The sequence below is a fragment of the Nocardioides oceani genome (assembly GCF_030412965.1).
Lineage (GTDB): Bacteria > Actinomycetota > Actinomycetes > Propionibacteriales > Nocardioidaceae > Nocardioides > Nocardioides oceani.
On record NZ_JAUHJQ010000010.1, the window covers coordinates 1 to 112,216 of the forward strand.

Genomic DNA, 112,216 nt, shown 5'->3' on the forward strand with positions numbered 1-112,216 from the left:
TCTGCGCCGAGGAGGTCCTCGACGAAGCCGGCCTCGCGGTGCCCGCGGAGCAGGAGGACGAGGTCGAGAAGGTCCGCGAGTTCCTCGACCAGGTCACGCCCGAGGACTTCGAGTCGCGCTGACGCCGGCGCGCGCGCCGATCGGGTCCGCGGCCGTCCGAGGCCTGACCCTCAACCTCAGGTTGTGGGTCACGACACGCCGCGATCATCTTTGACGGCCTCCCCGGTGGGGCCTACCTTGAACTGTCTCTGTTGTAACTCCACCGTTGTGGTTGCGCTCCGCGATCACGGCACCTTCCCCGGGTAGTTACGCGCAACGGAGTAGACCCACGGAGGACCGTGTGAACGAGCACGAGCAGCAGGGCGAGAACGCCGAGGCCACGGTCGCGGCCGAGGTGGCCGAGGAGCAGGGTCTTCTCTTCACCGACGACGTCTCGCCCCTGCCCAGTGACACCGGCTACCGCGGCCCCACCGCGTGCAACGCCGCCGGCATCACCTACCGGCAGCTGGACTACTGGGCCCGCACCGGACTGGTCGAGCCGACCGTCCGCGGTGCGAGCGGGTCGGGCTCGCAGCGGCTCTACTCCTTCCGCGACATCCTGCTCCTCAAGGTCATCAAGCGCCTGCTCGACGCCGGCATCTCGCTGCAGCAGATCCGCACCGCGGTCCAGCACCTGCGCGAGCGCGGCACCGACGACCTGACCCGTGTGACGCTGATGAGCGACGGCGCCTCGGTCTACGAGTGCACCAGCAACGACGAGGTCATCGACCTGCTCCAGGGCGGTCAGGGCGTCTTCGGCATCGCGATCGGCGGCGTGTGGCGCGAGATCGAGGGCACCCTCGCCGAGCTGCCCAGCGAGCGCACCGCCGAGGAGGCCGCGCCGTCCGCCGGCGACGAGCTCGCCGCGCGCCGCGCCGCCCGCAAGATCGGCTGACCAGCAGCCACCGCCACCCGGCGTACGACGTCCGGCCCGCCGTCCCGCGAGGGAGGCGGGCCGTCGTCGTTCCGGCAGCGAGGTTCCGGTCGGGCACCGGCGGGCTGGTAACCTCGGCGGCGCTGACAATCCCGCACGGGAGAGTCTCCGCCCGGCCACCCGCACCACCGAGCAGCACCGGCCGGCAGCGGAGCGCCGAAGGGGCAATTCCTCCCCGGAACCTCTCAGGCGCCCGGACCGTGCGGATCAGGCGACTCTGGAGCACCAGTGCCGGTGTGACAGAGGGGGAGGCACCCAGACCCCGCGTCCGAGGAGCCCGCCCATGTCAGACCACCCCGCCCTGTCCGAGCTCGACGGCGCGCTGCCGTTCGTCGACCGCCACATCGGCCTCCGGCCGGCCGACGAGGCCGCGATGCTGGACCGGCTCGGCTTCGGCTCGCTGGAGGAGCTGATGCTCGCGGCGGTGCCGGGCGGCATCCGCACCGAGGCGGCGCTCGACCTGCCGGCCGCGCAGTCCGAGGACGCCACCGCCCGGGAGCTGCGGGCGATCGCGGCGATGAACAACCCGCTCGAGGCGATGATCGGCCTCGGCTACTCCGCCACGATCACCCCGCCGGTGATCCGCCGCAACGTGCTCGAGGACCCGAGCTGGTACACCGCGTACACGCCGTACCAGCCGGAGATCTCCCAGGGCCGGCTCGAGGCGCTGATCAACTTCCAGACCGTCGTCGGCGACCTGACCGGGTTGCCCACCGCGAACGCCTCGCTGCTCGACGAGGGCACCGCCGCGGCCGAGGCGATGACGCTCGTGCGCCGGGGCAACCGCAAGGCGGAGGGGCCGTTCGTGGTCGACGCCGACGCGCTGCCGCAGACCGTCGAGGTGGTCCGCACCCGCGCCGAGGCGATGGGCATCGAGGTCGTCGTCGCCGAGCTGGCCGACGGGCTGCCCGAGGGCCCGGTCTCCGGCGTCCTGGTGCAGTACCCCGGCGCGTCCGGCCGGGTGCTCGACCCGCGGCCGCTCATCGAGGCGGTCCACGAGCAGGGCGGCCTCGCCGTCGTCGCCGCGGACCTGCTCGCGCTGACGCTGCTGGAGTCGCCCGGCTCGATGGGCGCCGACGTCGTCGTCGGCTCCTCGCAGCGGTTCGGCGTCCCGCTGTTCTACGGCGGCCCGCACGCCGGCTACATGGCGGTCGCCTCCGGCCTGGAGCGGCACCTGCCCGGCCGGCTGGTCGGGGTGTCGGTCGACGCAGAGGGGCGTCCGGCGTACCGCCTGGCCTTGCAGACCCGTGAGCAGCACATCCGCCGCGACAAGGCGACGTCCAACATCTGCACCGCGCAGGTGCTGCTCGCCGTGGTCGCCTCGATGTACGCCGTGCACCACGGCCCCGCGGGACTGCGCGCGATCGCCACCCGCACCCACCGGTACGCCGCCGTGCTGGCCGCCGCGCTGGCCGCGGCCGGGCACGAGCCGCGGCACGGGGAGTTCTTCGACACGATCCAGGTCGCCGCCCCGGGCCGGGCCGCGGAGGTCGTCGCGGCCGCGCGGGAGCGGGGCATCCACCTGCGGCTCGTCGACGCCGACACGGTCGGGATCAGCACCTCCGAGTGCACCACCCGGTCGACCGTGGAGCGGGTGCTCGCGGCCTTCGGCGTGGACGAGGTCGACGTCGACGGGCTCGACCGGGCCACCGCCGACGCGCTGCCCGAGCCGCTGCGGCGCACGACGCCGTACCTCACCCACGAGGTGTTCTCGGCCCACCACAGCGAGACCCAGATGCTGCGCTACCTGCGCCGGCTCTCGGCCCGGGACTACGCGCTGGACCGGGGGATGATCCCGCTCGGGTCGTGCACGATGAAGCTCAACGCGACCACCGAGATGGAGCCGGTCTCGCTGCCCGGCTTCGCCGACCTGCACCCCTTCGCGCCGGCCGAGGACGCCGCGGGCTACCACCTGCTCGTCGACCAGCTCGAGGGCTGGCTGGCCAAGGTGACCGGCTACGACCGCGTCTCGATCCAGCCCAACGCCGGCTCCCAGGGCGAGCTCGCCGGCCTGCTCGCGATCCGCGGCTACCACCGCGCCAACGGCGACACCGCCCGGGACGTGTGCCTGATCCCGTCCTCCGCCCACGGCACCAACGCCGCCTCCGCGGTGATGGCCGGCATGCGAGTGGTCGTGGTCAAGGCCGCGGCGGACGGCGGCGTCGACATGGACGACCTGCGCGCGCAGTGCGAGAAGCACGCCGACGACCTGGCCGCGATCATGGTGACCTACCCGTCGACCCACGGGGCCTACGAGGACACGATCACCGAGCTGTGCGAGGTGGTCCACGCCCACGGCGGCCAGGTGTACGTCGACGGCGCCAACCTCAACGCGCTGCTCGGCCACGCCAAGCCCGGCGAGTTCGGCGGCGACGTGTCGCACCTGAACCTGCACAAGACCTTCTGCATCCCCCACGGCGGCGGCGGCCCGGGCGTCGGCCCGGTCGCGGTGCGCGAGCACCTGGCGCCGTACCTCCCCTCGCACGGGATGCACCCCGACGTCACCAAGCGCGAGGGCATCGGCCCGATCAGTGCGGCGCCGTACGGCTCGGCGGGCATCCTGCCGATCTCGTGGGCCTACGTGCGGATGATGGGCGGCGCCGGCCTGACCCGGGCGACCGCGAGCGCGGTGCTGTCGGCCAACTACGTCGCCGCGCGGCTGGGCGAGCACTTCCCGGTGCTCTACCGCGGGCACGGCGACCTGGTCGCCCACGAGTGCATCCTCGACGTGCGCGGGCTGACCAAGGAGACCGGCGTGAGCGTCGACGACGTCGCCAAGCGGCTGGTCGACTACGGCTTCCACGCCCCGACGATGTCGTTCCCGGTCGCCGGCACGCTGATGGTGGAGCCGACCGAGTCCGAGGACCTGGCCGAGATCGACCGGTTCTGCGAGGCGATGATCGCGATCAAGGGCGAGATCGACCGGGTCGGCGCGGGGGAGTGGACGCCCGAGGAGTCGCCGCTGCGCGGGGCCCCGCACACCTCGCGCGCGCTCGTCGGCGACTGGGACCGGCCGTACTCGCGCGAGCTCGCGGTGTTCCCCACCGGCGTGGACCCGGACAAGTACTGGCCGCCGGTCGCGCGCATCGACCAGGCCTACGGCGACCGGAACCTGCAGTGCTCCTGCCCGCCGCTCGAGGCGTTCGCGGAGTAGCCCGCCAAGATGGCCCCATGAGCGTCGCTGACAGCACCGGCCGCCGGCTCCTCGTCCACCTCGCGCGGGCGCAGGCCGGCGGCCGGCTGCCGTCGGTGACGGCGGGGGTGGTGCGCGACGGCGCCCTCCTGTGGACCGGGACCTACGGCACCCCGCAGGTGCCCGGCCACGACGTCGTCGACGTCCAGCACCGGATCGGGTCGATCACCAAGACGCTCACGGCGGTCCTCGTGCTCCAGCTGGTCCGCGACGGGCGTCTCGACCTCGACGACCCGGTGTCCGCGGTGCTGGGCGAGGTGCCGTACGGGGACCGGTCGGTGCGCCACCTGCTGGCCCACGCCTCGGGGATCGCCGCCGAGCCGGCCGGCGAGTGGTGGGAGCGGTCCGACGGCGTGCCCTTCGCGGAGCTGGTCGCCGCGCACGCCTCCGCGCCCTCGGTCGCCGCGCCCGGGTCGCGGTTCCACTACTCGAACCTCGGCTACGCGCTCCTCGGCGAGCTCGCCGCCCGCGTGCACGGCCGGCCCTGGGCCGAGTGCGTCGCGGCGCTGGTGCTGGAGCCGCTCGGGATGACGCGCACCTCCTACCTGCCGACCGGAGCGGCGGCCCAGGGGTGGAGCGTCGACCCCTACACCCGCGAGCTGGTCGCCGAGCCGGCCACGGACACCCGCGCCCTGGCGCCCGCGGGGCAGCTGTGGTCGACGGTCGCCGACCTGGCGACGTACGCCGCGTTCCTGGTCGACGGCCACCCGGACGTGCTCGACGCCTCCTGGCTGGACGACGCGTCGGTCCCGCAGTCCGGGTCGGCGGGGTCCCTGGCCTCCGCGCACGGGCTGGGGTTCCAGCTGCTGCAGGGCGGATCCGGCATGCTGCTCGGCCACGGCGGGTCGATGCCCGGCTTCCTGGCGGCGTGCTTCGCCGACCGTCCGCGTCGCACGGCTGCGGTGGTGCTCGCCTCGGCGACGACGGGCTTCTCCCCGACGGAGCTGGCGCGCGCGCTGCTCGAGGAGCTCGAGTCGTGCGAGCCGGCCCTCCCGCGGCCCTGGCGGCCGACCGACACGGTGCCGCCCGAGCTGGACGGCGTGCTGGGGACGTGGCACTGGGGCAACACGCCGTTCGTCCTCGCGCTGGGCGGCGGCGAGGGCGGCGGCGACGTCGTCGCGACCGGACCGGGCGGGTCGGAGAAGTGGCGCTTCGGGGTCGTCGACGGCCGCATCGTCGGCACGGCCGGCTACCACCACGGCGAGGAGCTGCACGTCGTGCGACGGGCCGACGGGAGCGTCGGGCACCTCGAGGTCGCGACCTTCGTGCTGACCCGGACGCCGTACGACCCGGACGCCCCCGCTCCTGGGGGGCATCCGGGTCGGTGAAGGTACGCCGCTGCGCGTGCCTGCGGGGGAGAGGTGACCGGTCGGGTCGGCGGTCAGTCCCCGGTGGTGTCGGTCGTGGTGACCTGCAGGTCGTAGCGGAACGCCTCGCCGCAGTCGAGGTCGACCGTCCTGCCCTTCCAGAGCATGGTCAGGTCGGTGCGCAGGAGCCGGTGGAAGCCGTCGACGACGATGTGCTGGCCGGCGTCGTCGTGCTCCTCGTGGACGGCGATCCGCTTCCCGTGGCGGGTCGCGGTGCCGCTGACCAGGACGCGTCGGCCGTCGAGGCGGAGGCTCGCGCGGACCTCGCCGCGGGACACGAACCCGGCCGCGGACTCACGCGAGCGGCCGAGGCCGTCGTCGCCGACGACGACCTGGAGGACGTTCGCGAAGGTGTCGTTCTCGTAGACGGAGACGAACACCTCCTCGTCGCCGAACGTGCCGCCGCACTCGATGACGACGCCGCGCTCGTGGGTGACGGTCGGCTCCTCGGCGGCGGTTCCGGTGGTGGGTGAGGCGGTGGCGGGGGAGAGGCCGAGGCCGGCGATCGCGGTGGCGACGGCGGCGAGGGCGAGGGGTGTGCGCATGGGTGGTGCTGCTTCCTGTGGGTGCGTGGATGACACGGTGGGTACGCCCAGGGGCGGGCCTCGGTTGCGCGTCGCGCTCGTGGTCTGGACCGGGCGGTGGGTACCGGGCGGGCATGCCGCGCACGCACCTCGAGGTCGAGCACACCTACGCGCCGCCGCCGGACGCCGAGCCGCCGGTGCTCGCCGGGGAGGGCGGCCTGCCGGGGGTGGCGCGGGTGACCGAGCCGGTCGTGCACGAGCTGCACGCGACGTACCACGACACGGGCGGGCTGGACCTGACGACCGCCGGGGTGACGCTGCGCGCGCGGAGCGGTGGGCCGGACGAGGGCTGGCACCTCAAGCTGCCCGCGCCGGGCGGCCGCGACGAGGTGCACCACCGGCTGGGCCGCGGCGAGACCGTGCCGGCGCGGCTGCGCGAGCTGGTCGTGCCCTGGACCCGGGGTGTCGCGCTCGCGCCCGTCGCGACGGTGACCACCCGCCGCACGGTGCGTCACCTGGTCGCCGAGGACGGCACCGTCCTGGCCGAGCTGGCCGACGACGAGGTCGTCGGGACGCCGGCCGGCGGCCGTCCGGTGACCTGGCGGGAGTGGGAGCTGGAGCTGGTCGAGGGCGACGAGGACCTCCTCGCGGCGGCCGACGAGCTGTTCGCGGCCCACGGAGCGCCGGTGCGCCCGCTCGCGCGCAAGATCGTCGCCACTCTCGGCGAGCGGCTCCCCACGCTGCCGGAGGTCGAGGACCCGGTGCTGCGGGCCGTCGCCGCGGACGTCGGTCGGCTCAAGGTGCTCGACAGCGGCCTCCGGCGCGGGCAGCCGGTCTCCGCGGAGCTGGCCACGGTGGTGCGGCGGCTGCGGGCCGCGCTGTGGGTGCTGCGCCCGACGTGGGGGCGCCCGGTGACCGACCCCGTGCGGGCCGAGCTCGCCTGGCTGGCGGAGCCGCTCGTCGAGACCGCGGCCGTGGCGGCTGCGCGCGAGCGCGTCCTGGCCGCGCTGGAGGACGAGCGCGAGGCGGTGGCGCCGGTGCGCCGGCTGGTGCGCGAGACGCTGGGCGAGCGGGAGGAGGAGCACGCTGCTCGCACCCTCGAGCTGCTGCGCGAGGACCGCTACCTCGCGCTGCTGCGCTCGCTCGACCGGCTGGTCACCGAGCCGCCCACCGAGGACGTGCCGACGCGCAAGCAGCTGCGTCGACGGCTCGACAAGGCCGAGCGCCGGGCGGCCGCCCAGACGCGCAAGGACGAGGAGTCCTTCGACGTCGAGCGGCTGCACCGGGCCATGGTCCGGGTCGAGGACGTCGCCACGCTGGTGCGCCCGGTCGTCGGCAAGGACGCCAAGCGGGCCTGCCGGCGGGCCGAGGTCGCCGGGGTGCTGGGCGACGGGCTCACCCGGGCCCGTGCCCAGCAGGAGGTCCGCGAGCTCGCGCGGGCCGCCGCCACGACCGGGGAGGCCTTCCTGCTCGGGCGGGTGCACGCCCGGCTCGAGGTGCGGCTAGCCGGCTGAGCGGACGGCGGTCGCCACGAACCGGTCGCTGTCGCAGCGCACGCTCGCCCTCACCACTCCGCCCTCCCACAGGGTGTCGCGCACGTCGGCCGCGCCCAGGAGCGGATCGGCGGCGGGACCGACGTGGATCCACAGCCTCGTGCCGGCGTACGACGGCGCGCCGGTGGTGACCTCGACCTCGATGCGGTACGGCGGCCGGATGTCGCCGTCGAACCGCGGCTCGTGCGGGCCTCGCACCGCCAGCCAGGTGCCGGTCAGCCCCAGCTCGCCCGCGTGGTCGCAGGTCGGCGAGTCGAACCACACGCGGACCTCCGGCGGGAGCTCCTCGCCGTCACGGACGTAGACGCTCCCGTCGAGCAGCACGGCGACCTCGGCGGGCAGGTCCGCCAGCTCCTCGGCCTGCACGGACCGGTCGGGCTCGGGGTCGCCCCGGTTCGGGGTGTCGTCGCACCCGGGCACCACGCCGTCGAGCCGGCGGCCGGTGACCTCCGGCTGCCGGCGGAGCTCGCCGTGGCCGAGGTAGGTCCGGCCGTCGAGCTCGAGGGTCGCCGCGCAGATGGCGGCGGCGACGGCGCCCGTGCCCGGCAGCTCCTGCCCGGCCGACGCGGACGGGCCCGGACGCAGGCCGGGCTCGGTGCCGGAGCTGGTGCAGCCGCCGAGCAGGACGACGGCGGCCACCGCTCCGGCCGAGCCGACGAGGCGCGAGGGGTGCATGTCGGTGCGACGAGCCGCTCGACCGACGGGTTCCCTCACATGGCCTGCGAGACGCTCGACATGTTGAAGTCCGGGACCCGCAGCGCCGGGGTGGCGGTGCGGCTGAAGTAGTCGTCGCCCCACTCGCGGCTGAAGCTCGGGACGGTCGCGCCGGCGTGGGTGAAGCGCCGCAGCAGGTCGACGGGGCTCTCGTTCCACCGGAAGTTGTTGACCGCGCCGGTGATCTCGCCGTTCTCGACGAGGTAGACGCCGTCGCGGGTCAGCCCGGTCAGCAGGAGCGTCTGCGGGTCGACCTCGCGGATGTACCACAGGCAGGTCAGCAGCAGCCCGCGCTCGACGCCCGCGACGAGGTCCTGGGCGCTGCCGGCGCCGCCGTCGACGTCGAGCACCAGGTTGTCGATCGCCGGGGTCACCGGCAGCTGGGTCATCCCCGCGGAGTGCCGGGTCTGAAGCAGCGCGGCGAGCTCGCCGTCGTGGATCCACTCGGTGCGCTCCAGCGGCAGGCCGTTGTCGAAGACCGAGGACTCGTTGCCCGAGGCGGAGGCGACCACGAACGGCGAGGACTCCAGGCCGGGGTACGCCGGGTCGCTGAGCAGGTGGACGCCCTCCCGGGCGATCCGCTCGCCGACGCGGGTGCCCCCGCCCCGGCGGCTGTAGACCGACTGGCCCTCGTGGGCGACCCGCGCGCCGGCGTACCAGTAGGCGTCGATCATCAGGTCGGCCACCGCGCTCGGCGGCAGGACGGTGTCGTACCGGCCGGCCGGCAGGTCCACGCGGCGCCGGCCCCACCCGAGCCGCTGCTCGAGCTCGGCCTCCATCGCGAGCGCGTCGACGTCGGTGAAGTCGCGGGTGGCGCCGCCGACCCAGGCGCTCGAGGTGAGGTCGCTGGTCTTGCCGGTGCAGCCGTAGTGGCCGGTCGGCTGGACGTGCCGCAGGCGCAACCCCGTCGTCGAGCCGAGGTAGGTGGTGGTGAGCTCGTGGTTGACGAAGCCGTAGAGCACCCGACCGCCCGACGCGGCCCGGCCGAACGCCTCGCCCAGGGCCGGGGCGAACGCGTCGTAGACAGCGATGCCGGTGCGGACCGGCTCGTCGTCCCAGTCCGGCGAGGTGCGGTCGCGGACGAGCTCGGCGGCGTCCTCGGCCGGGTCGGCGGCGCGGGCGGCCGCGTCGGCGGCCCGGACCAGCTCGGTCATCTGCGCCTGGTCGGTCGCGCTGCCGGAGACCGACCCGACGCAGGTGCCCTCGCCGCGCCGGATGAAGGAGACCACCGTGACCGCGACGCCGTGCATGACGCCGTTGGTGGTCAGGGTGTTGCCGGCCCAGCGGAGGTTCGCGCTGGTGCGGTCGGCGACGATGACGACGCAGTCGTCGGCGATCGTGCTGGCCAGGGCGTGCTCGACCAGGGACTGCGGGGTGGTGGTCGCCATCAGTTGCCTGCCTCGTCGGTGGTGTTGAGGATCCGGACGCCGCGGAAGAGCGCCGTCGGGCAGCCGTGGCTGACCGCCGCGACCTGGCCGGGCTGGGCCTTGCCGCAGTTGAACGCGCCGCCGAGCACCCAGGTGTCGGGGCCGCCGACGGCCTCCATCGAGCCCCAGAAGTCGGTGGTCGTCGACTGGTACGCCGCGTCGCGCACCTGCCCGACGAGCTCGCCGTCGCGGATGGCGTAGAACCGCTGGCCGGTGAACTGGAAGTTGTAGCGCTGCATGTCGATGCTCCAGGACTTGTCGCCCACGACGTAGAGCCCGCGCTCGACGCGGCCGATCAGCTCCTCGGTGCTCGGCCCGTCGGGCGCCGGCTGCAGGGAGACGTTCGCCATCCGCTGGATCGGGATGTGGCCGGGGGAGTCGGCGTACGCGCAGCCGTTGGAGCGGCCCTGCGGGTGCTCGGGGCCGGCCAGCTCGGGCTTCATCGCGGCCATCGGCCGGTCCAGCTGGTAGCCGACGAGCACGCCGTCGCGGACGATGTCCCACGATTGCGTGGCGACGCCCTCGTCGTCGTACCCGGTCGTCGCCAGGCCGTGCTCGACGGTGCGGTCGCCGGTGACGTTCATGACCGGGCTGCCGTACTGCAGCGTGCCGAGCTTGTCGTACGTCGCGAAGCTGGTGCCGGCGTAGTTGGCCTCGTAGCCCAGCGCCCGGTCGAGCTCGGTGGCGTGCCCGATGGACTCGTGGATGGTGAGCCAGAGGTTCGAGGGGTGGATGACCAGGTCGTAGTCGCCGGCCTCGACGCTGGGCGCCCGGAGCTTCTCGGCGAGCAGCTCGGGGACCTCGGCGATCTCGGCGTCCCAGTCCCACAGCGGCCCGGCGGCCCCGCCGACGAGGTACTCGTAGCCTCGGCCGACCGGCGGGGCGATGCTCGCCATCGAGTCGAAGGTGTCCGCGCCGGTGCCCATCGCCTCGAACGACGGCTGCAGCCGCACGCGCCGCTGGGTCGTCCGCGTGCCCGACAGGTCGGCGTAGTACTTGTGCTCGTCGACCTGCTGCAGGTCGGCGCTGGCGTGGTCGACCGCCGCCCCGGTGCGCAGCCGTTGCGTCCAGTCGATGAGGAGCGCGGCCTTCTCGGCGACCGGCACCGAGAACGGGTCGATCTCGAAGGCGGAGACCCAGGTGACGTCGTCGTACACCGGTTCCGGGGCCAGCTCGACCGGCGTCGGCGTCATCGCGGCGGCGACCTGGGCCACCTGGACGGCCGTGTCGGCGACGCGCACCGCCTCCTCGGGCGTGAGCACCACGCCGGAGGCGAAGCCCCACGCGCCGCGGTGGACGACGCGGACCGCGAAGCCGAGGTCCTCGGCGTCGCTCGCGCCCTGCAGCACGCCGTCGCGCACACCGAGGTGCTGGTAGCGGACGCGCTCGAAGCGGAACTCCGCGTGGCTCGCGCCGAGCTCGCGCGCCCGGCTCAGCGCCACCTCGCCGAGCTGGCGGTGGGGGAGGGCGGTGAAGGTGGGATCGAGACCCGGCGCGCTCATGACGGCGACCCTAGCCGCGGTCCCCGACCGTGGCGCCAGGGGTTTGCGTGGGGCCGGTCGGCGCGTCGTTAGGGTGCTCCCCATGAGCTCACCGGCGTGGTTGGGGATCGGCGCGCAGCGCAGCGGCACGACGTGGTTCACCGACCTGCTCACCCAGCACCCCGCCGTGGGGCTCGGCACCAACGGGAAGAAGGAGCAGCAGCTGCTGCACAAGGTCGCCGACGGCCGGGTCGAGGCCGCGGAGTACCTCGACCTCTTCCCCGCCGACGGCGTCCACCGCGGTGAGTGGACCCCGCAGTCGCTGCGCCACGCGTCCGCGCCCGCGACCGCCGCCCGGCTCGTGCCGGACGCGCCGGTCCTGGTGCTGCTGCGCGACCCGGTCGAGCGGTTCCGCTCCGCGATGCGGCTCGCCGCCACCCGCGGCAAGTCCTGGCCCTACCCCGTCCCGATCACCATCCAGACCTGGAGCGGCTTCTACGCCGACCAGCTCGACGCCTGGGCCGCGGCCGTGGGCCGCGACCGGATGCACGTCATGGTCTACGAGGTCGTCCGTCGCGACCCCCAGGCCGCGGTCGGCGAGGTGTGGCGGCTCATCGGCGTCGACCCCGTGCCGCTGGCCGAGGTCGAGCGCGCCTCCGGCTCGTCGTCCCAGGCCGAGTGGGAGTGGACGCCGGGGCTGAAGGAGTCCCTGCAGGTGATGTACCGCCCGCAGGCCGAGCGGCTCGCGAAGGACTGGGGCCTCGACGTCTCGGGCTGGTCCGGCCTGCACTGACCGGCTGCCGGCCGTCGTCGGCCCGGATCAGCTGAGCGGACCGACCTCGACGACCCAGTCCCGGCCCAGCTCGCGCTGCAGGCGCTCGGCGAGGACCGGCGCCTCGTCGACGTACCCCCGGCGGGCGTCCTCGTCGGTCCAGCCGTACCGGTGGTCGCCGTGCCACAGCGCGTTCCAGCGGTCCAGGTCGCTGGCCAGCTCGTCGGAGAGCCGAGGCCAGTCCTCGCGGCCCGTCCCACCCTCGTGCCACAGCGGCCAGTCGGCGCTGTGGTCGCTCATCAGCCGCACGACCTCTGCCACGCGGCGAGCGTACGGGCGTGGGGCCGTGCCGTCCCCGCCGCAGCCGGATCGTTGAGATCCGTTCGAGGGGGCAACGGGGAGGTCGACGTACCTCTGCGGCTCGGCCCGCGCACCTCCCGGGAGACGCCCTGTGACACCTGGCTCCGACAGCCCGACGCTGCGCCGGCGGCTGGAGGCCGGCCGTCTCGTCGCGGGCTCGCTCCTCGAGCTGGGGATCAAGGCGTACGGCGCCGGCGCGGCCGTGGCGGTCGCGCTGAGCGACGCGGAGACGGTGGGCGGCAAGGGGCAGGACGCGATCGCAGCGGTGCCGAGCCTGGCCGAGCGGTACCGCGCGGCGGAGTACGTCGTGGAGCATCGACAGGAGATCCAGGTCGCCCTCGACCACGTGAACGAGCAGACGCCTCCGCAGGCGGAGCTCGAGGAGGCCATCGAGAGCAGCACGCAGACGCTGGACGGGATCGAGACGACGTACAGCGAGGTCCTCGAGGCCAGGGACGCGCTGCCCTGGGACCCCGGCGACGCGTGGGGCCACGTCCGCGAGGCCTGGGACGCGAAGCCGGACCTGGCTTCGATCGGCGACCTGGCCGCGGCCGCCGAGCGGGTCGGTCCGTACCTGGACCAGGTGGAGGTGCTGACGCCCGTCTACTACGGCGGGCTGCTCGCCGTGGTGGACAACTTCGCCAGCGACGAGATCGCCGGCACGCTCGGGGTCATGGCGCTGGCCTTCGGGCTCGCCTTCGTGCTCGGCCAGGCGGTCGGCTTCTGGGTACGTCGGGGCCGGCCGGGGCTCGTGGCCCGCATGCTGCAGCGGTGGGGTGCGCGCACGTTCCGCGGCTGGTACGTCCGGAACCTGCCCGACGCCCTCGGCTCGCCGTTGTACGCCGTCGCGCGTGAGCGCGTGCAGCGCGACATCGTCGCGGACCCGGAGCATGCGCTGGACCCCGAGACGCTGCACGAGCTCGAGCGGTACTTCGCGAGCAGACGACCGGGCGAGCCCGGCCCGTGAGTGAGGCCTGCGCCGGTTCGTCGGTGGTGCCTGCTTCGATCAGCGCGTGCACGAGGTCGTCGTCGGGGCGTTGGTCCGCGGAGGTCGGGTCCTGCTCGCGCACCGGCGCCCGGACAAGCGGGCGTTCCCCGGTGTCTGGGACCTGCCCGGGGGACTCGTCGAGGGGTCCGAGCCCGAGCTCGAGGCGCTCGCGCGCGAGCTGCACGAGGAGCTGGGGGTGCGGATCGAGACGGGCGCGGCGTCCCCCCTGTGCCGGGTGGTCGTCCGGGCGACGGACGAGCCGGCGCTCCTGAGCGCCTGGCTCGTGCCCGCCTGGCGCGGCACGGCCGTGAACGTCGCGCCCGAGGAGCACGACGGCCTCGGCTGGTTCGGCGCGACCGAGCTGCCGGCGTTCGCGCATGCCCTCGTGCGGTCCTCGGTCCTCGACGCGCTCGACGCCCGCGGCGAGCACCGCGGGTAGGCCGCCGGGTCGTGTGTCCCTCGACGGGCGCCGGCGCGTCCTGCGGCACACGACGCCCATGACCGGCGCCGCGACGAGCGCTCAGCCCGCCTGCGGCTGTCCGAGCTCCGGGCGCACGAGCACCTCGAAGCTGCTCCCGTCGTGCGCCGCGTCGAACCGGCCGACGCGCTCGAAGCCGAGGGACTCCACGACCCGCAGGGCGCGGGCGTTGGACGACGCCACGGTGACGCGGAAGGCCGGGGGTGCGAACGTCGCCCGGCCGAATGCCAGGCCGGCGGAGATCGCCTGCCGCCCGAGGCCCCGGCCGACCACCTGCGGCCTCAGCCCGCCGCCGGTGTCGAGCGCCCGGTCGTCGTACGCCCAGCCGGGCACCTGCCCGTCGACGCCGAAGGAGCGGAAGCCCACCAGCCGGTCGGCGGCCGTCACCGCGTGGAAGCCGGATCCGGGCTGCAGCAACCGGTCGGGGTCCGCGCTGGTCATGTCGTAGCAGTCGTACGGCGGGTCGTAGCGCCAGGTGCAGATGTCCAGCGCGTGCTCCGCCGTCAGCGGCACGACCTGCATGCGTCCCATCCCGGCCGCGGTCATCACGCGAGCGTCCGGCGCATGACCAGGCGCGGCAGCCCGGAGGCGACCGCGTCGGTCGTGCCGACGACCTCGAAGCCGGCCCGCTCGAACATCGCGCGGACGCCGACGAAGCCCATCGTGAGGTCGATCCGGCCGGGCGGGTCGACCGGGTGGGCCTCGACCGCCGTAGCGCCCCGGGAGGCGGCGTACGCCACCGCGCCCTCGAGCATCGCCGCGGTGACCCCCTGCCGCCGCCGGCCGCCGCGCACGACCAGGCAGATGATCGACCAGACGGGTACGTCGTCGACCGGGCGGATGAGGCGGCTGCGCTCCAGCCGGGGGATCTCCGTGCGCGGGGAGATGCTGCACCAGCCGACCGGTTCGCCGTCGCGGTAGGTGACCACCCCGGGCGGGTGCTCGCGCTCGCTGAGGCGCCGTGCGGCCTGCTCGCGGCTGCCGCCGCCCAGCCGGTCGATCTCGGCGGCCGGCAGGCGGTGGGAGAGGCACCAGCAGTGGGTGGCACGCCGGTTCGGGTTGACGACGTCGGCGAAGTCCTCGAAGCGGTCGGGGGTGACGGGGTGGGTCTCCCACCGAGGGTCGGCGCCGGGCACGAGGCGATGATGACCTTCCTCGGCGGCGCCCGCCAGGGGCGGACGACCGCGGACCGCCGCTGGGTCCACGGTCAGGCACCGTCCTCGGTGAGGGACGCGGCCGGAAGCCAGTCGGCACCGAGCAGCGCGGCCAGGTCCGCGAGGCCGGTGGTGTCGCTGCCCACGGTGTCGGAGGCGGCGGCGATCCGCTCCACCATCACCTTGCCGACCTGCTCCTCGACCGTGCCCTCGGCGTACGCGATGTGCCACGGCGAGACCTGGTGGTCCCGGTGCGTCCGGCCGGTGACCTGCCGCCCGGCGATGCCGGAGAAGCGGGCCTGGTGGAAGAGCCCGACCCTGGGCTCGGTGCTTGCCTGGCGGCCGTCGGCGAGGGTCTCGCCCGCGTGCAGGCTGATCGAGGCGACGGTGGTGAAGACGCAGACCTTCGCCTGCCCGGTCTGGAACCTGAGCCGCTCGGCCTCGGCGTCGAACCGGTCGCGGCCGTAGATCGTGGCCACCTCGATCCCGGCGTCACGCAGCCGGTCGGCGATGGGGTCGGCGGCGGTCGTCACGAACTCCACCGAGCACGCCACCTGCCGCTCGGCCTCGACCTGCTGGGCGATCCAGGCGACGGTGGAGTCGACGCGGATCAGGCCGGCCTTCTGCCGGAACCTCAGCAGCGCGGCCCGCCCCTTGGCGACGTTGCGCCCGCGGCGCGCGAGGTCCATCTCGCGGCAGAACTCGCCCCACTCGGCTTCGTACGCCGTCCGCTCCGCCGGCGTGAGCGCCACCGGCATGCCCGAGATCGGCACCGGCCCCCACGGCGCGGCCCGGTGCAGCATCGCCGGGGGCCGCTCGTCGGCGAGCCAGCCGCGGACGAGCTCGAGGTCCGCGGCGCGCCGAGCCGGGTCCGCGGTCCACGCGGCGCCGTACCGGCCCTGCTCCACGGCGACGCCGTGCCGCTCGAGCGCGGCGGCGAACGTGCTCCCGGGCTGGCTCGCCGAGGTCCACTCCCGCATCGGCTCGCCGAGCACCTGCGCGTAGGCCGGGGCGAGGTACGGCAGCTCCAGCGGCGTGTGCCCGGGGGTCGCGGTCGTCGCGATGACGAACGGCGCCTGGTCGTGCGGCCGTCCGTGCCCCGAGATCCGCGCCCAGAGCTTCCAGCGCTTCGTCGTCGTGCGCCGCAGGGCGTGCGCCTCGTCGGCGATGATCACGTCCCATGCGTGGTCCGTGACCTTCTCCAGCCGGTCCCAGGTGATCACCACCCACTCCAGGCCGCCGTCGCCGAGCGCGGTGATCGTGCGACACCAGTGTCCGATGGTGATCGCGGCGGGCCGGTCGGCCACGACGAGCACCCGCCGCGCGCCACGCAGGTCGCCCACCGCCGTCGCGCCCAGGACCGCGGAGATCGTCTTGCCCACTCCGGGCTCGTCGGCCAGCAGGAACAGCCGTCCACCCGCCGCCGCCCGCTCCGCGATCGCGTCGGCCGCCTCGAACTGGATCCTCTGCGGCTCGAGCGTGTCGGTCGGCTCCGGCGCCAGCGTCGGGTCGTCGGGGTTGAGGGTGTTCTCGAGGAACCGGCCGAGCGTGTGCGGGCCGGGGGAGTACGCCGCCAGGTGCTCGGGCAGCGCGCGCCCGACGTGCAGGTGGGCCTTGACCGCCGGGTGCCAGCTGGCGCCGTCGACCTGGGTCCCGTACGGCACGTCGAGCACCCAGGTCCGTTCACCCGGCCCCGCCGTCGGCAGCGGCCGCGGGGCCTGTCGAGTGCCGCCGCGCCGGCCCGGAGAGCTGCGGCGACGCGCGCCGGGTCGGGGAGTGCTGGCCACCCCCGGACGCTACCGGCGCTCCCGCCCCGGCCGTCGGCGGCGCTCCGACGCCCGACCTGCGCACGCTGGTGCCCTGGTGGGGGCCCGCTCACGCCGCTGCTCGTCGTCCCCGCGGACGCGCTGGCGTACGCGCAGATGGGGGTGACCCGCCGCGGCCAGTCCGTTAGCCTGGCCGTGGTGGCACGCCACCGACTGCGCTTCCACGTGGCAGACCACGTGAATCATCGCGGAGAGGCCTGACCAGCTCAGGACATGTCCGGATGGGGTGCGGCGCACTGTGCGCTGACTTCATTCCACCGATGCGCCGGCATCGGATGACGAGAGGACATGACATGTCGTCGAAGGACGAGAAGAACCTGACGCAGGTGACCGACAAGATCTCGGCGATGGACGAGCCGCGCCGGTCGACGATGCAGCGGGTGCACGACGTCATCATGACGGCGGCCCCCGCCCTCAAGCCGCGCATCTGGTACGGGATGCCCGCCTACGCGGCCTCGGCCAGCGCGCCGGCGCTGATCACCCTGCGCAACGACGAGCGGATCAACCTCGCGCTCACCGAGAAGGCGCCCTTCCGCGCAGCAGGCGGCGTCGACGGCCAGCTGATGCCGGCCGCCTGGTACCTCGAGGACCTGGACGACGCCACCGAGACGCGTGTCGCCGAGATCGTCCGATCAGTCGTCGGCTGAGCGGTCGTCCACCTCCCGGCACGTCGTGGTGTCCGGAGGGGGTCCGGCCAGTCAGTTCGTCCGCTCGTCCCGGCCTGGACAGGTGTGTCCGACAGGCGGCGACGTGGGATTGTCAGCCCGTCAACGAGATCGTCGACCCGCGGCGGGACTTGGCGACGAGCAGCTGGGTGGGGATGCGGTCGCGCATCTCGGCGACGTGGCTGACGACGCCGACGACGCGGCCGCCGTCGCGGAGGGAGTCGAGGGTGTCCATGACGTCGTCGAGGGTGTCGGCGTCGAGAGAGCCGAAGCCCTCGTCGACGAAGAGGGTGTCGAGGGTGGCGCCGCCGACCTCGTTCGTGATGACGTCGGCCAGGCCGAGGGCCAGGGCGAGGGAGACCACGAAGGTCTCGCCGCCGGAGAGGGTCGCGGGGTCACGGGCCTCGCCGGACCAGTCGTCGCGAACCAGCAGGGAGAGCCCGCCGCGGGTCTCGCCGGCGCCGCGGCGGCCGGTGTGCTCCAGGGAGTAGCGGCTGTCGCTCATCCGGGCGAGGCGCTCGTTCGCCGCGGCGACGACCTGGGAGAGCCGGTACGCCAGGACGTACGCCGAGAGCCGCATCTGCAGCCGGTTGTCGGCCGACTTGCCCTCTACGAACGCGCAGAGCCGGGTGGCGAGCTCGAGCTCTGCCCGCAGCGGCGCCCAGTCGTCCAGGGCCGCCGCGAGCGCGGAGCACAGCGAGGTGAGGCGGCCGGCGCGCGTGGTCCAGCGGTCCTCGGCGGTGCGGGCGTCGTGGAGCGCCGCCAGGGCGGCGCGGTGGGCGCCGTCAAGGGCGTCCACGTCCGGGGGAGTGGCGGCGGCGAGCTCCTCGGAATCGGGCGCCCGGAGCACCTCGGTGACCGCGGCGAGGCGCTGCTCGTGGCGGGCCAGCCGCTGCTCGAGCCGGGAGCAGGCGGCGACGTCGCGCAGGGCGGCGGCGGCGTCGTTGGGTGAGGCGAAACCGGCCGCGGCGACGGCGTCGGCCAGCGCGGCCTCGGCGTCCCTGACGCCCCGCTCGGTCTCGGCCAGGCGATCGAGTGCGTCGAGCGCGGCACGGCCGTCGCGCTCGGCGGCGCGGTGCCGGCGCAGCAGGCGGTCGAGGTCGGCGGCGGCGTCGCCGGTGGTGTACTCCGCGGCGTCGGCCAGCGCCTCCTCGAGCTCGTCGGCCAGGAGTCCGGCCTCCTCGGTCAGCGAGCGGCGGGTGGCTTCCACCGAGGCGGACTCGGCCACCAGCTCCTCGACGGCGTGCGCGGCCGCGGCGGCGTCGCGGGCCGGCCGGCCCCCGGCCGCCGCGAGCAGCCGGCTCAGCGAGCCGGCGAGCTCGGCGCGCTCGGCCTGCAGGGAGTCGACGTCGCCGGGGCCGGCCGCGTCCTGGGCGTGCTCGAGCCGGGTGGCCAGCTCGCGGACCTCGACGTCGCGCAGGTGCTCGACGCTCGCGGCGTCGTCCACCGCGCGTTGGGCGGCCTTCTCGGCCCGCTCGTCCGGCGCGTCCGGCCCGGACACCGCCTTGGCCGGGTGGTCGTCGGAGCCGCACACGGGGCAGCAGGCGCCGACCGCCAGTGCGCCGGCGAGCTCGGCGGCCATGCTGTCCAGCCGTGCGCGGCGTACGTCGATGGCGTGCTCGCGCGCGGCGAGCGTGGCCACGCGGGACTCGTGCCAGGCCTCGCGGGCGGCGGCCACGTCGGTCCGCAGCCGGGCCACGGTGCCATGGGCGGCGATCCGCTCGGCCACCGTGTCGAGCGCGGCCTGCACGTCGACGGCCTCGCAACGGGCGCGGGCGGCGGCGGTGAGCCGTTCGAGCTCGGTCGCCCGGGTGCTCAGCCGGCCGGCCTCCGCGTGCAGCGTGGCCAGGCGGGCGGCCCGCGGTCGCAGGGCGTCGACCCGGGCGGCGGCCGTGACGGCCGACTCGACCTCGGCGACCAGCGCGTCGCGGTCCTCCCGGGTGACGGCCCGGGCGGCGGTGGCCCGGGCGGAGCGGGCCTGGTCGACGAGCCGGAGGACGGGCGCCACGCCGGACGCCCGGCGGGCCGCCGCCAGCACGGCCCGGTCGGCCGCGACGGCGTCGGCCTCGGCGAGGAGGGCCTCGTGCTCGCGGGCGGCGGCGTCGAGCCTGGCCCGCCGCTCGGCGAGGACGCGGCCGGCCTCGAGCGCCTGGCGCGCTTCGGCCTCGGCCGCTCCCGCGACGGACGCCGCGGCGCCGGCCGCGGTCGCCGAGGCGGCCGCGGACCCGTGGAGCTCCTCGGCCCAGGCGAGCAGGGTGCCGTCGCCGGAGGGCTCGGTCAGGTCGCGCACGTCCCAGGGCAGGGGCGCGCCGTCGACCTCGCTGACCCGGCTGGCGAGGTCCGCGACGCCCTGGTGCGCGGACTCCGAGCGCCGCCGGAGGTCGAGGCGCCGGTCGCGCAGCCACCGCTCGACGTCGGCGAACCGGCCGGTGCGGAACAGCCGCTGCAGCAGCTCGTGGCGCTCCTCCGACCTGGCGCGCAGGAACGCCTGGAAGCGGCCCTGGGGGAGCATCGCGACCTGGGTGAACTGGGTGAGGTTCATCCCGATCAGCTCGGAGACCAGGTGGCCGGTCTCGTCGAGCCGCGAGGACAGCGGCACCCAGTCCCCGGCGACGAGCTCCGACAGCGTCACCGAGGCCTGCTGGGTGGTGGTGCCGGTGCCGCGCTTCTTCGGCCGCTCCCAGGCGGGGGAGCGGACGATGCGGAAGCGGCGGTCGCCGAGGGTCGCCTCGAGGGTGACCTGGGGCGCGACGCCGGGCGCCGCGCCGTCGCAGCGCAGCCGCTTGGCGCTGGAGCGGTCGCCGGGGACGTCTCCGTACAGCGCGAAGCAGACGGCGTCGAGCACGCTGGTCTTGCCGGCGCCGGTCGGTCCGGACAGCAGGAACAGCCCGGCGGCGGAGAGGTGGTCGAAGTCGACGCGGACCGTGTCGGCGAACGGCCCGAAGGCGGTCGCCTCGAGGACGTGCAGCCTCACCGGGCCACCGCCGCGCCGACGACCGCGCGGTCGAGGTCGGCGTCGTCGCAGCAGGCGTCGACCGCGGCGTCGAGCAGGGCGCGCTCCTCGGCCGTCGGCGGCGTGCCGCGCAGGTCGCGGACGAACTCGTGCGCGATGTCGTGGTCGGTGCGGCCGGCGGTGCGGCTGGCCGGCGCGACGCCCAACCCGGGCGGCGGCGTCGCGAACCCGAGCACCAGCGCGTGCGGGAAGCGCCGCCGCAGCCGGTCCATCGCCTGCAGCGGGCGCACGTCGTCGGTGAGGGTGGCCTGGACCCACGAGCCCTCGTGGCGGGCGTGGCGGGGGTCCTCCAGCAGCTCGGCGAGGGTGCCGGTGAGCCGGGCGAGCGGCCGGGGGACCGGCGCGTCGACGTACTCCGCGGTCACCGCGCCGTCGGCGGCGAGGTCGACGAGCCAGGAGCCCTTGCGGTGGTCGGCCTCGGAGAAGGAGTACGCCAGCGGCGAGCCGCTGTAGCGGACCCGCTCGGTGAGGGTGTGCCGGCCGTGGAGGTGGCCGAGCGCGACGTAGTCGATGCCGTCGAAGAGCGTGGTCGGCACGATCGAGACGCCGCCGACGGAGATGTCGCGCTCGGAGTCGCTGGGCTGGGCGCCCGCCACGAATGCGTGCGCGAGCACGACCGAGCGCACCCCGGGCCGGGTCGCGAGGTCGGCGCGGACGCGGACCATCGCCTCGGTCAGCGCTGCCTCGTGGGAGCGGGCGCGCAGGTCCCAGGGGGCGGCGACGGCGTGCGGGTCGAGGTAGGGGAGCGCGTGGACGGCGACCGGGCCGTGCTCGTCCTCGAGCAGCACGGGGGTGCCCACGCGCGCCGGGTCGGTGCGGATGAAGACGCCGGCCGCGTCGATCAGCCGGGAGCTGAACCCGAGCCGCTGCGCGCTGTCGTGGTTGCCGCTGGAGATGACCACGCGCGCGCGGGACGCCGCCAGCCGGACCAGCACGTCGTCGGCGAGCCGGACGGCGTCGACGTGCGGCAGCGCACGGTCGTAGACGTCGCCCGCGACGACGACGAGGTCGACGCCCTCGGACTCCACGACCTCGAGCAGGTGGTCGGCGAACGCGGCCTGGTGGGTGAGCATCCCCTCACGGTGGAACGACCGGCCGAGGTGCCAGTCGGAGGTGTGGAGGATGCGCATGCGAGGACCGTAGGAGCCGGCGCCGACAGTCCCTCGGACCCACGCCGGGCCGGCCCCGATCCGGCGCGGATCACACCGCGGGCCGGCCGCTCAGGAGTACCGCACGCACCGCCGCGCGGAGGTGAAGCCGTAGAGCGCCAGCCCGGCTTCTGCGGCCAGTTTCGCCGACAGGCTCGTGGGCGCCCCGACCGCGACGAGCGCGCCGACGCCGGCGGCCAGCGCCTTCTGCACCAGCTCGAAGCCGGCCCGCCCGCTGACCACGAGCGCCGCCTCGGCCGGCGACGCCCCGGCGAGCACCCGGGCGCCGGTGACCTTGTCGACGGCGTTGTGCCGGCCGACGTCCTCGCGCACCACCAGCGCCTCGCCGGCGGCGGTGAACAGGCCGGCCGCGTGCACCCCGCCGGTGCGCTCGAAGACGCGCTGGTGCTCGCGCAGCGCGTCCGGCAGGCGGCGTACGACGTCGGGCTCGGGCAGGTCGCCCGTCCACCGGGCCGCGGCGCTCACGGTCAGGGCCGAGGCGACCGAGTCCTTGCCGCAGACCCCGCAGGCCGAGGAGCCGGAGGAGAACGTGTCGTGCCGGTGGCCGGGGTCGGCGAGCGGCGGCCCGTCGAGGGTGACGGTGACGACGTTGAACTCCTGCTCGGGGCTCAGGTCGGTGTCGGTGCAGTAGGCGACGCCGTGCACGGCGCGGGTGATGCCCTCGTGGACCAGCCAGCCGGTGGCCAGCTCGAAGTCGTTGCCGGGCGTGCGCATGGTGACCCAGACCCGTCGCGCGGCCGCGCCGGGCCAGGCCAGCCGGATCTCCAGCGGCTCCTCGGTGGCCAGCCGGTCCTCGTGGCGCCGCTCGCCGTCCGCGAGCAGCTCGTGCACGCGGGTGCGGACGGTGGGGCCGGGGCGACGGTCCTTCACCGCGGGTACGCCTCCCGGACCGCCAGCATCCGCGCCAGGCGGTCGGTGCAGTCGGCGAGCCGTCGGCGCACCGACGCCTCGAGGGCGGGGTCGTCGAGCAGCGCGCGGGCCCGGTCGAGGGTGGACCGCTCGAGCGAGGCGAACGGGAAGAACGCCTCCGCGGCCTCGGCCAGCACCCACCCGCTGCGCACCTGCGCGGTCGCGGGGAGCTCGGCGAAGTAGCGGTCGACGTAGGGCGCGGTGACCTCGGGCTGGGTGGGCTGCCACAGGCCGAGGCCGGCCGCCTCGAGCTCGTAGTTCGGGACGTCGACCTCGCCGGTGAAGCGCGACCAGGCCCACGCCTTCGCCTCGGCGTCGGGGAGCGAGGCGCGGGCGCGGGTGTGCTCGACCGTCGCGGCCGCGGTCGGCGCGGCGGCCAGCTCGGCGTCCAGCTCCGCGGCGTCGGTCGCGCCCAGGACCGCGAGCCGGACGAGCACGCGCCAGCGCAGGTCCAGGTCGGCGTCGATGCCCTCGGGCGTCTCGGTCGTCCAGCGGCGCAGCCGGTCGGAGTCGGAGGAGGAGCGGATCGCCGCCCGGAACGCGGCCAGCTGCTCCTCGGACCCGGCCTCGAGGCTCCCCAGGCGGGCGACGACCGCCTCGTGCAGCCGCTCGAGCGAGCCCGCCGGGGCGAGCGGCACAAGCGTCTGGAAGACCCACGGGATGGTCCGGCGGGGGACCGCGACGTGCGGGAAGTCGCCGGTGTCCTCGACGGGGAACCGCGCGACCGCCAGGTCCACGACCGTGGCCGGGGCGACCCGCGCGAGGTGCAGCGCGGTGCGGACGCTGTTCCAGGCGCCCGCGACGAGCGCCGGGTCCTCCACGTCGGGCAGCAGCGCCGGCAGCGCCGCGGCGGTCACCTCGTCGGGCACGACCGCGGCCCAGGTGTCGTTGAACGGGTCGAGCAGGGTCGGCGCGTCTCCGGCGTCGTACGTCGCCTCCGGCCCGGCCACCTCGACCCGCTCGACCTCCCACCGACCCTCGCGGGCGACCGCGACGCGGAAGGAGTGCGCCCGGTCGGCGGGGTGCTCGGCCGGCGGCGTCCGGCGCAGCAGGCCGGCCGCGCGGTCGAGGGCGATCGTGTCGGGGCCGGCGGTGCGCAGCCACTGGTCGGTGAAGCCCGCCAGGTCGCCGGCGCCGGCCTCCTCCCAGCTCGCGAACAGGTCGTGCATGGTCGCGTTGCCGAACCGGTGCGACTCCAGGTGGTCGACGACCCCGGCGAAGAACGTCTCGTCGCCGAGCCGGCCCGCGAGCTGCCGCAGCACCGTCGAGCCCTTCGCGTAGGAGATGCCGTCGAAGTCCTGCAGCGCCGAGACCGCGTCGGCCGCACCGTTGCCGGCGACCGGGTGCGTGCCCGGTCCGAGGTCGGCAGTCAGGCCCCACTGGCGGCGGGCGTAGGAGTTGTCGACCCACGCGTCGGCGTACTCGGTGACGTCGGCGGTGACCCGGACGCCCATGTACTCGGCGAACGACTCGTTGAGCCACAGGTCGTCCCACCAGCGCGGGGTGACGATGTTGCCGAACCACTGGTGCGCCATCTCGTGGGCGACGGTCGTGGCGCGCGACATCTTCAGCCCGCGGGTGACGCGGGTGTCGAAGACCAGCTGGTCGCGGAAGGTCACGCAGCCGGGGTTCTCCATCGCGCCGGCGTTGAACTCCGGCACGAACGCCTGGTGGTAGTCGCCGAACGGGTAGCGGATCCCGAAGAGCCGGTGGAACTCGTCGAAGCACTGCCGCGTCATCGTCAGCAGCTCCTCGGCGTCGGCCTCGAGCGCCGGGGCGAGGCTCTGCCGGGCGCTCAGCCCGAGCGGGATGCCGTCGTGCTCGTCGCGGACGACGTGGTAGGGGCCGGCGACGACGGTGACGAAGTACGTCGACAGCGGCTGCGTCGGGCCGAGGTGCCACAGCCCCGGCTCGGGGTTGGTGGCCGGTGCGTTCCCGACGACGGTCCAGTCCTCCGGCGCCCGCACGGTGAACGTGTACGGAGCCTTGAGGTCGGGCTGGTCGAAGCAGGCGTAGACGCTGGGCGCGGCGTCCATGAACGACATGCCGTAGACGTAGTGCCGCCCGTCGGCGGGGTCGACGCTGCGGTGCAGCCCCTCGCCGTCGTTGCGGAAGCGCATCGTCGCCTCGACGACCAGCTCGTTGGGACCCGAGACCGTGTCGAGCGGCAAGCGGCCGCGGTCGAGGGCGTCCCGGTCGAGCGCGCGGCCGTTGAGCACCAGGCGGTGCACGTCCACGGGCTTGAGGTCGACGAACGTGGGCCCGCCGAGGGAGTCGAAGCGGATCGTCGTGGTCGACCCGAAGGTCGCCTCGTCCGCGGCCAGGTCCAGGCGGACGTCGTACGACTCGACGGTGAGGAGCGCCGCGCGGGCCTCGGCCTCGCTGCGCAGCAGGCTCCGGAAGGGGGTGGTCACGGCGCCACCCTACGGAGCGCCCGGAGGCGTGCTCGGAGGCGTGCTCGGAGACGTGCTCGGGCTGCGGGCCGGGGTGTGCTCCCGACGATCGTGACCCGACCGAGACCGAGTCTCGAGCCGGAGGCAACCAAACCCGTCGGCGCGGCGTCGTAGGTTGCAGCGAGCGTGATCCACGCTCCCACGTCCGGGAGGAAAGAAGACCTCATGACCACCACTCGACGCCGGGGCACGGCCCTGGTCACCCTCACCGCCACGACGGGACTGCTCCTCGGGACAGCAGCCCTCGGCGCCGGTCCGGCCACCTCGGCCGAGCCGGCAGGCGACTGCACCGCGCCGTTCCCGGTCTCCGAGCTCGCCGAGGGTGACGCGGTCACCGGCCTGACGGTCACGAGGGGCACCACGCCCGAGTCGTTCACCGGCGAGGTCATCGGCGTCTACGAGGACGGCATCGGGCCGGACCTCGACATGGTCATGGTCGAGGTCGACATGCCCGAGGTCGCCGAGTCCGGCATCTGGCAGGGCATGTCCGGCTCGCCGGTGTACGCCGCCGACGGCCGCCTCATCGGCGCGATCGCCTACGGCCTCTCCTTCGGCCCCTCCCCGGTCGCGGGCGTCACGCCCTTCGAGGACATGGACGACTACCTCGCCGAGCCGGCCGAGCCCCCGGCCCGCGTGCCGGTCGGCAAGGCGCTCGCCGGGCGGATCGCCGCCTCCACCGACGTGACCCGCGCCCAGGCCGCGCAGGGCCTGCGCCAGCTGCCGATGCCGCTGGGGATCTCGGGCGTCAGCGCCGGCCGGATCGCGGGGACCGAGGACCGGCCCTACTTCACGCGCGGGGCCAAGGCCGCTGCGGGCGGTGCGACCGCCGCGGTCGGCCCCGAGACGATCGTCCCCGGCGGCAACCTCGCCGCCTCGCTGTCCTACGGCGACGTGACCCAGGCCGGCGTCGGCACCGTCACCTCGGTCTGCAACGGCCGGGTCGTCGGCTTCGGCCACCCGATGTCCTTCGAGGGCGAGACCACGCTCAGCCTGCACCCGGCCTCGGCGCTCTACGTCCAGGAGGACCCGGTCGGCCCGGGCTTCAAGGTGGCGAACCTCGGCGCGCCGACCGGCACGATCTCCGAGGACCACCTGACCGGCATCACCGGCTTCCTCGGCGCGCTGCCGCGGGCGACCACGATCAGCAACACCGCGACGTACGACGGGCGCACCCGGACGGGCACGAGCAAGAACACCGTCGACAGCGCCGCGGCCAGCACGACCTTCTACCAGATCGTCGCCAACCACGACCGCGTCCTCGACGCGATCATGCCGGGGTCGGAGACGATGTCCTGGACGATCACCGGCACCGACAGCGACGGTTCGTCCTACGAGCTGGGCTTCGAGGACCGGTACGCCTCGGACTACGACATCACCGCCGACGCCGGCTACGAGCTCTCCGACCTCGTCTACGCCCTGAGCCGCATCGAGGGCGTCACCGTCGACACCGTCACCAGCGAGTCGGTCATCAGCGACGACAGCTCCAGCTACCGGGTCCGTGGTGTGCAGCAGCAGCGCGGCGGCGAGTGGGTGCCGCTCGGCAAGGGCGAGGTGGCCCGCGCCAAGGCCGGCACGATGCTCGACCTGCGCGCCGTCCTCGCCGGGCCCGAGGGCTTGTCCTACCTCCCGCTGGCGATCAAGGTCCCGGCCTCCGCGGCCGGCATGAAGGGTCGGCTCGCGGTCGTCGGCGGCGGCTGGACGTACAGCGGCGGCAACATCACCTCCGTCGCCAAGGCCGAGAAGGTCGTCGCGGGCATGCTCCGCAACGACGAGCTGCAGGTCGAGCTGTCGCTGTCGAAGCGGCGCAAGGAGATCGAGAAGGAGAAGGTCATCGGCCCGGCGGACCGTGTGGTCTTCGGGGCGAAGCGGGTCCGCGTCGTCGTCAAGTGACGACCTGACCCAGGCGCGTCCCCACGCGCAGCGGCAGCACCACCTCCGGCGGCCGGGAGCACCACGCTCCCGGCCCGCCGGCGCGTCCGGGGCCGGGGCCGGGGCCGGCGTCCCCGGGGCGGGGCGCACGCGCGCATGTGCGGCTGCGGCGTCCGGGCCCGGGGTGGGACCGGACTGGCCGGCCGGCCCCGGGGGTACCCACGGCGCCATGACGTCGATCGCGCACCAGTCCGTGGCCGAGCTCGGGGGCGAGTGGAGCATCCTGAACCGCCAACGCCTCGACCACGTCCGGCTCGACGAGCTCCTCCACCAGCTGGTGGGGGCCGAGGGGCAGGAGCAGCGGGCCGTGCTCCGCGAGGTCAACCGGCTGGTCTTCCCGCACGCCTTCGCCGAGGAGTCGGTGCTGTGGCCCGTCCTGCGGCGGGTCCTGCCCGGCGACGAGGGGGAGCGGCTGACCCTGCAGGTCGAGCAGGAGCACCAGGAGGTCAACCACCTCGTCGTGCGGCTCGACTCCGAGGAGCTCTCCGAGGACGAGCGCCGTCCGGTGATCGAGCGGCTGGTCGAGGTGCTCCGCGAGGACGTCCGCGACGAGGAGGACGAGCTGCTGCCGCGGCTGCAGGAGCTGGTCGCACCCGCGAGGCTGCGCGCGCTGGGCCTGGTGTGGGAGGCGGTACGCCGCACGGCGCCCACCCGCCCGCACCCGACCGTGGCGCGCCGGCCACCGGGCAACGCGCTGGCCGGGCTGCCGCTGACCGTCATCGACCGCGGCCGCGACGTGCTCGACCGCACCGCGGAGCGGTCGCCCCGGCCGACCGCCCAGCGGCTACGCCGCGCGAGCCAGGCCCTGGCCGGGGTCGCCGGCCGGGTCGAGCGGGTGGGCGTGCTGCGCGTCGGCGAGGACCCCAGCACCTCCGTGGACGACCCACGCGCGTAGCGCGGTCACCCCGAGCACGGCCGCCGCGGCCACGAGGCCCGCGGTCGAGCCGGTGACGACGCCGACGACCACGGCGAGCGTGGCGAGCATCAGGTTGCGGGGCGTGGTGGTCAGGTGGGTGACGCTGGTGCGGGACATGGGTCCTCCGGAGTCGTGGGGTGTGGACGCGTGGGGGCGTCGGTCGGTCAGGTGAGGAGCAGCAGGGCCGACCCGACGAGGACCGCCGGGATCGTGGTGAGCACCGTGGCGAGCAGCGCCGAGCGGTGCTCCATGGCCAGGAGCGGGATGAGCGCGTCGCCGTCCTGGCTGATCGTGTTGGCGACGAGGGTCGAGACCGGCATCCCCCCGGCGAGGAAGAGCCCGGAGAAGACGATCTGCACCGCACAGCCCGGGACCAGGCCGACCAGGGCCCCGACGAGGACCCCGGCGAAGCCGAGCACCGGCAGCTGGGAGCCGTCGAAGCCGGTCAGGTGGGTGAGCAGCGACCACGCGACGTACGCCGCCGCCACCCAGACGGTCACGAACGACACCTCGTCCGCGCCCTTGGCGAGCACCTGCTGCATCGACGTCGGCTCGCCGTCGACGGTGTCGTCGGCCAGCTTGCAGCCGTTGCGCAGGAAGAACCCGACGGCGAGCACGCACCCGACCAGGCCGATCGCCAGGTAGGGGTCGACCCCGCCGAGAAGCGCGTGCCCGAGCTGTGCCGGGTCGACCAGCTCGAACGTCGCCGGCAGGCTGACCGTCGCGCCGGCGCCGAGCAGCAGCCACATCAGGGCGGGCAGCGTCGCCGCCTCCATCAGGACCGTACGTCGCCGGGCCGGCGCGGCCACCACGGCGACGGCCGCGCCCGGGGGCGCCACCGGCGCCGGGGCCGGGCGGGCGACGGTGTCGACGCGGCGTCGCGGGGCGATCCCCGCGGCGTCCACGACGTACCCCGTCGCCGCACCCGTGGCGACGAGCAGCACCTTCAGCTGCAGCGTGAGCACCGGGTCGGCGGCGAGCAGCACCCACGACGCGTCGCCCATCGTGGCGACGAGCGCGGCGACGGCGGCGCCGTAGCTGACCGCCCCGCGGGCGTAGACCGCCATCACGACGATCGCCCCGCCGCACCCCGGCGGGACCGTCAGCAGGGCCGCCACCAGGGGGCCGAGCCGGCGGTGCCGCTCGAGGGCGGCGTCCAGCCGGTGGCCCCACCGGTGGCGGGCCCAGCCGAACGGCACCACCAGCAGCGCGACGAACACACCGACCTCCATGAAGGCGTCGGCCATCGGTCGCAGCAGCAGCTCGATCATCAGCGCGGTCTCCGTGGTCGGGGTGGGAGGTGCTCGGCCGGCGGCTCACTCGCCAGGGGTGAGCTTCTCCTTGGCCTTGCTCAGCAGGTTCTCCGCGCCCTGGCCGTAGGCACCGGCGGCGTTCCCGGGCTTGCCGGGGCCCTTGCTGCCGTCGTACGTCGCGAACAGCAGCGGGTCCGGAGCCGGGACCTCCTGCACGTCGTCGCCGAGCGCGACGCCGGGGGAGAACTGGATCTCCTTGTCCCCGATGAGCGTGGTGCCCTGGGCCCAGCGGCCCTCGGCGGCGGTGCTGCCCTCGTGGAAGCTGTAGAACGTGCGGCCGGGCTCGTCCTTCTCCTCGGCGGCGAGGGAGTCCTCGATGCCGTCGGTGAAGCCGTCCTCGATCAGCTGCTCGATCCCGAGCAGCCACTGCTGCTGGTGGAAGGTGTCGCGGGCGAGGTTGAACTGGAGGGTGTCCTTGACGCCCGGGTCGTCGGTCATCTGGTAGACCCGCGCGGTCTGCAGCCGGCTCTGCGCCTCCGCGGCGACGTTGCTGCGGAAGTCGGCGAGCAGGTTGCCGCTGGCGACGATGTAGCCGCCGTTCCACGGCACGCCCTGGCTGTTGGTCGGCATCGCGGCGCCGCCGGTGACGATGGCGTGCTGCACGTTCTGCCCGCCGAGCACCGCGGCGAGCGCCGGGTTGGCGGCGGCGGCCTCGGCCTGGGTCTCGGACGGGGCGCCCTCGAGCAGGCGGGCCATCATCGTCACGAGCATCTCGACGTGGCCGATCTCCTCGGTGCCGATGTCGAGGATCATGTCCTTGTACTTGCCGGGGATCCGGCAGTTCCAGCCCTGCCAGAGGTACTGCATCATCACGGTCATCTCGCCGAACTGACCACCGACCAGCTCCTGCAGCTTCGCCGCGAAGAGCGCGTCGGGCCGCTCGGGCTTGACGTTGTACTGCAGCTCCTTGGTGTGTCGGTACACGTGTCGCGCCTTTCGTCGGGGTGCGTCTCCCGCACCGGATGAGGACCACGCTCCCGGGCCGCCGTGACGCGGCCGTGGGCCGCGACGTACGCCGCCCCGCCGAGGTCCGCGTCAGGCCCGACGTACGCCGGGCCGTACGCCGCTCCGTCGTCGCGCCGTGCGGCCCGACGTACGCCGGGCCGTACGCCGCTCCGTCGTCGCGCCGTGCGGCGTTCGTCGCCGCTGCGTCGCCGCTGCGTCACGCCTGCGTCACCGGCCGCTGAAAAACCCCGGTAGGTATGGATGGTGGTAAAGACTCCGGGGAACCGCCCGGCCATGGACCCGTCGCCGGCGCCGCAGCTGAGGCTGTCGCTGTTGGGTGGTTTCTGCCTCCGCTTCGGCGAGGACGACCTCGACCTCGCCCGCCCCGCCCAACGCCTCCTCGCGCACCTGGCCGTCGTCGCGCGGCGCGCCAAGGTCCCGCGCACGGCGCTCGCCGAGCGGCTCTGGGCCGACGCCGAGCCCGCCCGGGCCGCCGCCAGCCTCCGCACCGTCCTGTGGCGGCTGCCCCGACCCCGCGGCCGCACGCTCGTGCAGTGCACCTCGACCTCGGTGCGCCTCGGCGACGACGTCACCGTCGACCTGTGGGAGGCCGAGGACGCCGCCCAGGTGCTGCGCGACGGCGAGCGGCCCGACGCCGCGCTGGCCCGGCTCTGGCGCGACGACCTGCTGCCGAGCTGGCACGACGAGTGGCTCGACGTCGAGCGGGAGAGCTACCGGCAGCTGCGGCTGCACGCCCTGGAGCGCTCCTCGGAGGTCCTGCGCGTCGACGGCCGGCACGAGGAGGCGCTCGGCGCGGCGCTCGAGGCGGTCCGGTCCGAGCCGCTGCGCGAGAGCGCGCACCGGCGCGTGGTCGAGGTGCACCTCGCCGAGGGCAACCACGCGGAGGCGCTGCGGCAGTACGACCACTACCGCCGGCTGCTCGCCGCCGAGCTCGGTCTGTCACCCTCGCCGGTGATCCGCCGGCTGGTCGGCCCGATGCTCGGCCGGCCGCTCGACAGCGCCGGCTGACGCCGGCAGGTCCCACCGCAGGAGGAGCCCCATGACCCGGCGCCGCGCCGCCACTCGCACCTCGACCACCGCGCTGGCCGCTGCCCTCGTCGCCGCCGCGCTCACGACGGGCACGGTGGTCCCGGCGGTCACGCCCGCCCCGGCGGCGTACGCCGACAGCGACCCGCGCACCTGGCGGGTCGGCCCGGACCGGGCGCTCACCACCCCCAGCGCCGCGGCGGCGGTCGCGGGCGACGGCGACACGGTCCTCATCGACGCCGGGACCTACACCGGGGACGTCGCGGTGTGGACCCAGGACGACCTGACCCTGCGCGGCGTCGGCGGCCGCGCCCACCTGCGCGCCGGCGGGCAGAGCGCCCAGGGCAAGGCGATCTGGGTGATCGCGGGGGACCGCACGCGGGTGGACCGGGTCGAGCTCAGCGGCGCGACCGTCCCGGACGGCAACGGCGCCGGCATCCGCCAGGAGGGCGACGACCTGACGGTGACCCGCAGCTGGTTCCACGACAACGAGAACGGCATCCTCACCGGCGCGGCGCCCGGGAGCGACGTCGTGGTCCGCACGTCCCGCTTCTTCCGCAACGGCCGGGGGGACGGATACACCCACAACCTCTACGTCGGCGCGGTCCGCTCGCTCACCGTCACCGGCAGCCTCCTGTGGGGCGCCGACGTCGGCCACGAGCTGAAGTCCCGCGCCGTCCGCACCACCGTCGTCGGCAACCGGATCTCCGACCGCGGCGCGACGGCCAGCTACTCCATCGACCTGCCGAACGGCGGCCGGGCGCTCGTCGCCGGCAACGTCGTCGTGCAGGGCCCGCGCTCGGAGAACCCCACGCTGGTCTCGTACGGCGCCGAGGGGCTGACCCACGCCTCCCGGCAGCTGTGGGTCGTCAACAACACCCTGGTCAACCGCCGCTCGAGCGGGACGTTCGTCGCGGTCGCCGACGGTGGCCGCGCCCACCTCCACGACAACCTGCTCGTCGGCCCGGGCGACCTGGTCGGTGGGGACACGTCGTCGGTGTCGGCCAACCGCCGGGTCGGGCCGGGTGGGTTCCGCGACGCCGCGGCCGAGGACTTCCGGCTGCGGGCCTCCTCACCGGCGATCGACCGCGGCGTGCGGGTGCCGAAGCGGTGGCGGGCGCGGTGGCAGTACGTCCACCCGGCCGGCGTCGCCCGGCGACCGGTCGTCGGCCGGCTCGACCTCGGCGCCTACGAGCACCCCGGCCGCGGCTGACCCGGCGACGTACGTCGTCAGCCGACCGCCTGGAAGCGGACGTCCGCGGCCAAGCCGTCGGCCGTGCCGCCGTTGGCGACGGTCACCTCGACCCGCGACACCGCACCCGCGGCGAACGGCACGGTCACGCTGCCGTTGCCCTGCTTGTTGACCCCGACGTACGTCGTGACGGTGGTGCCGTCGACGCGGTGGACCGTGACGGCCGCGCGGCCGGCGCGGACGTCGGCGAGGTCGACCCGCACCTTGAGCTGGCGGCTGCCGGCGAAGGGCAGCACCGATCCGGTCGCGCTCGTGAGGTGGTCCAGGACGGCCGTGCGGGTGGCGTTCGGCGCCTTCCGTGCGAGCTGGACCGGGTCGAGAGTGTCCGGCGCGGTCGGGTAGCCCTGCTCGACGGCCTCCTCGTAGACGTCGGCGGGGTGCTGGTTGGCGTCGGCGAACCCGACGTACTCCTGCGGCAGCGAGGTGCCGCGCGCCGTGAGCACCGTCGCCAAGGCCTGCACGGAGGTGGTCGGGTTCGGGCCGCGCGTGGTGTCGAGCGCCTCCCACACCTCGCGGACCAGGTTCGGCAGCCCGGCGGTCTCGTCGGGGTGCTGCTCGGTGAGGTAGCGCCAGAAGATCCAGTTGCCGTAGGCGGTGAAGTCCATGGTGTCGAGCGGGGTCGACGGGCCCGAGAGCGGGTAGCGCGTCGCAGCCGGGTCGCCCAGCTGGCCGTAGCCGAGGAAGGTGACGTTGTCGTTGACCCCGTCGTAGAGCTCGTCCTCCATCGCGGTGGCGGTCGACTCCATCAGCCAGCCGTCGTCCTCGGCGTCGTAGGCGAGCTGGACGGCGTGGAAGTACTCGTGGGCGACGGTCACCTGCAACATCGAGGTGGGGTCCAGCCACGGCACGTTCGCGTAGTCGTTGTCGAACCCGCAGTAGGCGTACCAGGCGCTGCCGACGACCGGGCCGTCGGCGTCGGAGCGGCAGTAGCCGTACGCGCCGAAGGCGTCGATGTTCCCGAGGTAGAAGTCGGTGCGGGTGTCGCCCTCCTGGCCCTCGTCGGCCAGCGGGCGCCGGTAGCCGGCCGCCGCGTAGGCGTCGGCGACGTCGCCGATGGTGTCGAACGCGGTGTCGGCGAAGTCGGGCGTCGTCGCGTGCTCGCCCTCCTCCACCCAGTGCAGGCAGTAGTCGTCCGCGCAACGGGTCTGCAGGTCGGCGTCCTCGCCGTAGTAGATGTCGCGCGGGTCCTCGGGGTCGTCCGGCGGCGTCGTCGGCCGCAGCAGGAGGCTCTCGGCGTCGGCGCGGTCCTCGCCCCGGAGCGCGTCCTTGGCGACGTACAGGTCGCGCATCAGCAGCGTCAGGTCCCGCTCCCCGGCGGACCCGCCCGCGAGGGCGGCCTCGACGTCGGCGAGGGCGGCCTGGGCAGCCTTCGCTGCCTTGGTGGTGCTGGAGCCGGCGCGGGGCGCGTCGGCGGTCGCCGTGGCCGCGAGGCCGGTGCCGAGGGACAGGGCGAGGCCGGTTGCGAGCAGGCCGGCGGTGGTGCGGATGCGCATGGTTTCTCCTGGTCAGGGGGCCTGCGCATCCTCCCGCGTCCGGTCCCCCTGCGTCCGCGGAATGGCGACACCGCAACCCGCTGGTCGAGCAGGGAAGCGCGCCACGCCGGTCGAGCAGGGAAGCGCGCCAGCGCTGAGCGTCGTCGAGGCCCGGTGAGGGGCGCAGGGCCTTCCGCTGGTCGAGCAGGGAAGCGCGCCAGCGCTGAGCGTCGTCGAGACCCGGTGAGGGGCGCAGGGCCTCCCGCTGGTCGAGCAGGGAAGCGCGCCAGCGCTGAGCGTCGTCGAGACCCGGTGAGGGGCGCAGGGCCTCCCGCTGGTCGAGCAGGGAAGCGCGCCAGCGCTGAGCGTCGTCGAGACCCGGTGAGGGGCGCAGGGCCTTCCGCTGGTCGAGCAGGGAAGCGCGCCAGCGCTGAGCGTCGTCGAGACCCGGTGAGGGGCGCAGGGCCTTCCGCTGGTCGAGCAGGGAAGCGCGCCAGCGCTGAGCGTCGTCGAGACCCGGTGAGGGGGCGCAGGGCCTGCCGCTGGTCGAGCAGGGAAGCGCGCCAGCGCTGAGCGTCGTCGAGACCCGGTGAGGGGGCGCAGGGCCTTGGGAACGTCACGGGGTTTCGACGACGCTCGCCAGGGCTCGCTGCTCAACCAGCAGAGGGGCGCAGGGCCGTCCGCTGGTGGAGCAGGGAAGCGCGCCAGTGCTGAGCGTCGTCGAGACCCGGTGAGGGGCGCAGGGCCTTGGGAACGTCACGGGGTTTCGACGACGCTCGCCGGGGCTCGCTGCTCGACCAGCGGACGGGCGCAGGGCCTTCCGCTGGTCGAGCAGGGAAGCGCGCCAGCGCTGAGCGTCGTCGAGACCCGGTGAGGGGCGCAGGGCCTTGGGAACGTCACGGGGTTTCGACGACGCTCGCTAGGGCTCGCTGCTCAACCAGCGGACGGGCGCAGGGCCTTCCGCTGGTCGAGCAGGGAAGCGCGCCAGCGCTGAGCGTCGTCGAGACCCGGTGAGGGGGCGCAGGGCCTTGGGAACGTCACGGGGTTTCGACGACGCTCGCCGGGGCTCGCTGCTCAACCGGCGGACGGGCGCTGGGCCTTGGGAACGTCACGGGGTTTCGACGACGCTGGCCAGGGCTCGCTGCTCAACCAGCGGACGGGCGCGGGGACCTGGGGAGGTCACGGGGTTCCGCACGACGCTCGACCAGTGGGGGTCAGAGGCGGACGAGCATCTTGCCGATGTTCTGGCCCTGGTGCAGGCCGAGGAACGCGTCGACGGTGCTGTCGAGGCCCTCGGTGAACGTCTCGCGGTGCTTCAGCCGGCCCTCGGCGAGCCAGCCGCCGGCACGGCCGTAGAACTCCCGGGCGGCGTCGCCGTGGTCGGTGACGATGAACCCGCGCAGGGTGATCCGCTTCTGCACGACCATGAACATGTTGCGGGGGCCCGGCGTCGGCTCGGTGTCGTTGTAGGACGCGATGGCGCCGCAGGCGGCGATCCGGCCGAAGTCGGCCATCCGCTGGATGGCGGCCTCGAGGTGCTCCCCGCCGACGTTGTCGAAGTAGACGTCGACCGCGCCGTGCTCCTTCAGCTGCGCCGCGACCGGACCGTCGTGGTAGTCGAACGCCGCGTCGAACCCGAGCTCCTCGGTCAGCCAGCGCACCTTCTCCGGCGACCCCGCGGACCCGATCACCTTGGCCGCGCCCAGCTCGCGTGCGACCTGGCCGGCCACGGAGCCCACAGCGCCCGCCGCACCGGAGACGAAGACGGTGTCGCCGTCCTGGACGGGCGCGATCCGGGTGAGGCCGACGTACGCCGTGAGGCCGGGCATGGCGAGCACGCCGAGGTAGGCGCTGGCGGGGACCTGGGAGACGTCGACCTTGCGGACCTGGTCGGCCGGGAGCAGGGCGTGCTCGCGCCAGCCGGCCTGGTGCAGGACGGTGTCGCCGGGGGAGAGGCGGTCGTCGCCCGACGCCAGCACCTCGCCGACCGCGCCGCCCTCGAGCGGGGCGTCGAGGGCGAAGGGCGGCACGTAGGACTTGGCGTCGTTCATGCGGCCGCGCATGTAGGGGTCGACGGAGAGGACCGTGTTGCGGACGAGGACCTCGCCGGGCGTGGGGTCGGGAAGCTCGGTGGTGACGGTGCGGAAGTTCTCCGGCACCGGCCAGCCGGTGGGGCGGGAGGCCAGGTGGATCTCTCGGGTCGTCGTGGGCATGGCGTCGATCCTGCCAACCGGCTGGGCGCCGGGGACGCGGCAGGGCCCCGACCGCGACGGTCGGGGCCCTGCCGGTCGTGCTGGGGTGGGGCGCTCAGGGCTGGAGGCCGAGGGCGAACTCCACCTTCCCGCTCGGGTCGACGGCGGCGTCGAGGACCTTGTCGTCGAGCATCACGGCGGACGCCTCGTCGAGGTAGATCGTGGCGCCGGACTGCTGGACCACCTGGTCCCCGGGCTCGGCCGCCTCGGCGGCGGTGACCGCGAAGGTCGGGTCCGTCGCGCTCTCGGAGGTGATGCGCAGGCCGGCCGTGTCCGGCAGCCCGGGCTGGGTGGAGATGTCCTTCACGATGGTGCTGGCGTTCTCGGTGAGGGTGAGCACTGCTCGCCTCCTCCAGATCGTGTGCAGGTCCCGACCCACCGTTCCCGACAGCTGCGGTCGACACAAGTCGGGCCCGGACCCCCGGAGTGTCGTGGGAGGGTGGCGCCCGTGCCGAAGCTGCCCGACCTCCGCCGCTCCTCCGTGCCCCGCTGGCGCGACGTCCCGCCCCAGCACGGCCGGCGGTTCGTCGTCACCGGCGCCAGCAGCGGGATCGGGCTGGAGGTCTCCCGCGCGCTCGCCGGGGCGGGCGCCGAGGTCGTCCTCGCCGTGCGCGACCGCGCCAAGGGGGAACGCGTCGCGGCCGGGCTGCCCGGTCGCGTCGAGGTGCAGGTGCTCGACGTGTCCGACCTGTCCTCGGTGCGCGCCTTCGCCGACGGCGTCGGCCGCGTCGACGTGCTGGTCAACAACGCCGGGATCCTGGGCGTGCCGTTCGCGCGCACCGCCGACGGGCTCGAGACGACGCTCGCCACCAACCACCTCGGCCACTTCGCACTGACCAACCTGCTGCTGGCGCGGCTGGCCGACCGCGTCGTGGTCACCGGCTCACGCTCCCACCTCCACGGCGAGCTCGACGTCGACGACCTCGGCTGGGAGCGGCGCACCTACCGTCCCTACGCGGCGTACGCCGCCTCCAAGCTGGCGAACCTGCTCTTCCTCGCCGAGCTCCAGCGGCGCCTGACCGCGGCCGGCTCGACCCTGCGCGCGACCGGGGCGCACCCGGGCTCGACGGCCACCGCGATCACCGCCAGCTCCGGCAACGGGCTCCTCACCTGGGTCGGCTCGTGGGGTCACCGCCTCGCCGGCATGCAGCCGTGGCAGGGCGCGCTGCCGACGTTGTACGCCGCCACCATGGACGTGCCCGGCAACACCTACGTCGGCCCCAGCGGCCCCGGCGAGATGCAGGGCTGGCCGACCACCGCCCGGCGGGCGCCGGCCGCGCTCGACCCCGACCTGGCCCGCCGCCTGTGGGAGCGCTCCGAGGAGCTGACCAGGGTGCGCTTCCCGCTGTGACTCCACGGGCTGGCCGACCACCGTCCACCGGGCGGCCGGCGAGGCCTCACTCGTCGATCGTGACCGACTCGATGTCGACCGGGGTCGCGGGGGCGACGCCGTCCGGGCCGGTGCCGGCCTTCGCGGCCTCCTGGACGACCTTCAGGCCAGCCTCGTCGACGGTGCCGAAGACGGTGTAGGCGGGGTCGAGGGGCGTGTCGCCGTACACGATGAAGAACTGGGAGCCGCCGGAGTCGGGCGCCCCGGTGTTCGCCATCGCGAGCGTGCCGTCGGGGTAGGTCTCGTCGCCCTCGATCTCGTCGGGGACGGTGTAGCCGGGGCCCCCGGTGCCGGTGGCGGTCGGGTCGCCGCACTGCAGGACGAGGATGCCGGCGGTCGTCAGCCGGTGGCAGGTCGTGTCGTCGAAGTACTCCTGCTCGGCCAGGGAGACGAAGCTGCCGACGGTGCACGGCGCCTTGTCGGCGTCGAGCTCGAGGCCGATGTCGCCGACGCTGGTGGTGATCGTGCCGGTCACGGTGCCGCTGACGGTTGCCCGGCTCGGGGGCAGCTCGACCTCCTTGGCCGCGGGCTGGCCGTCCTCGGCGTACGTGCAGCTCGGGCCGTCGGCCTGCTTCTCCGGCGCAGCGGAGGAGCCCTCGTCGTCGCCGCAGGAGGCGAGGAGGGAGACGGCGGCCAGGGTGGCCAGGGCGGCGAGCGGGCGCTTGAGCATGCGCCGATCGTAGGTGGCGGGGGTCAGCAGTTGAGCCCGCGGGCCGCGACCGGCCAGGCGCGCAGCGCGCCGGCCTCCTCGACCCAAAGGTCGTCGACGAGGTTCACCGCGCTGCACACGTGGTTCGGGACGACGTCGACCTGCGTCCCGAGCCGGGGGAGCGGTGCGCCGCCCATGTCCACCACGGCCCGGTTCTCGGCGACCAGCACGATCCGCGCCTCGGGGTACGCCGGCAGGCGGCCGTGGCCGGAGGCCCAGTCGGGCCGGTCCGCGCCGAGCAGCTTGCTGCCGGCGTCCAGCACCGCGCGCCCGCCGCTGTGGCTCACCACGGTGGAGCGGCAGGCCAGCGCGACCCGGTCCGCTCCGACCGTGCCGAGCTCCCACTGCTGGGCGTCGTTGAAGACGTAGACCCCGGGCCGCAGCTCGGTGACCACCGAGGTGTCGGTGTGGGCGAAGGTCGGCGTCGAGCCGCCGCTGACGACGGCCACCTCGATCCCGGCGGCCTCCACCGACGCGCGGGCAGCGGTCAGCGCCTCGGCCTCGTCGCGGGCTGCGGTGGCGGCCGCGCCGGGCGCGTAGGAGTGGCCGGGGAAGGTGAAGACCCCGCGCACCTCCAGGCCGGCGCGCACCGCGGTGGTGGCGACGTCCGCCGCCTCCTCGGGCGCGACGCCGGTGCGGTGCTGCCCGCTGTCGACCTCGACGAGCACCTCGACGGGCGTCCGGCCCAGCAGCCGGCCGGCGTTCGCCGCGCCCGCCGCGGAGTCGACGGCGAAGGCGACGCGCGCCTTCTCGGTCAGCTCACGGACCCGCCCGGCGGCCCGCTCGTCGAGCCAGAGCGGGTAGGCGATGAAGACGTCCTCGCAGCCGTGGCGGACGAACAGCTCGGCCTCGCCGATGGTCGCCACGGTGATGCCCTGCGCGCCGTGGGCGAGCTGCAGGCGGGCGATCTCCGGGCTCTTGTGGGTCTTGACGTGCGGCCGCAGCGCGACCTGGTTCGCCGCGGCGAACTCGGCGGCGACCCGCACGTTGCGCCGCAGGCGGTCGATGTCGACGCAGAGGTAGGGGGTGACCGCCGGCATTCACATCTCCTCGTGCGTCTCCGGGTCGCCGTCGAAGAGCCGGCCGTCGGCCCGGCCGAGGCCGGTGATCGCCGCGACCTCCGCCTCGGACAGCTCGAACCCGAACAGGTCGAGGTTCTGCCGCTGCCGCTCCGGGGTGGCCGACTTCGGGATCGGGACGTTGCCGAGCTGGAGCTGCCAGCGCAGCACGACCTGGCCCGGCGTCACGCCGTGCCGCTCGGCCGCCGCCACGACCGGCGCCTCGGTGAACGGCGCCTGCCGCTTGCCCAACGGGCTCCACGACTCGGTGCGGATGCCGAGCCGGTCGTGGACCGCGCGCATCTCCACCTGCGGGAACCACGGGTGCAGCTCGACCTGGTTCACGACGGGGGTCACCCCGGTCGCCTCGACGACCCGGGTCAGGTGCTCCTCGGTGAAGTTGGAGACGCCGACCGAGCCGACCAGCCCCTCGGCACGCAGGTCGACGAGCGCGCGGTACGCCTCGACGTACAACCCCACGCGCGGGTTGGGCCAGTGGATGAGGTGGAGGTCGATCCGGTCCAGCCCGAGCGCGTCGAGCGAGCCGCGCACGCTGGCGACCGCGTCGTCGTACGCGTGGGCCCGGCCGGGCAGCTTGCTGGTCACCACCAGCTCCTCGCGCGGCACGCCGGACCGGCGGATCGCCTCCCCGACCTCGCGCTCGTTGCCGTAGTTCACGGCGGTGTCGATCAGCCGGTAGCCGGCCTCGATCGCCGACTGCACGGCGGCCACGCACTCCTCGCCCTGCAACGGGTAGGTGCCGAAGCCGATCGCCGGCAGCGTGGTGCCGTCGAGCAGCCGGTGCTCGGTGGGTGCGGTGCTCACTTGTCCGCGGGGGTCTCGGCGGGGGTGGCCTCGTGGTGGGTCGCGCCGTGGGTGCGGCGCTCCTCCTTCATCTCCGCCTCGTACAGGTGGCGACGGCCGCCGACGAGCGCCTCCCGGGCCTCCCGCTCGACGTCCTTGAACGCCGAGTAGTACGTGTCGTCGTACGCCTCGACGATCTGGAACGTCCAGCGTCCCTCGATCACGTTGCGTCCGATGATCTCCGTGCGGACCTTGTCCGCCAGCTCGGTGTGTCCGGCCTTCTGCAGCAGCTCGACGGCGTCCCCCGCGGTGAGGTCCGCGGTGCCGCTCATCCGGTGGAAGTTGTAGAGGAACCCGCGGGCGGCCTCGACCGCCTCCAGTGCCTCCGACAGCTTCCCGAGCGCCTCGACCGTGGCGTCGGTGACGCCGTCGGGCCGGGTGTGGCGCTCGTCGGGGCCGCCGGTCAAGACAGGACGCTCGCGGCGTCGACCACGCCGTGGCGCGACTCGATCGCGTCGGCCAGCTTCGCGATGTCGTCGTCGGACAGCTCGATGCCCACCTCGTCGGCGCCCTTGCGCAGCTCCTCGGCGACGGTGCCCTCGGTGGCGCCGTCCTGCCAGGAGGAGACCCGGTCGACGATGATCTGGACGGCTTCGTTCTTCTCGTTGGCGTTCTGCTCGGTCATGCGCGACCTGTACCCACCTACTCTCGGCACATGAAGCTGGGAGTGCACTACGCGAGCTTCGGCCACCCCGGCTGGGAGCACGCGCTCACCGACCGCCTCGCCGCGACGGCGCGGGTCGCCGACGAGGGCGGCGTCTCGCTGCTGACGGTGATGGACCACTGGTTCCAGATGGAGCAGCTCGGCGGGCCCTCGGAGCCGATGCTCGAGGGCTACACCACGCTGGGCTACCTCGCCGCGCTCACCGAGCGGGTCCGGCTCGGGCTGCTGGTCACCGGGGTGACCTACCGCCATCCGGGCCTCCTGGCCAAGACGGTCACCACCCTCGACGTGCTCGCCCGCGGTCGCGCGGTGCTCGGCATCGGCGCCGCGTGGTACGAGCGGGAGCACCGCGGGCTCGGCGTGCCCTTCCCCCCGACGGCGGAGCGCTTCGAGCGGCTCGAGGAGACCCTGCAGGTCGTGGCGCGGATGTGGGGCGACGACGACCGGCCCTACGAGGGCCGCCACTTCCGGCTCGAGGAGCCGGTCGCCGTGCCGCCGCCGGTGCGCGGCCGGGTGCCGGTGATGGTCGGCGGCAGCGGCGAGCGGAAGACGCTGCGGCTCGTCGCGCAGTACGCCGACGCCTGCAACCTCTTCGGCGAGGCGCCCGAGGTCGTGGCGCACAAGCTCGACGTCCTGCGCCGCCACTGCGACGACGTCGGCCGCGACGTCGAGGAGATCGAGAAGACCCTCGTGCTGGCCACCGACCTCGACGACGTCGACGCGCTGGTCCGCACCCTGGAGGAGTACGCCGCGCTCGGGATCACCCTCGTCACGATGAGTCCCGGCGGCGACGACCCGGTCGCCTGGACGACCACGCTGGTCGAGCAGGTGCTGCCGCGCGTCGAGCCGCTCTGACCCTCCGGGCGGTTCGTGCGGCGGCCGCCCGCAGGGTGAGCGCCCGGGGCTCAGCCCGCGGCGACCCCGGCGACGACGGGCTCGTCGGTGCCCGCGGCGTCGGTGGGCCTCCGTCGGGGGATGAACGCGGCGATGGCGACGCCGGCGAAGGCCGCGATCGCGCCGACGACGAAGCAGAGCTGGAACGCGCCCTCCGTCGGGATCTCGAAGCCGTCGCCGATCGGCATGGTCTTGCTGGTCAGCAGGGTGCCCATGACGGCGGCGGAGACGGTGGTGCCGAGCGAGCGCATGAGCGAGTTGAGGCCGACCGCCGCGCCGGCCTCGCGCGGCGGGACTGCGTCGAGGATGAGGGTCGGCATCGCGGCGTACCCGATGCCGACGCCGGCGGAGAGGATGCAGGAGACGATCAGCAGCTGCCAGGGGGCGTCCATCAGGACGTACGCCACGAGGTAGCCGCCGCCGAGGACGGCGGCGCCGATCATCAGCGTGAGGCGGGCGCCGATGGTGCTGATCAGCCGGCCGGAGACCGGCGCGAACAGCATCATCACCAGGCCACCGGGAGCCATCCAGAGGCCGGCGGCGAGGATCGACTGGCCGAGGCCGTAGCCGGTGGCCTCCGGCAGCTGGAGCAGCTGCGGGACGACGATGGCCTGGGCCATCATGCCGAAGCCGACCGCGACGGCGGCGACGTTGGTCATCAGCACGGGCAGCTTGGCGGTCGCGCGGAGGTCGACCAGCGGCTCGGCCTGGCGCAGCTCGAAGGCGCCCCAGGCGAGCAGGACCACGACGCCGACAGCGATCGCGCCGAGCGTGCGGGCGTCGCCCCACCCCCAGGTGGTCGCCTTGGAGATGCCGACGAGGAGGGAGACCAGGCCGGCGGCGAGCCCGAGGGCGCCGACGACGTCGAGCCGGACACCCGGGCGGGCGTCGTGGACGTGGGGGATCGCGTACGCCGTCAGCACCGTGATCAGCGCGGCCATGCCGGCCGAGAACCAGAACAGCGCGTGCCAGTCGCCGGCCTCGGCGATCCACGCGGCGAGCGGCAGGCCGATCGCGCCGCCGACGCCGAGCGTGGCGCTCATCGCCGCGACCGCGCCACCGGCCATCTTCGGCGGCACGATCTCGCGGATCATCGCGATGCCGACCGGGATGAAGCCCATCGCCATGCCCTGCAGGGCCCGGCCGACGAGCACCGGCGCGAGGGTCGACGACAGCGCCACCAGGGCCGAGCCGACCACGAGGATGCCGGCGCTGGCGACCATGACCCGCTTCTTGCCGACCAGGTCGGCCAGGCTGCCGGCGATCGGCATCGAGACCGCCGCGGCGAGCAGCGTGATCGTGACGACCCACGCCGCGTCGGCGGCGGAGGTGTCGAGCAGGAGCGGGAGCTCGCTCTGGATCGGGATGACCAGCGTCTGGGTCAGGGCGGCGGTGAGCCCGCCCAGGCAGAGGACGACGACCGCGAGACGCGGGTTCGGGGTCCGGGTGGAACTCGGCACGGGCTGATCCTTCGGGTCGGTGAGCCGCCCACGCTAGAGATGATTGCCGGCGACAACCAACTCTGCCCGCTGTGATCCCGGCTACCTCGGTCTTCTCGCCGCCGTCCCGCGCGCCGCCAGGCCCGTTGTAACGCGACGTTCGCCACTCTGTAGGCACGTTGCAGCGTGCCTACACAGCAGCGAACGTCGCGTTACAGCTGCCGCCGGCGGGCCGCAGGCGGAGGCGGACGCGGCACCGCCCCGACGCCGATCGCTCGGCGCCGGGGTGGTGGGAGGCCCGGGCGGTCGGGGCCGGACGGGTCAGACCGCGGTGGGGAAGCGGTCCCAGACGCGGTGGAACGCCATCTGCTCCGAGACGCCGGTGAACACGTCGGCGGGGGAGCCGCCGGTCACCACACCGGCGTCGGACTCGGCGACGCCCGAGGCCGCGAGCGCGGCGACGCCCTCGCCCCAGGCGCCGATCACCTTCGCGTGGCGGTGGCACTCCTGGACCATCAGCGCGACGCGCGGGTCGAGGCCGGCCGCGCCGGGGGCGCCGGCCTTGGCGTCGCGGTTGGCCAGGGCGTCGGGCGCCGGCTTCGGCCACCCGGCGAGCAGCAGGACGTCGACCTCGACCGAGCGGCCGGTGGCGAACGTCCGCTGGACCGGCATGCCGTCGATCATGCCGCCGTGGGGGCCGATGAGCAGCGGCACCATGCCCGCGCCGTGGATGGTGCGGCGCAGCGCGTCGACGCCGCTCAGGTCGCCGTCGGGGTCGACGACGATGCCGACCATCCGGCCGTCGGGCGGGAACGGCCCCGTGACCTGCGAGAGCGCGGGGCTCGGCTCGAGGTCCTCCAGCGTGATCGTGGGGGAGGGGGCGGGCAGCCCGAGGCCGGTCGCGACCTCCTGGCACAGCACCGGGTCGATGTTGGCCAGGCACTGCAGCTGCCGCTCCTTGACGGCCTGCTCGTAGCACTTGCCGAGCTCGAAGGTGTAGGCCCGGATGATGTGCTCCTTCTCGACCGGCGTCATCGACAGCCAGAACTGGCGCACCTGGCTGTAGTGGTCGTCGTACGACGCCGGGTTGGCCCGCACCTTGGTCGCCTCGGAGACCTTGACGGCCGCCTCGACGAAGGCCCGCGTCTCCTCCTCGGACAGGTCCGCGCCGGCCGCGAACGGGCAGCCGCCGTCCAGCGAGTTCGGCTTGTACGGCGCCACGCCGGAGTGCACCGCGTGCTGGTGGAAGCCGTCGCGGAACATGTCGTTCGTCGGGACGTGCGGCCGGTTGACCGGGATCTGGTTGTAGTTCGGGCCGCCGAGCCGGGACAGCTGCGTGTCGACGTAGGAGAAGAGCCGCGTCTGCAGCAGCGGGTCGTCGGTGACGTCGATGCCCGGCACGAGGTGCCCGACGTGGAACGCGACCTGCTCGACCTCGGCGAAGAAGTTCGTCGGGTTGGCGTTGAGGGTCAGCTTGCCGATCGGCTGCACCGGCGCGATCTCCTCCGGCACGATCTTCGTCGGGTCGAGCAGGTCGATCCCGGCGAACATCTGGTCCGGCTCGTCGGGGAAGACCTGGACGCCGAGCTCCCACTCGGGGTGGGCGCCGGCCTCGATCGCGTCGTACAGGTCGCGACGGTGGAAGTCGGGGTCGATGCCGCCCACCATCTGCGCCTCCTCCCAGGTCAGGGAGTGCACGCCCAGCTTGGGCTTCCAGTGGAACTTGACCAGCGACGTGCCGCCCTCGGCGTTGATGCACCGGAAGGTGTGGACGCCGAAGCCCTCCATCATGCGGTAGGAGCGCGGGATGCCCCGGTCGGACATGTTCCACATCGTGTGGTGCTGGGCCTCGGTGTGCAGCGAGACGAAGTCCCAGAACGTGTCGTGCGCGCTCTGCGCCTGCGGGATCTCGCGGTCCGGGTGCGGCTTGCCGGCGTGGATGACGTCGGGGAACTTGATGCCGTCCTGGATGAAGAAGACCGGGATGTTGTTGGCGACGAGGTCCCAGTTGCCCTCCTCGGTGTAGAACTTCGTCGCGAACCCGCGGGTGTCGCGCACGGTGTCGGCCGACCCGCGCGAGCCGAGCACGGTCGAGAACCGCACGAAGACCGGCGTCTCCTTGCCCTTCGCGAACAGGCCCGCCATCGAGACCGACTCGGCGGTGCCGTAGCCCTCGAACACGCCGTGCGCTCCGGCGCCGCGGGCGTGGACGACCCGCTCCGGGATGCGCTCGTGGTCGAAGTGGGTGATCTTCTCGCGCAGGTGGTGGTCCTGCAGCAGCGTCGGTCCGCGGCTGCCGGCCTTGAGCGAGTGGTCGGTGTCGCGCAGGCGCGTGCCCGTCGAGTTCGTGAGGTACGCCGACTGCTGGCTGCGCGCGGTCACCGGGGCGCCGGTGGGCGCGCCCGTCGCGGTGCGGGTGTCGGGCGCGCCCTGGTCCGGCTTCGGCGGCAGCGGCGGCTTGACGGCCGTCGGCTCCTCCACCGTGGCGGGGGCGGGGCCGGGCACGCCGGGAACGGTGATGTCCATCAGGCCCTCGAGCTTGTCCTTCGCGGCCTTCGCTGCGTCCTTGGCGGCGTCCTTGGGGTTCAAAGCAGGTGTCTCGCCTTCGTCGGGGATGGGTTCCCCGCCCCCTTACCCCTCGACGCCGCTTCTGAGCGGCGTGGCCCGGCCCACGGTCGGGGTGCATCGACCCCGGGCTCGGGGAGGACCCGCGCCCCGCCCGGGTCAGAACCGCGTCGCGCCGGCCGCCCACGCGGCCAGCGAGGCCTCGGAGCTGTCGACCCGCCAGTCGGCCTCCTTGGCGAGGGAGAACCAGGTGAGGCCGCGCACCTCGGGGTGCACGTCCAGCCACGCCCACATGTCGGTGATCCACGCCGCCTTGTCGCCGCCCGCAGCCTCCGGAGCACCGACCTCGGTCACGTGCAGCGGCCGCCCGCTGAGCGCGTCGAGCTCCGCGACGCCCGGCGCGAAGACCTCGGCGAAGGACTGCCAGGCCGACCACGGCTGCGTCGTGCCCCAGTTGTAGCCGTCGAGGCCGACCCGGTCGACGTACGCGTCGCCGGGGTAGAGCGCGGCCAGCGGCGTGGAGCCCGGGAACGGCACGTTCGCCGACCAGCTCCACGTCACGTTCGTGACCTTCGCCCGGCGGAAGACGTCGACGACGTGACGCCAGGCGGCGGCGTGGTCGCCCGGGCCGTTGCCGTTAACGCCCTCGGCCCACGGGTACCACGTGCCGTTCATCTCGTGCGCGAACCGCAGCACGATCGGTCGGCCCCACGCCTTGACCTGCCGGGCCCAGCGCGTCACGTAGGCGTCGTGGTCGCCGGCGGCGATGCGGTCCAGCGCGTACGCCGGCTGGTCGACGCCGGCGTGGGGGTCCCAGGGCTCCCAGGTCAGCTCGGGCACGGCGCCGGCATCGGTGATGCGGCTCGCGTCGGCGGCCGGGAAGTCCGTGCCGCCGGCCCACGCGGCGTAGAAGGTCACCTGGTCGATCCGGGCGCCGGTCCGTGCGGCGAGGCCCTGGGCCTCGGACAGGTCGGTCGGCGCGCCGGCCACCGCGAGGCCCAGGGTCCGGTCGACGGCAGGTGCCGGGCCCGCGGGCTTCGCCGACCTGCCGCCGGCCGCGGCGGGGTCGAGCGCGCCGCCGGTCACGGCGACCAGGACGGTGAGCAGGGCGGTCGGGAGCAACAGCCTCGGACGAGCGGGCACCGGTACCTCCGGGGCGGGGGAGCAGGGGACGAGCCGGAGAACCCTAGGCCGCCGCACCCGGGCCCGGTGGCCGAACGCCCGGCTCTTTGCCGACGATCACCTGGTCGGGTGACTGGGCGGGTGGTCAGCCGGTCGCCCCGAACTGCTCGACCCGGATGGTCGTCGGGTCGACCCCGGCGCCGATGAGCAGGGGAGTGGCCAGCCCGACGAAGCGCGGCGAGCCGCACACGAACGCCACCTCGGCGCCGGCCGCCAGCGGGGCCAGCTCCTCGGCCGTCGGCACCCCGCGGACGCGGCCGCCGGCGTCGTGGCGGGTGTAGGCGACCAGCGCGCCGGCGCGCGCCAGCTCGGCGGCGTACGGCAGGTGCTCGGGGTCGCGCCCGACCGCGGCCACCCGCAGCAGGTCGGTGCGGCCCAGGCGACGGGCGGTGCGCAGCATCGCGACCGCGGGCACGACGCCGGTGCCGCCGACCAGGCAGACCGCCGGCGTGCGGGCGTCCCAGCGGAACCAGCGGCCGATCGGTCCGCGCACCTCCAGCACGTCGCCGACCTCGGCCACGTCGCCCAGGTGGCCGGACACCTCGCCGTCGGGGAAGCGCTCGACGAGCAGCTCGACCAGCGGGTCCTGCGAGTCCGAGGCGACCGAGTAGGACCGTTGCGCGGTGTAGTCGTCCGGGGCCCGCAGCCGGACGACGTAGTGCTGGCCAGGGTCGTGGGGCTGCCGGTCGTCGACGTGCAGCCGGAGCCGGACCTGGTCGGGCGTCGGCTGCTCCTTGGTGATGATCGTGCCGGTCGTCCACGCCGTCTCGCGGGGGACGACGTCGTCGATCGCGCTCACGCGTCGCCCTGGTAGCGCTGCTCGCGCCACGGGTCTCCGCGGTCGTGGTAGCCGTTGCGCTCCCAGAAGCCCTGCTGGTCCTCGGCGAGCAGCTCGAGGCGCGAGATCCACTTGGCGGACTTCCAGAAGTACAGGTGGGGGACCAGCAGCCGCGCCGGCCCGCCGTGCTCGCGCGACAGGGGCTTGCCCTCGGCCTCCCACACGACCCACGCCCGGCCGCCGGTCACGTCCTCGAGCGGGAGGTTGGTGGTGTAGCCGGTGCTCGAGTGCGCCAGCACGTAGCGGGCCTCGGGCCGCGGGCGCGCCGCAGCCAGCAGGTCGTCGACGCTGATGCCGCGGAAGACCATGTCGAACTTCGACCACGTCGTCACGCAGTGGATGTCGCCGGAGTACGTCGCCGAGGGGAGCCGGTGCGCCTCGTCCCACGACCAGGTGGTCGGCTCCTCGACCAGCCCGTCGACGGTGATCGACCAGTCGGCCGGCTCGATCCGCGGCGTGGCCTCGGCGGTCAGCACGGGCCAGCCGCTGCCGGTGTCGTACTGGCCCGGCGGCAGCCGGCCCGCGGGGCTCTCGTCGCGCTTGCGGAAGAAGCCACGGGTGACGGGCACGGGTCCTCCTGGGGTCGGTCGGCTGCTCACCGGCGAGTCTAGGGAACGTCCGGTTCCACCCCATCCGCGCCGCCGATGGCCTACGGTCGCCTGCGCAAGGTCGTCCCCGCTCGTCCGGGAGGTGCAGTGGAGGACCTCGACGCCCAGCTCCGGCGCGCCACCGGGGGCCGGCTGTCCTACGACGCGCGCGACGGGGTGCTGCGGGCCCGGGCCGACGACGCGCCCGGCCCGGCCGACCTGGTGGTGCGGCTGGGCAAGGAGGCCGTGCGCAACGCGATGCAGTCCGCGCTGCTGGCCGCCGACCCGCCGGCGGTCCCCGACGACGCGCTGGCCGCCGGCGCGCGCGCCCTCCTGGCGACGTACGACCGGGACCCGGGCGCGGCCGAGCGGCTGCTGCTGCGCAGCGCGGCCCAGTTCGCGGGCACCGCCGCCGCCCGCCGTCGCCGCCGCGGCTGACCCTCGGGACGTCGCCCGGGGCCGGTCCGTGCGGTGGTATAACACGTTCTAGTTCCGAGCCGTCCGACGGAGTTCATGGGGGAGTCGCATGCAGCAGCTGGCAGGCCGGGTCGCGGTCGTCACCGGCGCGGGGAGCGGCATCGGCCGGGTCGCCAGCGAGCGGCTCGCCGCACGGGGGTGCCACCTCGCGCTGGTCGACGTGAGCCCCGGCGGCATCGAGGACACCGCCGAGCTGGTGCGCCGAGCGGGCGTCACCGCCTCCACCCACGTCGCCGACGTCTCCGACGCCGACCGGATGGGGGAGCTGCCCGCCGAGGTGCTGGCGAGCCACGGAGCGGTGCACGTGCTGGTCAACAACGCCGGCGTCACGTCCGCGGGCGCCTTCGCCGACGAGCGGCTCGAGGACGTCAGGTGGATGGTCGGGGTCAACATGTGGGGCGTCGTGCACGGCTGCCACGCGTTCCTGCCGACGCTGCTGGAGCAGGACGAGGCGCACATCGTCAACGTCTCGAGCATGACCGGCCTGCTCGGGTTGCCGCACAACGCGACGTACGCGCTGACCAAGGGGGCGGTGAAGTCGTTCACCGAGGGCCTGCGCGGCGAGCTGATCACCACGAACGTCGGCGTGAGCACGATCTTCCCGGGCACGCACCGCACGAACATCACGAGCAGCGCGCGCGGCGCCGAGGGGGAGCGGATCGCGAGGCTCGGTGCTTCCCGGATGTCCGCGCTCATGCCGCCGCCCTCGCGCGTGGCCAAGGCGATCGTCAGGGCGATCGAGAAGGACAAGCCCCGCATGGTCGTCGGGCCCGACGCCCGCGTCCTCGACCTCGCCGCCCGCCTCGCCCCGGGCCGCACCGGCCTCGTCGGTCGGGCCACGTCGCGCCTCTCGGCGCACTGACGGCTCTAGGCGAGCCCGCCGAGACGGCGCAGGTCCGCGAGGATCCGGTCGAGCTGCGTGACGAGCGAGAGGTGGCCCTCGTCCTCGAACAGGTGCGCCTCGGCCGTCGGCACGTGCTCGGCGAGCCACACGCCGTGGTCGTAGGGGACCATCGCGTCCTGACGGCCCTGCCAGACCGCGACGGGTACTCGGATGTCGGCGAGGTCGAAGCCCCACGGGGCGACCGCGGCGAGCCCGTCGTCGCGCATGCCGACCGCGCCCTGTGCGCCGGCGTTGCGGAAGGTGCGGCTCATCCAGTCGGAGAACTCCGCGTCGAGTGCTGCCTTGTCGACCTCGGTCACGAGGCCGCCCAGGCTCGCGGAGACGTCGTCGGGGGAGGCCTGGAGGACGCCGAGGGCGTTCTCCTCGAGGAAGGGTCCGTACACGTCGGGACCCTGCTCGGCCGCGTGGTACTCCTCGTGGTTCTCCTCCGCCATGCCGGCGAACCAGTCCAGGCCCGCGGCGTCGTACGGCGCCACGCCGGCGATCGTCGCGGCGGCCAGGCAGCGGTCCGGCAGGAGCGCCGCGCACGCGAGCGCCCGCGGTCCGCCGCCGGACCAGCCGGCGGTCACGAACTCGTCGGCCTCCAGGTGGTCGAGCACCACGACGGACTCGACCACGTCGTCGGCGTACCGCCCGGGCTGCGGGCGCGGCGTCGACGCGCCGTACCCGGGACGGGAGTACGTCGCCAGCCGCAGCCCCGCCGCGCGGACCGCGTCGTCGAACCGGGGCCACTCGGCCACTGCCGACGGCGACCCGCCGTGGAACAGCAGCCAGGGCCCGGCGTCGGCACCGCCGACCAGCACCTCGATGGTCCGGCCGTCCGGCCCCGGCACCTGCAGACGCTCGCTCATGGCCCGATCCTGCCAGCGGGCCCTCGGCCGCGGCGGGTGTCACGCCACGACACATCGGGGTGGAAGCGCCCAGCGAGAAGGACCATGGACCCCACGACGACCCGCAGGGCCGCCGGACGAGCGACCGGGACGGCGCTGGCGGCTGGTGCGCCCGGGTGCGGTTGCATCGCGCCCGCCGAGCGCTGGCCGCGCACCCGGCGTTCCAGGAGCCTCGCGACCGGACGAGGCGGGGAGCGGTGAGCCGGCCTCGGCAGGGTCCTATCCGAACGCAACCTGACATAATGTCAGTTATCGGCGATCTGCGGCGAGGCGAGCGCGGTGGACCGGGCCCCGAGGCGATCAGTCCGACTCACAGACGCAGAGCTGGATCGGATCATCCCCGGTGAACGGCCGACCCGACCAGTCACCGAACCGCTCGACCAGCCGCAGCCCGGCGAGCGACAACAACGTCGGCAGCTCCTGGGGAAAGATGCTCCGGAGCTCGAGCGGCGCGACGAGGAAGTCGGGCTGGCCGTCGGCGGAGAAGAACCACGTCCCACGCGTCACCTGGGCGGCGGCGTCGTAGGTCTCCGCGACGTCGACGCGCACGGCGCCACGGTCGGGATGCACGAACGACAGCGCGTCGCGGGTCCGGCGGACGCCGTCGGCAGCGGCCAGGCGCCGTACGTCCGGGTTCCAGACGTCGAGGACGAAGCGGCCTCCGGGCGCCAGGTGCGCTCGCACGGCCCGCAGGCAGCGCAGCAGGTCGGCGGTCTCGTGCAGGTGGAGCAACGAGTTGGCGGCGACGATCACCACGTCGAACGTGCGCCCGAGGTCGAAGTCCCGCATGTCGCCCTGGACCCACTCCACCGCCAGCGCACGCTCGTCCGCCCGGCGCCGGGCCTCGTCGAGCATGGCCGGCGAGAGCTCCAGGCCGGTGCACGGGTGCCCGTCGGAGGCGATGGGGACCAGCTTGCGTCCCGTGCCGCAGCCGAGCTCCAGGACGGTCCCGCCCTGCCGCCGGGCCGCAGCCCGGTAGAACTCGACGGCCGGCTCGCCACCGGGGAACAACCGGTCGTACAACCGCGCGTCGGAGTAGAACCGATCGCTCATGGCCCCCTCCTCGCGACCCGAGGGTAGACCCGCGCCCCTGGCAGCCGTCGGCGATCTGCACGGGCGCGATCGGGGTACGGGGCCGGTGCGGCGACAGGACACCCTCCGGTTGCTGCACCGGAAGCTGAGACCGTCAACTGGGAAGCAGAGTCGTTCCGATGAAGGCAGTCACGTGGCAGGGCACGCACGACATGCAGGTCACCGAGGTGCCGGACCCGCGGATCGAGGAACCGACCGACGTCATCATCCGGGTCACCTCGACTGGTCTGTGCGGTTCCGACCTCCACCTCTACGAGACGCTGGCGGCGTTCATGGAGCCCGGCGACATCGTGGGCCACGAGCCGATGGGCATCGTCGAGGAGGTCGGCTCGGCGGTCACCGAGCTGGCCGTCGGCGACCGGGTCGTGGTGCCGTTCAACGTCTCGTGCGGCTCCTGCTGGATGTGTGATCGTCACCTCTACAGCCAGTGCGAGACCACGCAGAACCCCGAGCACGGCACGGGCGCGAGCTTCTTCGGCTACTCCAAGCTCTACGGCCAGGTGCCGGGTGGCCAGGCGGAGTACATGCGGGTGCCGTTCGGCAACTTCCTGCCGGTCAAGGTGCCGCACGAGCATGCCGACGACCGGTTCCTGTTCCTCTCCGACGTCCTGCCGACCGCCTGGCAGGGCCTGAAGTACGCCGACGTCCCCGACGGCGGCACCCTGCTGGTCATGGGCGCGGGCCCCATCGGCGACATGGCCGCGCGGATGGGTGTCCGCGCCGGCCACCGCGTCATCAGCGTGGACCGGGTCCCCGAGCGGCTCGCCCGGGTCGAGGCGTTCGGCGCCGAGCCGCTGGACCTGGACGAGGCCGCCGAGGTCGGCGGGGTCGCCTCCGTCGTCCGGGAGCTCACCGGCGGGCGCGGCGCGGACTCGGTCATCGACGCGGTCGGCATGGAGGCGCACGGCTCCCCCGGCGCCCAGGGCATCCAGAAGTTCGTGGGGCTGATGCCCGACGCGATCGCCGAGCCCATGCTCAAGAAGGCCGGGATCGACCGGCTGGCCGCGCTGCACACCGCCATCGAGTCGGTCCGTCGCGGTGGGACGGTGTCGATCTCCGGCGTCTACGGCGGCGCGGTGGACCCGATGCCGATGTTCCAGATGTTCGACAAGCAGGTGCAGGTGCGGATGGGCCAGGCCAACGTCCGCGCCCACACCGACGAGCTGCTGGCGATGCTGGTCGAGGACGACCCGTTCGGGGTCGACGCGTTCGCCACCCACCACCTCCCGCTCGCCGAGGCCCCGCAGGCCTACGAGCACTTCCAGAAGAAGGAGGAGGGCATGGTCAAGGTGGTCTTCCAGCCCTGACCGGTCGCGCTCCCGCCCGGCTCCCCTACCTCTGGTGCCGGCCGGTCGCTCCCGGGCGGCTCGCCGACGGCTCCCGGCGTCGGTGCCGCCCGACCCGGCGGCGCGGCGGCCAGGTCGCCGCGGTCGGTGGAGCTCCCCTGCGGTCGCTCAGGCCGTCAGGAACACCCGCAGCGCGGACACGAACGCCTCGGGCTGCTCGGAGTGCACCCAGTGGCCGGCGCCCTTGATGGTGACGAGGCGGGTGCGCGGGAAGAGCGCGCGCATGGTGGCGTCGTGCTCGGGACGGATGTACGGCGAGCGCTCGCCCGCCAACCACAGCACCGGGTGGTCGAAGGTCCCGTCGCCGAGCTCTGCGGCGTCGGGGAAGCCGCCGATCGTCGGCAGCTCGGCCCGCAGCAGCGCCAGGTTGGCCTGCCAGCGGAAGCCGCCGTCGGCGGAGCGGAGGTTCTGCAGCAGGAAGCCGCGGACCCGCTCGTCGGGGATGTCGGTGGCGAGCAGCCGGTCGGCGTCGGCCCGGCGCTCGACGGCGTCGAGGTCGAGCCGGGCGAGGCTGTCGAGGAGGTGCTCGAACTCCCCCGTGCCCGCGTTGCGGGACGGCGAGATGTCCACCACGACGAGGCGGCCGACCAGGTCGGGGTGCCGCAGGGCGAGCACCATCGCCACCTTGCCGCCCATGGAGTGGCCGACGACGTGCACCGGTCCGTCCGCCGCGAACCCCTCGCGCAGGTGCGCGGCCACCGCGTCGGCGACGTGGACGTAGTCGACCGACTCGGTCCACCGCGACCGGCCGTGGTTGGGCAGGTCGACGAGCAGCGAGTCGAGGTCGGGCTCGAGCGCCTTGGCGGCCTGGGTGAAGTTCTTGCCCTGCCCGAAGAGGCCGTGGAGGAACACCGTCCGCGCTCCCCCGGGTCCGCCGATCTCGACGTCGTGGATCGGGCGCTCCGGCTGGCTGCTCACGCCCCGCAGCCTAGGGGCGGCCGACCTGCCCGAGTGGCCCGGCCTCCTGACCCGTCCGGGTCATCTCCGGTGTGTTGCAGCACACACGGCGCTCCCGCGTCCTACGGTCGAGCAGACGACTTTGGGGGTCATCGCCATGTGGGACACCGTCCAGACCAACGCCCGCCCGATCTCGCACGACCTGCCGTGCGGCTGGTGCGGGCACGCCACGCACACCTACCTCGCGTGCTCGGACAGCTGCGACTGCCAGCCGGCGCGGGACCTCGTCCGCACCTGAGCGGCCCTCACGACCGGAACGGGACGTCCACCCGCGCCACCTGCTCGAGCACCGGCCGGTCCGGCTCGCCGTCGGTCCCGCCGCGGGACCACGCCAGGTGCAGGGCGCTCTCGCGCAGCTCGAGCACGGCGAGGTTGTTGTCGTACCAAGGACCGTGCGGCAGCCGCCACCGCAGCGGGCTGCGGGGCACGCGCCCGCCGAGCAGCCGCCCGGTCGGCCGCGCCGCGCCGTACGCCGCCAGCGCGGTCGCCGCGCGCATGACCCGCGGCAGCGGGTTGCGGATCGGCGAGCAGACCGCCTGCACGATCGCGCTGTGCGCGATCCGACCGCTGGCCGGGTCGGGCTCGGCGAGCGCGACGTAGCTGTGGTGCACGTCGCCGGACAGGAAGGTCACGGTCCGCGGCGCCCGCCCCCGCTCCCCCGCCGCCACCTCGACCACCATCCGGCCGACCTTCTGGAAGCCGTCCTGGAAGGCCGCCCAGTGCTCGAGATCGGCGGCTTGGCGGGCCCGCTCCCCCAGCGGCTTGAAGATCCGGCCGAGCCGGCCCTGGGCGAGCGCCTCGCTGAACGCCTCGACGTGGTGCAGCGCCGGCGCGAGCAGGAACGGCAGCGACGTGCCGACGATCAGGTGGTCGACGTCGCCCACCATCCGCTCGTCCAGCCAGGCCATCTCCTCGTCGTCGAGCATGCAGCGCAGCTCGGACGTCAGCACCCGCGCGGCGCGGGAGTCGATGACGACGAGCCGGGCCTGGGTGTCGAAGTCGCGGCAGAAGCTCCACCGGTAGCTGTCGGGCTCCTGGTCGGCGCGCTCGGCGAGCGCGTCGAGCTCGGCGCTCAGGTCGAGCTCCTCGGGCCCGTCGTGGGCCTTGACCCGCTGCCACAGCGCGTCCTCGGCGCGCTCGGCGGGGCTCAGGTTGCCCAGGTGCTGGTGGACCCAGTACGACGCCAGGCCGCCGACGACGCGGTCGTGCCACCAGTCGGTGGCCTCCATCTGGGCCCGCCAGGTCGCGCTGGTGTTCCAGTCGTCGCGGATGTCGTGGTCGTCGAAGATCATCGCGCTCGGCAGTGTGGAGAGCAGCCACCGGTTGGCCGGGTCGCTCCACGCGAGCCGGTAGAGGTGGGCGTACTCCTCGTAGTCCTGCAGCTCGTACCACGGCGCCTGCTCGGGGTCGCGGCGCTGCTCGATGAACTCCTTCATCTCGTCGCTGGTGTCGTCGGCGTAGACCTGGTCGCCGAGGAACAGCACCAGGTCGGGCCACTCGTCGTCGGCGACGCCGGCGCTGGTGTCGCCGGCCAGGTGCAGGGCGTAGGCACGCAGCGCGTCGACACCGTGCAGGTCGTTGCCGGCCCGGTCGTGGGAGACGCTGACCCGGCAGGAGCCGAACAGCATCCGCAGCGGCCGGCCGGCCTCGAGCGTGCCGATGACCGGCGCGGGGAACGGGCTGTCCTCCGGCGGCCACACGCGGCCGCCGTCCACCTCGACGACGTACGGCGTGCGGGTGCCGGGCGCGAGGCCGTCGACCTCGACGAGTGCGTAGTGGTGGCCGTGGACGGCGAAGGTGCGCGCCTCCCCCACGGCGTCGGCGGCCCGGACCGTGACCGAGGCGGCATGCTCGGTCTCCACCCAGAGGGTGGCGCTGGTCTCGTCGACGAACCGCAGCAGCGGTCCGAGCCGTAGCGGGCTCACGGCTGCAGCAGCACCTTGATCGCGCGGCGCTCGTCCATGGCGCGGTAGCCCTCGGCGACCTGGTCCAGCGGCAGCGTCAGGTCGAAGACCCGGCCCGGGTCGATGGTGCCGGCGAGCACCAGGTCGAGCAGGTCGGGCAGGTAGCGGCGCACCGGCGCCATGCCGCCGGCCAGGCCGATGTTCTTCTGGAACATCCTGCGGATCGGCAGCTCGACGCCGTGGGGGACGCCGACGAAGCCGACGGTCGAGCCGGGGCGGGCGACCGCGAACGCGGTGCCCATGGCCTGGTCGGTGCCCACGCACTCCAGGACGGCGTCGGCGCCGACCCCGTCGGTGATCTCCTTGATCGCGGCCGCGCCCTCCTTGCCGCGCTCCGCGACGACGTGGGTGGCGCCGAACTCGGTGGCGATCCGCTGGCGCGGCTCGTGGCGGGACATGACGACGACCTTCTCCGCCCCCATGGTCGAGGCGGCGAGGACGCCGCAGAGGCCGACCGCGCCGTCCCCGACGACGACCACGGTGTCCCCGGCCTTGACGCCGGCCGCGACGGCGGCGTGCCAGCCGGTCGGCATCACGTCGGAGAGCGCGACCAGCGACGGCACGAGCGCCGGATCGGGGGCGCCACCCTCGACGCCGTCGACCCGGACCAGGCTGCCGTCGGCGTGGACGACCCGCGCGTACTCCCCCTGCCCGCTGGTGGTCATGCCGAGGTTGACGCAGGCGGAGTGCATGCCGGCGAGGCAGTGGGCGCAGGTGCCGTCGCAGTGGTCGAAGGGCACCACGACGAAGTCGCCGGCGCGGATGTCGCGGACCTCGGAGCCCACCTCCTCCACGACGCCGACGCACTCGTGGCCGATCGTCGAGCCTTCCGTGATCGGGTTCTCCCCGCGGTAGGGCCACAGGTCCGAGCCGCAGATGCAGGAGGAGGTCACCCGCACGATCGCGTCGGTGGGCTCGAGGATGGTGGGGTCGGGGACCTCGGTGAACCGGATGTCCCGCGGTCCGTGGATCGTCGTGGCGCGCATGACGCCATCCTGCACCCCGGGCGGGCGGCCGACACGCCGCCGGCGGAGGGAATGGCGTTATCTCACATGTGAGTTACCGTGGACGACATGACCCAGACCCAGGACTACAAGGGCCGGATCGGCAACCTCATCCGGGACGCCCGCAAGCACCGGGGGCTGACCCAGCACCAGCTGGCCGACCTGCTCGCGACCAGCCAGAGCGCGATCAACCGGATCGAGAAGGGCCAGCAGAACCTGTCGCTGGAGATGATCGCCCGCATCGGCGCGGCCCTCGACTCCGAGATCGTCGCCCTCGGTGCCGGCCCCACCCACCTGCGCGTCACCGGACCCACCACGCTCTCGGGCCGCATCGACGTCAAGACCTCCAAGAACGCCGGCGTCGCGCTGCTGTGCGCCTCGCTGCTCAACCGGGGCCGTACGACGCTGCGCAAGGTCGCGCGGATCGAGGAGGTCAACCGCCTGCTCGAGGTCCTCCAGAGCCTCGGCGTGCAGACCACCTGGCTCAACGCCGACAACGACCTGGAGATCGTGCCGCCGCGCGAGCTCGAGCTCGGTGCCGTCGACGAGGTCGCCGCCCGACGCACCCGCTCGATCATCATGTTCCTGGGCCCGCTGCTGCACCGCGCGGACGCCTTCGAGCTGCCGTACGCCGGCGGCTGCGACCTCGGCACCCGCACCGTCGAGCCGCACATGGCCGCGCTGCGCCCCTTCGGCCTCGAGGTCAAGGCGACCGACGGGTCCTACCACGCCCAGGTCAACCGCTCCATCGAGCCGGGCCGGCCGATCGTGCTGACCGAGCGCGGCGACACCGTCACCGAGAACGCCCTCATGGCGGCCGCCCTCCACCCGGGCACGACCGTCATCCGCAACGCGTCGTCGAACTACATGGTCCAGGACCTCTGCTTCTACCTGCAGAAGCTCGGCGTGCAGGTCGACGGGATCGGCACCACGACGCTGACCGTGACCGGGCTCAGCGAGATCGACGTCGACGTCGACTACGCCCCCAGCGAGGACCCGATCGAGGCGATGTCGCTGCTGGCCGCCGCGATCGTGACCCAGTCCGAGATCACCATCGAGCGCGTCCCGATCGAGTTCCTCGAGATCGAGCTGGCGCTGCTGGAGGAGATGGGCTTCTCCTACGACCGCTCCGAGGAGTACGTCGCCCTCAACGGCCAGACCCGGCTGGTGGACATCACCACCCACCCGTCGGTGCTGCACGCCCCGCTCGACAAGATCCACCCGATGCCGTTCCCGGGCCTCAACATCGACAACCTGCCGTTCTTCGCGGTCATCGCCGCGGTCGCCACCGGCCAGACGCTGCTGCACGACTGGGTCTACGAGAACCGCGCCATCTACCTCACCGACCTCAACAAGCTCGGCGGACGGGTCAAGCTGCTCGACCCGCACCGGGTGATGATCGAGGGGCCGACGTCGTTCTCCGGCGCCGAGCTCATCTGTCCCCCGGCGCTGCGCCCCGCGGTGGTCATCCTGCTCGCGATGCTCGCCTCCAAGGGCACCTCGGTGCTGCGCAGCACCTACGTCATCCACCGCGGCTACGAGGACCTCGCCGAGCGGCTCAACCTGCTGGGCGCCAACATCGAGTCGTTCCGCGACATCTGACCCGCGTGCGGTCACCGGGGCCAGCCATACTGCTCCGGTGACCGCACCTCCGACCGGGTTCGCCTACCTCGACGAGGTGCTGGCCACGCCGGGCGCGGTGCTCGCCTTCGCCCACCGCGGCGGGGCCTACCACCCCGAGATCGAGGGGCTGGAGAACACCCGCGCCGCCTTCACCCACGCGGTCGGCCTGGGCTACGACTACCTCGAGACCGACGTCCACGTCACCGCCGACGGGGTGCTGCTGGCGTTCCACGACGCGGTGCTGGACCGGGTGACCGACGCCCGCGGTGCCATCGGCGACCTGACGTACGCCGAGGTGCGCCGCGCGCTGGTCGGCGGACGCGAGCAGGTCCCCACCCTGGCCGAGCTGGTGGCGGCGTTCCCGCGCGCGCGGTTCAACGTGGACCTGAAGTCCGACCGGGCCGTCGACGCGCTGGCGGCGTTCGTCGAGGAGCACGCCGCCCACGACCGGCTGCTCGTCGGGTCCTTCGTGCAGGCGCGGACGCGGCGCTTCCGCGAGCTGACCGGCGGCCGGGTGGCGACCGCCGCGACCCCGGCGGAGATCCTCGCCTTCCGGCTCCTGCCCAGCGGCCGGCTGGCCGACCTGGTCACCCGCCGACGGGTCGCGGCGCTCCAGGTGCCGCACCGCCGCGGGCGGTGGGTCGTCGCCACGCGCGGCCTCGTCCGGCGCGCGCACGCGGCGGGCAAGCACGTCCACGTCTGGACGATCGACGCGCCCGAGGAGATGGAGCTGCTCCTCGACCGGGGCGTCGACGGGCTGATGACCGACCGCACCGACCTGCTCAAGGACGTCCTGGTCCGCCGTGGACAGTGGCGTGGACAGTGGAGGCAACGACCGTGACCCCGACCCCGATCGCCGACCTCGAGCCGCTCAACCGGGCCCGCGAGCAGCGCGCCTGGTACTGGTACGACTGGGCCAACAGCGCCTTCGCCACGACGGTCGCGGGCGTGCTCTTCGGGCCCTACCTGATCGCGGTCGCCGAGGAGGACGCGGTCGGCGACCGCGTGTCCCTGCTGGGCCTCAGCCTGGCGCCCGGGTCGCTGCCGGCGTACGTCATCACCGCCTCGACGCTCATCGCCGCGGTCCTGCTCCCGCTGCTCGGCGCGGTCGCGGACCGCACCGCCCGCAAGAAGGACCTCCTCGCGGGCTTCGCGTGGGCCGGCGCCGCGGCCGGTGCGCTGCTGTTCTTCGTCACCGAGGACACCTGGGAGCTCGGCGTCGCGGCGTTCCTCGTCGCCAACGTCTGCTTCGGCGCGGCGGCCGTCGTCAACGACGCGATCCTCGTGCAGATCTCGACCGAGGCCGAGCGCGACCGGGTCTCCTCGCGCGGCTGGGCGTTCGGGTACGCCGGCGGCGGCCTGCTCCTGGCGGTGAACTTCGGCGTGGTCACCGCCCACGACACCCTCGGCCTCACCGAGGGGATGGCGGTGCGGCTGAGCATGCTCTCGGCCGTCGTGTGGTGGGCCGGCTTCACGCTCATCCCCTGGGCGAGGCTGCGCAACCACCCGGTCGACGTGGAGCCCCTCGAGGGCGGGGTCCTCGAGCGCAGCTTCGGGCAGCTGTGGGTGACGCTGCGCGAGCTGCGGAGCTACCCGGTGGCCGTGACCTTCCTGCTGGCCTACCTGTTCTTCAACGACGGCATCCAGACCGTCATCGGCCAGGCCGCGGTGTACGGCGAGGAGGAGCTCGGCTTCGAGACCGGCACCGTGCTCGGCACCTACCTGCTCGTGCAGGTCGTCGCGATCTTCGGGGCCCTGCTCTTCGGCCGCGCCGCGGGCCGGGTCGGTGCGAAGAAGGTGATCCTCGGCGGCCTGGTGGTCTGGGGGCTGATCGTCACCGCCGCCCTGTTCATCCCCGACGGCGCGCTCGTGCCGTTCCTCCTCCTCGGCGCCGCGATCGGCGTGGTCCTGGGCGGCACCCAGGCGCTGGCCCGGTCCTACTTCTCGCTGTTCGTCCCCCGTGGCAAGGAGGCGGAGTACTTCAGCTTCTACCACGCCATGGAGCGCGGGACCTCCTGGCTCGGGGCGCTCGTCTTCGGGCTCGTCTACCAGTTCAGCGACTCCTACCGGCCGGCGATCTTCGCGCTCATCGCGTTCTTCGTCGTCGGTGGGCTGCTGCTGATGCGTGTCGACACCGCCCGCGGCATCCGCGATGCCGGCAACGAGATGCCACGCGTCGTCTGAATCCTCGCGGACCCGCTGGAGCTCACGGCTCCCGTCGCGCACAGGCACCCCGAGGAGGGAATCCGCACGGGGCGCGGCACCGAACCACCAGCGCCCGGGCAGGCCGGTGTCAACGCCGAGGGGTTGGGCACCGGAGTGACGGACGCCGCTCGATTGTCGGAATCTTGGGCGGCTCAGTACCGTTGAACACTTCGAGTGTCAATGGCCGATATCAGGCAGCGAGCATCAGATAGAGGAGGCGTCTCATGGCAGAGCGCACACTTCGTGGAGCGCGGCTCGGAGGCCAGAGCTTCGAGGACGAGCGCGGCATCGAGTTCGCCGCCCGCCAGCAGGTCGGGTACCGCTGCAAGCAGGGCCACGAGTTCGAGATCACGATGTCGGTCGAGGCGGACATCCCGGCGGTCTGGGAGTGCCCGCGCTGTGGCGCCGAGGCCCTGAGCACCGCCGGCATCCTCCCCGAGGAGAAGGCCGAGAAGCCGGCCCGCACGCACTGGGACATGCTGCTCGAGCGCCGCTCGGAGAAGGAGCTCGAGGACATCCTCAAGGAGCGTCTCGAGCTGCTGCGCGGCGGCGAGATCGGCCCGGCGCACCTGCACCGCGCCAACGCCAAGAAGCGCAAGGCCACCGCCTAAGCCCCGCCCGCGGCGGCAGGACCGGCCCCGCACCGCGGGCCGCCTGCTCGCGCTAGGGCTCGTCGACCACGTCGCCCCGGACCACCTCTGGTCCGGGGCGTCCGTCGTTCCGAGGGCCCCCCGACGTACGCCGGAAGCCGGACGCGCCGAAGCCGGGCGTGCCGGGGCCGACGACGACCAGCCGGCGCGCCACGACGGAGGTCAGCAGCCTGCGGAAGAACGGCCGCGTCAGGGGCAGGATGAGCAGGATGCCGAAGGCGTCGGTGACGAAGCCGGGGCTGAGCATCAGCGCCCCGCCGAGCAGCACCAGCGCGCCGTCGGCGATCTCGCGGGCGGGCATCCGTCCGGAGGCGAGCGTCGTGCGCAGCGCGGCCCACGCGCGGGCGCCCTCGCGCTTGATCAGCCAGCTGCCGAGGATGCTGTCGAGGACGAGCAGGCCGACGGTCCACCAGGCGCCGATGACCTGGCCGACCTGGATCAGCACGTAGATCTCGGCCACCGGCATGACCACGAACAGCACGAGCAGCAGCCACGTCCAGCGCCGCCGCGGGGGCGCGGCGCCCGGGTGGCCCGACCGGGCGCTCATGCGCGCCTCCGCCGCCACGCGCGCCGCAGCTGGGCGCGGCGCTCCGCCAGGCCCCACTGGGTGATCCGCAGCAGCGACTCGGCGGCCACGGAGCCGCTCATCTTGGAGTCGCCGCGCTCGCGCTCGACGAACTCGATCGGCACCTCGAGGACCGTGAGACCGGCGGCGAGCGTCCGGGCGACGAGATCGGTCTGGAAGACGTACCCGGTCGACCGCACGGCGGCGAGGTCGATCTTCTCCAGCGTCTGGCGGCGGAACAGCCGGTAGCCGGCGGTCGCGTCGCGGACCGAGACGCCCAGCAGCAGCCGCACGTAGAGGTTCCCGCCGCGCGAGAGCGCCTCGCGGCGCCGGGGCCAGTTGACCACCGACCCGCCGGGCACCCAGCGCGAGCCGATCACGAGGTCGGCGGACTCGAGCGCGTCGAGCAGCCGGTGCAGCTGCTCGGGCTGGTGGGAACCGTCGGCGTCCATCTCTCCCACGACGTCGTAGCCGCGCTCGAGCGCCCAGGCGAAGCCGGCGAGGTACGCCGCGCCGAGTCCGCCCTTGCCGGTGCGGTGCAGCACGTGGACGTGGTCGTCCTCGGCCGCGATCCGGTCGGCGATCTCACCGGTCCCGTCGGGCGAGGAGTCGTCGACGACGAGGACGTCGACGTCGGGCTCGGCGGTCCGCAGTCGCCCGATGATCCAGGCGATGTTCTCGGCCTCGTCGTAGGTCGGGACGACCATGACCACGCGGCCCCGTGGCTCGCTCACCGCACGTACCCCTGCTCCTCGCTCTCCCGGACGGCCCCTGGGTCCGTCGCCGGCTCCTCCGTGGCGACGGAGGTGGTCGTCCCCCGGCGCCGACGATACGTGAGCACGGCGACGAGCAGGCCGACACCGGTGAGGACGGCGGCGGCGCGTCCGACCCACGGCCCGACGAGCACGCCGGGCGTGGTGCCCGACCAGAGGCCGACCTCGGCGGAGAGCACCTCCTGGGTGCGCGGCGCCGCGCTGGTGACGACCTCGCCGTCGGGCGTGATGATCCCCGAGACGCCGTTGGTCGCGGCGACGACCACGGTGCGCCCGGTCTCGATCGCCCGCAGCCGGGTGATCGCGAACTGCTGGTCGATCTGGTCGGTCTCGATGAAGGTCGCGTTGCTGGTCTGCACCGTCAGCAGCTCGGCGCCGTTGCGCACCTGCGCGTGCAGGCCGTCGTCGTAGGCGACGTCGAAGCAGATCGCGTCCCCGACGGCGGTGCCGGCGATCCGCAGCGGCGTCTCGCGGGTGCCGCTCATCATGTCGCGCGGGATCATCGCCAGCCGGCCGAACTGGCCGGTGAAGAACTCCCGGAACGGGATGTACTCGCCGTACGGCACGGGGTGCCACTTGGTGTACCGCTCCCCCGGACCCGTCACCGGGTCCCACACGATCCCCTGGTTGAGCACGTTGGTCTGTCCGGCGTCGACGATCGCGCCGACGAGCACGGGCACCCCGATCGCGGCGACGGCGCGGCGGATCCCCGCGTTGGTCGAGGCGTCGGCGAAGGGGTCGACGGCCGTGGAGTTCTCCGGCCACACCACGAAGTCCGGGCGGTCGGCCTCGCCGGCCTCGACCCGCGCGGCCAGCTCCTCGGTGGCCTCGACGTGGTTGTCGGTGACCCCGCGGAAGTCGTAGAGGATGTCGTTGCCCGGCCCGGGCACGTCGCCCTGGACGGCGGCGACGATGACGGTGCGGTCGGTCTCGACGGAGTACGGCGCCACGGCCGGCAGCAGGGCGAGCAGCGCGGCTCCGGCGAGCGCGCCGCCGGCCACGAGCGCCCGCCGGTCGCGCGCCCGGGCCAGCGCGAGCACGAGCGCGGCGAGCAGGGTGCCGAGCAGCGCCAGGAGCAGGCTGGTGCCGACCATGCCGACGTAGGCCAGGGAGGGCGCGGCGGGCGTGTCGGCGACCGCGAACGCGAGCCGGCCCCACGGCATGCCGCTGAAGGGCCAGCCGCTGCGCCAGACCTCCATCGTCACCCAGGCCGCCGCCAGCCACAGCGGCCACGCGGGGAGCCGGTGGAGGTACGCCGCGGCGGCGCCGAGCAGGCCGTAGAACAGCGCCTCGACGCCGGCGAGCGCGAGCCAGGCGTCGGTGCCGACCGCGGTCATCCAGTGGATGTGGGGGAAGTAGAACGCGACGCCGAAGACCAGCCCGACCACGAAGCCCGAGCGGGCCCGCAGCCCGCGGGTCGCGAGGGCGTAGCCGGCGACGGCGACCGGCACGACGTACGCCGCGGCGACGGGCTCGAAGGCCAGCGCCAGGAGGAGGCCGGCCACGAGGGCGACGAGGCACCGCTTCAGCACGAGGACGACCGTATCCGGCGCTCCCCCACCGGCCGCACCCGGCAGCGGAGCGCCCCCGAACCCCTTCGGGCCATCCCGACCACCGCTGGGTGCCGGCGCCGGGAAGTTGTCTAGGGGGGTCGGGGGCTGCTCCGCGTCTGCCCGCGTGGGGCGGACCGACCTCCGCGAACAAGGCCGGAGCGGTGTTGGGCACCACACCCCCCGGCCCGGTCACTCGGACGTCGGTCCGCGGCCACGGTGTGCCTGGGCGGACGGGACACACTCACCGGCGGCACGGGGCAGTGTCAACCGGGCGCTGACCTGCGACGACGCGCGTTCCAGCAGGTCAGCGGCAGGTCATCCTCCTCCGACTTCGGCAAGAAATCTTCACCCCTTCGGCGTGTCGTCCCCGCGACACGCCCGGGCACGCCGGAGAGGGCGCCGACTGGTCCAGAACCGGTGTCCAGTCCAGTGCGCTGGTCCGGTCCGCTAGTCGGGTGCGGTGTCCCGGACCAGCGCCTGGACCTCGCGGCGCAGCACCTTGCCCATCGGGTTGGTCGGCAGCTCGTCGAGGACGACGAAGCGGCGCGGCACCTTGTACGGCGTCAGCGCGCGGCGGGCGTGCGCCTCCAGCGCGGCCGGGTCGGGGGTCCGGCCGGGCTCGGCGACGACGGCGGCGACGACCTCCTCGCTGCCCGAGCCGGCCTGGGCGACGCCGACGACCGCGGCATCCGCGACGTCGGGGTGGCTGCGCAGGGCGGCCTCCACCTCGCTCGGGTAGACGTTGAAGCCGCCGGTGATGATCAGCTCCTTGACCCGGTCGACCACCGTCAGGAAGCCGTCCTCGCTCATCGTGACCACGTCGCCGGTGCGGAACCAGCCGTCGTGGAAGGCGGCCGCGGTCTCCTCCGGCCGGCCGCGGTAGCCGGAGAACACCTGCGGCCCCCGGACGAGCAGCTCCCCCGGCTCGCCCAGGGGTACGTCGCGTGCCGGGTCGTCCCGGTCGGCGACCCGCACCTCGACGTCGGGGAACGGCACACCGATCGCGCCCGGCCGCCGCTTCGGCGACATCGGGTTGCCGACGACGACCGGTGAGGTCTCGGTCAGCCCGTAGCCCTCGACCAGCAGCCCGCCGGTGGCGGCCTCCCAGCGCTCGACGAGGTCGGCGGGCAGCGGCATGGCGCCGGACAGCGCGTACCGGATCCCCCGCAGCGACGTCCCGCGCCGCTCGGCCTCCTCCGCGATCCGCCGGTAGAGCGGCGGCACGGCCGGGACGAACGTCGGGACCCGGCGGCGCACCGCGTCGAGCACGAGGTCCACGTCGGGCTTGGGCAGCAGCACCAGCCGCGCACCGAGCAGCACGCCGGCGAGCAGCGAGATGGTGATGCCGTAGGCGTGGAACAGCGGCAGCGCGACGAGGAAGGTCTCCTCGCCCTCGCGCAGCCCCGGCACCCACGCGCGGCCCTGGACGCAGTTGGCCATCAGGTTGCGGTGCCGCAGCTCGGCGCCCTTCGGCGCGCCGGTGGTCCCGGAGGTGTAGAGCACGAGCGCCACGTCGTCCGGCGCGGGTCGCGGGTGGTCCGCGGCCAGGGGCGGCGCGGCGACCAGCTCCGACCACGGCACGGCGCCGGGCGCGGGCGCGGTGAGCTCGGCGCGCGCGGAGCGGGCCTTGGCGACCGGCAGCCGGAGGGCGAGCCGCTTGGCGAGCGGCAGTGCGGCGGTGAGGTCGACGGCCACGACGTGCTCGATCGCGGAGTCCTCGCGCAGCGCGCCGACGACGGGGGCGACCTTGTCCCAGACGACGGCCACGCGCGCGCCGTGGTCGCGGAACGGCCCGCGCAGCTCCTCGGCGGTGTACAGCGGGTTGTGCTCGACGACGACCGCGCCGAGGCGCAGCACCGCGTAGAACGCCACGACGTGCTGCGGGCAGTTCGGCATCAGCAGCGCCACCGGGTCGCCCGGGCCGACCCCGAGGCGCCGCAGCCCCTCGGCCGCGCGCTCGACCTGGCCGGCCAGCGCGGCGTACGTCGTCTCGCGGCCGAGGAAGTCCAGCGCCACGGCGGCCGCGTGCCGCTCGACGGTCAGCGCGAGCTGGTCGACCAGGGACCGGTCGGGGTGGTCCAGGCGGAGCGGCACGTCCGGGGCGTAGGAGTCGGCCCAGCGTGGGGCGTCGGTCGTCACTGCGGTCCTCCTGGTGGGTCGGGGCGCCGTCACGCTACGCCGCGGCCGGGACGTCCCGGAGCCGGCCGCCGGACCGCCCGCTCGGGGTGCGGCCGGGGCCACACCCGGCCTGCTCCACGGCTCTCAGGCGCGGACGCCGAGCAGCTGGCGGGCCATGGCGGCGTACAGGTCGGCGAGCTCGGTGAGGGGGATCGGGCCGGCCGGGTCGTACCACCGGGCGACGCCGCTGCACATCTCCAGCAGCGCCCGGCGGGCCACCGCGGGCGAGCCGACGGCGAAGGCGCCGGCGGCCGCCCCTGCGTCGATGGCGTCCTGCCAGACCCGCTCGTAGCGGTCGCGCAGGGCGACCACCTCCGCGCGCGTCTCCCCGGTCAGCGCGGCCAGCTCGCCGTCGACGACGCGGGTCTCGCGGGGGCGCTCGGCGTGGCTGACGACGTGCGCCCGGACCAGGGCCTCCACCCGCGCGACCGGGTCCGCGTGCGCCGCGGCGGCGGCCTCGGCGTCGGCGAGCAGCCGCTCGAGGCACGCGCGCATGATCGCCGCGAGCAGGTCCTCCTTGGTGCCCATGTAGTGGTAGAGCGAGGCCGAGGAGAGCCCGGCGCGCTCGGCGAGCTGCCGGATGCCCACGCCGTGGAACCCGCGGTCCGCGAAGAGGTCCAGCGCCGCCTCCCGCACCCGCTCCGCCGCTCCCGCCACGCTCGTCTCCCGGGGTCGCTTGCCCGCGACCGGTGCCGCGAACTACCGTCACGCTAGTCGATCGATCGATCGATCGACCAGACGAGGAGGCATGAGCGTGGTCGTCGGCTACGAGTACGACGGGCGGGTTGCCCGGGTCGTCCTGGACCGGCCCGAGCGCCTCAACGCGGTCACGGCGGACCTGACCGACGGCCTGGTAGCGGCGCTGCGCCGCGCGCTGGCCGACGGCGCACGGGCGGTCGTGCTCAGCGGGAACGGCCGGGCCTTCTGCGCCGGGCACGACCTCAAGGAGGAGCCGCCGGTCGAGACGGTCCTGCAGACCCGCGCGCGGCTCGAGGCCATCCAGGACGTCACCCGGCTGGTCCGCGAGCTGCCGGCGCCGGTCGTCGCGGCCGTCCACGGCTACGCGCTCGGGGCGGGCTGCGAGTTCGCGCTCGCCTGCGACGTGGTCGTCGCGACCGAGGACGCCGCGTTCGGCTTCCCCGAGGTCGGCGTCGGTCTCTCGGTCACCGGCGGCATCTCCCGGCTGCTCCCCCACCTGGTCGGCTGGGCGCGGGCCAAGGAGCTGCTCCTGCTCGGGGAGCGGGTCAGCGGGGCCGAGGCCGCGCGGATCGGCATGGTCGCCCGCGCCGTCCCGCCCGGCGAGCACGAGACCGTGGCGCTCGACCTGGCCCGGCGGCTGGCCGAGCGGCCGCCGCTGGCCGTCAGCCTCGCCAAGCAGGTCCTCGACCAGGGGCTCGACGCGACCTTCGGCGAGGCGCTGGCCCGCGAGGTCGACCACGCGGTCCTCACCTCGCTCTCCGGCGAGGGCGACGCGCCCCGCGAGGCGTTCGGCCGTGGCTGAACCGGCGCCGCTCCCCGGCGACCTGGTCGCCGCCGTCGAGCACGCGGCGGCCACCTGGCCGGACCGGCCGGCGTGGACGTTCGAGGCCGCCGACGGGAGCACCACCCGGCTGAGCTTCGCCGAGGTGGCGGAGCGGACGGCGGCGTACGCCGCGGCGCTGGGCGAGCGCGGGGTCGGCCCGGGCGACCGGGTGGCGGTGATGGTCGGCAACGAGCCCGGCTTCCCGCTGGTGTGGCTCGCGCTGGCGCGCCTGGGGGCGGCGGTCGTGCCGCTGAACGTGCGCTACCGCTCCGCCGACGCCCAGCACCTCGTCGACGACGCCGGCGTGCGGCTGGCCGTCACGACGGCCGAGCACCGGGCGGTGCTCGACGGCCTCGAGCGGGCGCCCGAGGTCCTCCTGCTCGACGCGCTGCGGTCGGCGGCGACGTACGAGCAGGGGCCGGTCGACCCCGAAGCGGTCGTCAACGTGCAGTACACCTCGGGCACCACCGGCCGGCCGAAGGGCTGCCTGCTGACCCACGGCTACTGGACGACGCTCGGCGGCTCGATGCTGCGGGAGTTCCCACGGCTGCGCTCGGACGACGTCCTGCTGACCGCGCAGCCCTTCCACTACGTCGACCCGCAGTGGAACGTCGTGGCCGCGCTGCTCGCCGGGGCGCACCTGGTCGTGCTCGACGGGTTCCACCCCTCGACGTTCTGGCAGCGCGTCCGCGCGCACGGCGTCACGTACTTCTACTGCCTGGCCTCGATGCCGGTGCTGCTGCACAAGATGCCGCCGGACGCCGCCGACCGCGACCACCGCGTGCGCGCGGTGCAGTGCTCCGCGATCCCGCCGTCGCTGCACGCACAGCTCGAGGAGCGCTGGGGCGTCGGGTGGTACGAGGCGTTCGGCATGACCGAGACCGGAGCCGACATCCGGGTGACCGACGCCGACCACGACGAGCTCGTCGGCACCGGCTGCCTGGGTCGCCCCGCAGGCCACCGGGAGGCCAGGGTCGTCGACGGCGAGCTGTGGCTGCGGGGCCCCGGCATGATGACCGGCTACCTCGGCCACCCCAGCCCCTTCCGGGACGGCTGGTTCCCCACCGGCGACCTGGCGCGGGTCGACGAGCACGGCCGGGTCTTCCTCCAGGGCCGGCTCAAGGACATGATCCGGCGCAGCGGGGAGAACGTCGCCGCGCACGAGGTCGAGGAGGTCCTCATGAGCCATCCTGCGGTGCGGCTGGCGGCCGTCGTGGGCGTGCCCGACGAGGTCCGCGGCGAGGAGGTCATGGCGTACGTCGTCGCGCCGGACCTGTCCGCCGACGAGGTGCCTGCGGCGCTGGCCGCCTGGTGCGGCGAGCGGCTCGCGGCGTTCAAGGTCCCCTCGCGCTGGGCGGTGCGCGACGAGCTGCCGCTGACCGCCTCCCACCGGGTCGCGAAGGCACAGCTGCGGTGACCGGCTCGCACTCCCGGGGCCTGCGGGCCGACCTGCTGCTCACCAACGCCCGGGTGCGGACGCTCGGCGGGCCCGAGCACGACCTGGTCGCCTCGTCAGTCGCGGTCCTGCACGGGCGCGTGGTCGCGCTCGAGGACGTGCCGGCGCACCGCGTGCTCGACCTCGACGGCGCGGTGGTCGTGCCCGGGTTCCACGACGCGCACAACCACATGGCGTGGTACGGCCTGTCGCTGGCCGAGGTGGACCTCCGGCTCCCGTCGCTGGACGAGGTGTACGCCGCGGTCGCGGCGCGGGCGGCGACGCTCGGGCCCGACGCATGGGTCGTCGGCGCGGGCTACGACGAGAACAAGCTCAGCGGCCATCCCGACCGCGACGCGCTCGACCGTGCGGCCGGCGGGCGCCGGGTCTGGCTCAAGCACACCTCCGGGCACATGTGCGTCGTCTCCTCCGCGGTGCTGGCCGACCTCGGGATCGGCGACGCTCCGGTCGACGTCCCGGGCGGTCTGGTGGTCACGGACGCGGCGGGGCGGCCGACCGGCCTGCTGCAGGAGCAGGCGCAGGCGCTGCTGTCGCGGCTCGTGCTCCCCTACCCGGTCGCCACGCTGGTCGACGCGATCGAGCGGGCGGGCCGCGCCTACCTCGCCGAGGGGATCACCAGCGTGGTCGAGGCGGGGGTCGGCGGCGGCTGGATCGGGAAGAGCCCGGTGGAGGTGGCGGCGTACCAGGCCGCGCGGGACGCCGGCCGGCTGCCGGTCCGTGTCGAGCTCATGGTGGCCGCCGACGTCCTGCACCCGCTCGCGGCGCACGAGGAGGACGGGCTCGCGGCCGGCATCGACCTCGGCATCCGCACCGGGCTCGGCGACGACCGGCTGCGGATCGGCCCGGTCAAGGTCTTCTCCGACGGCTCGCTGATCGGCCACACCTGCGCGCTGACCGAGGACTTCGCCGACACCCCGGGATCCCGGGGCTACCTGCAGGACGACGCCGACGCGCTGCGGACGCGGATCCTCGACGCCCACCGCTCCGGCTGGCGGGTCGCCGCGCACGCGATCGGGGACGCCGCGATCGACCTCGTCCTCGACGCCTACGACGAGGCGCAGCGGCGGTGGCCGCGCCCCGACGTGCGGCACCGCATCGAGCACTTCGGCGTGGCCCGACCCGACCAGGTGCGGCGCGCGGCCGCGCTCGGCGTCGTGCCGGTCCCCCAGGGACGGTTCGTCGGGGAGATCGGCGACGGCATGCTCCGCGCGCTCGGGCCCGCCCGGACCGGCTGGGCCTACCGCGGGCGGTCGCTGCTCGACGCCGGCATCGTCGTGCCGGGCAGCTCGGACCGGCCGGTCGTCGACGGCCGCCCGCTGCTGGGCATCCACGACCTGGTCAACCGCACGACCGACGGCGGGCAGCCGCTGGGCCGCGAGGAGGCGATGACGGGGCTGGAGGCGCTGACGGCGTACACGCTGGGGTCGGCGTACGCCTCGCACCAGGAGCACGAGCGCGGGCAGGTGCTGCCCGGGCGGCTGGCCGACCTCGCCGTGCTCTCCGAGGACCCCGCGACGGTCGAGCCGTCGCGGATCCGCGACATCGAGGTGCTGCGCACGGTGCTCGGCGGACGGCTGGTGCACGGATGAGCCCGCTGGTCGAGGCCGCCGAGCTCTCCCCCGCCGACCTCGCGCAGGTGCGGGGGATCTACGAGGCGTCGTTCCCCGACGAGCTGACCGCGCCGTTCGAGGACCTCCTCGTCGACCGGCTGCTCGTCCACGTCGACGCGGACGGGCCGGCGGGGCTCGCGCTGGTGCGCGACCTGGGGCCGACGACGTGGACGTTCCTGCGCTACTACGCCGTCGGGCGGCGCGGCCGCGGCACGGGCTCGACGATGTGGGCGCACCTGGTCGGTCTGCTCGCAGCCGAGGGGCGCACCCGGCTGGTCTGGGACGTCGAGGACCCCGACGAGCCGGGGCTCTCGCCCGACGCCGTCGACGAGCACCGCCGGCGGATCTCCTTCTACGAGCGGCTGGGCGGCCGGCTGCTGCCGGTGCGGGACTACGAGCCGCCGCACGACGACGGGCACGCGCCCCGGCTCCTGCTCATGGACGCCTCCCTCGGCCCGCAGCCCGATCCTGCGCCGCTGCGCGAGGTGGTCGAGGCGGTCTTCCGCTGGCGCTACGGACGGACTGCCGACGACGAGGTCGTGCGCCGCACGTTGGCAGCCAGTGGATTGATCTGACGAAAGATCCTTCGGCGCGGGACTAGGTGTGGCGCAGATCATCCGTTACCGTCGCCCCATGAGCATCGACACCTCGATCGGCCTGGAGACCGGCCAGCCCTACCCGTACCAGCGGGTCGAGCTGGTCGAGCCCGACTGGACGCGCTTCCCCGGGTGGCGGGAGGTCACCCGCGCGGACTGGGAGTCGGTGCAGTGGCAGCGCGCGCACTGCATCAAGAACGTCAAGCAGCTGCGCGACCTCATGGGTGACCTGCTCGACGAGCGGTTCTACGCCGACCTCGAGCAGGACCAGCGCGAGCGGGCCACGATGTCGATGCTGGTGCCGCCCCAGATGATGAACACGATGGTCCCGCACGCCGTCCCGGCCGGTCCCGGCTCGCTGACGGAGGCCTTCTACGGCGACCCCGTGCGCCACTACATGATCCCGGTGCTCTCCGACCGGCGGACGGACTGGCCCTCGCACCCCTACGCCAGCCGGGACTCCCTGCACGAGCACGACATGTGGGTCGCCGAGGGCCTCACCCACCGCTACCCGACCAAGGTGCTGGCCGAGCTGCTGCCGACCTGCCCGCAGTACTGCGGGCACTGCACCCGGATGGACCTGGTCGGCAACTCGACGCCGGCGGTGGACAAGCTGAAGTTCCTCGCGAAGCCGACCGACCGGCTCGAGGCGATGCTCGACTACCTCCGCCGGACGCCGCAGGTCCGCGACGTCGTCGTCTCCGGTGGCGACGTGGCGAACATGCCCTGGCCGCGGCTCGAGGCCTTCGTGACGGCGCTGCTCGAGGTCGAGAACATCCGCGACATCCGGCTGGCCACCAAGGCACTGGTCGGCCTGCCGCAGCACTGGCTCCAGGACGACGTCCGCGCCGGCATGGCCCGCGTCGCTGGGCTGGCCCGGGCCCGCGGGGTCTCGCTGGCGATCCACACCCACGCCAACCACGCGCACTCGGTCACCCCGCTGGTCGCCGACGCGGCGCGGGCGATGCTCGAGGCCGGCGTACGCGACGTGCGGAACCAGGGGGTGCTGCTGGACGGCGTCAACGCCGACCCGCACGCGCTGCTCGACCTGTCCTTCGCGCTGCTCGACGGCGCCGGGATCATGCCCTACTACTTCTACATGTGCGACATGATCCCCGCCGCCGAGCACTGGCGGGTCTCGCTCGGCGACGCGCAGCGGCTGCAGACGGCGATCATGGGCTACCTGCCCGGCTTCGCCACGCCGCGGATCGTGTGCGACGTGCCGTTCGTCGGCAAGCGCTGGGTGCACCAGGTGACGTCGTACGACACCGAGCGGGGCGTGTCGTACTGGACGAAGAACTACCGCACCTCGATCGAGGCGAACGACCCCGAGGCGCTGACCCGGACCTACGAGTACCACGACCCGATCCACACCCTGCCCGCCGCCGGCCAGGAGTGGTGGGCCCGCCGGGCCGGCCTCGACGCCGGTCTCTCGCTGGCCTGAGGCCGCCGGTCAGCGGTCGCCGAGGTCGGTCTCGGCGGCGCTGACGGGCCGGTTCTCGTAGAAGGTGTTGAGCACGATCGTGGTGCGCGTGCTGACGTTCGCGGCCGCCCGGATCCGGGCGAGCAACCCCTCGAGCGCCGAGGGCGTCTCGGTGCGGACCTTGAGGATGTAGGACTCCTCCCCCGCCACCGACCAGCACGACTCGATCTCGGTGATCGCGCGGAGCCGGTCCGGGGAGTCGTCGGGCTGGCTGGGGTCGATCGGCCGGATCGAGATGAACGCCGTCAGCGGGAGCCCGACCTGCTCGTGGTCGATCGTCGCGCCGTAGCCGAGGATCAGCCCCCGCTGCTCGAGCCGCTTGACCCGCTGGTGCACCGCGGACGTCGACAGTCCCGTGGCCTTGCCGAGGTCGGTGAACGACATGCGCCCGTCGGTCGCCAGCAGCGCCAGGATGTGCCGATCGGTCGCCTCGACCTCGCCGCTGCTCACGGCGGCCACCCTAGCCACGCTCGGCCGGCCGCGCGCGGGGACCGGTCGATCGCGCGTCGCCGGGCCCGGCGGTGGCGTTCTGACAGGATGCCGCCGTGACCACTCCGCCCGGCCGCCTGATGCTGCTCGACACCGCCTCGATGTACTTCCGGGCCTTCTTCGGCGTGCCGGAGATCAAGGCGCCCGACGGCACCCCGGTCAACGCCGTGCGAGGGCTGCTGGACTTCATCGCCCGCCTGGTCGACGAGTACCGGCCGACCGACCTGGTCTGCTGCTGGGACAACGACTGGCGCCCGCAGTGGCGGGTCGACCTGCTGCCGTCGTACAAGGCTCACCGGGTCGTCGAGGTGGTCGCCGGCTCCCCCGACGTCGAGGAGGTGCCGGACCCGCTCGAGGTGCAGGTGCCGATCATCCGCGACGTGCTGGCGGCGTACGGCATCCGCGTGCTCGGCGCCGACGGCTACGAGGCCGACGACGTGATCGGGACGCTGGCCACCGACGCCGGCCAGCCGGTCGACGTGGTCACCGGGGACCGCGACCTGTTCCAGCTCGTCGACGACGAGACCGACGTCCGGGTGCTCTACATCGCCCGCGGCGTCGGCCGGCACGAGCGGGTCACCAACGACTGGGTCCGCGAGAAGTACGGCATCGATGCCCGGCAGTACGCCGACTTCGCGACGCTCCGCGGCGACGCCTCCGACGGCCTGCCCGGCGTGGCCGGCGTCGGCGAGAAGACCGCTGCCAGCCTGCTGGGCCGGCACGGCGACATGGCCGGCATCCGGGCCGCCGCCCTGGACCCCGACTCGGGGATGGCACCGGGGCCGCGGGCGAAGCTCAAGGCCGCGGCCGACTACCTCGAGGTCGCCCCGCGCGTCGTGGCGGTCGCCCGCGACATCGACCTCGACCGCACGGGCACCGCGCTGCCGCGCACGCCGCGCGACCCCGAGCGGCTCGCCGCCCTGGCCGAGCAGTGGGCCCTGACCAGCCCCGTGGACCGGCTCAGCGCGGTCCTCGCCGGCTGAGCCGGGGGCTCACCGACCCGTCCGTACGGTGGGGAGCATGACCCAGATCGCCATCGTCGGGGGCCACGGCAAGGTGGCCCAGCACCTCATCACGACGCTCGCCGCGCGGGGTCACACCCCGGTCGCGCTCGTCCGCAAGGAGGAGTACCGCGACGAGCTCGAGGAGAAGGGCGCCGTCGTCCGCCTCCTCGACATCGAGCAGCAGGACGCGGCCGCGTTCGCCGAGGCGTTCGAGGGCTGCCACGCCGTCGTCTTCGCCGCGGGTGGCGGAGCGGACGGCGACATCGAGCGCAAGCGCACCGTCGACCTCGGCGGGTCGCTGAAGTCGATCGAGGGCGCTCGGGAGGCCGGCATCGAGCGCTTCGTCCAGGTCTCCGCCATCGGCGTGGACGCCCCGCTGCCCGACGACACCGAGGACGTCTGGCGTGCGTACGTCGAGGCCAAGCGCGACGCCGACGCGGCGCTCCGGGACAGCGGGCTGGCCTGGACGATCATCCGCCCCGGCGCCCTCACCGACGACCCCGGCACCGGGCTCGTCACGCTCGGCGAGTCCGTCGAGCGCGGCGAGGTGACCCGCTCCGACGTCGCCGGTGTCCTGGCCGTCTGCCTCGACGAGGACGCCAGCATCGGCCGGCAGTGGGAGCTCGTCGGCGGCGACACCCCCATCGCCGACGCCGTCACCTCCGCCTCCTGACCCGCCGGTCGAGCAGGCAGGCGCGCCAACGCCGTGTTGTCGAGGCCCGGTGAGGTGCGGCGAGGTCCGTCGAGGTCCGGGCGAACACATTCGTTCAATTGTGCGGTTCTAGCCGCCCGGGAGCGCGTTTAACCACAATTTCCGCACAATTGAACGAATGTCGACGCGCCCGACCCGACCGACCCCGCCCCGACCCGACCGACCCCGCCCCGACCCCGAATCCGGCCTGGGCAGCGGCTGAGGGTGCTTCAGTCGGCGATGGCGGAGTACGCGACGACACCGCGCCGCAGCCGCTTGACCACGTCGCGGGCGGTGGCCCGCAACGGGGTGTCGCCGGCGGCGTCGGCCACCTGGCCGGCGAGGTCGAGCAGCTGCTTCATCCAGCGCACGAAGTCACCCGCGGCGAGCTCGGAGGCGCCGAGGACGTCGTCGAGCTCGTCGCCCTCGGCCCAGCGGTAGGCCATCCAGGCGAACCCGAGGTCGGGCTGGCGCAGGAAGTCGAGGCGGTGCTCCTTCTCGAGCCGGTCGAGGTCGCCCCACAGGCGCACCATCTCCTCGACGACCCCGCGCACGCGGCCACCGGGGATGCGCGGGGACGACTGGTCGTCGGCCCGCCGCGCCTCGAAGACCAGCACGGAGAGCACCGCCGCGAGCTCGGAGGCGGTGAGGTCGTCCCAGAGGCCGTGCCGCATGCACTCGGCCGCCAGCAGGTCCATGTCGGAGTAGATCCGCATCAGGTGCCGGCCGCGGTCGGTGACGGTCTCGCCCTCGAGGTAGTCCAGGACGCTGAGCACGTCGCAGACCCGGTCGAACTGCCGGGCGACGGTGTTGGTCCGCTGCTCCACCCGTCGGGCCAGGGTCGCGGCGTCCCGCTCCAGCTTGAAGTACCGCTCGGCCCAGCGGCTGTGGTCCTCGCGCTCCGGGCAGGCGTGGCAGGGGTGCGCCTTGAGCTGGCGACGCAGCTCGGCGACCTCGGGGTCGACGTCGGCGTCGGGCGAGCCCTTGCGCCGGCGCACGGCGGGCGGCAGGTCGCGGGTGCGGTCGCGCAGGGCCGAGGCGAGGTCGCGCCGCATCTGCGGGTTGCGGCCGTTGAAGCTGCGCGGCACCCGCAGCCGGGCCAGGGACTCCACGGGGGTCTGGAAGTCGATCATCGCGAGCCGGCGCGCCTGCCGGTCCAGCGTGACGACGTACGGCCGGGGGCCCTCGTCGCTGTAGCCGGGGTCGACCACGACGGCGTACCCCGCGAACTTGCCGGACGGCACGTCGATGACGTCGCCGGGCTTGAGCCGCGCGAGCGAGGCGATGACCTCGTCGCGGCGGTCCTGGCGGCGGGACCGGCTCGCCTCCTTCTCGACGTCGGAGATCCGTCGGCGCAGCGCGGCGTACTCCATGAAGTCGCCGAGGTGGCACTGCGCCGCCTCGCGGTAGCCCTCGAGCGCGTCCTCGCTCTTCCGCAGCTGCCGGGCGAGCCCGACGACGGCCTTGTCGGCCTGGAACTGCGCGAAGGACTGCTCGAGCAGCTCGCGCGAGCGCGCCCGGCCGAACTGGCTGACCAGGTTGACCGCCATGTTGTACGACGGGCGGAACGACGAGCGGAGCGGGTAGGTGCGGGTCGAGGCCAGGCCGGCCAGCTCGCGGGGGTTCATGCCCGGCTGCCACATGACGACGCCGTGGCCCTCGACGTCGAGGCCGCGACGGCCGGCGCGGCCGGTCAGCTGGGTGTACTCCCCCGGAGTGATGTCGGCGTGGGTCTCGCCGTTCCACTTGCTGAGCTTCTCGATGACCACCGTGCGCGCCGGCATGTTGATGCCCAGCGCGAGCGTCTCGGTGGCGAAGACGACCTTGCACAGCCCGCGGAGGAACAGCTCCTCGACGCACTGCTTGAACGCCGGGAGCATGCCGGCGTGGTGGGCCGCGACGCCGCGGGTGAGGCCGTCGAGGAAGTCGTGGTAGCCCAGGACGTGCAGGTCCTCCTTGGCCAGGTGGCGGGTCGCCTCCTCGACGTAGGTGGTGATCTCGTCGCGCTCGGCCGGCGTGGTCAGCCGCACCCCGGCGTTGAGGCACTGGGTGACCGCGGCGTCGCAGCCGACCCGGCTGAAGATGAACACGATGGCCGGGAGCAGGTTCTCCCGCTCGAGCCGGTCGATGACGTCGTACCGGCTGGGGATCCAGACCCGGCGCCCGTTGCCGACCTGCCGCGCCCCGCGGGCGCCCGAGCCGCGCGGGGAGCGCCGGTCCTTGATCCGCGAGGCGGCCCAGTCGTCGCGGGCCACCTTCATCAGCTCGTCGTTGACCGGTGCGCCCTCCTTGACGAAGCCGGCGGCGGCGTCGACGTCGGAGGAGGCGAACAGGTCCAGCAGCCGGCGCCCGACCATGACGTGCTGGTAGAGCGGCACCGGCCGCTTCTCCTCCACGATGGTGGCGGTGTCGCCGCGGACGGTCTCGAGCCACTCGCCGAACTCCTCGGCGTTCGAGACCGTGGCCGACAGCGAGATCAGCGACACCGACTCCGGCAGGTGGATGATGACCTCCTCCCAGACCGCGCCGCGCGACCGGTCGGCGAGGTAGTGGACCTCGTCCATCACCACGTAGCCGAGCCCGATCAGGGTCCGCGAGCCGGCGTAGAGCATGTTGCGCAGCACCTCGGTGGTCATCACCACGATCGGCGCCTCGCCGTTGACCACGTTGTCGCCGGTCAGCAGGCCGACCTGCTCGGGGCCGTAGCGGCGCACCAGGTCGTTGTACTTCTGGTTGGACAGCGCCTTGATCGGCGTGGTGTAGAACGCCTTGCGGCCGGTGGCCAGCGCCAGGTGGATCGCGAACTCGCCGACGATGGTCTTGCCCGAGCCGGTCGGGGCGGCGACGAGCACCCCGCGCCCCTCCTCGATGTGCTCGCAGGCGCGCACCTGGAACTCGTCGAGCGGGAAGTCGTGGAGCGCGCGGAAGTCCTTGAGCACCGGGTGCTGCTTGGTCGCGCGGTACGCCGCGTAGCGCTGCGCCGGGGTGAGCTGCTCGTCGTCGTGCTGCTCGGCGGTCATGCGAGAACGGTAAGCGCGCCGGGAGCGGCCTCGACGGTCAGGGGCAGCGCGCCGAACCGCTCGCCGTCGGCGTACGACACGATGCCCGGCGCCGCGACGGTCACGGAGCGGACCCGGTGGTGCTCGTACTGGGGCAGGACGGTGTGCGTGCCCGCGAACAGACGCGGGTAGGCGCGCACCAGGCCGACCTTGCTCAGCGGCTTGATGATCACGACGTCCAGCATGCCGTCGTCGAGCAAGGCGCCCTCGGTGATGCGCAGCCCGCCGCCGAACGAGGGTCCGTTGCCGACGGCCACGAGCATGGCGTCGGTGCGGACCCGGCGGCCGTCGAGCTCGAGGGTGTAGGGCAGCGGCTCGAAGACGCGCAGCTCGGCGAGCGTGGCGAGGTTGTAGCGCATCTGCCCGCGGGGCCAGGTCATCGCGTTGGCGCGCTCGTTGACGATCGCGTCGAAGCCGGCGGCGAGCACGGTGACGAAGTACCGGGCGCCGGACCGGGCCAGGTCGATGGTCCGGGTCCGGCCGCCGATGACCCGGTCGGCGGCGGCGAGCGGGTCGGTCCGCGGCAGGCCGAGGTTGCGCGCGACGTCGTTGCCGGTCCCCGCGGGCACCAAGCCCAGCGGTACGCCGGTCCCGGCGAGCGCCTGGACGGCGAGGTGCGCCATCCCGTCCCCGCCGCAGACCACCAGCGCCTCCACGCCGTCGGCGACCGCCGCCCGGGCGAGGTCCAGCGCCTCGTCGGCGTCCCGGCCGACCAGGTCGCGCACGCCGAGGCCGGCGTCGCGGAACCGGCCGAGCGCCGCCGTGCGGTGGCGGGCGCCGCGGCCCTTGCCGGCCGAGGGGTTCGTCAGGAGCGCGATCTCGCGGGAGCTGCCGGCCACGCGCGAGAACCTACCGCCGCGGCCCGGGCCCCGGCGCGGATCGGCCGATCAGCGGAGCGCGGCGCGGGCCAGCCGCCGGGCCCGGTGGTGCGACATGCGCCGCCACACGACCTGCTGGAGCGCCAGCGTGGCCCACCCGGCGAGCACCATCCCGGCGACGTTCACCACCAGCTGCAGCACGCTGCCCACGACCTCGTCGGTCGCCCCGAAGGCCACGCCGAGCGCGACGTTGCCGGCCGCCGGCACCGTCGTCACCGAGATGAACACCCCCGACAGGCCGCCCACCTTGGCCGAGGTCAGCGACAGCACGCCGGCTGCCGCGGCGATGAGCGCGACCACGAAGGACCACCGGTCCGGTGAGTAGATGAAGTCGGTCCCGGGGCGCTCGCCGGTCACGTCGGAGGCGTGGACCCACCCGAGCCACCGACCGACGAGGGCGGCGACCGTGGCCACGGCGATGGCCACCGCGAAGCCGACCACGAGCGTGCGCGTCGCCCGACCGAAGAGGGAGCCGCGCCGTCGCACCGCCGCCAGTCCGAGCGCCGCGATCGCCACGAACTCCGGGCCCAGGACCATCGCGCCGATCACCAGCACCTGGGAGTCGACCACGATCGCGACCGAGGCCAGCAGCGTGGCCAGGGTCATGAAGGCAAGGTAGGTCCAGTTCAGCTCCGACTCCTCGTACGCCCGCTGGGTGACGTCGGCCCAGACCACGGCGTCGGCGCTCGAGCCGGGCGTGTGCCGCTCGGCGTCGTAGCCGGCGCGCGAGACCCAGGTCGTCACCGGCTCGAGGTGGATCGTCCCGCACTCGGGCACGCCGAGCCGGTCGAGCCGGTCGACGATGTCGTTCGCCGCCTCGCGGGCCACGTCGGCGAGCACGAGGTCGCCCGGCGGGAGCCGGGAGGCGCCGGCCAGGACGGCGAGCTGGCTGACGGCGGGGTCGCCGTCGAGCGCGGCGACGACCTGCTCGGTCAGCTCGGCGGGCGAGGTGATCCGCAGCTGGAGCATGGCGCGCAGTCTGCACCCTGCCGGCCGGTCTCGCCCGGCGGGCCCGGCGGGCCGGCCGCTACCGCGAGCGGCGCTCGTCCCCGAGCCGCAGCAACGCCGCGTAGCGCTCCGGTGCCGCGCCGACGGCACGGGCCAGCCGCTCGAGCGCGTCGAGGACGCGGTCGGCGGTGAACGTCGTCCCCGGCACGGCGAGCGCCATCCGGTCCTCCCGGCGTACGACGTCGACCTGGCCGTGCCGCCAGGCTTGGTGCGCCCGTCGGCGCGCGTCCTCGTCTGCCACCGGGGCCGGCCAGGCCTCGTCGACGGCGAGCAGGTCGCAGGCCAGTCGCTCGGTGCCGCCCGAGCCGCCGCTGAGCAGGCCTCGGACCAGGTGACCGGTCCGGACGCCGGTCTCGGGGCTCCACGTCACCTCACCCGCGCCGAGCCACTCGGGGAGGTCGAAGGGGTCCTGGGGCTCCAGCACGGGGGCCGTCACGGGCGCCGTCACAGGGGCGAGAGCGCGTCGTCGTCCCACTGGTCGGTGCTGTCGGCGCCGCGGCCGCGCGAGCGGTCGACGAGCCGGGCGACGAGCTCGGCGACGAGGAACAGCACGAGCATGGGGAGGGCGAGCATCAACATGGAGAACGGGTCGGTGGAGGGGGTCGCGACGGCGGCGAAGATGAACGTGCCGATGACGATCCAGGGTCGGTAGCGGCCCAGGGCCTTGCCGCTGACCACGCCGGCCAGGTTGAGCATGATGACGAACAGCGGGATCTCGAAGGCGACGCCGAAGACGAGCAGCATCCGGGTGAAGAAGCCGAAGTACTCCCCGAACTCGACGAGGTTCTGCAGGCCCTCCGGCGTGAAGCCGATGAGGACTTCAAGCCCCTTGGGCAGCACGTAGTAGCCGGTCGCGACGCCGATGATGAAGATCGGTCCGGCGACGGCGGCGAAGACGCGGGTCCAGCGGCGCTCGTGGGAGTGCAGGCCCGGCACGATGAACGCCCAGATCTGGTAGAGCCAGAACGGGCTGCTCGCGACGATCGCCGCGACGCCGGCGAGCTTGAGCTGCAGGAGCAGCGGTCCGCCGGCCGAGGCGATGTAGGCGGTGGTCTCGGCCTGGCCCTCGAGGGCGGCCTGGGCGTCGTAGTAGGGGTCGAGGATCAGGTCGAGGAGCCAGGGGTCGTAGACGACCAGGCCGACCACGAAGGCGATGAGGAAGAACACGACCGCCTTGAGCAGCCGCGCCCGCAGCTCGCGCAGGTGGTCGGACAGCGCCATGCGGCCGTCCGCGCCCACCGGGTGGTGCGGTCGACCCCTGAAGAGGTCGAGGACCCCGGAGATGGACAAGCGGGACCCTGGATCAGGCGGTGTCGCCGCGGCGCTGGCGCTCGGTCTCGGCGTCGAGCTGCGCCTGCTGGCGCGCCTCGAGCTCGCGCTGCTCGGGGGTCTTGGTGGCGTCGTCCTCGTCGTCGTCCATCAGGCCCTTGGTCTCGGCCTTGAAGATGCGCAGCGCCCGCCCGCTGCCTCGCGCGAGCTCCGGGAGCTTGGAGGCACCGAACAGCAGGATCAGCACGGCCAGGATGATGAGCAGCTCGGTGGTGCCGAGGCCTGCGACGAGCGGAGACATGGAGATCCTCACGGGTGCTGGAGTGCGGGGGTGGGGTGCCCGGTCAGTCTACGCCGGGTCGGGGTAGAGGCTCAGCGCCTGCTCCACGGCGGCGGTGAACGGCTCGGTGAACTCTCGGGGCACGACGACCCGGCCGTGCGGCGCCAGCCGGAGCAGCAGCCGCAGCAGCCAGCGGTCGTCGGCGACGACCAGGTCCACCTCGAGCGAGCCGTCGTCCCGGGGCCGGACGTCCTCGACGGGGTAGTACTCGGTGACCCAGCGGGCCGGCGGGTCGAGGTGGAGGGTGACCCGGCGGGTCTCCTCGGACTGGCTGAAGATCCCCTCCCCCAGGTCCCGCGGGGCGGTCGGCTCGGTCTCGATCGGCTCGTCGAGGACCTCCAGCCCCTGGATCCGGTCGAGCCGGAACAGCCGGGGCGCCTCGGCCCCGTGGTCCCACGCGTCGAGGTAGGTCCAGCCGTGGTGGGTCACCACGCCGCGCGGGTCGACCACGCGCTCGGACTGCTCGTCGCGGCTCGGCACCCAGTAGGTCATCCGGACCTGCCGCCGTTCGTCGGCGGCCTGCTGGAGGCGCGTCGCCCGCAGGGCGAGGTCGACGTCGGCGGCGTCGAGGCCGGGGTCGACGCGCGGCGCGGCCTCCGCGGCCGCGGCCTCGAGCTTGGCCAGGGCGCGGTCGACGATCCCGCGGGTCTCCTCGCCGGCACCGCCCCGCAGCGCGCGCAGGGCGACGATGATCGCGGTCGCCTCCGTGGGCGTCAGCCGCAGCGGGCGAGCCAGGTAGTCGGCGTTGGAGATCCGGATGACGCCGTCCGCCTCGGGTCCCTCCAGGGAGTCGAGGTCGACGTCGATCAGGTCGTCGGGGTAGCCGCCCGGGAGGCCGACCATCAGGAGCACCTTGAGGTCCTTGACGACCTGCTCGGGAGGTACGCCGAGGGCCGCCGCGGCGTCGTCGACGCGGACCTGGCCGTGGGCGTGGAGGTACGGCACGAGCGCGAGCAGTCGGCCGACCTGGTCCTTGGCCCCGCTCGCGGCCGGCTTGGCGCGGGATGCCCGCCGGGCGCTCACGACGCCCGCTCCCCCGGCCGGACGCTCTCCAGCGCGGCCCGGAGCCGGGCGACGACGGTCTCGCGCAGCCAGGCCGGCTCCTCGACGACCACGTCCGCGCCGTGGGCGAGGATCTCGTCGGCCGCACCGGGGATGCCGCGCGTCAGCACGAGACGGTCCCACGCGGTCCGCTCGTCGGGGCCGGGCACGCCGGTCTGGGTCTCGTCGGCGTTGCGGCGCAGCGCGTACCCGGCGCCGGCGCGCACCAGCACGACGGTGCGGTCGCTGCTCGGCGGTGGCGCCAGCCGGCGGGCCACCTCGCGCACGTCGGTGCCGGGCGGGACGTCGTACGAGCCCGGCTCGCCGGTGCGGCGCGCCTCGCCCTGCACGCGCGAGAGCCGGAAGACCCGCTCCGCACCGCGGTCGGTGTCCAGCCCGACGACGTACCACCGCCCCGAGTAGCGCGCGACGCCCCACGGCTGCAGGTGCCGCCGTGTCGGCGTCACCTCGCCGCTGCGCAGGTAGTCGAACTCGACCGGGGTGCGCTCCGTGGTGGCCTCGAGGAACACGTCGAACGACGGCTCGTCGGCGGTCAGGCGCGGCTCGACGATGTCGAGGGCGCTGACGTCGACGGGTACGCCGAGGGCGACCAGCTTGCGGACCGCCTCGGTCGTGGCGTCGGCGAGCCGCGCGTGCTCCCACACCTTGGTGGCCAGGGCGATCACGGAGGCCTCGTCGGCCTCCAGGTCGATGGCCGGCAGCGCGAACTCGTCGGGGCGGATCCGGTAGCCCGGCTCGTCGTCGAAGTAGGCGTCGATCTGCCCGACCTCGATCGGCACGCCGAGCGAGCGCAGCTCGTCCTTGTCGCGCTCGAACATCTTCTCGAACGCCTCGTCGCTCGTCCCCGGGTAAAGGATCGAGCGAATCCGCTCCTTGGGCACGAACCGGCGCTGGACGAGCAGCATGATGAGCAGGTTGAGCAGCCGCTCGGTCTTCTTGCCGGTCGTCCCGCTCATCGCTCTCCCGTCCTCGCCCGCGTGCGCCCCGGCCGCGCACGACCGGGGCGCCGCGTCACTGCGCCGAGATGATGTCGACGACGAAGTACAGCGTGCTGCCGGCCGGGATCGAGGGCTGGGACTGGTCACCGTAGCCGAGGTCCGGCGGGATGGAGAGCAGGACGCGGCTGCCGACCTTCAGACCGGAGAGTCCGTAGGTCCAGCCCTCGACGACGCCCTGGAGGGAGAACTCGGCCGGCTGCTTGGAGTAGGACTCGTCGAACGGCTTGCCGGCGGCGTACACCATGCCGAGGTAGTCGGCCTTGATGGTGCTCGACGCGGTGATCTCCTCGCCCTTGCCCTCGCGGACGACGTGACGCAGCAGCTCGCCGTCGGCGTCGGGCTTCGGCAGGCCCTGGAAGCGCAGGCGGACCGGGTCGCCCTTCGGGCCGAAGACGATGCCGGGCAGCTGGGCTGCGGGCACGTCCTTCGGCGCCGGCGGGACGAACTCCTCGACGAGGTCGACCAGGACCAGGACGGAGTCCTGGTTGGCGATGTTGAGCTGCGGGTTGCCGACCTCGCCGAAGGCCTCCTCGGCGGAGGCGGTCACGGCCACGCGCGAGCCGAGCGTCTGGCCCTCCAGTGCGTCCGCGAAGATCGGCGCGAGGTCCTCGCCGACCGTCAGCGTCTGCGGCTCGCCGCCCTTGTCGTAGGTGCTGTACGCCTTGGTCTCGGTGTAGCCGTTGCCGATCCAGATGTGGGTGACGACCCGGTCGCCGTCCTCGAGCTCCGCGCCGTCGCCCTCGACCAGCGTCTCGGCCTCGATGTCACCGGCCTCCATCACGCCCTTCCACTCGACCTTCGGCTGCTCGCCGATGTCGCCGGTGACCTCCACGGCGTCGAGCCGCTCGTAGTCACCGGAGGCGCCGGCGTCGCCCTCGTCGTCACCGCAGGCGGTCAACGACGCGGCGAGGAGGACGGGGACCAGGACGAGCGCGGGGCGACGGAGTCGTCGGAGCACAGGGTTCACCTTCGAGGCTGGGCGGTCGGAGCGGCGCTCACCCTACAAGCGGTCCCTGAGAGGACGCTGGGCGGCTCACATCCCGTCGATGAGCCGCTGCACCCGCTCGTCGTACGCCCGGAACGGGTCCTTGCACAGGACCGTGCGCTGCGCCTGGTCGTTGAGCTTCAGGTGGACCCAGTCGACGGTGAAGTCGCGACGGCGCTCCTGGGCCTTGCGGATGAACTCCCCGCGCAGCCGGGCGCGGGTCGTCTGCGGCGGCACCGACTTGGCCTCGAAGATCTTCAGGTCGGTGGTGACCCGCGCGACCTTGCCCCGCTTCTCCAGCAGGTAGTAGAGGCCACGGTCGCGGTGGATGTCGTGGTACGCCAGGTCCAGCTGCGCGATCCGCGGGTGCCCGAGCGGGAGCCCGTGCTTGGCGCGGTAGGCGTCGATGAGCTTCCACTTGATGACCCAGTCGATCTCGCGGTCGACCAGGCCGAGGTCGTCGGACTCGATGGCCTTGAGCCCGCGCTCCCACAGGTCCAGCGCCTGCTCGATCACCGGCGTGCTGATGCCGCGGCGGTCGACGAAGTCGCGGGCCTTGGCGAGGTACTCCCCCTGGATCTCCAGGGCGCTGGCCTCGCGGCCGTTCGCGAGCCGGACCTTGCGGGTGCCGGTGACGTCGTGGGAGATCTCGCGGATCGCCCGGATCGGGTTCTCCATGGTGAGGTCGCGCATGACGACCCCCTCCTCGATCATGCGCAGCACCAGGTCGCAGCTGGCGACCTTGAGCATGGTCGTGGTCTCGCTCATGTTGGAGTCGCCGACGATCACGTGGAGGCGGCGGTACTTCTCGGCGTCGGCGTGCGGCTCGTCGCGGGTGTTGATGATGGGCCGGCTGCGCGTCGTCGCGCTGGAGACGCCCTCCCAGATGTGCTCGGCGCGCTGGCTAACGCTGTAGCCCGCGCCCCGCGGGGTGTGGGTCACCTTGCCCGCCCCGACGACGATCTGCCGGGTCACCAAGAACGGGATCAGCACGTCGGCGAGGCGGGAGAACTCACCGCTCCGGCCGACCAGGTAGTTCTCGTGGCAGCCGTAGGAGTTGCCGGCAGAGTCGGTGTTGTTCTTGAACAGGTAGATCTCGCCGGCGATGCCCTCGTCGTGCAGGCGCTGCTCGGCGTCGAGGAGCAGGCCCTCGAGGACCCGCTCGCCGGCCTTGTCGTGGGTGACCAGCTCGATGACGTCGTCGCACTCGGGCGTCGCGTACTCCGGATGGCTGCCGACGTCGAGGTAGAGCCGGGCGCCGTTGCGCAGGAAGACGTTGCTCGAGCGGCCCCAGCTCACGACCTTGCGGAACAGGTAGCGCGCGACCTCGTCCGGGGAGAGCCGGCGCTGCCCCTTGAACGTGCAGGTGACGCCGTACTCGTTCTCGATCCCGAAGATCCGGCGGTCCATGGATGCACCCTACGCACCGTCTGGTCGCCGGGGGCGGAACTTCCGCCCCCGACGTCCGACGTCAGGAGACGGGAGGCGCCACCGGCGGCTCGGGCTCCGAGGGCGGCGGGTCGCCGTCCGGGTTCACCTGCGACGGCGAGGTCTGCCCGCGACCGCCGAGGAGCACCTCGAGCCGCGCCGGCGCGAGCCGGCTGAACTTGCGCTGCTGGGAGCGCGTGCGGTCGAGCACCGCGACCTCGAGGTCGTCGACCGCGATGACCCGGTCGTCGCTGTCGGTGTGGCCGAGCGCGGTGACCGCCGTCCGGAGCGCGTCCTCGAGGCTCGCGCCCGCGCGGTAGTGCTCCTTGAGGTACGTCGCCACCTGGTCGGCGGCGCCGCCCATCACGGCGTACCGGTGCTCGTCGGCGACCTGCCCGTCGTAGGTCAGCCGGTAGATCTGGTCCGCGGCGGCCTCGTCACCGATCTCGGCGACGAAGATCTCGACCTCGTAGGGCTTCTCGCCACCGCTGGAGAAGATCGTGCCGAGGGTCTGCGCGTAGGCGTTCGCCAGGCCGCGACCGGTGACGTCACGGCGGTCGTAGGCGTAGCCGCGCATGTCAGCGAGGCGGACGCCGGCGATGCGGAGGTTCTCGAACTCGTTGTAGCGGCCGACCGCGGCGAAGGCGATCCGGTCGTAGATCTCGGAGACCTTGTGCAGCGCCTGCGAGGGGTTCTCGGAGACGAACAGCACGCCGTCGGCGTACTGCACGGCGACGACCGAGCGGCCGCGGGCGATGCCCTTGCGGGCGAAGTCCGCCCGGTCCTTCATCAGCTGCTCGGGCGAGACGTAGAACGGCGTGCTCATCAGGCGTCCCTCCCGGTGGTCGGGCCGGTCAGCGGCGCCGCCGGTCCGTCGGGACGGACCATCCGGCCCGCGACGACCCGGTCGGCGATGTCGGCGACCTCGGCGTCGCTCATCCGGCGGCCGCCGTCGGCGGTGATCACCTGCACGACGGGGAAGATGCGGCGGGCGAGGTCGGGCCCACCGGTGGCGGAGTCGTCGTCAGCGGCGTCGTAGAGCGCCTGCACCACCACCGTGGCGCAGTCCTCGGGGCTGAGGTCGTCGCGGTAGAGCTTCTTCAGCGCGCCGCGGGCGAAGAGCGAGCCGGAGCCGACCGAGTGGAACGCGGTCTCCTCGTAGCGGCCGCCGGTGACGTCGTAGCTGAAGATCCGGCCCTGGCCGGCGGCCAGGTCGTAGCCCGCGAAGAGCGGCACGACCGCGAGGCCCTGCATCGCCATGCCGAGGTTGCCCCGGATGAGCGCGGCGAGGCGGTTGGCCTTGCCGTCCATCGACAAGGTGGTGCCCTCGATCTTCTCGTAGTGCTCGAGCTCGGTCTGGAACAGGCGCACCATCTCGACTGCGAGGCCGGCGGTGCCGGCGATGCCGACGGCGGAGAACTCGTCGGCCGGGAAGACCTTCTCGATGTCGCGCTGGGCGATGATGTTGCCCATCGTGGCGCGACGGTCGCCGGCCATGACGACGCCGCCGGGGAAGGTCGCGGCGACGATGGTGGTGCCGTGGGGCGCGAGGTCACCGGCGTTGCCCTGGGGCACCGCCCGGCGCGCCGGCAGGAGGTCCGGGGCCTGGTCGGCCAGGAAGTCGGCGAACGACGAGACGCCCGGTTGCAGGTAGGCAGCGGGCAGGCGGGGATCGGTCAAGACCTACTGCCCGCCCTTCTGGATGAAGGACTTCACGAAGTCCTCGGCGTTGGTCTCCAGGACGTCGTCGATCTCGTCGAGGATGTCGTCGACGTCGCTGTCCAGGGCTTCCTTGCGCTCCGCGACATCGGTCTCCGGGGCGGTCTCGACGACCTCCTCGCTCTCCGAGGACCTCTTCGGCTGCTTCTGCTCCTGTGCCATGTCACGACCCTAGCCGAGCGCGGCGAAGGAGCGCGCGGCGTGGGACGGGAGGTCGAGCGAGCCCCGGGCGAGCTTGCGAGCGCGCGACGGGCGGGTCGAGACCACGCCCCGGCTCGGTCAGCGGGTGAGCGCGGTGAACAGGTCCTCCGCCGTCTCGCAACGGTCCAGCAGCTCACCGACCGACGCCTTGCTGCCGCGGAGCGGGTCGATGGTGGGCACCCGCTGGAGCGACTCGCGGCCCGGCAGGTCGAAGATGACCGAGTCCCAGGACGCCGCGGCGACGTGCTCGGCGTACTTCTCCAGGCAGCGGCCGCGGAAGTAGGCGCGGGTGTCCTCCGGCGGGTCGTGCATCGCCGACTCCACCGACGCGTCGTCGAGCAGCCGCTCGATCCGGCCGGCGGCGGCCAGCTTCGCGTAGAGCCCCTTCTCGGGGCGGATGTCGGAGTACTGCAGGTCGATCAGCTGCAGCTTGGCGTCGTCCCAGTCGAGCCCGTCGCGCGAGCGGTAGGACTCCAGGAGCCGGAGCTTGGCGACCCAGTCGAGCTCGCGGGCGCAGAGCATCGGGTCCCGCTCGAGGCGGTCCAGCACCGACTCCCAGCGCGCCAGGACGTCCACGGTCTGCGGGTCGGCGTCGGCGCCGTACCGGTCCTCGACGTACTTGCGCGCGAGGTCGAGGTACTCCAGCTGCAGCTGCACCGCGGTCAGCCGGCGCCCGTCGCGCAGCGTGACCGTGCGCTGCAGGGTCGGGTCGTGGGAGACCGCGCGCAGGGCCGAGACCGGTCCGTCGATGGAGAGGTCGACGGTGATGAACCGGTCCTCGATCATCGCCAGCACCAGCGCGGTCGTGCCGATCTTGAGATACGTCGACACCTCGGCCAGGTTCGCGTCCCCGATGATCACGTGGAGCCGGCGGTACTTCTCCGGGTCGGCGTGCGGCTCGTCGCGGGTGTTGATGATCGGTCGCTTGAGCGTCGTCTCCAGGCCGACCTCGACCTCGAAGAAGTCCGCGCGCTGGCTGACCTGGAAGCCGTGCTCGCGGCCGTCCTGCCCGCGGCCGACCCGGCCGGCGCCGGCGACGACCTGCCGGCTGACGAAGAACGGCGTGAGGTGCTTGACGATGTCGGCGAACGGGGTCGAGCGCCGCATCAGGTAGTTCTCGTGCGCGCCGTAGGAGGCGCCCTTGCCGTCGGTGTTGTTCTTGTACAGCGCGATGGGAGCCCCTCCCGGCAGCAGCGCGGCCCGGCGCTGGGCGTCGAGCATCACCTGCTCCCCCGCCTTGTCCCAGCGCACGATGTCGAGCGGGGTGGTGACCTCCGGCGTGGAGTACTCCGGGTGCGCGTGGTCGACGTAGAGCCGGGCGCCGTTGGTGAGGATGACGTTGGCGAGACCGAGGTCCTCGTCGGTCAGCTGGCTGGGGTCGGCGACCTGCCGCGACATGTCGAAGCCACGCGCGTCGCGCAGCGGCGACTCCTCCTCGAAGTCCCAGCGGGCGCGGCGGGCCTTGGCGGTCGCCGAGGCGTAGGCGTTGACCACCTGCGAGGACGCGACCATCGGGTTGGCCAGGGGCTGGCCGGCCACCGAGATGCCGTACTCGACCTCGGTGCCCATCACGCGGCGGACGCTCATGGCCCGAGCCTACGGGGGCGGCGGGCCTAGGCTGGGCGGATGGGTCTGTGGAGCGACCGCGTCGTCCCCCGGCTGGTCGACCGGGCGTTGTCGACGCCGGAGGTGGGAGCCCTGCGCCGGACCGCGTGCAGCGGGCTGGCCGGACGCGTCCTGGAGATCGGCTTCGGCAGCGGCCTGAACCTGCCCCACCTGCCTGCGGCCGTCACCCGGCTCGACGTCGTCGAGCCGTCCGAGGCCGCCTGGCGGATGTCCGCGGCGCGCCGCGCGACCGCCCTGGTCCCGGTCCGGCGGGTGGGTCTCGACGGACAGGTCCTCGACGCCGCCGACGGGTCCTACGACGCGGTGCTCTCGACGTTCACCCTGTGCACGATCCCCGACGTCGCCGCCGCCCTGGGAGAGGTACGCCGCGTGCTGCGCCCCGGCGGCTCGTTCCACCTGCTCGAGCACGGTCGGTCGCCGGACGCCCGGGTGGCCGCCTGGCAGCGCCGGCTCGACCCGGTGCAACGGGTGGTGTGCGGCGGCTGCCACCTCAGCCGCGACGTGCCCGCCCTGGTCCGCGACGCGGGCCTGGTGCTCGAGGAGGTCGACGAGGCCGACCTCCCCGGACCGGCCGTCACGCGACCGTGGACGCACGGCTTCGTGGGTCGGGCGGTCGCGGCGTGAGCGAGCCGGGTGCCGCCGGCGTCGTCGCGGCGGCGCGTGCCCTGGGCCTGTCGGTCGAGGTCGTGCGCCACGGACCGGTCGGGTCGCTGCGGGAGGCGGCCGCGGCGCGCGGCGTCGAGCCGCACCGGCTCGTGAAGTCGATGGTGGTGCGGGTGGCCGAGGGCGACCACCGCTTCGTGCTGGTCCCCGGCGACCGGGAGATCGCGTGGCCGAAGCTGCGCGCGCTGCTCGGCGTCAACCGGCTGACCATGGCTTCGGCCGAGGAGGCTCGCCGGGTGACCGGCTACGAGCGGGGCACGATCACGCCGCTCGGGAGCGCCACCGCGCTGCCGGTCGTGGCGGACGCGAGCATCGCGGGACGGATCTCGCTGGGGGCCGGCGAGCACGGCGCCGGGCTGACGGTGGACGCCGACGACCTGGTCACCGCGTTGGGTGCCCAGGTCGCCGACGTCACCGAGGTGGCTCGGCCGCGGTAGCGGCCGGGCCGTCGTCGACTAGCGGCGGCGCAGCAGCATCGAGGCGACGTACAGGACCGCCAGGACGACCAGGACGATCAGCATGATCTTCAACACAGGGGTTCCCTCCTCCGGGCGGCCGTCGGGGGTGGCCGCCGCACCGGGGCCGTTACCCGCAACGGCCCCGGCGCGAACGGTCAGAGGTACTGACCGGTGTTGGAGACGGTGTCGATCGACCGGCCGGGCTCGGTGCCCTGCTTGCCGCTGATGAGCGTGCGGATGAAGACGATCCGCTCGCCCTTCTTGCCCGAGATCCGCGCCCAGTCGTCGGGGTTGGTGGTGTTCGGGAGGTCCTCGTTCTCCTTGAACTCGTCCACGCACGCCTGCAGCAGGTGCGAGACGCGCAGGCCGCGCTGGTCCTGCTCGAGGAGGTCCTTGATGGCCATCTTCTTCGCGCGGTCGACGATGTTCTGGATCATCGCGCCGGAGTTGAAGTCCTTGAAGTACAGGACCTCCTTGTCCCCGTTGGCGTAGGTGACCTCGAGGAACCGGTTCTCCTCGGTCTCGGTGTACATCCGCTCGACGGTGGCGCGGATCATCCCCGCGACCGTCGCCTCGCGGTCCCCGCCGAACTCCGCGAGGTCGTCGGCGTGCAGCGGCAGGCTGGGGGTGAGGTACTTGGAGAAGATGTCGCGCGCCGACTCGGCGTCGGGCCGCTCGATCTTGATCTTCACGTCGAGCCGGCCCGGTCGCAGGATCGCCGGGTCGATCATGTCCTCGCGGTTCGAGGCGCCGATGACCAGGACGTTCTCCAGCAGCTCCACGCCGTCGATCTCGCTGAGCAGCTGCGGGACGATGGTGTTCTCCACGTCGGAGGAGACGCCCGACCCGCGGGTGCGGAACAGCGAGTCCATCTCGTCGAAGAACACGATGACCGGCGTGCCGGTGCTGGCCTTCTCCCGCGCCCGCTGGAAGACCAGGCGGATGTGGCGCTCGGTCTCGCCGACGTACTTGTTGAGCAGCTCGGGGCCCTTGATGTTGAGGAAGTAGGACTTCACCTCCTGGCCGGCCCCGTCCGTGCCGTGCCGTGCGGCGACCTTCTTGGCCAGCGAGTTCGCGACCGCCTTGGCGATCAGGGTCTTGCCGCAGCCGGGAGGGCCGTAGAGCAGCACGCCCTTGGGCGGCTTGAGCTCGTGCTCGCGGAACAGCTCGGGGTAGAGGTACGGCAGCTCGACCGCGTCCTGGATCTGCTCGATCTGCCCGCCGAGGCCGCCGATGGACTCGTAGGCGATGTCGGGGACCTCCTCGAGGACGAGCTCCTCGACCTCCGACTTCGGGACCTTCTCGTAGACGTAGCCCGCCCGGGAGTCGAGCAGCAGGCTGTCGCCGGCGCGGATGGTCTCGGTGCGCAACGGCTCGGCGAGCCGGACCACCCGCTCCTCGTCGGCGTTGGCGATGACCAGGGCACGCTCGCCGTCGGCGAGCACCTCCTTGAACATCACGACCTCGCCGACCTGCTCGTAGTCGAGCGCGGCGACGACGTTGAGGGCTTCGTTGAGCATGACCTCCTGGCCGCGGCGCAGCGTGTCGAGGTCGACGCTCGGGCTCACGTTGACCCGCAGCTTGCGGCCACCGGTGAAGACGTCGACGGAGTCGTCGTCGTTGCGCGCCAGGAAGGTGCCGAAGCCGGCCGGCGGCTGGGCCAGCCGGTCGACCTCCTCCTTGAGCTTCATGATCTGGTCGCGCGCCTCGCGCAGCGTGCTGGCCAGCCGCTCGTTCTGCGACGTCACGGCGGCCAGGGACCGCTGGGCGTCGGCGAGCCGGAGCTCGAGGCCGCGGTTGTGCGAGGGCGAGTCGCTCAGCCGCCGGCGGAGGTCGGTCACCTCCGCCTCCAGGAACCGCACGTGGCTCGCGAGCTCCTCGGGGCTGGGTCCGTCCTGAGCGCGGCTGCCCGAGCTGGGGATGTCGGATGTCATCGGCGCACCTCCTCGTGTTGAGCGACCCTACCCGCGCAGTCCGACAACGGAAGGGGGTGAACCGCCGGGTTGGTCACGATTCGGACGCGGAGCGGTCCTCAGGCCCCGGGCACCTCGCCGGGCACCTCGCCGGGCACGTCACCGGGGAGCTCCTCGACGGGCACGCCGGGCGGTCGCGGACCGGTGTAGTCGGGACCGTACGCGCCGGGGGCCGGCCGCCGCTTCTTCAGCGGGGGCTTCTGCCCGGGGGCCATCCGGCGGGCGGTCACCAGGAACGCCGTGTGGCCGATCATCTTGTGGCCGGGCCGGACCGCGAGGCCCTCGACGTGCCAGTCGCGCACGAGCGACTCCCACGGCTGCGGCTCGGTGAACCCGCCGTGGAGGCGGACGGTCTCGACGAACCGCGAGAGCTGGGTGGTCGTGGCGACGTACGCGCACACGATGCCGCCGGGCACGAGCGCGTCCGCGGCCGCGTCGAGGCACTCCCAGGGGGCGAGCATGTCGAGGACGATCCGGTCGCACCGCTCCCCCGACGCCGGCAGCGCCTCGGCGAGGTCGCCGAGGGTCAGCTGCCAGGCCGGGTGGGTCCTGCCCTCCGGTGCGCCGAAGAACTGGGTGACGTTCTTGCGCGCGACCTCGGCGAACTCCTCGCGGCGCTCGTAGGAGGAGACCTTGCCGAACGGGCCGACGGCGCGCAGCAGCGAGCAGGTGAGTGCGCCGGAGCCGACGCCGGCCTCGACGACGTGCGCGCCCGGGAAGATGTCGGCCATCGCGACGATCTGGGCGGCGTCCTTGGGGTAGACCACGGCCGCACCGCGGGGCATCGAGACGACGAACTCCGCGAGCAGCGGCCGGAAGACGAGGTACTCGCCGCCGGCCGAGGAGGTGACCGTGAAGCCCTCCTCGCGGCCGATCAGCTCGTCGTGCTCGAGGTGGCCCCGGTTGGAGAAGAAGCGCTTGCCGGGGACGAGCTCGAAGTTGTGGCGGCGGCCCTTCTGGTCGGTCAGGCGCACCCACTCCCCCTCGCGGAGGGGACCGCGGTGGACCCCCGACCAGGCGTCCGTGTTCACGTCGGGCAGGGCGTCGGGCATGCGCGAGACCCTAGTCGGGGCTGCGGCGGAACGCGTGATCGACGTCGGCGGTCACGAGCACTCCGTAGACGCTGCCGTCGTCCTCGACGAGGAGGTACTCCGTCGCGGGGGTGCGGCCGAGCGCGCGGACGAGGTCCTCGCCGGCCAGGTCGACGGGCAGCCGCAGGCCCGGCTCGATCGTGCGGGCGACGGTGGAGGTCGCGACCCACGGGCGCCGGTCCTCTGGGGTGGCGAGCAGCGCTGCCTCGTTGACGACGCCGGTCGGGGCTCCGCCCGAGGAGACGGTGACCAGGCTGCCCGCCTGGGCCTCCTGCGCGCGGCGCACGGCCTCCGCGAGCGGGAGCTCCTCCGGCACGGCGAGCGCCCGCCGGGCGAGGTCGCGCGCGACGAGGTGGGGCAGCCTGCGGCGGACCCGGGCCGAGGTGATCGCCGCAGTGGCGCCGGACCACAGGAAGAGCGCGACGACGAAGGCGAGCAGGAAGTCCAGCAGCTCGGCCCGGACGCCGAGGACCGGCTCGAGGGCGAAGGGCCACAGCAGGACGAGCACGGCCGTCACCCGGCCGCCCCAGCCGGCGGCGATGGTGCCGCGGTGGGGGTCCTTCGTGGCGCCCCACACGGCGGCCTTGAGCACCCGGCCGCCGTCGAGGGGGAGGCCGGGGACGAGGTTGAGCACGCCCACGAGCAGGTTCGCGACCGCCAGGCCCTCCACCGCGAGCAGCAGCAGGCCGTCGGGGACGACGAACCACAGGCCGAACGCCGCGGCGCCGACCGCCAACGACGTCAGCGGGCCGACCACGGCGATGGCGAACTCCTGCCGGGGCTTGGTGGTCTCCGCCTCGATGGCGGTCATGCCGCCGAGGAAGTGCAGCGTGATGGAGCTGATCGGGTAGCCGTAGCGCTGGGCCATCACCGCGTGCGAGGCCTCGTGGAGCAGCACCGAGAGGTAGAGGACGACCGCGAAGGCCAGCCCGGCGACGTACTTCAATGCGCCGAGGCCCGGCTCGACCTGCTCCACGCGCGGCGCGATGACCACGGCGATGAGCGCGGCGACGACGAACCACGAGGACGACACCAGGACGTCGGCGCCGGCGATCGTGCCGACCTTGAAGGTGCCGGGCGGACGCCGTGCGGGCGAGCGGTCGGAGGCCCGGCCGTCGCCGGGATGATCGGGGTCGGCCACGCCGGCAGCCTATCGGGGCGCTCCCACGGCCGGACCCGCCGGAGGTGCGCACCGGTGTCGGCGGGCTGGCCTAGGGTCCTGCGCATGAGCGTGCAGCAGGACGTGTCGCCGGCCCCTTCTCCGGCCCCCTCGCCGGCGGAGCGGGTCTCGACGCCCGTCGACGGGGTCGAGGTCCTCGGTGCCCTCTCCCCCAGCCGGGCCGGCGACTTCCTGACCTGCCCGCTGCTCTACCGGTTCCGCACCATCGACCGGCTCCCCGAGCCGCCGTCGCCCGAGCAGGTGCGCGGCACGGTCGTGCACAAGGTGCTCGAGGACCTCTTCGACCTGCCCGCGGTCGAGCGGACGCCCGAGCAGGCCCGGGCGATGCTGCAGCCGGTCTGGGAGCGGCTCAGCGCCGAGGAGCCGGACGTCGCCGCGATGTTCGGCGACGACGACCCGGCGACCGCCGCCTGGCTCGCCACCTGCGCGACCGTCCTGGAGCGCTACTTCACCCTCGAGGACCCCAGCCGGCTCGAGCCGGCCGAGCGCGAGCTGTACGTCGAGAGCCTGCTCGACTCGCGCCTGCTGCTCCGCGGCTTCGTCGACCGGGTCGACGTGGCCCCGGACGGCTCGATCCGCATCGTCGACTACAAGACCGGCCGCGCGCCGGCGGCCGGGTTCGAGGCCCGGGCGCTGTTCCAGATGAAGTTCTACGCCCTGGTCGTCTGGCGGACCCGCGGGATCGTCCCGGCGGTGCTGCAGCTGGTCTACCTGGGCAACGGCGAGATCCTGCGGTACCGCCCCGACGAGCAGGACCTGCTGGCCACCGAGCGGAAGGTCGAGGCGGTCTGGCGGGCGATCCGCTCGGCCGAGGAGAGCGGTGACTGGCGCCCGCGGCGCAGCCGGCTGTGCGACTGGTGCCGCCACCAGTCGCTGTGCCCGGAGTTCGGCGGCACTCCCCCGCCGCTGCCGACGGCCGCGGACTGACCCGCACACGGCGACGAGCCGGGTCAGAGGCCGTTGCGCTCCGCCCACAGCGCCGCCTGGGTGCGGTCGGCGACGCCGATCCGCGCGAACGCGGAGGTGAGGTGGGCCTTGACGGTGCGCTCGCTGATGTCGAGCCGTCGGGCGATCTGCTTGTTGGCCAGGCCCTCGCGGACCAGGCCGAGCACCTCGGTCTCGCGGCTCGTCAGCTGGACCTGCGGCGCCCCGGACCGTACGCCGAGCAGCGTGCGCGCCGCGCGGGGGTGGATCGGTGACTCCCCGCGGCTCACGGCGCGGATCCCGGCGAGCACGTCGTCGGGGTCGGCGTCCTTGAGCAGGTAGCCGACCGCCCCCGCGTCCAGCGCACCGACGATCCGCTCGCTGTCGGAGTAGGAGGTCAGGACCAGCACGTCGGCGGCCAGTCCGGCGGCCTTGATGTTGCGGGTGGCGGTGACGCCGTCGACGCCCGGCATCTGGAGGTCCATGAGGACCACGTCGGGCTGGACGTCGCGCACGACCGCGAGCGCCTGCTCGCCGTTCTCGGCCTGGCCGACGACCTCGATGTCGCCGGTGCCGGCCAGCAGCTGGGCCAGCCCGGCCCGGATGACGGCGTGGTCGTCGACGAGGACCACCCGGATCGGTGTGCTGCTCACTGCCTCGCGACCTCCATCCGCACGGTGGTGCCCTCGCCGGGCGCCGAGATCACGTCGATCTCGCCGCCGATGTCCTTGACCAGGCTGCGCAGGCCCTTGAGACCGTAGCGGTCGGGGTCGGAGACCGACGGGTCGAAGCCGATCCCGTCGTCGACCACCTCCAGCCGCAGCCGGTCCCCCACGCCCTGCACCGTCACCGCGACGGTGCTGGCGCCGGAGTGGCGCAGCGCGTTGCGGACCGCCTCCTGGGCGACCCGCCAGACCAGCGCGACCGCGGCGTCGGAGTCGCCGTCCAGGCCGCTGACGCTGACCGAGGCCTGGATGCCGGCGTTGACCGCGGGCGCGATCAGGTCGTTCAGGGCCGGCTCCAGGCCGTCGGCGTGCAGGTCGGGCGGGTGGATCTCGGCCAGCAGCGAGCGCAGCGCGCGCAGGCTGTCGCGCAGGGAGTCCCCGGCGGTGTCGAGCGTCTCGCGCGCCGGCGTGGGCACGGCCGGGTCCCGGGCGAGCGCCGTGAGCGAGAACGTCGTGCCGGCGATGTCCTGGACCACGCCGTCGTGGAGGTCGCGCGCGATGCGGCGCCGCTCGGCGTCCGAGGCGTCGACGGTGGACACCAGGAGCCGCTCGCGCTCCTCACCGGCACGGGTCAGCCGGCGGGTGAGCAGCCAGAGGATCGGCGTGACCACGAGGAGGAGGCCCGCCAGCGAGCCGATCGTGATCCAGCGGAACGGCGAGAGGATCTCCTGACGGCGTTCCTGGATGCGGTCGAGGGAGTAGTAGACCTCGAAGAGCAGCACCTGGCCGCGGACGCTGATGGGCGTGTAGACGCGCACCAGGGGGCGGCCCTGATCCCGCTTCGCGCTCGCCGGGTCCTGCCGCGACACCATCGCGTACCCCGTGCCGCCGGCCTGCAGGACTCGCCGCTGGTCCGCGCTGAGCTGGTAGGTCACACCCGCCAGGTCGGGGCGGTTGGCGTAGAGGAGGAACCCGTCGGAGAGCCAGATGTTGAGGCGGACGGCCTGCGGGTTCTCGACGAGGACGATGCGCCTCATGGTCCGGTTGGCGCGGAACGTGAACCGGTCGACCGCTCCGGGCTTCCGGTCGAACAGCCGCTCGCTGACCACACGGAGCTGGGGGCGGACCACCGAGCGGGCGAGCACCTCGGTGGTGTTGCGGGCCTCGGCCACCGCCTCCGCCTCGGCGACGTCCTCGGCGATGGCGTTGGTCGAGATGATGATCACCGCCATCGTCACGACGGCGAGGAGCACGAACTGCACGACCGGGCTGCGCAGGAGTCGCACACCATTCCCTCTCGTCCGGACGCACGCTTCGGCGCCGGAGCCCAGGATAGGGAGGCGCAGCGTGCGTCAGACGTTCTTGGTGAGCTTGCAGACCTCGCCGGTGCTGGTGTTCTCGGCGCGGAAGAAGACCTCGTCGGTGCCGGCGAGGTCCGCCATGAACCGCACGACCCGCAGGGAACGGTCGGCGTCCTTGGCCTTGACCTCGCCCATGTAGGAGAAGTCGCCGTTGTGCTTGAACTTCCAGGCCCAGACGTCCTCGTCGGAGCTCCACACGACGCCGACGACCTCGAGCTCACCGTTCGACATGACGGTGACGCGGATCTTGGCGGTGCTCGCGCCCTCGCAGTCCTTGATGGCGAGGACCGGGTCCTTCTTCGCGACGACCGGGTTGTCCACCTGGCTCGAGGGCGGTGCGCCCTCCGCAGTCCCGCCATCACTCGCCACCGCCGGGGCGGGGACGAGGGCCGCTGCGCTCAAGACCATGCCGAGCACGATGGCGGGACTGCGTCGGACGAACATGTGGACCTCTCCTGGTGGTGCCTCGAACACCAGGTGCCCGAGTGGGCACCATCCTGGCGTGGGCGGCGGGCAGGCCGCCATTGCCCGGGGGTACTAGTACCCGCCGGCGCCGGGGACGGCACCCTCGCGACGGGTGCGCGTGGCCGACCAGACCTCCGCGAGGTCCAGCCCGGCGAGGGAGTCGGCGAAGGTCCGCGCGGGTCCGGGCGGCACCTCGACGTGGTTGGGGACGACCAGCACCTCGCACCCCGCGGCCTCCGCCGAGCTGGCGCCGGTCGCGGAGTCCTCGACAGCGAGGCAGTCGGCGGGGTCGACGCCGAGCCGCTCGGCCGCGGTGAGGTACGGCTCGGGGTGCGGCTTCCCGTGCGTCACGTGGTCGCCGGTGACGACCGTGGAGAACGTCCCCGGCGGCAGCTGCTCGAGGATGGGCTCGACGAACCGCGTCCACGACATCGTCACCAGCGCGCAGGGCACGCCGGCCCCGGCCAGGGCGACGAGCTGCTCCCGCGCACCGGCGCACCACGGCACGCTGCGGCGTACCCGCTCCACGACGCCGTCGAGCAGCAGCTCGACGATCTCCTCCGGCGGGAGCTCGAGCGGCATGTGCTCGCGGATGTAGCGCGCCGAGACCATCAGGTCGTTGCCGACCAGCGACAGCGCGTGCGCCTCGGACCAGGTGCCGCCGAAGCGCTCGGCGAGCGCGAACTCGGTCTCGATCCAGTACGGCTCGGTGTCGACGAGCGTGCCGTCCATGTCCCACAGCACCGCCGCGGGACCGGTCGTCGTCGCCATCAGTCCTCCGGGTCGTAGCCGAGGTTCGGGGAGAGCCAGCGCTCGGCCTCGGCGAGCGTCCACCCCTTGCGCTCGGCGTACGCCGCCACCTGGTCGCGACCGAGCCGGCCGACGACGAAGTACTGCGACTGCGGGTGGCTGTAGTAGACCCCCGAGACCGAGGCACCGGGCCACATCGCCATCGACTCGGTCAGCTCGATCCCGGTGCTCGCCTCGACGTCGAGCAGCTCCCAGATCGTCTGCTTCTCGGTGTGGTCGGGGCAGGCCGGGTAGCCGGGGGCCGGCCGGATGCCGGTGTAGCGCTCGGCGATGAGGTCCTCGTTCGACAGCGACTCGGCCGGCTCGTGGCCCCACAGCTCGGTGCGGACCCGTTGGTGCAGCCGCTCGGCGAACGCCTCGGCCAGCCGGTCGGCGAGGGCCTCGACCATGATCGCGTTGTAGTCGTCGAGGTCGTCCTTGAACTGCTGGACCCTCTCGGGCAGCCCGATGCCGGCGGTCACCGCGAACGCGCCCACGTGGTCGGCGAGGCCGGTGGCGACCGGTGCGACGTAGTCGGCGAGCGAGCGGTTCGGCACGCCCTCGCGGTGCTGGCCCTGCTGGCGCAGCTGGTGGAGGACGGCGCGGCGCTCCTGCCGGTCGTCGTCGGCCCAGACGACGACGTCGTCGCCCTCGGCGCCCGCCGGGAAGAACCCGTAGACCGCGCGGGCGGTCAGCCAGCGCTCCTCGACGATCCGGTCGAGCATGGCCTGGGCGTCGTCGTACAGCTTGCGGGCGGCCTCGCCGGTCGCCGGGTTGTTGAGGATGTCGGGGAACTTGCCTTTCATCTCCCAGGCGTTGAAGAACGGCTGCCAGTCGATGTACTCGCGCAGCTCGGCGATGTCGTAGTCGTCGAGCACGTGCACGCCCGGCTGCTTGGGGCTGGGCGGGACGTAGCCGTCCCAGTCGACGGGGGTGGCGTTCGCGCAGGCGTCGGCGTACGTCAGCTGGGGCCGGTCCTGCTTGGTCGCGTGGCGCGCCCGCAGCGCGTCGTAGTCGGTCTTGAGGTCCGCGAGGAGCTTGACCCGGCGGTCGGCGTGGAGCAGCGAGGCGACCGTCGGCACCGACCGCGAGGCGTCCTTGACCCACACGACCGGCGCGTCGTAGCGAGGGTCGACCTTGACCGCGGTGTGCGCGCGCGAGGTGGTGGCACCGCCGATGAGCAGCGGGATCTCGAGCCCGAGGCGCTGCATCTCGGTCGCGACGGTGACCATCTCGTCCAGCGACGGCGTGATCAGCCCGGAGAGCCCGATGACGTCGGCGCCGACCTCGGCGGCCGTCTCCAGGATCTTCTGCGCCGGCACCATGACGCCGAGGTCGATGACCTCGAAGTTGTTGCACTGCAGCACGACGCCGACGATGTTCTTGCCGATGTCGTGGACGTCGCCCTTGACGGTCGCCATGACGATCGTGCCGTTCGTGTCCTTGGCGGTGGCCAGTGCGGGGTTGTCGAGCTTCTCCTGCTCGATGAACGGGATGAGGTAGGCGACGGCCTTCTTCATCACGCGCGCGGACTTCACCACCTGGGGCAGGAACATCTTCCCGGAGCCGAAGAGGTCGCCGACCACGTCCATGCCGGACATGAGGGGTCCCTCGATCACCTCGATGGGCCGGCCGCCCCGCTCGGCGATCTCCTGGCGCAGCTCCTCGGTGTCGGCCTCGACGTGGGCGTCGATGCCCTTGACCAGCGCGTGGGTGATCCGCTCGCCGACGGGCAGCGAGCGCCACTCCTCGGCGGCCGCCTCGACCTCCTCGCCCTTCTTGTTGAACGACTCCGCGATCTCCAGCAGCCGCTCGGCGGCGTCGGGGCGGCGGTTGAGGACGACGTCCTCGATGCGCTCGCGCAGCTCCGGCTCGACCTGGTCGTAGACCACGAGCGCGCCGGCGTTGACGATGCCCATGTCCAGGCCGGCGGCGATCGCGTGGAAGAGGAAGACCGCGTGGATCGCCTCGCGCACGGGGTTGTTACCGCGGAAGGAGAAGCTCACGTTGGAGATGCCGCCCGAGACCTTCGCCCCGGGGAGGTTCTCCTTGATCCAGCGCGTGGCCTCGATGAAGTCCAGGCCGTACGACGCGTGCTCCTCGATGCCCGTGGCGACGGCGAACACGTTCGGGTCGAAGATGATGTCCTCGGCCGGGAAGCCGACCTCGTCGACGAGGATCCGGTAGGCCCGCCCGCAGATCGCCTTGCGGCGCTCGAGGTCGTCTGCCTGCCCGTCCTCGTCGAAGGCCATGACGACCGCGGCCGCGCCGTACTTGTGGCACAGGCGGGCCTGGGCGCGGAACGCCTCCTCGCCCTCCTTCATGGAGATCGAGTTGACGATCGCCTTGCCCTGGACGTTCTTGAGCCCGGCCTCGATCACCTCGAACTTCGAGGAGTCGACCATGACCGGGACCCGGCTGATGTCCGGCTCGCTGGCGATCAGCTTGAGGAAGCGGTCCATGGCCGCGACCCCGTCGATCATCCCCTCGTCCATGTTGACGTCGATGACCTGCGCACCGTTCTCGACCTGCTGCCCGGCGACCGACAGGGCGGTGTCGTAGTCGCCGTCCTTGATCAGCGTCCGGAAGCGGGCCGAGCCGGTGATGTTGGTGCGCTCGCCGACGTTCACGAACAGCGACTCGTCGTCGATCGTGAACGGCTCGAGGCCGGAGAGCCGCAGGGCCGGGCTGACCGCCGGGACCTCGCGGGGGGTCGCGTCGGCGACCGCACCGGCGATCGCGCCGATGTGCGCCGGCGTGGTGCCGCAGCAACCGCCGACCAGGTTCACGAAGCCGGCCTCGGCGAACTCGCGGACCACCGCGGCGGTCTCCTCCGCGGCCTCGTCGTACTCGCCGAACGCGTTCGGCAGGCCGGCGTTGGGGTAGCAGCTGACGAAGGTGTCGGCGACCCGGCTCATCTCCGCGATGTAGGGGCGCATCTCCTTCGCGCCCAGCGCACAGTTCAGGCCGACCGCGAGGGGCCGGGCGTGGCGCACGGAGTTCCAGAACGCCTCGGTGGTCTGCCCCGACAGCGTGCGGCCCGACGCGTCGGTGATGGTGCCGGAGATGACGACCGGCCAGCGACGGTCCTGCTCCTCGAAGAGCGTCTCGACGGCGAAGATCGCCGCCTTGGCGTTGAGGGTGTCGAAGATCGTCTCGATGACGATGAGGTCCGCGCCGCCGTCGACGAGGCCCTGCGCGGCGGTGCGGTACGCCGCCACGAGCTGGTCGTAGGTCACGTTGCGGGCGGCCGGGTCGTTGACGTCGGGTGAGATGGAGGCCGTGCGGGTCGTGGGACCGAGCGCGCCGGCGACGTACCGCGGGCGGTCGGGGGTGGCGACCGCGTCGCAGGCGCGGCGGGCCAGCCGCGCGGCCTCCAGGTTGAGCTCGTAGGCGAGCTCCTCCATGCCGTAGTCGGCCAGCGACACCGCGTTGGCGTTGAAGGTGTTGGTCTCGATGATGTCCGCGCCTGACTCGAGGTACTCGCGGTGGATGCCCTCGATGATGTCGGGCTGGGTCAGCGTGAGGAGGTCGTTGTTGCCCACGACGTCGCTCGGCCAGTCCGCGAACCGCTCGCCGCGGTAGCCGGCCTCGTCGGGCCGGTCGCGCTGGATGGCGGTGCCCATGGCACCGTCGATCACCATCACCCGCTCGCGCAGCGTCGCGGTCAGCGTCTCGGTGGCGTCGGGTCGGTGGTTCGGCGGTGCGAGATCGGGCACGCCTGCTCCTTCCGGGCGGGTGGCTCCAGCGTAGGAAGAGCGTCCGGGTGCTGGACAGGGTTCTCAGATCGTGGCACCGGGCGTCGTGCCCGGCGAAATCCCGGGCCGTGACTACGCTGGTGAGGTGATCGAGATCGATGACCTGCCCGACCTGGTGGACCCCGTGGTCATCGCGGCCTTCGAGGGCTGGAACGACGCCGCCGACGCGGCCTCCTCCGTGGTCGACCACCTCATGGACGTGTGGAACGCGCGCGTCGTGGGCGCCATCGACCCCGAGGAGTTCTACGACTTCCAGGTCAACCGCCCGGTCGTGGGCACCGACGAGCTCGGGCACCGACGCATCACCTGGCCGACCACCCGGATCGCGGTGGCCTCTCCCCCGGACCTCGACCGCGACGTGATCCTCGTGCGCGGCATCGAGCCGAACATGCGGTGGCGCCAGTTCTGCGCCGAGCTGCTCGCCGCCTGCGACGACCTCGGCGGCGAGCTGGTCGTCACCCTCGGCGCGCTGCTCGCCGACACCCCGCACACCCGCCCGATCCCCGTCACCGGGACGGCCACCGAGCCGGACCTGGTGGACCGGCTGAAGCTGGAGCAGTCGACCTACGAGGGTCCGACCGGCATCGTCGGGGTCTTCCAGGACGCCTGCGTCCGGCTCGACATCCCGGCGGTGTCGTACTGGGCCGCCGTCCCGCACTACGTCGCCCAGCCGCCGTGCCCGAAGGCGACGCTCGCGCTCATCGGCCAGCTCGAGGACCTCCTCGAGGTCTCGATCCCCCTCGGCGACCTGCCCGAGGACGCCCGGGCCTGGGAGCGCGGCGTCGACGAGCTCGCGGAAGAGGACGAGGACGTCGCCGACTACGTGCGCGCGCTCGAGGAGACCCGCGACACCACCGACCTGCCCGAGGCGTCCGGCGAGGCCATCGCCCGGGAGTTCGAGCGCTACCTCAAGCGGCGCGGCGACGAGTCCGGCGGAGGGGCCGGCTAGGTCCTCGGCTCAGACGGCGAGGCCGAGCGCGGCGTCGAGGACGGCGAGCACGGCGACGCCGGCGTCGGCGTCGCTCGTGTCCGCCAGCCCGTCGGTGCCGAGGGTGGCGCGCACCCAGCGGTCGACGGCGGCGACGGCGCGCGGGGCGTCGAGGTCGGTGGCGAGCGCCTCGAGCACCTCGGCGACGACCGGGGCGGCGGGCGCACCAGCGCCGAGGGCCAGCGCGCGACGCCAGTCGGCGAGGGTGTCGACGGCGTCCCAGAGCTCGGCGTCGGTCCACTCCCAGTCGGCGCGGTAGTGGTGGCGCAGCAGCGCGAGCCGGATCGCCATCGGGTCGACGTCGCTGTTGCGCAGGGCCGAGACGAAGACCAGGTTGCCGCGCGACTTCGACATCTTCTCGCCGTCGTAGGCGACCATGCCCGCGTGGACGTAGGTCTGCGCGAACGGCGTGCCCGGCTCGGCGACCTGGGCGTGCCCGGCGCACATCTCGTGGTGCGGGAAGACGAGGTCGCTGCCGCCGCCCTGCACGTCGAACGCGCCGCCGAGGTGCTCCAGCGCGATCGCGGTGCACTCGACGTGCCAGCCGGGCCGCCCGGGGCCGAACTGGCTGGGCCAGGACGGCTCGCCCTCGCGCTCGCCGCGCCACACGACGCAGTCGAGCGGGTCCTTCTTGCCGGCGCGGTCGACGTCGCCGCCGCGCTCGGGGTAGATCCGCAGCATCGTCTCGCGGTCCCAGCCCGACTCCTCGCCGAACGCCGGGTCGGCGGTCACCGACATGTAGAGGTCGTCCTCGACGCGGTAGACCGCACCTGCGGCCTGCAGCCGCTCGACGAGGTCGAGGACCAACGGGATCGACTCCACCGCGCCGATGTAGTGGTCGGGCGCGAGCACCCGCAGCGCGGTCATGTCCTGGCGGAACAGCTCGGTCTCGCGCTCGGCGAGCTCGGTCCAGTCCGTGCCGACCTTGGTCGCGCGCTCGAGCAGCGGGTCGTCGACGTCGGTGACGTTCTGCACGTAGCGGACCTCGTGGCCCGCGTTGCGCCACGCCCGGTTGAGCAGGTCGAAGCCGACGTACGTCGCCGCGTGGCCCAGGTGCGTGGCGTCGTAGGGCGTGATGCCGCAGACGTACATGCGGGCGGGGCCGTCGGGGGTGGTCGTGACGAGGGCGCCGGTGGCGGTGTCGTGGACCGCGACCTCCGGACCCGTGACGGGGAGGGCGGGGATCTCCGGGGACGTCCAGGCGCGCATGGCCCGCAGCCTAACGACCCCGGCGCACCGGTCCGGTCAGAAGGGTGGCCAGGGAATGGCCGGCATCTCCCCGTGGGGCGCCGGCATCACGCCGCGGTCCAGCAGCCGGGCGCACCGGCGGTCCAGCGCGTCGATCTCGCGGTCGGTCAGGAGCGGCGCGAGGGCCTCGCCCAGCTCGCCGGCGAGGCCGGTCCGCACGCGGCGCACGACCTCGACGTCCTCGTCGCGCAACGGCTCCCCCAGCCAGCCCCACAGCACCGTGCGCAGCTTGTGCTCGTGGTGGAACGTGATGCCGTGGTCGACGCCGTAGCGGTGGCCGTCGGCCATCTCCAGGACGTGGCCACCCTTGCGGTCGGCGTTGTTGACCACCACGTCGAAGACCGCCATCCGACGCAGGGCGGCACTGTCCTCGTGGACCAGGCTGACCGGCAGGTCGCGCCCGTCGATGCCGTCGAAGACGTGGAGGAACCCCGCGGGCACCTCGCCGTGCGCCACGATCTCGACGGCCGCCTGGTCGGGGTCGGGCTCCTGCCAGCGCTGGACCATCCCGACCCCGTGCGGGCCCTCGCGCAGCCAGGTCTGCGGCACGACGTCCCACCCGGTCGCCTCCGAGACGACGTACGCCGCCACCTCGCGCGAGGCGAGGTCACCGTCGGGGAAGTCCCAGAGCGGGCGCTCCCCCCGCACGGGCTTGTAGACGACCTTGACGCCGCCGATCTCGCCGAGGAACGTCGCGTTGCTCGCCGGCATGATCCGGCCGTGGAGCACCAGCTCGTCCTCGACCAGGTCGACCCCGGTCGGCTCGGCGGAGGTCACGGGTCCCGGCGGCGGAACCCGTTGGCCCGGACGCACAGGTGGCCGTCGGGGTCGATCGGCAGCCCGCAGAACGGGCAGGAGGGGCGGCCGGCCTCGAGGACCTGCTCGCTGCGCTTGACGAACGCCCGCGCGGCGCCGGCGGCGATCCGGACGAGGAGGACCTCCTCGGGCTCGGGCTCCTCGAAGTCCTCGTCGACCTGCTCGGGCGAGACCACCGCGGCCTCGGTGAACGGGAAGACCTCGATCACCACGCGCTCGTCGTCGGGGTCCCACGACAGCGTCATGGTGCCGGCGCGGAACTCCTCCTCGATCGGCTGCTCCAACGGCTCGGTGTCCTCGAGGTCGAGCGGGGCAACGGCCGGGATCATCGCGGTGTTCCGCTCGCTGGCCATCACCTCGTCGAGCAGCTCGTCGATCCGCTCCGCGAGCGCGGCGACCTGCTGCTTCTCCAGGGCGACGCTCACGAGGCGCACCCCGCTGCGGGCCTGGAGGAAGAACGTGCGGGAGCCGGGAGGGCCGACGGTGCCGGTGACGAAGCGCTCCGGCGGGTCGAACCCGTGGACGAGTGGTGCCATGTCCCCCACCCTATGAGGCCGCAGAAGGACCCGCGCCGCCGCCGACCGCCGCGTCCTCGGCGGCCGGTGCGGCCGCCGCGCGCTTGCCGGTCCGGGTCTTGCGGGCGGGCTTCTGGGCCAGCCAACCGAGGTCGCCGGCGTGGGTGTTGGTGGCCAGGACGTAGGGCCGCGAGCCGGTGTAGCGGACGATCGAGATCGACGCGGGGTCGATGTTGATCCGCTGGAAGAGGTCCAGGTGCATGCCGAGCGCGTCGGCGAGCACGGACTTGATGATGTCCCCGTGGCTGACGGCCACCCACACCGCGCCGGCGCCGTGCGCCGCCTCGACGGCCGCGTCGTGTCGGCGTACGGCGGCGACCGCCCGCGCCTGCATCGCCGCCAGGGACTCACCGCCGGGGAACTCCGCCGCGGACGGCTGCGACTGGACCGTCGACCACAGCTTCTCCTTGGCCAGGTCGCGCAGCTGGCGGCCCTGCCACTCGCCGTAGTCGCACTCGGTGATGCCCTTCTCGGTCACCAGCGTGAGCGGCGGGGTCTGCGCCTGCATGATCGCCTTGGCGGTCTGCCGGCACCGCTCGAGCGGGCTGCTGACGATGGCCTGCACCGGCAGGTCCTTCATCCGCTCGCCGGCCCGCGCCGCCTGCTTCTGGCCGGTCGCGTCGAGCTTCACCCCGGGCATCCGGCCGGCGAGCATGCCGCTCGCGTTCGCGGTCGTCCGGCCGTGGCGGACGAGGATGACGGTGGCCATGGCGTCGAACCCTACTGGTCGCCCCGTCGGTACCGTTCCGGTGTGATCGTCGACAGCGCGCTCTACCGCCGCGGCTCGCGGGTGCCGGTGGACTGTGGACCGCAGGACTACCACCTCCTGCGTCGCGAGGTCCGCGAGGAGGGCGACTTCGTGTGGCTGGGGCTGCACCATCCCGACGCCGACGAGCTGGCCCGGGTCGCCGAGGCCTTCGACCTCCACCCACTGGCGGTCGAGGACGCGGTCAAGGCCCACCAGCGTCCCAAGCTCGAGCGGTACGACGACAGCCTGTTCCTCGTCCTCAAGACCCTCTGGTACGTCGACGAGGACGACGCGGTCGAGACCGGCGAGATCAACCTGTTCGTCGGCGCGGACTTCGTGGTGACCGTCCGCCACGGCGAGGGCTCCGAGCTGCAGTCGGCCCGTCAGTACCTCGAGTCGAGGCAGTCGGTGCTGGACCACGGCCCCTCCGCTGTCGTGTACGCCGTGTGCGACACGGTCGTCGACGCCTACCGCGACGTCGCCGACGAGCTGCAGCAGGACGTCGACGAGGTCGAGGACTCGGTCTTCTCCCCCACCCGCACCGACGACTCGGTCCGGATCTACGTCCTCAAGCGCGAGATCGCCGAGGTGCGCCGGGCGGTGCAGCCGCTGCGCGAGCCGATGCGCCGGCTGGCGGCCGGCGAGGTCGCCGGCATCGACGAGGGCTCGGCGCCGTTCTTCCGCGACGTCCTCGACCACCTCGGCCAGGTCGGCGAGGTGGTCGACAACCTCGAGTCGCTGCTGTCGTCGGCCTTCGACGCGCACCTGGCCCGGATCTCGGTGCAGCAGAACGACGACATGCGCAAGATCTCCGCCGGCGCCGCCCTCGTCGTCGTCCCGACGCTCATCGCGGGCATCTACGGCATGAACTTCGACCACATGCCCGAGCTGCACTGGACCTTCGGCTACGCCTTCGCGCTGTCGCTCATGGTCGGCTCGTCCGGCGTGCTGTGGGCGTTCTTCAAACGGTCCGGCTGGCTGTGACCGCTGCGGCGGGGCCTCTGGTCAATTCGCGCCCGCGGGCGCAGACTCACCTCATGGACGACCGTCGAGCCACCAGCGCCCCCACCGCCCGGTCCCGCACGACGTGGGCCGCCTTCGCGGGGGCCTCGACCCTCGTCCTGGCCGGCTGCCTCGCGCTGGCCCTCCAGCGCGAGAACCCCGCCAGCGTCGCCGTGGTGCTGCTGGGCGGGCTCGCCGCCGTCGGCATCGCCGCGCTCCTCCTGGCCACGGCCGTCCGGCCGCTGCCCGGGCAGTCCGGTCGCTGGCGGCCGCCGCACGGCTCCCAGCGGCAGGTCGGCGGCGCCGGTGGCGCTGTGGCGGCAGGCGGGTTCGCCGGTGGTTCCGACTGCGGAGCCGGCGGCGGCGGTGGCGACTGCGGCTAGACCCGCACCGGTCCGTGGAGCCGGGCTTCAGGCGGTGAGCACGCCCGTGCCGACGAGGACGAGCACCAGCGCGCCGAGCCCGACGCGGTAGAGCACGAACGGCGCGTACGAGCGGGTCGAGACGTAGCGCAGGAGCCAGGCGATGGCGGCGTACCCCACCACGAAGGAGACGATCGTCGCGGTGATCGTCGGCGCCCACCCGTAGGTGTTGTCGCCGTGCGGGATCTCCTTGAGCTCGAAGAGCCCCGCCCCGACGACGGCCGGGATCGCGAGGAGGAAGGCGTACCGGGTGGCGGCCTCACGCTCGTAGCCGAGGATCCGGCCCATCGAGATGGTCGCGCCGGAGCGGCTCACGCCCGGCACGAGCGCGCACGCCTGGGCGAGCCCCATGAGGACGGCGTCGCGCAGGTCCATCTGCTTGATGGTCTTGTCCGAGGCGCTGAGCCGGTCGGCCACGCCGAGCACGATGCCGAGCACGATCAGCGTGGTGCCGATGATCCAGAGGCTGCGGAAGTCGGACTCGATCACGTCCTTGAGCGCGACGCCCAGCAGGACGATCGGCAGCGAGCCGATGATGATGAACCAGCCCATCCGGGCGTCGAGGCTGCCGCGGTACTCCGGCTTGACCAGCGACCGCAGCCAGGCCGACGCGATCCGCCAGATGTCGTGGCGGAAGTAGATGAGCACCGCCAGCTCGGTCCCGATCTGGATCACCGCGGTGAACGCCGCGCCGGGGTCACCCCACCCGAAGAGCTCGGGGAAGATCCGAAGGTGCGCGCTGCTGGAGATCGGGAGGAACTCGGTCAGTCCCTGGATGGTGCCGAGCACGACGGCCTGGAGGAGTTCCCACACGGGCGACGATCCTACGGACACCGGACCCGCGAGCCGGGCACGGCGTGCGGGACGTCGCCCACTACGTTGTCGCCATGCAGCACAGGTCTCTAGGTGCCACCGGGCTGAAGGTCTCCCGCCTGGGCCTGGGCACGATGACGTGGGGTCGCGACACCGACGAGCACGAGGCGCGCGACCAGCTGGTCGCCTTCGCCGAGGCGGGCGGCACGCTGGTCGACACCGCGGCGGGGTACGGCGGCGGCGCGTCGGAGGAGCTGCTCGGCTCCCTCGTCGGCGACGTGGTCGCGCGGGACGAGGTCGTCCTCGCGACCAAGGCCGGGATCGGCGCCCGTCGCGGCGGCCGGGAGTACAACACCTCCCGCGGGCACCTGCTCACCACGCTCGACGCGTCGTTGCGCCGACTCGGCGTCGACCACGTCGACCTGTGGCAGGTGCACATCTGGTCCGACGAGACGCCGCTGGAGGAGACGCTGTCGGCCCTCGATCTCGCGGTCTCGACCGGCCGGGCGTCGTACGTCGGCGTCTCGAACTACACCGGCTGGCAGACCGCGCAGGCGGCCACCTGGCAGCGCGCGGTCCCGGGCCGGGCGGTGCTGGCCTCGACCCAGGTGGAGTACTCCCTGCTCAACCGCGCGGTCGAGGCGGAGGTCGTCCCCGCGTGCGAGGCGCTCGGGCTCGGCGTGCTGCCCTGGTCCCCGCTGGGCCGCGGCGTGCTGACCGGCAAGTACCGCTCCGGGACCCCGTCGGACTCGCGCGCCGCGTCCTCGCACTTCGCCGGGTTCGTCGGCAGCTACCTCAACGACCGCTCGTCCGGCATCGTCGAGGCGGTGGCCCGCGCGGCCGACGGCCTGGGCTGGTCGGCGCTGGAGGTGGCCCTGGTCTGGGTCCGCGACCAGCCGGGCGTCACCGCACCGATCATCGGGGCCCGCACCGCGGCGCAGCTACGCGGCGCGCTCGGCACCGACGAGCTCGTCCTGCCAGCCGAGATCGTCGACGCGCTCGACGACGTGTCCGCAGAATGAACCCATGACCCGGGTTCATCGCCTCCCGCTGAGCCGCGGGGTCGAGTGGGAGTTCGACAAGGTGACGTTCTCCCGCGAGTTCCCCCGCAACGTCGTCACCAAGCTCCTCGTCGAGCGCGCCGAGCACGGCGGCTGGGAGCTCGACCGCGTCCGGATCACCCCGGACGGCACCCGCCGGGTGATCCTGCGCCGCAAGATCATCAGGGCGGTCCGCACCGCCTGACCGCTCGGCGACCGGGCCCCGGGTGCATCGGTCCGAGCACTCCAGCGGCACAGTGGTCGCTCCACAGGCGCCAGGAGGCGTGTGGAGCGGCACCACGGTCGCTACACACGCCTCCAGGGCCGGCCCGCCGCCGGGCCCGCCGTCAGACCTGGTCGAGGAACCGGTCGAAGACCCGCGCGCCGAACTCGAGCGCGTCCACCGGCACGCGCTCGTCGACGCCGTGGAAGAGCGCGGTGAAGTCCAGGTCGGCCGGCAGCCGCAGCGGCGCGAACCCGTAGGAGCGCATGCCGAGCTTGCGGAAGTGCTTGGCGTCGGTGCCGCCGCTCATGAGGTACGGCGCGACGACGGCCTCGTCGTCCTCGGCGAGGATCGAGCGGGTCATGGCGGCGACGAGGTCGCCGTCGTACGGCGTCTCCCACGGCTGCTGGTGCGAGACGTGCTCGATCTCGATGCCCTCACCGGTCAGCTCGGCGAGCGTCGCGAAGAACTCGTCCTCGAAGCCGGGCAGGAACCGCCCGTCGACGTACGCCGTGGCCTCGGTGGGGATCACGTTGACCTTGTAGCCGGCCGAGAGCATCGTCGGGTTGGTCGTGTTGCTGATGACCGCGCCGAGCATGCGCGCCGCTCCCCCGAACTCCTCGATGAGGGCCGGCGCGTTCTCCGGGGTCGCCTCGGTGCCGGCGAGGTCGGCGACGGTCGCGAGCAGCACCTCCATCGTGGGGGTGAGCCGCACGGGCCACTGGTGGGCGCCGATCCGCGCGACGGCCGCGCTGAGGCGGGTGACGGCGTTGTCGGTGTTGATCATCGAGCCGTGGCCCGCTCGGCCGCGGGCGGTGAGCTTCATCCAGGCCATGCCCTTCTCGGCGGCCTCGATCAGGTAGACGCGGCGGCCGCGGACGGTGGCGGAGAAGCCGCCGACCTCGCCGACCGCCTCGGTCACGCCGGCGAGCTGGTCCCGGTGCTGCTCGACGATCACCTCGGCGCCCTTGTGCCCGCCCGCCTCCTCGTCGGCGGTGAAGCACAGGACGACCGGCCGTTCCGGCGCCCGGCCGGCCCGCTGGCGGGCGCGCACGACCGAGAGGAGCATCGCGT

Annotated in this window: 104 protein-coding genes and 1 riboswitch (1 of these 105 cut by a window edge); of the genes, 38 read left to right on the top strand and 66 right to left on the bottom strand. The window is 73.7% G+C overall.

The features are described 5' to 3' along the window. Window positions 1-340 precede the first annotated feature (340 nt). The 3 genes from QWY28_RS18940 (at window position 341) to QWY28_RS18950 (ending at window position 5,494) form a co-directional block, all read left to right on the top strand. Window positions 341-934, top strand: a complete 594-nt coding sequence (locus QWY28_RS18940) for a MerR family transcriptional regulator (RefSeq protein ID WP_300954174.1) — start codon at window positions 341-343, stop codon at window positions 932-934. A 126-nt stretch (window positions 935-1,060) separates the two neighbouring features. Beyond that, window positions 1,061-1,184: riboswitch (glycine riboswitch) on the top strand. 72 nt (window positions 1,185-1,256) lie between these two features. Then, entirely contained in the window at window positions 1,257-4,127 is a 2,871-nt protein-coding gene (gcvP, locus tag QWY28_RS18945; RefSeq protein ID WP_300954176.1) for an aminomethyl-transferring glycine dehydrogenase, read from the top strand. A 17-nt stretch (window positions 4,128-4,144) separates the two neighbouring features. Further along, a complete protein-coding gene (locus QWY28_RS18950) occupies window positions 4,145-5,494 on the top strand; it encodes a serine hydrolase domain-containing protein (RefSeq protein WP_300954177.1) in 1,350 nt (449 codons plus the stop codon). A gap of 53 nt (window positions 5,495-5,547) precedes the next feature. On the opposite strand, the gene QWY28_RS18955 is transcribed toward QWY28_RS18950, so the two are convergent. Beyond that, window positions 5,548-6,078 carry a hypothetical protein gene (locus tag QWY28_RS18955; protein ID WP_300954178.1) on the bottom strand — a complete coding sequence of 177 codons (531 nt, stop codon included), beginning with the start codon at window positions 6,076-6,078 and terminating at the stop codon, window positions 5,548-5,550. Window positions 6,079-6,191: 113 nt separating this feature from the next. Between QWY28_RS18955 and QWY28_RS18960 the strand changes: the two genes are divergently transcribed. Then, window positions 6,192-7,571 (top strand): CYTH and CHAD domain-containing protein, encoded by a 1,380-nt coding sequence (locus QWY28_RS18960; protein WP_300954179.1) that lies wholly within the window; start codon window positions 6,192-6,194, stop codon window positions 7,569-7,571. Here QWY28_RS18960 and QWY28_RS18965 read toward each other — a convergent pair. The 3 genes from QWY28_RS18965 to QWY28_RS18975 are packed head-to-tail and all read right to left on the bottom strand — an operon-like array spanning window position 7,560 to window position 11,253. Beyond that, complete coding sequence (locus QWY28_RS18965) at window positions 7,560-8,285, bottom strand: DUF6281 family protein (protein WP_300954181.1); 726 nt, start codon at window positions 8,283-8,285, stop codon at window positions 7,560-7,562. The genes QWY28_RS18960 and QWY28_RS18965 overlap by 12 nt on opposite strands. 35 nt (window positions 8,286-8,320) lie before the next feature. Further along, window positions 8,321-9,712, bottom strand: a complete 1,392-nt coding sequence (locus QWY28_RS18970) for a metallopeptidase TldD-related protein (protein ID WP_300954182.1) — start codon at window positions 9,710-9,712, stop codon at window positions 8,321-8,323. Beyond that, the gene (locus tag QWY28_RS18975; RefSeq protein ID WP_300954183.1) at window positions 9,712-11,253 is read right to left on the bottom strand and encodes a TldD/PmbA family protein; all 1,542 of its coding nucleotides are present in this window, start codon (window positions 11,251-11,253) and stop codon (window positions 9,712-9,714) included. The genes QWY28_RS18970 and QWY28_RS18975 overlap by 1 nt, the downstream gene beginning before the upstream one ends. Before the next feature lie 82 nt (window positions 11,254-11,335). Here QWY28_RS18975 and QWY28_RS18980 point away from each other — a divergent pair, with 82 nt between their 5' ends. Next, complete coding sequence (locus QWY28_RS18980; protein WP_300954184.1) at window positions 11,336-12,025, top strand: sulfotransferase family protein; 690 nt, start codon at window positions 11,336-11,338, stop codon at window positions 12,023-12,025. A gap of 27 nt (window positions 12,026-12,052) precedes the next feature. Here QWY28_RS18980 and QWY28_RS18985 read toward each other — a convergent pair whose 3' ends face one another. Beyond that, on the bottom strand, window positions 12,053-12,325 hold the full coding sequence (locus tag QWY28_RS18985; RefSeq protein WP_300954185.1) for an immunity protein CdiI family protein: 273 nt from the start codon (window positions 12,323-12,325) through the stop codon (window positions 12,053-12,055). 130 nt (window positions 12,326-12,455) lie between these two features. On the opposite strand from QWY28_RS18985, the gene QWY28_RS18990 reads away from it, so the two are divergent. Together QWY28_RS18990 and QWY28_RS18995 are read left to right on the top strand one after the other, a co-directional pair. Further along, window positions 12,456-13,331: a hypothetical protein gene (locus tag QWY28_RS18990; protein ID WP_300954187.1), complete on the top strand. Its 876-nt coding sequence runs from the start codon at window positions 12,456-12,458 to the stop codon at window positions 13,329-13,331. A gap of 46 nt (window positions 13,332-13,377) precedes the next feature. Then, the gene (locus QWY28_RS18995; protein ID WP_300954188.1) at window positions 13,378-13,791 is read left to right on the top strand and encodes an NUDIX domain-containing protein; all 414 of its coding nucleotides are present in this window, start codon (window positions 13,378-13,380) and stop codon (window positions 13,789-13,791) included. Between the two features lie 81 nt (window positions 13,792-13,872). Here the strand turns inward: QWY28_RS18995 and QWY28_RS19000 are convergent, their stop codons facing one another. From QWY28_RS19000 to QWY28_RS19010, 3 genes are all read right to left on the bottom strand, one after another. Continuing rightward, window positions 13,873-14,376 (bottom strand): GNAT family N-acetyltransferase, encoded by a 504-nt coding sequence (locus QWY28_RS19000; RefSeq protein ID WP_300954189.1) that lies wholly within the window; start codon window positions 14,374-14,376, stop codon window positions 13,873-13,875. Next, window positions 14,376-14,966 (bottom strand): GNAT family N-acetyltransferase, encoded by a 591-nt coding sequence (locus QWY28_RS19005; protein WP_300954190.1) that lies wholly within the window; start codon window positions 14,964-14,966, stop codon window positions 14,376-14,378. Before QWY28_RS19005 ends, QWY28_RS19000 begins: the two co-directional genes overlap by 1 nt. Window positions 14,967-15,037: 71 nt before the next feature. Further along, a complete protein-coding gene (locus tag QWY28_RS19010; protein WP_300954192.1) occupies window positions 15,038-16,771 on the bottom strand; it encodes a DEAD/DEAH box helicase in 1,734 nt (577 codons plus the stop codon). A gap of 332 nt (window positions 16,772-17,103) precedes the next feature. Between QWY28_RS19010 and QWY28_RS19015 the strand changes: the two genes are divergently transcribed. Then, on the top strand, window positions 17,104-17,457 hold the full coding sequence (locus QWY28_RS19015) for a DUF1801 domain-containing protein (RefSeq protein ID WP_300954193.1): 354 nt from the start codon (window positions 17,104-17,106) through the stop codon (window positions 17,455-17,457). A 112-nt stretch (window positions 17,458-17,569) separates the two neighbouring features. Here QWY28_RS19015 and QWY28_RS19020 read toward each other — a convergent pair whose 3' ends face one another. From QWY28_RS19020 to pepN, 4 genes are all read right to left on the bottom strand, one after another. Continuing rightward, window positions 17,570-20,449 carry an AAA family ATPase gene (locus QWY28_RS19020; protein WP_300954194.1) on the bottom strand — a complete coding sequence of 960 codons (2,880 nt, stop codon included), beginning with the start codon at window positions 20,447-20,449 and terminating at the stop codon, window positions 17,570-17,572. Further along, window positions 20,446-21,618: an exonuclease SbcCD subunit D gene (locus QWY28_RS19025; protein WP_300954195.1), complete on the bottom strand. Its 1,173-nt coding sequence runs from the start codon at window positions 21,616-21,618 to the stop codon at window positions 20,446-20,448. The genes QWY28_RS19020 and QWY28_RS19025 overlap by 4 nt, the downstream gene beginning before the upstream one ends. A gap of 90 nt (window positions 21,619-21,708) precedes the next feature. Further along, entirely contained in the window at window positions 21,709-22,527 is an 819-nt protein-coding gene (locus QWY28_RS19030; protein ID WP_300954196.1) for a formate dehydrogenase accessory sulfurtransferase FdhD, read from the bottom strand. Next, window positions 22,524-24,980: an aminopeptidase N gene (gene pepN / locus QWY28_RS19035; RefSeq protein ID WP_300954197.1), complete on the bottom strand. Its 2,457-nt coding sequence runs from the start codon at window positions 24,978-24,980 to the stop codon at window positions 22,524-22,526. Before pepN ends, QWY28_RS19030 begins: the two co-directional genes overlap by 4 nt. 204 nt (window positions 24,981-25,184) lie before the next feature. Between pepN and QWY28_RS19040 the strand changes: the two genes are divergently transcribed. After that, window positions 25,185-26,909, top strand: coding sequence for a SpoIVB peptidase S55 domain-containing protein (locus tag QWY28_RS19040; RefSeq protein WP_300954199.1), 1,725 nt, complete (start codon window positions 25,185-25,187; stop codon window positions 26,907-26,909). A gap of 208 nt (window positions 26,910-27,117) precedes the next feature. Next, window positions 27,118-27,843 carry a hemerythrin domain-containing protein gene (locus tag QWY28_RS19045; RefSeq protein ID WP_300954200.1) on the top strand — a complete coding sequence of 242 codons (726 nt, stop codon included), beginning with the start codon at window positions 27,118-27,120 and terminating at the stop codon, window positions 27,841-27,843. Window positions 27,844-28,028: 185 nt separating this feature from the next. Here QWY28_RS19045 and QWY28_RS19050 read toward each other — a convergent pair whose 3' ends face one another. Next, the gene (locus tag QWY28_RS19050; RefSeq protein WP_300954201.1) at window positions 28,029-29,135 is read right to left on the bottom strand and encodes a putative manganese transporter; all 1,107 of its coding nucleotides are present in this window, start codon (window positions 29,133-29,135) and stop codon (window positions 28,029-28,031) included. A 45-nt stretch (window positions 29,136-29,180) separates the two neighbouring features. Further along, window positions 29,181-30,101 carry a manganese catalase gene (locus tag QWY28_RS19055; RefSeq protein ID WP_300954202.1) on the bottom strand — a complete coding sequence of 307 codons (921 nt, stop codon included), beginning with the start codon at window positions 30,099-30,101 and terminating at the stop codon, window positions 29,181-29,183. Between the two features lie 38 nt (window positions 30,102-30,139). On the opposite strand from QWY28_RS19055, the gene QWY28_RS19060 reads away from it, so the two are divergent. The 3 genes from QWY28_RS19060 to QWY28_RS19070 all read left to right on the top strand — a co-directional run bounded on the left by QWY28_RS19060 (window position 30,140) and on the right by QWY28_RS19070 (window position 32,382). Continuing rightward, window positions 30,140-30,364: a hypothetical protein gene (locus QWY28_RS19060; protein WP_300954203.1), complete on the top strand. Its 225-nt coding sequence runs from the start codon at window positions 30,140-30,142 to the stop codon at window positions 30,362-30,364. Window positions 30,365-30,455: 91 nt separating this feature from the next. Next, window positions 30,456-31,151 carry an AfsR/SARP family transcriptional regulator gene (locus tag QWY28_RS19065; protein WP_300954204.1) on the top strand — a complete coding sequence of 232 codons (696 nt, stop codon included), beginning with the start codon at window positions 30,456-30,458 and terminating at the stop codon, window positions 31,149-31,151. A 31-nt stretch (window positions 31,152-31,182) separates the two neighbouring features. After that, complete coding sequence (locus QWY28_RS19070; protein ID WP_300954205.1) at window positions 31,183-32,382, top strand: right-handed parallel beta-helix repeat-containing protein; 1,200 nt, start codon at window positions 31,183-31,185, stop codon at window positions 32,380-32,382. Between the two features lie 17 nt (window positions 32,383-32,399). Here QWY28_RS19070 and QWY28_RS19075 read toward each other — a convergent pair whose 3' ends face one another. The 3 genes from QWY28_RS19075 to QWY28_RS19085 form a co-directional block, all read right to left on the bottom strand. Further along, window positions 32,400-33,914, bottom strand: a complete 1,515-nt coding sequence (locus QWY28_RS19075) for an MXAN_6640 family putative metalloprotease (protein WP_300954206.1) — start codon at window positions 33,912-33,914, stop codon at window positions 32,400-32,402. A gap of 1,193 nt (window positions 33,915-35,107) precedes the next feature. Then, the gene (locus tag QWY28_RS19080; protein ID WP_300954208.1) at window positions 35,108-36,106 is read right to left on the bottom strand and encodes an NADP-dependent oxidoreductase; all 999 of its coding nucleotides are present in this window, start codon (window positions 36,104-36,106) and stop codon (window positions 35,108-35,110) included. 94 nt (window positions 36,107-36,200) lie between these two features. After that, window positions 36,201-36,485 carry a Fe-S cluster assembly protein HesB gene (locus tag QWY28_RS19085; RefSeq protein ID WP_300954209.1) on the bottom strand — a complete coding sequence of 95 codons (285 nt, stop codon included), beginning with the start codon at window positions 36,483-36,485 and terminating at the stop codon, window positions 36,201-36,203. A gap of 108 nt (window positions 36,486-36,593) precedes the next feature. Between QWY28_RS19085 and QWY28_RS19090 the strand changes: the two genes are divergently transcribed. Next, on the top strand, window positions 36,594-37,496 hold the full coding sequence (locus QWY28_RS19090; protein ID WP_300954210.1) for an oxidoreductase: 903 nt from the start codon (window positions 36,594-36,596) through the stop codon (window positions 37,494-37,496). A gap of 46 nt (window positions 37,497-37,542) precedes the next feature. Here QWY28_RS19090 and QWY28_RS19095 read toward each other — a convergent pair whose 3' ends face one another. The 5 genes from QWY28_RS19095 to QWY28_RS19115 are packed head-to-tail and all read right to left on the bottom strand — an operon-like array spanning window position 37,543 to window position 40,791. Then, window positions 37,543-38,205, bottom strand: coding sequence for a peptidylprolyl isomerase (locus QWY28_RS19095; RefSeq protein WP_300954211.1), 663 nt, complete (start codon window positions 38,203-38,205; stop codon window positions 37,543-37,545). A gap of 23 nt (window positions 38,206-38,228) precedes the next feature. Beyond that, window positions 38,229-39,284, bottom strand: coding sequence for an alanine racemase (locus QWY28_RS19100; protein ID WP_300954213.1), 1,056 nt, complete (start codon window positions 39,282-39,284; stop codon window positions 38,229-38,231). Continuing rightward, window positions 39,285-40,127: an aldo/keto reductase gene (locus QWY28_RS19105; RefSeq protein WP_300954214.1), complete on the bottom strand. Its 843-nt coding sequence runs from the start codon at window positions 40,125-40,127 to the stop codon at window positions 39,285-39,287. It abuts the gene before it with no gap. Then, window positions 40,124-40,573: a hypothetical protein gene (locus QWY28_RS19110; protein WP_300954216.1), complete on the bottom strand. Its 450-nt coding sequence runs from the start codon at window positions 40,571-40,573 to the stop codon at window positions 40,124-40,126. Before QWY28_RS19110 ends, QWY28_RS19105 begins: the two co-directional genes overlap by 4 nt. Beyond that, complete coding sequence (locus QWY28_RS19115; RefSeq protein ID WP_300954218.1) at window positions 40,570-40,791, bottom strand: hypothetical protein; 222 nt, start codon at window positions 40,789-40,791, stop codon at window positions 40,570-40,572. Before QWY28_RS19115 ends, QWY28_RS19110 begins: the two co-directional genes overlap by 4 nt. A gap of 30 nt (window positions 40,792-40,821) precedes the next feature. Between QWY28_RS19115 and QWY28_RS19120 the strand changes: the two genes are divergently transcribed. Then, window positions 40,822-41,685, top strand: a complete 864-nt coding sequence (locus QWY28_RS19120; RefSeq protein WP_300954220.1) for an LLM class F420-dependent oxidoreductase — start codon at window positions 40,822-40,824, stop codon at window positions 41,683-41,685. Window positions 41,686-41,735: 50 nt separating this feature from the next. Here QWY28_RS19120 and QWY28_RS19125 read toward each other — a convergent pair whose 3' ends face one another. The 5 genes from QWY28_RS19125 to QWY28_RS19145 all read right to left on the bottom strand — a co-directional run bounded on the left by QWY28_RS19125 (window position 41,736) and on the right by QWY28_RS19145 (window position 48,317). Further along, entirely contained in the window at window positions 41,736-43,184 is a 1,449-nt protein-coding gene (locus tag QWY28_RS19125) for an MFS transporter (RefSeq protein WP_300954221.1), read from the bottom strand. A gap of 300 nt (window positions 43,185-43,484) precedes the next feature. Then, a complete protein-coding gene (locus QWY28_RS19130) occupies window positions 43,485-45,752 on the bottom strand; it encodes a catalase (protein WP_300954222.1) in 2,268 nt (755 codons plus the stop codon). A gap of 135 nt (window positions 45,753-45,887) precedes the next feature. Next, entirely contained in the window at window positions 45,888-46,850 is a 963-nt protein-coding gene (locus tag QWY28_RS19135) for a glycoside hydrolase family 26 protein (protein WP_300954223.1), read from the bottom strand. Between the two features lie 145 nt (window positions 46,851-46,995). After that, entirely contained in the window at window positions 46,996-47,709 is a 714-nt protein-coding gene (locus tag QWY28_RS19140) for an FAD-binding oxidoreductase (protein ID WP_300954224.1), read from the bottom strand. Continuing rightward, window positions 47,706-48,317 carry a sulfite oxidase-like oxidoreductase gene (locus QWY28_RS19145; protein ID WP_300954226.1) on the bottom strand — a complete coding sequence of 204 codons (612 nt, stop codon included), beginning with the start codon at window positions 48,315-48,317 and terminating at the stop codon, window positions 47,706-47,708. The genes QWY28_RS19140 and QWY28_RS19145 overlap by 4 nt, the downstream gene beginning before the upstream one ends. 75 nt (window positions 48,318-48,392) lie before the next feature. Here QWY28_RS19145 and QWY28_RS19150 point away from each other — a divergent pair, with 75 nt between their 5' ends. Then, window positions 48,393-48,773, top strand: a complete 381-nt coding sequence (locus QWY28_RS19150; protein ID WP_300954227.1) for a hypothetical protein — start codon at window positions 48,393-48,395, stop codon at window positions 48,771-48,773. An 88-nt stretch (window positions 48,774-48,861) separates the two neighbouring features. Continuing rightward, window positions 48,862-49,674 carry an SDR family NAD(P)-dependent oxidoreductase gene (locus QWY28_RS19155; RefSeq protein ID WP_300954228.1) on the top strand — a complete coding sequence of 271 codons (813 nt, stop codon included), beginning with the start codon at window positions 48,862-48,864 and terminating at the stop codon, window positions 49,672-49,674. Between the two features lie 5 nt (window positions 49,675-49,679). Here the strand turns inward: QWY28_RS19155 and QWY28_RS19160 are convergent, their stop codons facing one another. Then, on the bottom strand, window positions 49,680-50,567 hold the full coding sequence (locus QWY28_RS19160) for an alpha/beta fold hydrolase (RefSeq protein WP_300954229.1): 888 nt from the start codon (window positions 50,565-50,567) through the stop codon (window positions 49,680-49,682). A gap of 339 nt (window positions 50,568-50,906) precedes the next feature. Then, window positions 50,907-51,659 (bottom strand): class I SAM-dependent methyltransferase, encoded by a 753-nt coding sequence (locus tag QWY28_RS19165; protein WP_300954231.1) that lies wholly within the window; start codon window positions 51,657-51,659, stop codon window positions 50,907-50,909. Between the two features lie 158 nt (window positions 51,660-51,817). Here QWY28_RS19165 and QWY28_RS19170 point away from each other — a divergent pair, with 158 nt between their 5' ends. Next, window positions 51,818-53,005 carry an alcohol dehydrogenase catalytic domain-containing protein gene (locus tag QWY28_RS19170; RefSeq protein WP_300954232.1) on the top strand — a complete coding sequence of 396 codons (1,188 nt, stop codon included), beginning with the start codon at window positions 51,818-51,820 and terminating at the stop codon, window positions 53,003-53,005. A 147-nt stretch (window positions 53,006-53,152) separates the two neighbouring features. On the opposite strand, the gene QWY28_RS19175 is transcribed toward QWY28_RS19170, so the two are convergent. Then, window positions 53,153-53,962, bottom strand: coding sequence for an alpha/beta fold hydrolase (locus QWY28_RS19175; RefSeq protein WP_300954233.1), 810 nt, complete (start codon window positions 53,960-53,962; stop codon window positions 53,153-53,155). Between the two features lie 136 nt (window positions 53,963-54,098). Between QWY28_RS19175 and QWY28_RS19180 the strand changes: the two genes are divergently transcribed. Further along, the gene (locus QWY28_RS19180; RefSeq protein ID WP_300954235.1) at window positions 54,099-54,239 is read left to right on the top strand and encodes a hypothetical protein; all 141 of its coding nucleotides are present in this window, start codon (window positions 54,099-54,101) and stop codon (window positions 54,237-54,239) included. 7 nt (window positions 54,240-54,246) lie between these two features. Here QWY28_RS19180 and QWY28_RS19185 read toward each other — a convergent pair whose 3' ends face one another. After that, window positions 54,247-55,926: an alkaline phosphatase D family protein gene (locus QWY28_RS19185; RefSeq protein WP_300954237.1), complete on the bottom strand. Its 1,680-nt coding sequence runs from the start codon at window positions 55,924-55,926 to the stop codon at window positions 54,247-54,249. Beyond that, window positions 55,923-56,951: a zinc-dependent alcohol dehydrogenase family protein gene (locus QWY28_RS19190; protein WP_300954238.1), complete on the bottom strand. Its 1,029-nt coding sequence runs from the start codon at window positions 56,949-56,951 to the stop codon at window positions 55,923-55,925. Before QWY28_RS19190 ends, QWY28_RS19185 begins: the two co-directional genes overlap by 4 nt. An 87-nt stretch (window positions 56,952-57,038) precedes the next feature. Here QWY28_RS19190 and QWY28_RS19195 point away from each other — a divergent pair, with 87 nt between their 5' ends. The 4 genes from QWY28_RS19195 (at window position 57,039) to QWY28_RS19210 (ending at window position 61,408) form a co-directional block, all read left to right on the top strand. Then, a complete protein-coding gene (locus QWY28_RS19195) occupies window positions 57,039-58,571 on the top strand; it encodes a UDP-N-acetylglucosamine 1-carboxyvinyltransferase (protein WP_300954239.1) in 1,533 nt (510 codons plus the stop codon). A gap of 37 nt (window positions 58,572-58,608) precedes the next feature. Then, on the top strand, window positions 58,609-59,433 hold the full coding sequence (locus QWY28_RS19200) for a glycerophosphodiester phosphodiesterase family protein (protein ID WP_300954241.1): 825 nt from the start codon (window positions 58,609-58,611) through the stop codon (window positions 59,431-59,433). Then, window positions 59,430-60,776, top strand: coding sequence for an MFS transporter (locus QWY28_RS19205; RefSeq protein WP_300954242.1), 1,347 nt, complete (start codon window positions 59,430-59,432; stop codon window positions 60,774-60,776). Before QWY28_RS19200 ends, QWY28_RS19205 begins: the two co-directional genes overlap by 4 nt. Before the next feature lie 245 nt (window positions 60,777-61,021). Then, window positions 61,022-61,408 carry an RNA polymerase-binding protein RbpA gene (locus QWY28_RS19210; protein WP_300954243.1) on the top strand — a complete coding sequence of 129 codons (387 nt, stop codon included), beginning with the start codon at window positions 61,022-61,024 and terminating at the stop codon, window positions 61,406-61,408. A gap of 52 nt (window positions 61,409-61,460) precedes the next feature. Here the strand turns inward: QWY28_RS19210 and QWY28_RS19215 are convergent, their stop codons facing one another. From QWY28_RS19215 to QWY28_RS19235, 5 genes are all read right to left on the bottom strand, one after another. Beyond that, entirely contained in the window at window positions 61,461-61,994 is a 534-nt protein-coding gene (locus tag QWY28_RS19215; protein ID WP_300954244.1) for an FxsA family protein, read from the bottom strand. Next, window positions 61,991-62,719 (bottom strand): polyprenol monophosphomannose synthase, encoded by a 729-nt coding sequence (locus QWY28_RS19220; protein ID WP_300954351.1) that lies wholly within the window; start codon window positions 62,717-62,719, stop codon window positions 61,991-61,993. Before QWY28_RS19220 ends, QWY28_RS19215 begins: the two co-directional genes overlap by 4 nt. Window positions 62,720-62,742: 23 nt before the next feature. Continuing rightward, on the bottom strand, window positions 62,743-64,317 hold the full coding sequence (gene lnt / locus QWY28_RS19225; protein WP_300954246.1) for an apolipoprotein N-acyltransferase: 1,575 nt from the start codon (window positions 64,315-64,317) through the stop codon (window positions 62,743-62,745). A gap of 468 nt (window positions 64,318-64,785) precedes the next feature. Beyond that, entirely contained in the window at window positions 64,786-66,477 is a 1,692-nt protein-coding gene (locus QWY28_RS19230) for a long-chain-fatty-acid--CoA ligase (RefSeq protein ID WP_300954247.1), read from the bottom strand. A gap of 123 nt (window positions 66,478-66,600) precedes the next feature. Then, complete coding sequence (locus QWY28_RS19235) at window positions 66,601-67,173, bottom strand: TetR/AcrR family transcriptional regulator (RefSeq protein WP_300954248.1); 573 nt, start codon at window positions 67,171-67,173, stop codon at window positions 66,601-66,603. 91 nt (window positions 67,174-67,264) lie between these two features. On the opposite strand from QWY28_RS19235, the gene QWY28_RS19240 reads away from it, so the two are divergent. Genes QWY28_RS19240 through QWY28_RS19260 form a run of 5 tightly spaced genes read left to right on the top strand, consistent with a single transcriptional unit; the run spans window position 67,265 to window position 73,144 of the window. Beyond that, a complete protein-coding gene (locus QWY28_RS19240; RefSeq protein ID WP_300954249.1) occupies window positions 67,265-68,017 on the top strand; it encodes an enoyl-CoA hydratase/isomerase family protein in 753 nt (250 codons plus the stop codon). After that, window positions 68,010-69,455, top strand: a complete 1,446-nt coding sequence (locus QWY28_RS19245) for an AMP-binding protein (RefSeq protein WP_300954250.1) — start codon at window positions 68,010-68,012, stop codon at window positions 69,453-69,455. Before QWY28_RS19240 ends, QWY28_RS19245 begins: the two co-directional genes overlap by 8 nt. Beyond that, window positions 69,452-71,083: an amidohydrolase gene (locus QWY28_RS19250; RefSeq protein ID WP_300954251.1), complete on the top strand. Its 1,632-nt coding sequence runs from the start codon at window positions 69,452-69,454 to the stop codon at window positions 71,081-71,083. The genes QWY28_RS19245 and QWY28_RS19250 overlap by 4 nt, the downstream gene beginning before the upstream one ends. Next, entirely contained in the window at window positions 71,080-71,679 is a 600-nt protein-coding gene (locus QWY28_RS19255; RefSeq protein WP_300954253.1) for a GNAT family N-acetyltransferase, read from the top strand. Before QWY28_RS19250 ends, QWY28_RS19255 begins: the two co-directional genes overlap by 4 nt. A gap of 58 nt (window positions 71,680-71,737) precedes the next feature. Continuing rightward, window positions 71,738-73,144 carry a KamA family radical SAM protein gene (locus tag QWY28_RS19260; RefSeq protein ID WP_300954254.1) on the top strand — a complete coding sequence of 469 codons (1,407 nt, stop codon included), beginning with the start codon at window positions 71,738-71,740 and terminating at the stop codon, window positions 73,142-73,144. 9 nt (window positions 73,145-73,153) lie between these two features. Here the strand turns inward: QWY28_RS19260 and QWY28_RS19265 are convergent, their stop codons facing one another. Continuing rightward, window positions 73,154-73,633: an Lrp/AsnC family transcriptional regulator gene (locus QWY28_RS19265; RefSeq protein WP_300954256.1), complete on the bottom strand. Its 480-nt coding sequence runs from the start codon at window positions 73,631-73,633 to the stop codon at window positions 73,154-73,156. A 119-nt stretch (window positions 73,634-73,752) separates the two neighbouring features. On the opposite strand from QWY28_RS19265, the gene QWY28_RS19270 reads away from it, so the two are divergent. Then, window positions 73,753-74,655, top strand: coding sequence for a 5'-3' exonuclease (locus QWY28_RS19270; RefSeq protein ID WP_300954352.1), 903 nt, complete (start codon window positions 73,753-73,755; stop codon window positions 74,653-74,655). A gap of 37 nt (window positions 74,656-74,692) precedes the next feature. After that, window positions 74,693-75,349, top strand: a complete 657-nt coding sequence (locus tag QWY28_RS19275; protein ID WP_300954258.1) for an SDR family oxidoreductase — start codon at window positions 74,693-74,695, stop codon at window positions 75,347-75,349. Between the two features lie 248 nt (window positions 75,350-75,597). Here the strand turns inward: QWY28_RS19275 and QWY28_RS19280 are convergent, their stop codons facing one another. The 14 genes from QWY28_RS19280 to dop form a co-directional block, all read right to left on the bottom strand. Next, a complete protein-coding gene (locus QWY28_RS19280) occupies window positions 75,598-78,387 on the bottom strand; it encodes a DEAD/DEAH box helicase (RefSeq protein WP_300954260.1) in 2,790 nt (929 codons plus the stop codon). Continuing rightward, window positions 78,384-79,265, bottom strand: coding sequence for a diacylglycerol kinase (locus QWY28_RS19285; protein WP_300954262.1), 882 nt, complete (start codon window positions 79,263-79,265; stop codon window positions 78,384-78,386). Before QWY28_RS19285 ends, QWY28_RS19280 begins: the two co-directional genes overlap by 4 nt. A 48-nt stretch (window positions 79,266-79,313) precedes the next feature. Further along, window positions 79,314-80,273: a DUF389 domain-containing protein gene (locus QWY28_RS19290; protein ID WP_300954264.1), complete on the bottom strand. Its 960-nt coding sequence runs from the start codon at window positions 80,271-80,273 to the stop codon at window positions 79,314-79,316. Window positions 80,274-80,331: 58 nt separating this feature from the next. After that, window positions 80,332-80,748: a hypothetical protein gene (locus tag QWY28_RS19295; RefSeq protein ID WP_300954266.1), complete on the bottom strand. Its 417-nt coding sequence runs from the start codon at window positions 80,746-80,748 to the stop codon at window positions 80,332-80,334. An 8-nt stretch (window positions 80,749-80,756) separates the two neighbouring features. Further along, on the bottom strand, window positions 80,757-81,602 hold the full coding sequence (gene tatC / locus QWY28_RS19300) for a twin-arginine translocase subunit TatC (RefSeq protein WP_300954268.1): 846 nt from the start codon (window positions 81,600-81,602) through the stop codon (window positions 80,757-80,759). Between the two features lie 13 nt (window positions 81,603-81,615). Then, a complete protein-coding gene (tatA, locus tag QWY28_RS19305) occupies window positions 81,616-81,882 on the bottom strand; it encodes a Sec-independent protein translocase subunit TatA (protein ID WP_300954270.1) in 267 nt (88 codons plus the stop codon). 48 nt (window positions 81,883-81,930) lie between these two features. Continuing rightward, the gene (locus QWY28_RS19310; RefSeq protein WP_300954272.1) at window positions 81,931-82,944 is read right to left on the bottom strand and encodes a helix-turn-helix transcriptional regulator; all 1,014 of its coding nucleotides are present in this window, start codon (window positions 82,942-82,944) and stop codon (window positions 81,931-81,933) included. Beyond that, on the bottom strand, window positions 82,941-83,939 hold the full coding sequence (locus QWY28_RS19315; RefSeq protein WP_300954274.1) for a helix-turn-helix transcriptional regulator: 999 nt from the start codon (window positions 83,937-83,939) through the stop codon (window positions 82,941-82,943). Before QWY28_RS19315 ends, QWY28_RS19310 begins: the two co-directional genes overlap by 4 nt. A gap of 55 nt (window positions 83,940-83,994) precedes the next feature. Further along, a complete protein-coding gene (locus QWY28_RS19320) occupies window positions 83,995-84,939 on the bottom strand; it encodes an FKBP-type peptidyl-prolyl cis-trans isomerase (protein WP_300954276.1) in 945 nt (314 codons plus the stop codon). A gap of 75 nt (window positions 84,940-85,014) precedes the next feature. Continuing rightward, a complete protein-coding gene (pafA, locus tag QWY28_RS19325; protein WP_300954278.1) occupies window positions 85,015-86,376 on the bottom strand; it encodes a Pup--protein ligase in 1,362 nt (453 codons plus the stop codon). Window positions 86,377-86,437: 61 nt separating this feature from the next. Beyond that, window positions 86,438-87,220 (bottom strand): proteasome subunit alpha, encoded by a 783-nt coding sequence (prcA, locus tag QWY28_RS19330; protein WP_300954280.1) that lies wholly within the window; start codon window positions 87,218-87,220, stop codon window positions 86,438-86,440. Further along, window positions 87,220-88,074 (bottom strand): proteasome subunit beta, encoded by an 855-nt coding sequence (gene prcB / locus QWY28_RS19335; RefSeq protein ID WP_300954282.1) that lies wholly within the window; start codon window positions 88,072-88,074, stop codon window positions 87,220-87,222. Before prcB ends, prcA begins: the two co-directional genes overlap by 1 nt. A 3-nt stretch (window positions 88,075-88,077) precedes the next feature. Further along, complete coding sequence (locus QWY28_RS19340) at window positions 88,078-88,275, bottom strand: ubiquitin-like protein Pup (RefSeq protein ID WP_300954284.1); 198 nt, start codon at window positions 88,273-88,275, stop codon at window positions 88,078-88,080. Between the two features lie 117 nt (window positions 88,276-88,392). Beyond that, window positions 88,393-89,901 carry a depupylase/deamidase Dop gene (gene dop / locus QWY28_RS19345; protein ID WP_300954286.1) on the bottom strand — a complete coding sequence of 503 codons (1,509 nt, stop codon included), beginning with the start codon at window positions 89,899-89,901 and terminating at the stop codon, window positions 88,393-88,395. 39 nt (window positions 89,902-89,940) lie between these two features. Between dop and QWY28_RS19350 the strand changes: the two genes are divergently transcribed. Together QWY28_RS19350 and QWY28_RS19355 are read left to right on the top strand one after the other, a co-directional pair. Continuing rightward, on the top strand, window positions 89,941-90,564 hold the full coding sequence (locus tag QWY28_RS19350) for a class I SAM-dependent methyltransferase (protein WP_300954288.1): 624 nt from the start codon (window positions 89,941-89,943) through the stop codon (window positions 90,562-90,564). Next, the gene (locus QWY28_RS19355; protein ID WP_300954291.1) at window positions 90,561-91,040 is read left to right on the top strand and encodes an aminoacyl-tRNA deacylase; all 480 of its coding nucleotides are present in this window, start codon (window positions 90,561-90,563) and stop codon (window positions 91,038-91,040) included. The genes QWY28_RS19350 and QWY28_RS19355 overlap by 4 nt, the downstream gene beginning before the upstream one ends. 176 nt (window positions 91,041-91,216) lie before the next feature. Here QWY28_RS19355 and arc read toward each other — a convergent pair whose 3' ends face one another. The 3 genes from arc to QWY28_RS19370 all read right to left on the bottom strand — a co-directional run bounded on the left by arc (window position 91,217) and on the right by QWY28_RS19370 (window position 95,266). Further along, entirely contained in the window at window positions 91,217-92,995 is a 1,779-nt protein-coding gene (arc, locus tag QWY28_RS19360; protein WP_300954293.1) for a proteasome ATPase, read from the bottom strand. A 98-nt stretch (window positions 92,996-93,093) separates the two neighbouring features. Further along, a complete protein-coding gene (locus QWY28_RS19365; RefSeq protein ID WP_300954295.1) occupies window positions 93,094-94,086 on the bottom strand; it encodes a tRNA (adenine-N1)-methyltransferase in 993 nt (330 codons plus the stop codon). Window positions 94,087-94,096: 10 nt separating this feature from the next. Continuing rightward, entirely contained in the window at window positions 94,097-95,266 is a 1,170-nt protein-coding gene (locus QWY28_RS19370) for a site-2 protease family protein (RefSeq protein WP_300954297.1), read from the bottom strand. An 84-nt stretch (window positions 95,267-95,350) separates the two neighbouring features. Between QWY28_RS19370 and QWY28_RS19375 the strand changes: the two genes are divergently transcribed. Continuing rightward, on the top strand, window positions 95,351-96,232 hold the full coding sequence (locus QWY28_RS19375) for a RecB family exonuclease (protein WP_300954299.1): 882 nt from the start codon (window positions 95,351-95,353) through the stop codon (window positions 96,230-96,232). A gap of 23 nt (window positions 96,233-96,255) precedes the next feature. On the opposite strand, the gene QWY28_RS19380 is transcribed toward QWY28_RS19375, so the two are convergent. From QWY28_RS19380 to metH, 5 genes are all read right to left on the bottom strand, one after another. Next, window positions 96,256-96,882 carry a response regulator gene (locus tag QWY28_RS19380; protein WP_300954301.1) on the bottom strand — a complete coding sequence of 209 codons (627 nt, stop codon included), beginning with the start codon at window positions 96,880-96,882 and terminating at the stop codon, window positions 96,256-96,258. Next, on the bottom strand, window positions 96,879-98,180 hold the full coding sequence (locus QWY28_RS19385) for a sensor histidine kinase (protein WP_300954303.1): 1,302 nt from the start codon (window positions 98,178-98,180) through the stop codon (window positions 96,879-96,881). The genes QWY28_RS19380 and QWY28_RS19385 overlap by 4 nt, the downstream gene beginning before the upstream one ends. Window positions 98,181-98,246: 66 nt before the next feature. Beyond that, entirely contained in the window at window positions 98,247-98,663 is a 417-nt protein-coding gene (locus QWY28_RS19390) for a hypothetical protein (RefSeq protein ID WP_300954305.1), read from the bottom strand. Between the two features lie 129 nt (window positions 98,664-98,792). After that, window positions 98,793-99,491, bottom strand: coding sequence for an HAD family hydrolase (locus QWY28_RS19395; RefSeq protein ID WP_300954307.1), 699 nt, complete (start codon window positions 99,489-99,491; stop codon window positions 98,793-98,795). Next, window positions 99,491-103,228 (bottom strand): methionine synthase, encoded by a 3,738-nt coding sequence (gene metH, locus QWY28_RS19400; protein ID WP_300954309.1) that lies wholly within the window; start codon window positions 103,226-103,228, stop codon window positions 99,491-99,493. Before metH ends, QWY28_RS19395 begins: the two co-directional genes overlap by 1 nt. 124 nt (window positions 103,229-103,352) lie before the next feature. Between metH and QWY28_RS19405 the strand changes: the two genes are divergently transcribed. Then, window positions 103,353-104,216, top strand: coding sequence for a PAC2 family protein (locus QWY28_RS19405; RefSeq protein WP_300954311.1), 864 nt, complete (start codon window positions 103,353-103,355; stop codon window positions 104,214-104,216). Window positions 104,217-104,225: 9 nt separating this feature from the next. Here the strand turns inward: QWY28_RS19405 and mshC are convergent, their stop codons facing one another. From mshC to QWY28_RS19425, 4 genes are read right to left on the bottom strand one after another with little or no spacing between them, the layout of a single operon-like run. After that, window positions 104,226-105,464, bottom strand: a complete 1,239-nt coding sequence (mshC, locus tag QWY28_RS19410; RefSeq protein WP_300954313.1) for a cysteine--1-D-myo-inosityl 2-amino-2-deoxy-alpha-D-glucopyranoside ligase — start codon at window positions 105,462-105,464, stop codon at window positions 104,226-104,228. Window positions 105,465-105,500: 36 nt separating this feature from the next. Further along, complete coding sequence (locus tag QWY28_RS19415; RefSeq protein WP_300954314.1) at window positions 105,501-106,280, bottom strand: SCO1664 family protein; 780 nt, start codon at window positions 106,278-106,280, stop codon at window positions 105,501-105,503. After that, window positions 106,277-106,855, bottom strand: a complete 579-nt coding sequence (locus QWY28_RS19420) for a DUF3090 domain-containing protein (protein ID WP_300954315.1) — start codon at window positions 106,853-106,855, stop codon at window positions 106,277-106,279. The genes QWY28_RS19415 and QWY28_RS19420 overlap by 4 nt, the downstream gene beginning before the upstream one ends. A 10-nt stretch (window positions 106,856-106,865) precedes the next feature. After that, window positions 106,866-107,603, bottom strand: coding sequence for a histidine phosphatase family protein (locus tag QWY28_RS19425; RefSeq protein ID WP_300954316.1), 738 nt, complete (start codon window positions 107,601-107,603; stop codon window positions 106,866-106,868). Window positions 107,604-107,645: 42 nt separating this feature from the next. On the opposite strand from QWY28_RS19425, the gene corA reads away from it, so the two are divergent. Continuing rightward, the gene (corA, locus tag QWY28_RS19430; protein WP_300954317.1) at window positions 107,646-108,626 is read left to right on the top strand and encodes a magnesium/cobalt transporter CorA; all 981 of its coding nucleotides are present in this window, start codon (window positions 107,646-107,648) and stop codon (window positions 108,624-108,626) included. Window positions 108,627-108,679: 53 nt separating this feature from the next. Further along, window positions 108,680-109,027, top strand: coding sequence for a hypothetical protein (locus tag QWY28_RS19435; protein WP_300954318.1), 348 nt, complete (start codon window positions 108,680-108,682; stop codon window positions 109,025-109,027). Between the two features lie 27 nt (window positions 109,028-109,054). Here QWY28_RS19435 and QWY28_RS19440 read toward each other — a convergent pair whose 3' ends face one another. Then, window positions 109,055-109,879, bottom strand: coding sequence for an undecaprenyl-diphosphate phosphatase (locus QWY28_RS19440; RefSeq protein WP_300954319.1), 825 nt, complete (start codon window positions 109,877-109,879; stop codon window positions 109,055-109,057). A gap of 74 nt (window positions 109,880-109,953) precedes the next feature. Here QWY28_RS19440 and QWY28_RS19445 point away from each other — a divergent pair, with 74 nt between their 5' ends. Then, window positions 109,954-110,901: an aldo/keto reductase gene (locus QWY28_RS19445; RefSeq protein ID WP_300954320.1), complete on the top strand. Its 948-nt coding sequence runs from the start codon at window positions 109,954-109,956 to the stop codon at window positions 110,899-110,901. A 4-nt stretch (window positions 110,902-110,905) separates the two neighbouring features. Then, on the top strand, window positions 110,906-111,124 hold the full coding sequence (locus QWY28_RS19450) for a DUF5703 family protein (protein WP_300954321.1): 219 nt from the start codon (window positions 110,906-110,908) through the stop codon (window positions 111,122-111,124). A 142-nt stretch (window positions 111,125-111,266) separates the two neighbouring features. On the opposite strand, the gene QWY28_RS19455 is transcribed toward QWY28_RS19450, so the two are convergent. Further along, window positions 111,267-112,216: the 3' portion of a M20/M25/M40 family metallo-hydrolase gene (locus tag QWY28_RS19455; protein WP_300954322.1), read on the bottom strand. It continues 385 nt past the right edge of the window; the window shows 950 of its 1,335 coding nt (coding positions 386-1,335); its start codon lies off the right edge, out of view; the stop codon is at window positions 111,267-111,269.

Excerpts from the sequence above, each read along its gene's own strand:
- mshC (WP_300954313.1), bottom strand. The coding sequence starts at position 105,464 with ATGCGCGCCTGGACGTCCCCGGAGATCCCCGCCCTCCCCGTCACGGGT.
- QWY28_RS19420 (WP_300954315.1), bottom strand. The coding sequence starts at position 106,855 with ATGGCACCACTCGTCCACGGGTTCGACCCGCCGGAGCGCTTCGTCACC.
- QWY28_RS19350 (WP_300954288.1), top strand. The coding sequence starts at position 89,941 with ATGGGTCTGTGGAGCGACCGCGTCGTCCCCCGGCTGGTCGACCGGGCG.
- QWY28_RS19040 (WP_300954199.1), top strand. The coding sequence starts at position 25,185 with ATGACCACCACTCGACGCCGGGGCACGGCCCTGGTCACCCTCACCGCC.
- QWY28_RS19045 (WP_300954200.1), top strand. The coding sequence starts at position 27,118 with ATGACGTCGATCGCGCACCAGTCCGTGGCCGAGCTCGGGGGCGAGTGG.
- QWY28_RS19100 (WP_300954213.1), bottom strand. The coding sequence starts at position 39,284 with ATGCCGGCGGTCACCCCCTACCTCTGCGTCGACATCGACCGCCTGCGG.
- QWY28_RS19340 (WP_300954284.1), bottom strand. The coding sequence starts at position 88,275 with ATGGCACAGGAGCAGAAGCAGCCGAAGAGGTCCTCGGAGAGCGAGGAG.
- QWY28_RS18950 (WP_300954177.1), top strand. The coding sequence starts at position 4,145 with ATGAGCGTCGCTGACAGCACCGGCCGCCGGCTCCTCGTCCACCTCGCG.
- QWY28_RS19240 (WP_300954249.1), top strand. The coding sequence starts at position 67,265 with ATGAGCGTGGTCGTCGGCTACGAGTACGACGGGCGGGTTGCCCGGGTC.
- QWY28_RS19275 (WP_300954258.1), top strand. The coding sequence starts at position 74,693 with ATGACCCAGATCGCCATCGTCGGGGGCCACGGCAAGGTGGCCCAGCAC.
- QWY28_RS19220 (WP_300954351.1), bottom strand. The coding sequence starts at position 62,719 with ATGGTCGTCCCGACCTACGACGAGGCCGAGAACATCGCCTGGATCATC.
- QWY28_RS18975 (WP_300954183.1), bottom strand. The coding sequence starts at position 11,253 with ATGAGCGCGCCGGGTCTCGATCCCACCTTCACCGCCCTCCCCCACCGC.
- gcvP (WP_300954176.1), top strand. The coding sequence starts at position 1,257 with ATGTCAGACCACCCCGCCCTGTCCGAGCTCGACGGCGCGCTGCCGTTC.
- QWY28_RS19280 (WP_300954260.1), bottom strand. The coding sequence starts at position 78,387 with ATGACCGCCGAGCAGCACGACGACGAGCAGCTCACCCCGGCGCAGCGC.
- QWY28_RS19395 (WP_300954307.1), bottom strand. The coding sequence starts at position 99,491 with ATGGCGACGACGACCGGTCCCGCGGCGGTGCTGTGGGACATGGACGGC.
- QWY28_RS19290 (WP_300954264.1), bottom strand. The coding sequence starts at position 80,273 with ATGCTCCAGCTGCGGATCACCTCGCCCGCCGAGCTGACCGAGCAGGTC.
- QWY28_RS19365 (WP_300954295.1), bottom strand. The coding sequence starts at position 94,086 with ATGCCCGACGCCCTGCCCGACGTGAACACGGACGCCTGGTCGGGGGTC.
- QWY28_RS19195 (WP_300954239.1), top strand. The coding sequence starts at position 57,039 with ATGACCCAGACCCAGGACTACAAGGGCCGGATCGGCAACCTCATCCGG.
- QWY28_RS19425 (WP_300954316.1), bottom strand. The coding sequence starts at position 107,603 with ATGGCCACCGTCATCCTCGTCCGCCACGGCCGGACGACCGCGAACGCG.
- dop (WP_300954286.1), bottom strand. The coding sequence starts at position 89,901 with ATGAGCGTCCGCCGCGTGATGGGCACCGAGGTCGAGTACGGCATCTCG.
- QWY28_RS19000 (WP_300954189.1), bottom strand. The coding sequence starts at position 14,376 with ATGACCGCGGCCGGGATGGGACGCATGCAGGTCGTGCCGCTGACGGCG.
- QWY28_RS19150 (WP_300954227.1), top strand. The coding sequence starts at position 48,393 with ATGGCCTACGGTCGCCTGCGCAAGGTCGTCCCCGCTCGTCCGGGAGGT.
- QWY28_RS19215 (WP_300954244.1), bottom strand. The coding sequence starts at position 61,994 with ATGAGCGCCCGGTCGGGCCACCCGGGCGCCGCGCCCCCGCGGCGGCGC.
- QWY28_RS19270 (WP_300954352.1), top strand. The coding sequence starts at position 73,753 with ATGCTGCTCGACACCGCCTCGATGTACTTCCGGGCCTTCTTCGGCGTG.
- QWY28_RS19180 (WP_300954235.1), top strand. The coding sequence starts at position 54,099 with ATGTGGGACACCGTCCAGACCAACGCCCGCCCGATCTCGCACGACCTG.
- QWY28_RS18960 (WP_300954179.1), top strand. The coding sequence starts at position 6,192 with ATGCCGCGCACGCACCTCGAGGTCGAGCACACCTACGCGCCGCCGCCG.
- pafA (WP_300954278.1), bottom strand. The coding sequence starts at position 86,376 with ATGGACCGCCGGATCTTCGGGATCGAGAACGAGTACGGCGTCACCTGC.
- prcA (WP_300954280.1), bottom strand. The coding sequence starts at position 87,220 with ATGAGCACGCCGTTCTACGTCTCGCCCGAGCAGCTGATGAAGGACCGG.
- QWY28_RS19080 (WP_300954208.1), bottom strand. The coding sequence starts at position 36,106 with ATGCCCACGACGACCCGAGAGATCCACCTGGCCTCCCGCCCCACCGGC.
- QWY28_RS19160 (WP_300954229.1), bottom strand. The coding sequence starts at position 50,567 with ATGAGCGAGCGTCTGCAGGTGCCGGGGCCGGACGGCCGGACCATCGAG.
- QWY28_RS19255 (WP_300954253.1), top strand. The coding sequence starts at position 71,080 with ATGAGCCCGCTGGTCGAGGCCGCCGAGCTCTCCCCCGCCGACCTCGCG.
- QWY28_RS19445 (WP_300954320.1), top strand. The coding sequence starts at position 109,954 with ATGCAGCACAGGTCTCTAGGTGCCACCGGGCTGAAGGTCTCCCGCCTG.
- QWY28_RS19070 (WP_300954205.1), top strand. The coding sequence starts at position 31,183 with ATGACCCGGCGCCGCGCCGCCACTCGCACCTCGACCACCGCGCTGGCC.
- QWY28_RS19095 (WP_300954211.1), bottom strand. The coding sequence starts at position 38,205 with ATGCTCAAGCGCCCGCTCGCCGCCCTGGCCACCCTGGCCGCCGTCTCC.
- QWY28_RS19260 (WP_300954254.1), top strand. The coding sequence starts at position 71,738 with ATGAGCATCGACACCTCGATCGGCCTGGAGACCGGCCAGCCCTACCCG.
- QWY28_RS19450 (WP_300954321.1), top strand. The coding sequence starts at position 110,906 with ATGACCCGGGTTCATCGCCTCCCGCTGAGCCGCGGGGTCGAGTGGGAG.
- QWY28_RS19025 (WP_300954195.1), bottom strand. The coding sequence starts at position 21,618 with ATGCGCATCCTCCACACCTCCGACTGGCACCTCGGCCGGTCGTTCCAC.
- arc (WP_300954293.1), bottom strand. The coding sequence starts at position 92,995 with ATGACATCCGACATCCCCAGCTCGGGCAGCCGCGCTCAGGACGGACCC.
- QWY28_RS19075 (WP_300954206.1), bottom strand. The coding sequence starts at position 33,914 with ATGCGCATCCGCACCACCGCCGGCCTGCTCGCAACCGGCCTCGCCCTG.
- QWY28_RS18970 (WP_300954182.1), bottom strand. The coding sequence starts at position 9,712 with ATGGCGACCACCACCCCGCAGTCCCTGGTCGAGCACGCCCTGGCCAGC.
- QWY28_RS19015 (WP_300954193.1), top strand. The coding sequence starts at position 17,104 with ATGTCGTCGAAGGACGAGAAGAACCTGACGCAGGTGACCGACAAGATC.
- QWY28_RS19120 (WP_300954220.1), top strand. The coding sequence starts at position 40,822 with ATGAAGCTGGGAGTGCACTACGCGAGCTTCGGCCACCCCGGCTGGGAG.
- QWY28_RS19190 (WP_300954238.1), bottom strand. The coding sequence starts at position 56,951 with ATGCGCGCCACGACGATCCACGGACCGCGGGACATCCGGTTCACCGAG.
- QWY28_RS18980 (WP_300954184.1), top strand. The coding sequence starts at position 11,336 with ATGAGCTCACCGGCGTGGTTGGGGATCGGCGCGCAGCGCAGCGGCACG.
- QWY28_RS19060 (WP_300954203.1), top strand. The coding sequence starts at position 30,140 with ATGAGGACCACGCTCCCGGGCCGCCGTGACGCGGCCGTGGGCCGCGAC.
- QWY28_RS19115 (WP_300954218.1), bottom strand. The coding sequence starts at position 40,791 with ATGACCGAGCAGAACGCCAACGAGAAGAACGAAGCCGTCCAGATCATC.
- QWY28_RS19435 (WP_300954318.1), top strand. The coding sequence starts at position 108,680 with ATGGACGACCGTCGAGCCACCAGCGCCCCCACCGCCCGGTCCCGCACG.
- QWY28_RS18955 (WP_300954178.1), bottom strand. The coding sequence starts at position 6,078 with ATGCGCACACCCCTCGCCCTCGCCGCCGTCGCCACCGCGATCGCCGGC.
- tatA (WP_300954270.1), bottom strand. The coding sequence starts at position 81,882 with ATGTCTCCGCTCGTCGCAGGCCTCGGCACCACCGAGCTGCTCATCATC.
- QWY28_RS19050 (WP_300954201.1), bottom strand. The coding sequence starts at position 29,135 with ATGATCGAGCTGCTGCTGCGACCGATGGCCGACGCCTTCATGGAGGTC.
- QWY28_RS19315 (WP_300954274.1), bottom strand. The coding sequence starts at position 83,939 with ATGAGCGGGACGACCGGCAAGAAGACCGAGCGGCTGCTCAACCTGCTC.
- QWY28_RS19170 (WP_300954232.1), top strand. The coding sequence starts at position 51,818 with ATGAAGGCAGTCACGTGGCAGGGCACGCACGACATGCAGGTCACCGAG.
- QWY28_RS19165 (WP_300954231.1), bottom strand. The coding sequence starts at position 51,659 with ATGAGCGATCGGTTCTACTCCGACGCGCGGTTGTACGACCGGTTGTTC.
- QWY28_RS18965 (WP_300954181.1), bottom strand. The coding sequence starts at position 8,285 with ATGCACCCCTCGCGCCTCGTCGGCTCGGCCGGAGCGGTGGCCGCCGTC.
- QWY28_RS19375 (WP_300954299.1), top strand. The coding sequence starts at position 95,351 with ATGAGCGTGCAGCAGGACGTGTCGCCGGCCCCTTCTCCGGCCCCCTCG.
- QWY28_RS19155 (WP_300954228.1), top strand. The coding sequence starts at position 48,862 with ATGCAGCAGCTGGCAGGCCGGGTCGCGGTCGTCACCGGCGCGGGGAGC.
- QWY28_RS19210 (WP_300954243.1), top strand. The coding sequence starts at position 61,022 with ATGGCAGAGCGCACACTTCGTGGAGCGCGGCTCGGAGGCCAGAGCTTC.
- QWY28_RS19390 (WP_300954305.1), bottom strand. The coding sequence starts at position 98,663 with ATGGTCTTGAGCGCAGCGGCCCTCGTCCCCGCCCCGGCGGTGGCGAGT.